The 111,758-nt window shown below is 71.4% G+C and carries 112 protein-coding genes, 3 tRNA genes and 1 other RNA gene (1 of these 116 only partly in view); 63 read left to right on the forward strand and 53 right to left on the reverse strand.

The annotated features are described in order from the left end of the window. Positions 1–283: 283 nt before the first annotated feature. The 4 genes from B0I31_RS17265 to B0I31_RS17280 all read left to right on the forward strand — a co-directional run bounded on the left by B0I31_RS17265 (position 284) and on the right by B0I31_RS17280 (position 3,239). Positions 284–1,549 carry a thioester domain-containing protein gene (locus tag B0I31_RS17265; protein ID WP_106616391.1) on the forward strand — a complete coding sequence of 422 codons (1,266 nt, stop codon included), beginning with the start codon at positions 284–286 and terminating at the stop codon, positions 1,547–1,549. A gap of 149 nt (positions 1,550–1,698) precedes the next feature. Then, positions 1,699–1,872, forward strand: a complete 174-nt coding sequence (locus B0I31_RS17270) for an antitoxin (RefSeq protein ID WP_106616392.1) — start codon at positions 1,699–1,701, stop codon at positions 1,870–1,872. Next, on the forward strand, positions 1,869–2,495 hold the full coding sequence (locus B0I31_RS17275) for a putative glycolipid-binding domain-containing protein (RefSeq protein WP_106616393.1): 627 nt from the start codon (positions 1,869–1,871) through the stop codon (positions 2,493–2,495). Before B0I31_RS17270 ends, B0I31_RS17275 begins: the two co-directional genes overlap by 4 nt. 186 nt (positions 2,496–2,681) lie before the next feature. Continuing rightward, on the forward strand, positions 2,682–3,239 hold the full coding sequence (locus B0I31_RS17280) for a hypothetical protein (RefSeq protein ID WP_106616394.1): 558 nt from the start codon (positions 2,682–2,684) through the stop codon (positions 3,237–3,239). 129 nt (positions 3,240–3,368) lie between these two features. Here the strand turns inward: B0I31_RS17280 and B0I31_RS17285 are convergent, their stop codons facing one another. The 5 genes from B0I31_RS17285 to B0I31_RS17305 all read right to left on the reverse strand — a co-directional run bounded on the left by B0I31_RS17285 (position 3,369) and on the right by B0I31_RS17305 (position 10,548). Then, positions 3,369–4,553: a thiolase family protein gene (locus B0I31_RS17285; protein ID WP_106616395.1), complete on the reverse strand. Its 1,185-nt coding sequence runs from the start codon at positions 4,551–4,553 to the stop codon at positions 3,369–3,371. Between the two features lie 13 nt (positions 4,554–4,566). Further along, positions 4,567–6,372, reverse strand: a complete 1,806-nt coding sequence (locus B0I31_RS17290) for a fibronectin type III domain-containing protein (protein ID WP_106616396.1) — start codon at positions 6,370–6,372, stop codon at positions 4,567–4,569. 66 nt (positions 6,373–6,438) lie between these two features. After that, positions 6,439–8,202: a fibronectin type III domain-containing protein gene (locus B0I31_RS17295; RefSeq protein WP_146173874.1), complete on the reverse strand. Its 1,764-nt coding sequence runs from the start codon at positions 8,200–8,202 to the stop codon at positions 6,439–6,441. A 9-nt stretch (positions 8,203–8,211) separates the two neighbouring features. Beyond that, complete coding sequence (locus tag B0I31_RS17300) at positions 8,212–9,162, reverse strand: prephenate dehydrogenase (RefSeq protein ID WP_106616579.1); 951 nt, start codon at positions 9,160–9,162, stop codon at positions 8,212–8,214. Between the two features lie 150 nt (positions 9,163–9,312). Beyond that, positions 9,313–10,548 (reverse strand): M20 metallopeptidase family protein, encoded by a 1,236-nt coding sequence (locus B0I31_RS17305; protein WP_106616398.1) that lies wholly within the window; start codon positions 10,546–10,548, stop codon positions 9,313–9,315. A gap of 89 nt (positions 10,549–10,637) precedes the next feature. Here B0I31_RS17305 and B0I31_RS17310 point away from each other — a divergent pair, with 89 nt between their 5' ends. The 3 genes from B0I31_RS17310 to B0I31_RS17320 all read left to right on the forward strand — a co-directional run bounded on the left by B0I31_RS17310 (position 10,638) and on the right by B0I31_RS17320 (position 11,768). Beyond that, entirely contained in the window at positions 10,638–11,126 is a 489-nt protein-coding gene (locus B0I31_RS17310; RefSeq protein ID WP_106616399.1) for a tRNA adenosine deaminase-associated protein, read from the forward strand. A gap of 40 nt (positions 11,127–11,166) precedes the next feature. Beyond that, a complete protein-coding gene (locus B0I31_RS17315; protein WP_106616580.1) occupies positions 11,167–11,601 on the forward strand; it encodes a nucleoside deaminase in 435 nt (144 codons plus the stop codon). Between the two features lie 82 nt (positions 11,602–11,683). Further along, a tRNA-Ser gene (locus B0I31_RS17320) sits at positions 11,684–11,768 on the forward strand. Between the two features lie 57 nt (positions 11,769–11,825). Here the strand turns inward: B0I31_RS17320 and B0I31_RS17325 are convergent. Beyond that, the gene (locus B0I31_RS17325; RefSeq protein ID WP_219910734.1) at positions 11,826–14,507 is read right to left on the reverse strand and encodes an NACHT domain-containing protein; all 2,682 of its coding nucleotides are present in this window, start codon (positions 14,505–14,507) and stop codon (positions 11,826–11,828) included. A 501-nt stretch (positions 14,508–15,008) separates the two neighbouring features. Between B0I31_RS17325 and B0I31_RS17330 the strand changes: the two genes are divergently transcribed. Further along, positions 15,009–17,453, forward strand: coding sequence for an endonuclease/exonuclease/phosphatase family protein (locus B0I31_RS17330; protein ID WP_342751488.1), 2,445 nt, complete (start codon positions 15,009–15,011; stop codon positions 17,451–17,453). A 66-nt stretch (positions 17,454–17,519) separates the two neighbouring features. Here the strand turns inward: B0I31_RS17330 and B0I31_RS40670 are convergent, their stop codons facing one another. Together B0I31_RS40670 and B0I31_RS17345 are read right to left on the reverse strand one after the other, a co-directional pair. After that, the gene (locus B0I31_RS40670; protein WP_181320209.1) at positions 17,520–18,137 is read right to left on the reverse strand and encodes a hypothetical protein; all 618 of its coding nucleotides are present in this window, start codon (positions 18,135–18,137) and stop codon (positions 17,520–17,522) included. 128 nt (positions 18,138–18,265) lie between these two features. After that, positions 18,266–18,350 (reverse strand) — tRNA-Ser (locus B0I31_RS17345). Between the two features lie 96 nt (positions 18,351–18,446). On the opposite strand from B0I31_RS17345, the gene B0I31_RS17350 reads away from it, so the two are divergent. Continuing rightward, positions 18,447–19,364 (forward strand): iron-siderophore ABC transporter substrate-binding protein, encoded by a 918-nt coding sequence (locus tag B0I31_RS17350; protein WP_106616404.1) that lies wholly within the window; start codon positions 18,447–18,449, stop codon positions 19,362–19,364. A gap of 10 nt (positions 19,365–19,374) precedes the next feature. Here the strand turns inward: B0I31_RS17350 and B0I31_RS17355 are convergent, their stop codons facing one another. Together B0I31_RS17355 and B0I31_RS17360 are read right to left on the reverse strand one after the other, a co-directional pair. After that, positions 19,375–19,650, reverse strand: a complete 276-nt coding sequence (locus tag B0I31_RS17355) for a hypothetical protein (RefSeq protein ID WP_219910735.1) — start codon at positions 19,648–19,650, stop codon at positions 19,375–19,377. Continuing rightward, positions 19,644–19,940, reverse strand: a complete 297-nt coding sequence (locus tag B0I31_RS17360; RefSeq protein ID WP_073897372.1) for a hypothetical protein — start codon at positions 19,938–19,940, stop codon at positions 19,644–19,646. The genes B0I31_RS17355 and B0I31_RS17360 overlap by 7 nt, the downstream gene beginning before the upstream one ends. A gap of 99 nt (positions 19,941–20,039) precedes the next feature. Here B0I31_RS17360 and ffs point away from each other — a divergent pair. The 5 genes from ffs (at position 20,040) to B0I31_RS17385 (ending at position 23,804) form a co-directional block, all read left to right on the forward strand. Next, positions 20,040–20,134, forward strand: an RNA gene (ffs, locus tag B0I31_RS17365) — signal recognition particle sRNA small type. Positions 20,135–20,165: 31 nt separating this feature from the next. Next, positions 20,166–22,325, forward strand: coding sequence for a DNA polymerase III subunit gamma and tau (locus tag B0I31_RS17370; RefSeq protein ID WP_106616406.1), 2,160 nt, complete (start codon positions 20,166–20,168; stop codon positions 22,323–22,325). A 74-nt stretch (positions 22,326–22,399) separates the two neighbouring features. Continuing rightward, on the forward strand, positions 22,400–22,726 hold the full coding sequence (locus tag B0I31_RS17375) for a YbaB/EbfC family nucleoid-associated protein (RefSeq protein WP_219910736.1): 327 nt from the start codon (positions 22,400–22,402) through the stop codon (positions 22,724–22,726). After that, positions 22,726–23,319, forward strand: a complete 594-nt coding sequence (gene recR / locus B0I31_RS17380) for a recombination mediator RecR (protein ID WP_053715664.1) — start codon at positions 22,726–22,728, stop codon at positions 23,317–23,319. Before B0I31_RS17375 ends, recR begins: the two co-directional genes overlap by 1 nt. Continuing rightward, entirely contained in the window at positions 23,316–23,804 is a 489-nt protein-coding gene (locus B0I31_RS17385) for a uridine kinase family protein (protein WP_106616407.1), read from the forward strand. Before recR ends, B0I31_RS17385 begins: the two co-directional genes overlap by 4 nt. A gap of 10 nt (positions 23,805–23,814) precedes the next feature. Here B0I31_RS17385 and B0I31_RS17390 read toward each other — a convergent pair whose 3' ends face one another. Continuing rightward, positions 23,815–27,084 (reverse strand): AfsR/SARP family transcriptional regulator, encoded by a 3,270-nt coding sequence (locus B0I31_RS17390; RefSeq protein ID WP_106616408.1) that lies wholly within the window; start codon positions 27,082–27,084, stop codon positions 23,815–23,817. Positions 27,085–27,313: 229 nt separating this feature from the next. Between B0I31_RS17390 and B0I31_RS17395 the strand changes: the two genes are divergently transcribed. The 5 genes from B0I31_RS17395 to B0I31_RS17415 are packed head-to-tail and all read left to right on the forward strand — an operon-like array spanning position 27,314 to position 33,124. Beyond that, the gene (locus B0I31_RS17395; protein ID WP_106616409.1) at positions 27,314–28,996 is read left to right on the forward strand and encodes an ABC transporter substrate-binding protein; all 1,683 of its coding nucleotides are present in this window, start codon (positions 27,314–27,316) and stop codon (positions 28,994–28,996) included. Between the two features lie 37 nt (positions 28,997–29,033). Then, a complete protein-coding gene (locus B0I31_RS17400; RefSeq protein WP_106616410.1) occupies positions 29,034–30,038 on the forward strand; it encodes an ABC transporter permease in 1,005 nt (334 codons plus the stop codon). Between the two features lie 6 nt (positions 30,039–30,044). Then, positions 30,045–30,977: an ABC transporter permease gene (locus B0I31_RS17405; RefSeq protein WP_106616411.1), complete on the forward strand. Its 933-nt coding sequence runs from the start codon at positions 30,045–30,047 to the stop codon at positions 30,975–30,977. Positions 30,978–30,980: 3 nt separating this feature from the next. Beyond that, the gene (locus B0I31_RS17410) at positions 30,981–31,976 is read left to right on the forward strand and encodes an ABC transporter ATP-binding protein (RefSeq protein ID WP_106616412.1); all 996 of its coding nucleotides are present in this window, start codon (positions 30,981–30,983) and stop codon (positions 31,974–31,976) included. 56 nt (positions 31,977–32,032) lie between these two features. Continuing rightward, positions 32,033–33,124 carry an ABC transporter ATP-binding protein gene (locus B0I31_RS17415; protein WP_106616581.1) on the forward strand — a complete coding sequence of 364 codons (1,092 nt, stop codon included), beginning with the start codon at positions 32,033–32,035 and terminating at the stop codon, positions 33,122–33,124. A gap of 43 nt (positions 33,125–33,167) precedes the next feature. Here B0I31_RS17415 and B0I31_RS17420 read toward each other — a convergent pair whose 3' ends face one another. Then, a complete protein-coding gene (locus B0I31_RS17420; protein WP_106616413.1) occupies positions 33,168–33,869 on the reverse strand; it encodes an SDR family oxidoreductase in 702 nt (233 codons plus the stop codon). Between the two features lie 81 nt (positions 33,870–33,950). On the opposite strand from B0I31_RS17420, the gene B0I31_RS17425 reads away from it, so the two are divergent. Next, positions 33,951–34,382, forward strand: coding sequence for a winged helix-turn-helix transcriptional regulator (locus tag B0I31_RS17425; protein WP_106616414.1), 432 nt, complete (start codon positions 33,951–33,953; stop codon positions 34,380–34,382). Here B0I31_RS17425 and B0I31_RS17430 read toward each other — a convergent pair. Then, positions 34,379–34,669, reverse strand: a complete 291-nt coding sequence (locus B0I31_RS17430; RefSeq protein WP_106616415.1) for a hypothetical protein — start codon at positions 34,667–34,669, stop codon at positions 34,379–34,381. The genes B0I31_RS17425 and B0I31_RS17430 overlap by 4 nt on opposite strands. A gap of 113 nt (positions 34,670–34,782) precedes the next feature. Further along, positions 34,783–35,346: a TIGR03086 family metal-binding protein gene (locus B0I31_RS17435; protein ID WP_106616416.1), complete on the reverse strand. Its 564-nt coding sequence runs from the start codon at positions 35,344–35,346 to the stop codon at positions 34,783–34,785. Between the two features lie 77 nt (positions 35,347–35,423). Between B0I31_RS17435 and B0I31_RS17440 the strand changes: the two genes are divergently transcribed. Continuing rightward, positions 35,424–36,035 (forward strand): TetR/AcrR family transcriptional regulator, encoded by a 612-nt coding sequence (locus B0I31_RS17440; protein ID WP_219910737.1) that lies wholly within the window; start codon positions 35,424–35,426, stop codon positions 36,033–36,035. On the opposite strand, the gene B0I31_RS17445 is transcribed toward B0I31_RS17440, so the two are convergent. Then, a complete protein-coding gene (locus B0I31_RS17445; protein WP_106616418.1) occupies positions 35,999–36,559 on the reverse strand; it encodes a DedA family protein in 561 nt (186 codons plus the stop codon). The two genes, B0I31_RS17440 and B0I31_RS17445, sit on opposite strands and share 37 nt — an antisense overlap. Before the next feature lie 73 nt (positions 36,560–36,632). After that, positions 36,633–37,034, reverse strand: a complete 402-nt coding sequence (locus tag B0I31_RS40675) for a hypothetical protein (protein ID WP_181320210.1) — start codon at positions 37,032–37,034, stop codon at positions 36,633–36,635. Between B0I31_RS40675 and B0I31_RS17450 the strand changes: the two genes are divergently transcribed. After that, complete coding sequence (locus B0I31_RS17450; RefSeq protein WP_181320211.1) at positions 37,026–37,796, forward strand: helix-turn-helix domain-containing protein; 771 nt, start codon at positions 37,026–37,028, stop codon at positions 37,794–37,796. The genes B0I31_RS40675 and B0I31_RS17450 overlap by 9 nt on opposite strands. A 13-nt stretch (positions 37,797–37,809) precedes the next feature. Continuing rightward, positions 37,810–37,995, forward strand: a complete 186-nt coding sequence (locus B0I31_RS17455) for a DUF397 domain-containing protein (protein WP_106616420.1) — start codon at positions 37,810–37,812, stop codon at positions 37,993–37,995. Here B0I31_RS17455 and B0I31_RS17465 read toward each other — a convergent pair. Beyond that, entirely contained in the window at positions 37,979–38,938 is a 960-nt protein-coding gene (locus B0I31_RS17465; protein ID WP_181320212.1) for a helix-turn-helix transcriptional regulator, read from the reverse strand. The two genes, B0I31_RS17455 and B0I31_RS17465, sit on opposite strands and share 17 nt — an antisense overlap. 51 nt (positions 38,939–38,989) lie before the next feature. Here B0I31_RS17465 and B0I31_RS17470 point away from each other — a divergent pair, with 51 nt between their 5' ends. Beyond that, a complete protein-coding gene (locus tag B0I31_RS17470) occupies positions 38,990–40,135 on the forward strand; it encodes an epoxide hydrolase family protein (RefSeq protein WP_106616422.1) in 1,146 nt (381 codons plus the stop codon). Positions 40,136–40,259: 124 nt separating this feature from the next. Here B0I31_RS17470 and leuA read toward each other — a convergent pair whose 3' ends face one another. Beyond that, entirely contained in the window at positions 40,260–42,050 is a 1,791-nt protein-coding gene (gene leuA / locus B0I31_RS17475) for a 2-isopropylmalate synthase (RefSeq protein WP_106616423.1), read from the reverse strand. A 224-nt stretch (positions 42,051–42,274) separates the two neighbouring features. On the opposite strand from leuA, the gene B0I31_RS17480 reads away from it, so the two are divergent. After that, a complete protein-coding gene (locus B0I31_RS17480; RefSeq protein WP_073897324.1) occupies positions 42,275–42,574 on the forward strand; it encodes a hypothetical protein in 300 nt (99 codons plus the stop codon). A gap of 15 nt (positions 42,575–42,589) precedes the next feature. Here B0I31_RS17480 and B0I31_RS17485 read toward each other — a convergent pair whose 3' ends face one another. Together B0I31_RS17485 and B0I31_RS17490 are read right to left on the reverse strand one after the other, a co-directional pair. Next, entirely contained in the window at positions 42,590–43,141 is a 552-nt protein-coding gene (locus B0I31_RS17485; protein WP_106616582.1) for a nitroreductase family protein, read from the reverse strand. Between the two features lie 51 nt (positions 43,142–43,192). Further along, positions 43,193–44,392 (reverse strand): hypothetical protein, encoded by a 1,200-nt coding sequence (locus tag B0I31_RS17490; protein WP_245949999.1) that lies wholly within the window; start codon positions 44,390–44,392, stop codon positions 43,193–43,195. A 101-nt stretch (positions 44,393–44,493) separates the two neighbouring features. Here B0I31_RS17490 and B0I31_RS17495 point away from each other — a divergent pair, with 101 nt between their 5' ends. From B0I31_RS17495 to B0I31_RS17505, 3 genes are read left to right on the forward strand one after another with little or no spacing between them, the layout of a single operon-like run. Then, entirely contained in the window at positions 44,494–45,759 is a 1,266-nt protein-coding gene (locus tag B0I31_RS17495; protein WP_106616425.1) for an aspartate kinase, read from the forward strand. Further along, positions 45,756–46,847 carry an aspartate-semialdehyde dehydrogenase gene (locus B0I31_RS17500; RefSeq protein ID WP_106616426.1) on the forward strand — a complete coding sequence of 364 codons (1,092 nt, stop codon included), beginning with the start codon at positions 45,756–45,758 and terminating at the stop codon, positions 46,845–46,847. The genes B0I31_RS17495 and B0I31_RS17500 overlap by 4 nt, the downstream gene beginning before the upstream one ends. A gap of 10 nt (positions 46,848–46,857) precedes the next feature. Further along, entirely contained in the window at positions 46,858–48,285 is a 1,428-nt protein-coding gene (locus B0I31_RS17505) for a gluconokinase (protein WP_106616427.1), read from the forward strand. Here the strand turns inward: B0I31_RS17505 and B0I31_RS17510 are convergent. Next, on the reverse strand, positions 48,268–49,443 hold the full coding sequence (locus tag B0I31_RS17510) for an MFS transporter (RefSeq protein ID WP_106616428.1): 1,176 nt from the start codon (positions 49,441–49,443) through the stop codon (positions 48,268–48,270). The two genes, B0I31_RS17505 and B0I31_RS17510, sit on opposite strands and share 18 nt — an antisense overlap. Positions 49,444–49,528: 85 nt before the next feature. Between B0I31_RS17510 and B0I31_RS17515 the strand changes: the two genes are divergently transcribed. Both B0I31_RS17515 and B0I31_RS17520 read left to right on the forward strand, forming a co-directional pair. After that, positions 49,529–49,945, forward strand: coding sequence for a Fur family transcriptional regulator (locus B0I31_RS17515; protein ID WP_106616429.1), 417 nt, complete (start codon positions 49,529–49,531; stop codon positions 49,943–49,945). Between the two features lie 30 nt (positions 49,946–49,975). Further along, entirely contained in the window at positions 49,976–51,424 is a 1,449-nt protein-coding gene (locus B0I31_RS17520; protein ID WP_106616430.1) for a catalase, read from the forward strand. 645 nt (positions 51,425–52,069) lie between these two features. Here the strand turns inward: B0I31_RS17520 and B0I31_RS17525 are convergent. After that, the gene (locus B0I31_RS17525) at positions 52,070–53,137 is read right to left on the reverse strand and encodes an alpha/beta hydrolase (protein WP_106616431.1); all 1,068 of its coding nucleotides are present in this window, start codon (positions 53,135–53,137) and stop codon (positions 52,070–52,072) included. 79 nt (positions 53,138–53,216) lie between these two features. Here B0I31_RS17525 and B0I31_RS17530 point away from each other — a divergent pair, with 79 nt between their 5' ends. From B0I31_RS17530 to B0I31_RS17540, 3 genes are all read left to right on the forward strand, one after another. Further along, on the forward strand, positions 53,217–53,777 hold the full coding sequence (locus B0I31_RS17530) for an NADPH-dependent FMN reductase (protein WP_106616432.1): 561 nt from the start codon (positions 53,217–53,219) through the stop codon (positions 53,775–53,777). Positions 53,778–53,892: 115 nt separating this feature from the next. Then, positions 53,893–54,315, forward strand: coding sequence for an organic hydroperoxide resistance protein (locus B0I31_RS17535; protein WP_106616433.1), 423 nt, complete (start codon positions 53,893–53,895; stop codon positions 54,313–54,315). Positions 54,316–54,338: 23 nt separating this feature from the next. After that, a complete protein-coding gene (locus tag B0I31_RS17540; RefSeq protein ID WP_106616434.1) occupies positions 54,339–54,824 on the forward strand; it encodes a Dps family protein in 486 nt (161 codons plus the stop codon). A gap of 242 nt (positions 54,825–55,066) precedes the next feature. On the opposite strand, the gene B0I31_RS17545 is transcribed toward B0I31_RS17540, so the two are convergent. The 3 genes from B0I31_RS17545 to B0I31_RS17560 all read right to left on the reverse strand — a co-directional run bounded on the left by B0I31_RS17545 (position 55,067) and on the right by B0I31_RS17560 (position 58,087). Then, on the reverse strand, positions 55,067–56,875 hold the full coding sequence (locus B0I31_RS17545) for a S9 family peptidase (RefSeq protein WP_106616435.1): 1,809 nt from the start codon (positions 56,873–56,875) through the stop codon (positions 55,067–55,069). Continuing rightward, the gene (locus tag B0I31_RS17550) at positions 56,872–57,666 is read right to left on the reverse strand and encodes a class I SAM-dependent methyltransferase (RefSeq protein WP_106616436.1); all 795 of its coding nucleotides are present in this window, start codon (positions 57,664–57,666) and stop codon (positions 56,872–56,874) included. Before B0I31_RS17550 ends, B0I31_RS17545 begins: the two co-directional genes overlap by 4 nt. A 205-nt stretch (positions 57,667–57,871) precedes the next feature. Further along, complete coding sequence (locus tag B0I31_RS17560; protein WP_106616438.1) at positions 57,872–58,087, reverse strand: hypothetical protein; 216 nt, start codon at positions 58,085–58,087, stop codon at positions 57,872–57,874. Positions 58,088–58,329: 242 nt separating this feature from the next. Between B0I31_RS17560 and B0I31_RS17565 the strand changes: the two genes are divergently transcribed. The 5 genes from B0I31_RS17565 (at position 58,330) to B0I31_RS43100 (ending at position 64,001) form a co-directional block, all read left to right on the forward strand. Next, the gene (locus B0I31_RS17565) at positions 58,330–58,530 is read left to right on the forward strand and encodes a hypothetical protein (protein WP_073897285.1); all 201 of its coding nucleotides are present in this window, start codon (positions 58,330–58,332) and stop codon (positions 58,528–58,530) included. Between the two features lie 103 nt (positions 58,531–58,633). Beyond that, positions 58,634–59,389 carry a class I SAM-dependent methyltransferase gene (locus B0I31_RS17570; RefSeq protein WP_106616439.1) on the forward strand — a complete coding sequence of 252 codons (756 nt, stop codon included), beginning with the start codon at positions 58,634–58,636 and terminating at the stop codon, positions 59,387–59,389. Between the two features lie 97 nt (positions 59,390–59,486). After that, entirely contained in the window at positions 59,487–59,684 is a 198-nt protein-coding gene (locus tag B0I31_RS17575) for a hypothetical protein (RefSeq protein ID WP_106616440.1), read from the forward strand. 862 nt (positions 59,685–60,546) lie between these two features. After that, a complete protein-coding gene (locus B0I31_RS17585) occupies positions 60,547–62,652 on the forward strand; it encodes a tetratricopeptide repeat protein (RefSeq protein ID WP_245950047.1) in 2,106 nt (701 codons plus the stop codon). 182 nt (positions 62,653–62,834) lie between these two features. Then, positions 62,835–64,001: a LacI family DNA-binding transcriptional regulator gene (locus B0I31_RS43100; RefSeq protein ID WP_219910738.1), complete on the forward strand. Its 1,167-nt coding sequence runs from the start codon at positions 62,835–62,837 to the stop codon at positions 63,999–64,001. A gap of 126 nt (positions 64,002–64,127) precedes the next feature. Here the strand turns inward: B0I31_RS43100 and B0I31_RS17595 are convergent. After that, a tRNA-Pro gene (locus B0I31_RS17595) sits at positions 64,128–64,201 on the reverse strand. A 28-nt stretch (positions 64,202–64,229) separates the two neighbouring features. Continuing rightward, positions 64,230–65,189: a metallophosphoesterase gene (locus tag B0I31_RS17600; RefSeq protein ID WP_106616443.1), complete on the reverse strand. Its 960-nt coding sequence runs from the start codon at positions 65,187–65,189 to the stop codon at positions 64,230–64,232. 64 nt (positions 65,190–65,253) lie between these two features. On the opposite strand from B0I31_RS17600, the gene B0I31_RS17605 reads away from it, so the two are divergent. Further along, positions 65,254–65,721, forward strand: coding sequence for a GatB/YqeY domain-containing protein (locus B0I31_RS17605; RefSeq protein ID WP_106616444.1), 468 nt, complete (start codon positions 65,254–65,256; stop codon positions 65,719–65,721). Positions 65,722–66,583: 862 nt separating this feature from the next. Here the strand turns inward: B0I31_RS17605 and B0I31_RS17610 are convergent. Then, on the reverse strand, positions 66,584–69,055 hold the full coding sequence (locus B0I31_RS17610) for a penicillin-binding protein (protein ID WP_106616445.1): 2,472 nt from the start codon (positions 69,053–69,055) through the stop codon (positions 66,584–66,586). 256 nt (positions 69,056–69,311) lie between these two features. On the opposite strand from B0I31_RS17610, the gene B0I31_RS17615 reads away from it, so the two are divergent. Further along, on the forward strand, positions 69,312–69,602 hold the full coding sequence (locus tag B0I31_RS17615; protein WP_106616446.1) for a WhiB family transcriptional regulator: 291 nt from the start codon (positions 69,312–69,314) through the stop codon (positions 69,600–69,602). 14 nt (positions 69,603–69,616) lie between these two features. Here the strand turns inward: B0I31_RS17615 and bagB are convergent, their stop codons facing one another. The 4 genes from bagB to B0I31_RS17635 are packed head-to-tail and all read right to left on the reverse strand — an operon-like array spanning position 69,617 to position 72,330. Continuing rightward, positions 69,617–70,735 carry an ATPase BagB gene (gene bagB, locus B0I31_RS17620; protein WP_106616447.1) on the reverse strand — a complete coding sequence of 373 codons (1,119 nt, stop codon included), beginning with the start codon at positions 70,733–70,735 and terminating at the stop codon, positions 69,617–69,619. Then, positions 70,732–71,724 carry an ATPase BagA gene (bagA, locus tag B0I31_RS17625; protein ID WP_181320213.1) on the reverse strand — a complete coding sequence of 331 codons (993 nt, stop codon included), beginning with the start codon at positions 71,722–71,724 and terminating at the stop codon, positions 70,732–70,734. The genes bagB and bagA overlap by 4 nt, the downstream gene beginning before the upstream one ends. Positions 71,725–71,779: 55 nt before the next feature. Further along, entirely contained in the window at positions 71,780–72,031 is a 252-nt protein-coding gene (locus tag B0I31_RS17630; RefSeq protein ID WP_073886837.1) for a hypothetical protein, read from the reverse strand. Between the two features lie 32 nt (positions 72,032–72,063). Then, the gene (locus B0I31_RS17635; RefSeq protein ID WP_106616449.1) at positions 72,064–72,330 is read right to left on the reverse strand and encodes a hypothetical protein; all 267 of its coding nucleotides are present in this window, start codon (positions 72,328–72,330) and stop codon (positions 72,064–72,066) included. A 95-nt stretch (positions 72,331–72,425) separates the two neighbouring features. On the opposite strand from B0I31_RS17635, the gene B0I31_RS17640 reads away from it, so the two are divergent. From B0I31_RS17640 to B0I31_RS17665, 6 genes are all read left to right on the forward strand, one after another. After that, complete coding sequence (locus B0I31_RS17640; RefSeq protein WP_106616450.1) at positions 72,426–73,283, forward strand: helix-turn-helix domain-containing protein; 858 nt, start codon at positions 72,426–72,428, stop codon at positions 73,281–73,283. Further along, on the forward strand, positions 73,280–73,462 hold the full coding sequence (locus B0I31_RS17645; RefSeq protein WP_181320214.1) for a DUF397 domain-containing protein: 183 nt from the start codon (positions 73,280–73,282) through the stop codon (positions 73,460–73,462). Before B0I31_RS17640 ends, B0I31_RS17645 begins: the two co-directional genes overlap by 4 nt. A 69-nt stretch (positions 73,463–73,531) precedes the next feature. After that, the gene (gene sp36 / locus B0I31_RS17650; RefSeq protein ID WP_106616451.1) at positions 73,532–73,687 is read left to right on the forward strand and encodes a Sp36 family protein; all 156 of its coding nucleotides are present in this window, start codon (positions 73,532–73,534) and stop codon (positions 73,685–73,687) included. Further along, positions 73,684–74,142 carry a RidA family protein gene (locus B0I31_RS17655; protein ID WP_106616452.1) on the forward strand — a complete coding sequence of 153 codons (459 nt, stop codon included), beginning with the start codon at positions 73,684–73,686 and terminating at the stop codon, positions 74,140–74,142. The genes sp36 and B0I31_RS17655 overlap by 4 nt, the downstream gene beginning before the upstream one ends. A gap of 1 nt (position 74,143) precedes the next feature. Next, entirely contained in the window at positions 74,144–74,746 is a 603-nt protein-coding gene (locus B0I31_RS17660; RefSeq protein ID WP_106616453.1) for a hypothetical protein, read from the forward strand. Between the two features lie 38 nt (positions 74,747–74,784). Then, positions 74,785–76,053 (forward strand): hypothetical protein, encoded by a 1,269-nt coding sequence (locus tag B0I31_RS17665; protein ID WP_146173878.1) that lies wholly within the window; start codon positions 74,785–74,787, stop codon positions 76,051–76,053. Here B0I31_RS17665 and B0I31_RS17670 read toward each other — a convergent pair. From B0I31_RS17670 to B0I31_RS17680, 3 genes are read right to left on the reverse strand one after another with little or no spacing between them, the layout of a single operon-like run. Continuing rightward, positions 76,050–77,093, reverse strand: a complete 1,044-nt coding sequence (locus B0I31_RS17670; RefSeq protein ID WP_106616455.1) for a tetratricopeptide repeat protein — start codon at positions 77,091–77,093, stop codon at positions 76,050–76,052. The two genes, B0I31_RS17665 and B0I31_RS17670, sit on opposite strands and share 4 nt — an antisense overlap. Then, positions 77,090–77,989, reverse strand: coding sequence for a Gfo/Idh/MocA family protein (locus B0I31_RS17675; RefSeq protein WP_106616456.1), 900 nt, complete (start codon positions 77,987–77,989; stop codon positions 77,090–77,092). The genes B0I31_RS17670 and B0I31_RS17675 overlap by 4 nt, the downstream gene beginning before the upstream one ends. Before the next feature lie 8 nt (positions 77,990–77,997). Continuing rightward, complete coding sequence (locus B0I31_RS17680; RefSeq protein WP_106616457.1) at positions 77,998–78,390, reverse strand: hypothetical protein; 393 nt, start codon at positions 78,388–78,390, stop codon at positions 77,998–78,000. A 28-nt stretch (positions 78,391–78,418) separates the two neighbouring features. On the opposite strand from B0I31_RS17680, the gene B0I31_RS17685 reads away from it, so the two are divergent. After that, the gene (locus B0I31_RS17685) at positions 78,419–79,222 is read left to right on the forward strand and encodes an NUDIX hydrolase (protein ID WP_106616458.1); all 804 of its coding nucleotides are present in this window, start codon (positions 78,419–78,421) and stop codon (positions 79,220–79,222) included. Continuing rightward, entirely contained in the window at positions 79,219–79,992 is a 774-nt protein-coding gene (locus B0I31_RS17690) for an MBL fold metallo-hydrolase (RefSeq protein WP_106616459.1), read from the forward strand. Before B0I31_RS17685 ends, B0I31_RS17690 begins: the two co-directional genes overlap by 4 nt. A gap of 25 nt (positions 79,993–80,017) precedes the next feature. On the opposite strand, the gene B0I31_RS17695 is transcribed toward B0I31_RS17690, so the two are convergent. After that, positions 80,018–80,311 (reverse strand): YybH family protein, encoded by a 294-nt coding sequence (locus B0I31_RS17695; RefSeq protein ID WP_106616460.1) that lies wholly within the window; start codon positions 80,309–80,311, stop codon positions 80,018–80,020. A gap of 25 nt (positions 80,312–80,336) precedes the next feature. Here B0I31_RS17695 and B0I31_RS17700 point away from each other — a divergent pair, with 25 nt between their 5' ends. After that, a complete protein-coding gene (locus B0I31_RS17700) occupies positions 80,337–80,744 on the forward strand; it encodes a winged helix-turn-helix transcriptional regulator (RefSeq protein ID WP_245950001.1) in 408 nt (135 codons plus the stop codon). Between the two features lie 335 nt (positions 80,745–81,079). Here the strand turns inward: B0I31_RS17700 and dnaN are convergent, their stop codons facing one another. From dnaN to B0I31_RS17720, 4 genes are all read right to left on the reverse strand, one after another. Next, on the reverse strand, positions 81,080–82,186 hold the full coding sequence (gene dnaN / locus B0I31_RS17705; protein WP_106616461.1) for a DNA polymerase III subunit beta: 1,107 nt from the start codon (positions 82,184–82,186) through the stop codon (positions 81,080–81,082). Between the two features lie 47 nt (positions 82,187–82,233). After that, positions 82,234–83,472, reverse strand: a complete 1,239-nt coding sequence (locus B0I31_RS17710) for an MFS transporter (RefSeq protein ID WP_106616462.1) — start codon at positions 83,470–83,472, stop codon at positions 82,234–82,236. A gap of 426 nt (positions 83,473–83,898) precedes the next feature. Next, the gene (locus B0I31_RS17715) at positions 83,899–84,573 is read right to left on the reverse strand and encodes a Crp/Fnr family transcriptional regulator (RefSeq protein WP_033441932.1); all 675 of its coding nucleotides are present in this window, start codon (positions 84,571–84,573) and stop codon (positions 83,899–83,901) included. A gap of 199 nt (positions 84,574–84,772) precedes the next feature. After that, entirely contained in the window at positions 84,773–85,024 is a 252-nt protein-coding gene (locus tag B0I31_RS17720) for a hypothetical protein (RefSeq protein WP_015097743.1), read from the reverse strand. A gap of 284 nt (positions 85,025–85,308) precedes the next feature. Between B0I31_RS17720 and nth the strand changes: the two genes are divergently transcribed. Genes nth through B0I31_RS17740 form a run of 4 tightly spaced genes read left to right on the forward strand, consistent with a single transcriptional unit; the run spans position 85,309 to position 88,524 of the window. Further along, positions 85,309–86,076, forward strand: coding sequence for an endonuclease III (gene nth / locus B0I31_RS17725; protein ID WP_106616463.1), 768 nt, complete (start codon positions 85,309–85,311; stop codon positions 86,074–86,076). After that, positions 86,073–86,672: a TlpA family protein disulfide reductase gene (locus tag B0I31_RS17730; RefSeq protein WP_106616464.1), complete on the forward strand. Its 600-nt coding sequence runs from the start codon at positions 86,073–86,075 to the stop codon at positions 86,670–86,672. Before nth ends, B0I31_RS17730 begins: the two co-directional genes overlap by 4 nt. After that, positions 86,669–87,340, forward strand: coding sequence for an NUDIX hydrolase (locus B0I31_RS17735; protein WP_106616465.1), 672 nt, complete (start codon positions 86,669–86,671; stop codon positions 87,338–87,340). Before B0I31_RS17730 ends, B0I31_RS17735 begins: the two co-directional genes overlap by 4 nt. Continuing rightward, positions 87,337–88,524, forward strand: coding sequence for a MarP family serine protease (locus B0I31_RS17740; protein WP_106616466.1), 1,188 nt, complete (start codon positions 87,337–87,339; stop codon positions 88,522–88,524). Before B0I31_RS17735 ends, B0I31_RS17740 begins: the two co-directional genes overlap by 4 nt. A gap of 18 nt (positions 88,525–88,542) precedes the next feature. Here B0I31_RS17740 and B0I31_RS17745 read toward each other — a convergent pair whose 3' ends face one another. The 5 genes from B0I31_RS17745 to B0I31_RS17765 form a co-directional block, all read right to left on the reverse strand. Continuing rightward, positions 88,543–89,469 (reverse strand): alpha/beta fold hydrolase, encoded by a 927-nt coding sequence (locus B0I31_RS17745; RefSeq protein ID WP_106616467.1) that lies wholly within the window; start codon positions 89,467–89,469, stop codon positions 88,543–88,545. An 8-nt stretch (positions 89,470–89,477) separates the two neighbouring features. Continuing rightward, positions 89,478–89,948, reverse strand: a complete 471-nt coding sequence (locus B0I31_RS17750; protein ID WP_106616468.1) for a phage holin family protein — start codon at positions 89,946–89,948, stop codon at positions 89,478–89,480. 59 nt (positions 89,949–90,007) lie between these two features. After that, on the reverse strand, positions 90,008–91,204 hold the full coding sequence (gene nhaA, locus B0I31_RS17755; RefSeq protein ID WP_281262302.1) for a Na+/H+ antiporter NhaA: 1,197 nt from the start codon (positions 91,202–91,204) through the stop codon (positions 90,008–90,010). Positions 91,205–91,350: 146 nt separating this feature from the next. Beyond that, on the reverse strand, positions 91,351–93,327 hold the full coding sequence (gene acs, locus B0I31_RS17760; protein WP_106616469.1) for an acetate--CoA ligase: 1,977 nt from the start codon (positions 93,325–93,327) through the stop codon (positions 91,351–91,353). 202 nt (positions 93,328–93,529) lie between these two features. Then, positions 93,530–94,099, reverse strand: a complete 570-nt coding sequence (locus B0I31_RS17765) for a GNAT family N-acetyltransferase (protein ID WP_106616470.1) — start codon at positions 94,097–94,099, stop codon at positions 93,530–93,532. Positions 94,100–94,190: 91 nt separating this feature from the next. Between B0I31_RS17765 and B0I31_RS17770 the strand changes: the two genes are divergently transcribed. Continuing rightward, positions 94,191–94,916 (forward strand): Fic family protein, encoded by a 726-nt coding sequence (locus tag B0I31_RS17770; protein WP_106616586.1) that lies wholly within the window; start codon positions 94,191–94,193, stop codon positions 94,914–94,916. A gap of 19 nt (positions 94,917–94,935) precedes the next feature. Here the strand turns inward: B0I31_RS17770 and kynU are convergent, their stop codons facing one another. Together kynU and B0I31_RS17780 are read right to left on the reverse strand one after the other, a co-directional pair. Further along, positions 94,936–96,057: a kynureninase gene (gene kynU, locus B0I31_RS17775; protein WP_106616471.1), complete on the reverse strand. Its 1,122-nt coding sequence runs from the start codon at positions 96,055–96,057 to the stop codon at positions 94,936–94,938. Beyond that, positions 96,054–96,869: a tryptophan 2,3-dioxygenase gene (locus B0I31_RS17780; protein WP_106616472.1), complete on the reverse strand. Its 816-nt coding sequence runs from the start codon at positions 96,867–96,869 to the stop codon at positions 96,054–96,056. Before B0I31_RS17780 ends, kynU begins: the two co-directional genes overlap by 4 nt. Positions 96,870–96,975: 106 nt before the next feature. Here B0I31_RS17780 and B0I31_RS17785 point away from each other — a divergent pair, with 106 nt between their 5' ends. Then, entirely contained in the window at positions 96,976–97,425 is a 450-nt protein-coding gene (locus tag B0I31_RS17785; RefSeq protein ID WP_245950003.1) for an Lrp/AsnC family transcriptional regulator, read from the forward strand. On the opposite strand, the gene murQ is transcribed toward B0I31_RS17785, so the two are convergent. The 6 genes from murQ to B0I31_RS17815 form a co-directional block, all read right to left on the reverse strand. Then, on the reverse strand, positions 97,394–98,329 hold the full coding sequence (gene murQ / locus B0I31_RS17790; RefSeq protein WP_106616473.1) for an N-acetylmuramic acid 6-phosphate etherase: 936 nt from the start codon (positions 98,327–98,329) through the stop codon (positions 97,394–97,396). The two genes, B0I31_RS17785 and murQ, sit on opposite strands and share 32 nt — an antisense overlap. Beyond that, positions 98,326–99,243, reverse strand: coding sequence for a MurR/RpiR family transcriptional regulator (locus B0I31_RS17795; protein WP_106616474.1), 918 nt, complete (start codon positions 99,241–99,243; stop codon positions 98,326–98,328). The genes murQ and B0I31_RS17795 overlap by 4 nt, the downstream gene beginning before the upstream one ends. A 109-nt stretch (positions 99,244–99,352) precedes the next feature. After that, a complete protein-coding gene (locus tag B0I31_RS17800; protein ID WP_106616475.1) occupies positions 99,353–101,005 on the reverse strand; it encodes a serine hydrolase domain-containing protein in 1,653 nt (550 codons plus the stop codon). 13 nt (positions 101,006–101,018) lie between these two features. Then, positions 101,019–102,266, reverse strand: a complete 1,248-nt coding sequence (locus B0I31_RS17805; protein ID WP_106616588.1) for an exo-beta-N-acetylmuramidase NamZ family protein — start codon at positions 102,264–102,266, stop codon at positions 101,019–101,021. A gap of 5 nt (positions 102,267–102,271) precedes the next feature. Next, positions 102,272–103,939, reverse strand: a complete 1,668-nt coding sequence (locus B0I31_RS17810) for a glycoside hydrolase family 3 protein (protein ID WP_106616589.1) — start codon at positions 103,937–103,939, stop codon at positions 102,272–102,274. A 636-nt stretch (positions 103,940–104,575) separates the two neighbouring features. Next, the gene (locus B0I31_RS17815) at positions 104,576–105,388 is read right to left on the reverse strand and encodes an HAD-IB family hydrolase (protein WP_106616476.1); all 813 of its coding nucleotides are present in this window, start codon (positions 105,386–105,388) and stop codon (positions 104,576–104,578) included. Between the two features lie 482 nt (positions 105,389–105,870). On the opposite strand from B0I31_RS17815, the gene ssd reads away from it, so the two are divergent. The 8 genes from ssd to B0I31_RS17855 all read left to right on the forward strand — a co-directional run. Next, complete coding sequence (ssd, locus tag B0I31_RS17820) at positions 105,871–106,923, forward strand: septum site-determining protein Ssd (RefSeq protein WP_245950005.1); 1,053 nt, start codon at positions 105,871–105,873, stop codon at positions 106,921–106,923. Positions 106,924–107,626: 703 nt separating this feature from the next. Further along, entirely contained in the window at positions 107,627–108,760 is a 1,134-nt protein-coding gene (locus tag B0I31_RS17825; protein ID WP_106616590.1) for a TadA family conjugal transfer-associated ATPase, read from the forward strand. After that, the gene (locus B0I31_RS17830; protein WP_106616478.1) at positions 108,757–109,518 is read left to right on the forward strand and encodes a type II secretion system F family protein; all 762 of its coding nucleotides are present in this window, start codon (positions 108,757–108,759) and stop codon (positions 109,516–109,518) included. The genes B0I31_RS17825 and B0I31_RS17830 overlap by 4 nt, the downstream gene beginning before the upstream one ends. Before the next feature lie 329 nt (positions 109,519–109,847). Next, positions 109,848–110,435 carry a type II secretion system F family protein gene (locus B0I31_RS42600; RefSeq protein ID WP_281262303.1) on the forward strand — a complete coding sequence of 196 codons (588 nt, stop codon included), beginning with the start codon at positions 109,848–109,850 and terminating at the stop codon, positions 110,433–110,435. A gap of 70 nt (positions 110,436–110,505) precedes the next feature. Next, positions 110,506–110,643 (forward strand): DUF4244 domain-containing protein, encoded by a 138-nt coding sequence (locus B0I31_RS17840; protein ID WP_342751489.1) that lies wholly within the window; start codon positions 110,506–110,508, stop codon positions 110,641–110,643. Beyond that, positions 110,640–110,981, forward strand: coding sequence for a TadE family type IV pilus minor pilin (locus tag B0I31_RS17845; RefSeq protein WP_106616481.1), 342 nt, complete (start codon positions 110,640–110,642; stop codon positions 110,979–110,981). Before B0I31_RS17840 ends, B0I31_RS17845 begins: the two co-directional genes overlap by 4 nt. Beyond that, entirely contained in the window at positions 110,978–111,319 is a 342-nt protein-coding gene (locus B0I31_RS17850) for an Rv3654c family TadE-like protein (protein ID WP_106616482.1), read from the forward strand. The genes B0I31_RS17845 and B0I31_RS17850 overlap by 4 nt, the downstream gene beginning before the upstream one ends. 269 nt (positions 111,320–111,588) lie before the next feature. Beyond that, a protein-coding gene (locus B0I31_RS17855) for a bifunctional DNA primase/polymerase (protein WP_106616483.1) crosses the window boundary here: on the forward strand, positions 111,589–111,758 show its start. It continues 433 nt past the right edge of the window; only the first 170 of its 603 coding nucleotides appear in the window; its start codon is at positions 111,589–111,591; its stop codon lies beyond the right edge, outside the window.

Raw genomic sequence — 111,758 nt, forward strand, 5'->3', positions numbered from 1 at the left:
GTCCGTTTCGCGGTCCGTCGAAACAGTACCCCGCGGTCTGTCCTCGACGGGCCGTCGAATATGCTTGATCATCCATTGTGGATGGACGGACTCTGTTGTCGCTGCTCGCAGGCGGTTCTGCCGACAGTGTCGACCATTCTCGATCGGATAAACGCAATCGGCTAATGTTCGGCTGATTCCTGTCGTTTCGGTGTCGGAGCGCTCTGCCAAGTAGCTCCCCGAGCGACACGGACCGCCGCCTTGAACCACCAACGGGCTACCCTCGTGAGCCTCAAGGAGACAAATGGCTTCCCGGTCGACTCTCCAGCGCCTCGGCGCTGCGATCCTCGGTGCCGGCCTCGTCGTGATGACGGCCCTCCCCGCGTCCGCCGCCGACAAGCCGAAGGTCGAGCCCTACAAGGGTGCGAACGAGCCCGGCATGGGCATCTACCTGGAGCGTGACGGCGAGCTCCTGGACGGCAACGCGGACGAAGAGGGCAAGCAGGCGTTCAACGCCAGCCTCATCGGTCTGAAGCTGCACGAAGGCGGCGAGGACCAGACCGCCCAGGCGTACTGCGTCGAGCTGCCGACCCCGCTGGAGGACGGCAAGCCGCTGGAAGAGGTGCCGTGGGGCGAGCACCCCAACCCGGGCACCAAGTTCAAGGAGAACGCCGCCAAGGTCAACTGGGTGCTGCAGAACAGCTACCCGGCGGTGGACGCGGTGGACGCGTTCGAGCTGTACGGCCTGGACCCGAAGAACGAGGAGAAGAAGCGCAGCATCCTGATCGCCGGCACCCAGGCGGCCGTGTGGCACTTCAGTGACGGGATCGACCTGCGCAAGGACGACTCCACCGCCGAGACCGAGGACGTCTACGGCGGCACGGTCGACGAGCTGGTCTACAAGGTCTACGAGTACCTGACCACCAAGGCCGTGGACCTGGCCGAGCCCAAGCCGACCCTGTCCATCGAGCCGGGCGAGCTGGAGGGCAAGGCGGGCGGGAAGATCGGCCCGTTCGTCATCTCCACCACGGCCACCGGCTTCGTCCTGACCGCCGAGCTGCCCGCGGGCGTCACCATCGTGGACGCCGAGGGCAAGCCGCTGCTGGTGGCCGACGAGGACTCCCGCAGCGCCGCCGCGACGTCGAACGTCGCCGAGGTGTGGGTGAAGGTCGACCAGCTCGCCGTGCCCGGCGAGGTCGAGTTCACCGTCTCGGCCAGCGCCGAGCTGCGCAGCGGCCGGCTGTTCGTGTCCAGCGACCGCAACCAGAAGACGCAGTCGCTGATCATCGCCAAGTCGGAGAACTTCCCGGTCAATGCGAAGGCTAAGGCCAAGTGGCTCGCGGCCGCCGTCGAGACCACCACGACCGAGGCCACCACGACCACCGTGCCGACGACCACCACGACCGAGGCGCCGACGACCACCACGACCACGGACGTGGCCGCGGGCGGCGGTGAAGGCGAACTGGCCGACACCGGTGCGTCCATCTTCGTGCCGCTGCTGATCGGCCTCGGCCTGCTCGGTGCGGGTGCGGGCGCGCTGCTGTTCCTGCGTCGCAAGCGCACTGCCTGATCACGCTGACCGACCGCAACGGCCCCTCGGGACTCCTCCCGGGGGGCCGTTGCGGTGTGCGGGCGGTGTGCGGTGCCCGGCGGTACGGTTTGCCGCTGGGGGCGTGAGGTCGATTCGGGTAGCCTGCTTCAGGAGTGCGAAGGAGCACGATGAACTTCGACGAGATCAAGAACAAGGCGTCCGAGGTGCTCGAGCAGCACCACGAGCAGGTCGATGCGGGCATCGACCGGGCCGCCGAGTTCGTCGCAGGCAGGTTCGGCCACGAAGAGCAGGTCAAATCGGTGGCCGAGAAGGCCAAGGACATCCTTCCGGGTGGAGAGTGAACTCGTTCAACACGGCTGAGCGGGGGAACCCGTCGTCCGGGGAGACCCGCTCCGCCGCCGCGCAGATGGTGACCTGGCAGGGCTACGACGTGCCCCGGCTGGAGCAGGTGCGCTTCCTGCTCTCGGAGCGCAAGCTCCGCGCCTCGGGCCGTTTGGTGACCGCCGGTCCGGCCGAGCAGTTCAGCGGGTCGTTCGAGGTGTCGGTCGGCGAGACCGGTGCCGTCACCCGGCTGCTGCTGCGGACCGCCACGGTGTCGGAGGAGCGGCAGATCTCGGTCAGCCGTTCGTCGGAGGGCATCTGGCTGGTCGACTACGGCCAGGGCGCCGAGCGGGCGGACTTCGACGGCGCGGTGGACGTGGACGTGCAGTTCGCGGTCCTGTTCAACGCCATCCCGATCCGCCGGCTCAACCTCCAGCAGGAGGAGGGCGAGCACGAGATCCCGGTCGTCTACGTGACCCTGCCGGACCTGTCGGTCCAACTGGTCCGCCAGCGCTACCGCACGGTCTCGATCAGCGAGGACCGCTCGGTCGTCTCCTTCACGCACGGCGAGTTCGAACAGGACATCACCGTCGACCGGACCGGCCTGGTGGTCGACTACCCCCGCATCGCCTACCGGATCTGACCCCCGAACAACGCGAAACCCGGGCGCCCGTCGTCCGGCGGGATCCTGCCCAGGTCCACTTCCTCGGCCTAGCGGCCTCGGCTGTGGCCAAGCCTATCGGCCGACCATCGGTCCGACCTGGGGATCTCATCATCAGATCGGGCGAGCAATCGTTTGCCTGCCGTGCGAGCGCGCAACGATCGTTCGGTGAGCACACACGTCTTCGTGGACGAGTCGCGTCGGTCGAGCTACCTCTTGGTGGCCGCGTTCGTCGAAACCGGTCGACTGCCCGCGATCCGAACGATGATGCGGCGTCTGCGCGTGGCCGGTGAGCGGCGGCTGCATTTCAAGAGCGAGAGCGACACCGTCCGCAAGGACGTGATCGGGCGCCTGACCGGCGCCGGCTTCCGCAGTCGGATCTACCTGGGCCGAGGGCCGTCCGAAGCCGTTCGACAAGTGTGCCTGGCGAGGCTGGTGACCGATCTGGTCGAGGAGCGCGTCATGCGGGTGGTGCTCGACGGACGGGGTCCGGTCGAAGACCGCATCGACCGGCGCGTCATCACCCGTTCACTGCGGGAGTGCGGCGTGCCGGATGACTCGATCTTCTATGAGCACTTGAACTCGCACGGTGACCCGGCGTTGTGGGTGCCGGATGCGATCGCGTGGTGCTACGGAGCCGGCGGCGAATGGCGCAGGCGCGTGGCACCCTTGGTTGAAGCGGTCATTGACATCGGCGTCGTCACCAGGCGCCAACAGTTGCGCTGAAAAGCGCGAAGCCCTGGCTCCCGCCGTCCGACGGGCCTACCAGGGCTCACTTCCTCGGTCGAGCGACCTCGGCTGTGGCCAAGCTTAGCAAGGCACGCCACGATCGCGCTGTCGCTCGATCAGGCGATCTCACACGCGGACGGCGATGGCCATGCCCTGGCCGACGCCCACGCAGGCCGCCGCCACGCCCAGGCCGCCGCCGCGGGCGCGCAAGTGCCGGCACACGTCCACGATCACGCGCGGGAACGAGGCGCCGAGCGGGTGACCGTAGGCGATCGCGCCGCCGTGCACGTTGACCTTCTCCCGCTCCACCTCGGGCAGGTGGTGCAGCACCGACAGGGCCATCGCCGCGAACGCCTCGTTGATCTCCCACAGGTCCACCTGCGTCGACTCGATCTTCAGCCGCGCCAGCAGCTTCCGGATCGCCGACACCGGGGCCAGCGTGAACCGCTGCGGGTCCTCCGCCGTCACGGCCGAGCCGAGGAACTCACCCAGGGGCGTGATCCCCAGCGAGGACGCCACCTCCTCCGACCCCATCAGCACCGCCGCCGCGCCGTCGTTCAACGGCGACGAGTTGCCCGCCGTCACCGGCCCGCTCTCCGAGAACGCCGACTTCAGCTTCCCCAGCTTGTCCGCCGACGTCTCCGGCCGCACGGACTCGTCCCGCCGCACCGGTGCACCGTCCCGCAACTGCACGGGGAACGCGAACCCGTCGTGCACACCGGCGTCCCAAGCGGCCGACGCGCGCCGGTGCGACCGCAGCGCGAACAGGTCCATCTGCTCCCGCGTGATCCCCAACTCCACCGCGACGTCCTCCGCCGCACGCCCCAGCGGCACGGTCCACTCGGGCTTCATCCGCGGGTTCACCAGCCGCCACCCGAGCGCCGTCGACACCGATTCCAACCGGTCGGCGAACGGCCGGTCCGACCGCGGGACCACGAACGGCGCCCGCGTCATCCCCTCGACACCACCGGCGACCAGCAGCGACGCGTCCCCGAGCGCCAACGCCCGCGCGGCCTGCACGATCGCCTCACCACCGGACGCGCACAGCCGGTTGATCGCCACCCCCGGCACCGACGTCGGCAGCCCGGCCAGCAGCGCGGCCATCCGCCCGATGTTCCGGTTCTCCTCGCCCGCGCCGTTGGTGTTGCCCAGCAGCACGTCGTCGATCGACGCGGGGTCCAGCCCGGGGTGCCGCCGCAGCAGTTCCACGATGGGCAGCGCGGCCAGGTCGTCCACCCGCACGCCGGACAGCCCACCGCGGTAGCGGCCGAACGGGGTGCGGGCGGCGTCGAGGATGAGGGGGCGCGACATGCGCCCCATCCTCTCACCGGCCGACGAAGAACGGGATGTAAGCCGAGGTGGGGCGGGTCTCACCGGACGTGCCGAACAGCCGCACCTCGATCATGTGCGGCCCGAGGGACAGGTCACCGGTGCTCAGCGCGAACCGGTACTTCCCGGCGACACCCGGCCCGCCGGACGCGGTCGGCACCACGGCCACCCGCTCGTCGTCCACCCGCACGCTGAACCCGGCCAACCCGGCCAGCGCCTCACCCGGCTGCCCTTCCAGCACCAGGTCGAACACCATCCGCCCGCGCTGCACCGCCGCACCCTCGGGCACGGTCCGGCCGCTCGCGTCGAGCACCGTGCCGCTCGCCCGCGCCAACTCCCGCTCCCGCCCGGTCAGCGGCTGCGTCTCGCGCCGGGGCGGCGCACCCGAGTACGACCCGGTCAGCTCCAGGTCGACGTGCGTCGCCTGCACCCGCAGCGCGGTCACCAGCGTGACGGCCAGCGCACCCGACGCGCCGACCCGCAACGCCTCCGCCGGCAGGTCCGCGACCACCGGGTACGCCACCCCGGGCCGCCACGGCGCACCGGCCAGCGCGGGTCGCACCGGCACCACGACCCCGGCCACCGACAGGGTGAACGACGGCGCCTCCGCCGCCGTGTCGCTGTGCAGCAAGGCCATCCGGAGCAGGCCACCGGTCACGTCCGGCAGCGGTTCCAGCCCGTGGGCGGAAGGAGCGGACACCGCCGCCGTGACGTCGACCGCCGGCGCCGGGACCCACGCCGGTGGCGAAGCGTCCGCCGCGTCGAACGCGATCAGGCTGATCGCCGCGCGCTGCCCGGTCGGCCCGGCCACGGACACCAGCGCCGTCGCCTCGCGCCACGAGGGCACCACCGGGCTGGTCGCGACCACGTGCCCGTCGAGCAGCACCCGGACGCCGTCGCGCCGCAGCACCAGCTCCCACCGGTGGCTGATCCCGGTCTCCAACGCGGGCACCCCGCGCACCACCGTCGTCGGCGTCCCGGCCGGCACCACCACCTGCACGGACGTCGCACCGGCACCGGTCGCCACCCGCAGCCGCACCGCGTCCGGCGGCAACGCGTCACCGCTGACCAGCGACACCGGCCCCGGCACGAGGTCCAGCACCAGCTCGCCGTCACCGCCGGGCGCGTCGGTGTCCACCACGAACCGGCCCAGGTCGTCGCCGTCCCGCAGCACGAACGGCGTGCGCGACCGCACCGTCGCCGGAGCCGCTGCGCAGTTGCTGCTGAGCACCAGTCGCCGCCCGTCGTCGTCCTGCCCCGGCGTGGCGCGGGCGCAGTTGCCCCGTGACGCCAACCGCCACCGGGTCGGGTCGGGCGCGTCGGGCTGGTCGAACCGGTCTTCGAGGGCGTAGTCGCCGGAGGGGAGTGCGTGCGGCGTGCCGGTGGCCTTCGCGGGCGCCGACCGCTGCCCGAACGCGTCCACGGCGTACACCTCGACCTCGTAGCTGCGCTCGTCCTCGAGGCCGTCGAGCTGGGTGACCGGCTCGGTGATCAACCGGGAGCGGTCGAGCCTGCCGGGGTCGCCCCACCGGACCTCGTAGCCGGGCGCGTCACCGGTCCACCGCAGCTGCAACCGCCGCGGCCCGGACGACACGGTCAGCGCGCGGGGCGCCTCGGGCGGGGGACCGGCTGTCGGCACGAGCACGCCTTCGGCGGCGAACGGCGCCAGCGACGTGGGCGGCGGTGCGGACACGCTGGTCGCGGTGACGGGCTCGCCGAGGCCCGTCGTGCGCAACACCGTGATCACCCCGGCGAACAGCACCACACCCGCGGCGATCAGGGCGATCCGGCGACGTTCCATTGAGTCACGTTAGGTCGCGCGGTGACGCCGGTCACCACGTCGTTGCGCACCCGAGACCAAGAAGGACTACAACGGCCGGATCTCGAACGGCTGCTCGTACGACTGCACGACCAGCCGTTCGTCCACCGGGAGCACCCGCACGTCCAGCCGGTGCCGCCCGCCGGGCAGCCCGGCGAGGTCGATGAGGAACTCGTGCCGCCCGCCGGCCGAGCCGTTCGTGGGCAGCACGACGATCCGCTCACCGTCGAGATCCACTTCGACGCCCTTCACGGCGGCGACATCGCGCGCCCGCGAGTCCGCCAACTCGACCGCCAGCCGCAGCTTGCCCCCGCTCGGGAGCCGGGGCGTCCCCGAGTCGTCCGCGGCCTCGTGCACGACGGAAACCGCTGGTCTGGACACCAGCGGGTCGGGCAGCGCGCGGTTGACGAGCCGGGGCAGCCGGTGGCGCGCGTCCTGGCTGTCCGCGATCACCAGGTGCGCGGAGTAGGCGGTGAGGCCGCCGTCCGAGCGCAGCGCGACCTTGGGATTCGAGTCGGGTGCCGGCAGCGGGAAGTCGGCGTAGACGACGGACGGGCTGGACCGGTCGAGGCCGCGGTCGGGCGGCATGAACACCGCCGGCGCGGACCGCGTGCCCAGCTCGACGGTGATCGGCGCGGTGCGCTCGGCGACCACGGACGCCACGACGCGCACCGAGGACGCGCCCGCCAGCTGCGAGTTGGCCACGTTGCCCAGCGACACCAGGCCGTTGTCGTTGGCGCTCGGGCCGAGCGGCGCCACGGACCCCGGTGCGGGCGTGCCCGGAACACCGCCGATGCCGAACGTGTCCAGGTGGGTGCCGCGGGCGTTGCGGAACACCAGGCGTGCCCGCGCGGACGTCCACGGCAGCTCCACCTCCGCCATGGCCACCTTCACCCCGTCCCGCAGCGCCACCACGGCGCCGGGGATCAGGCGCAGCTCCCAGCGGTGGCGGACGCCCGACGTCGGCGGGGGGTAGGTGCCGCCCAGCTCGGTCGGCGACGTGACGCCACCCAGCACGAACTGCGTGCCGAAGGGCGTGATGCGCAGGACCACGGCACCAGGCGGGAACGGTTCCTCCAGGTGGCCGACGTCGTGCACCGGTTCGGGGAGCAGGGCGATCAGCACCGAGCTGTCCTCGGGCTGCGCGCCGACCGGGCCGTCCGTGGTGAGCGAGACGCGGGCGATCGCGCCGTCCGGTGCGGGCACGCCGAACCGCAGCGGCACGTTGGACTGCAGGTCGACGCGGTCGCAGTCGATCTCCAGCCGCTTGCCGTTGAGCGAGCGCAGGCACAGGCAGTCGGTGTTGCCGCGGTCGAAGACCCGCCACCGGCGCGGGTTGAGCGCCTCCGGGCCGTCGAACACGTCGAGGGGTGACACCAGGCCGTCGAGCCACGTGTCGTCGTAGGCCAGTCGCGGCACGGCCCGGGCGGTGGCGGGGTCGGACCGGTTGCCCATCGCGTCGAGGGCGCGCACCTCGACCTGCACGTCGGCGTTGGCGTCGAGGTCGGTCAGCTCGGTCTCGGTGCCGCGGACCAGGCGCGTCCGGCCGTTCCAGCGCACTTCGAAGCCGCCGTGGCCGATGCCGTCCGTGGCCGTCCAGGACGCGCGCAGGCTGGTGCGGTCCAACCCGGTCAGCCGCAGGTCGGTGGGCGCGGTGAGGCGTTGGGTGTCGGGGACGTACTCGACCTTCTCGTCCAGGAACCGCTCGAAGGCCTGCGGTGGCGGGGGAGCGGATTCGTTGCGCAGGACCACCACCGCCGCGCCCAGGAGCACGAGGCCCCCCAAGGCGGCGATGAGTCTGCGACGCTCCACCGAAGCACTCTATGGGGTGAGTGCGAGCGCGGTTGTGCCGTTCAGCGCAACGACCCGTCCTCCGCGTGACCCCAGGTCGCGCAGCGCCCGCCGGGCGTCCGGGGCGGTGAGGTCGACGGTCAGGTCGGTCAGGGTCGGCTTGTCGACCAGCGCGAGGCGGGCGGCGTGACCCGCGTCGATGGTCTTGGCCAGGCCGCCGGTCGAGGCGAGCGAGCCGCGGGCCGCGCCCAGCCGGCCGAGCGCGTCGTCCACGGCGTCGAGCAGCGCGCCGCGGTTGCCCTCGCACATCGCGCGGACCAGCTCGGGGCGGCTGCCCGCGACGCGCGTGCCGTCGCCGAACGAGCCCGCGGCCAGGGACAGGGCGAGCGGTCCGCCGTCCGCGCCGACGCTGGCCAGCACGGCGGCGAGCAGGTGCGGCAGGTGGGAGATGCGGGCCACCGCGGCGTCGTGCTCCGCGGCGGTGGTGGGCACGACGTGGGCTTTCGCGGCGAGGGCCAGCTCGATGACGTCGGTGAGGACGTCGAGGTCGGCGTCGTCCTCGGCGGTGACGACCCACGCGGCGTCGTGGAACAGGTCGGCGCGGCCCGCGGACCAGCCGGAGGCGGAGGTGCCCGCCATGGGGTGGCCGCCGACGTACCGGGCGTGCGGCGCGACCCGGCGGACCAGGTCGGCGACCGGGCCCTTGACGCTGACGACGTCGGTGAGCCGGACGCCCTCGGGCAGGGCGCGGAGCACTTCTTCCACAGCCGGCAGCGGAACCGCCACGACGACGAGCGCATCGTGTACGCGCGCGCGTTCGAGTGCCTCGGCGAGGTCGACCACGTCGTGGCCGTCCCGCGCGGCGGCCTCCGCGTCGGCTGTCGAAGCGGTCGCGCCCCAGGTCACGCGCCCGGCGGCGGCTGCCGCGCGCAACACCGAACCACCGATCAACCCGAGCCCGACCACGCAGACGCTTCGCACGGCGCCCATCCTGCCGGCGAGGGCCGCGAGCCCCCTACTCGTCCACAGGACAGGAGTTGTCCACAGATCCGCGAACGCCCCCCGCCACCTCCGCCGACCGGCGGCAGGGTCGAGGCATGGACGACACCACAGCCCCGACCCCGCTTCGGCTCACCGCAGGGCGTCCAACGCGAACGCGGTGTAGACGACGACCCCGTGCTCCATGGCTGCTTCGTCGAAGAGCACCCGGTTCGAGTGGTTCGGCTCCGCCCGGTCCAGCTCGACCCCGCGCGGGCAGGCGCCCAGGAAGGAGATCGCGCCCGGTACCCGTTGCAGCACGTACGAGAAGTCCTCGGCGCCCATCAGCGGGTCGTCCATGGGTGCCGCCCAGCGGGAGCCGAGGGCCGCCGCGGTGATGTCGATGACGTGCGGGCCGACCACGTCGTCGTTCACCGTGACCGGGTAGCCGGGGACGATCTCCACCTCGGCCGTGCAGCCGTGCGCGGCGGCCACGTGCGTGACGACCTGCTGGAGTTCGCGGTGCACCAGGGCCCTGGTGTCCTCCGAGAGCGTCCGGATGGTGCCCTCGACCAGGGCGGTCTCCGGGATGATGTTGGTCGTCGTGCCCGCGACGAGGCGGCCGATGGTGATCACGGCCGGCTGGTGCACGCTGACCCGCCTGGCGACCATCGTCTGCAGCGCGCCGACCATGGCGGCGGCGGGCGGCACGGGGTCGATCGCGTCGTGCGGCATGCCGCCGTGCCCGCCGCGGCCCTTGACGGTGATGTGGAAGGTGTCCGCCGAGGCCATCGTCGGCCCGGGGCGGCTGACGACGACTCCCGACTGGAGCGTGGAGGTGATGTGCAGGGCGAAGGCCTTCTCCACCGGTGTGCCCGCCGCGTCGAGCACGCCCTCGTCGAGCATGTGGCGTGCGCCGTGCTGGCCCTCCTCGCCGGGCTGGAACATGAACACGACCTGGCCGGCCAGCGCGTCGCGGCGTGAGGAGAGCAGGCGTGCGGCGGAGGCGAGCATGGCGACGTGCGTGTCGTGGCCGCAGGCGTGCATGGAACCGTCGATCTCGGAGGCGTAGGCCAGGCCTGTTTCCTCCTGGAGCGGCAGCGCGTCCATGTCGCCGCGCAGCAGGACGGTCGGTCCCGGCTTGCCGCCGCGCAGCACCGCGGTGACCGAGCTGCTGGACGTGCCGGTGGTCACCTCGACCGGCAGGCCGGACAGCGCGTGCTGGATCGCGGCCTGGGTCGCGGGCAGGTCCAAGCCCTGCTCCGGGTGCCGGTGCACCTGCCGTCGCAACGCCACTGTCCTGGGCTGAAGGGCTCGGGCGGCCTCGACCAGCCCGGTGAACCGGGGCTCGGGGCCGGCCGTCTGTGCGTTCGGCAGAGTTGTGCTCATCCCTCGATAGTGGCATCGCCGCGCCCCCCGTGCCCGTGGCCGAGCCCCCCGTGCTACCGGGTGCTTGGGCGTGGCCCTACGGTGTGCACATGGCACACCAGGAGCCGGTCAACGGCTTCGCTGTCGCGGTTGTCCGTGAGGACGGCCGGTGGCGGTGCAGCAAGATGGACAGCTCGGCGTTGTCCGAGCTCGACGCGGCGATCACGGAACTGCGCCAACTGCGCTCGACGGGTGCCGTGTTCGGGCTGCTGGCGGTGGACGACGAGTTCTTCATCGTCCTGCGCCCGGTGCCCGGCGGGGTGTCCCTCCTGCTGTCCGACGCCGCGGCGGCGCTGGACTACGACATCGCCGCCGACGTCCTCGACCTGCTCCGGGTCGACCCGCCGGACGAGGAGGACGACGAGCTCTGGCCCGAGGGCGACCTCGCCGTGCTCGCCGACCTCGGCATGCCGCAGCACGAGCTGCAGGTGATCGTGGACGAGGTCGACCTGTACCCGGACGAGCAGTTGCAGATGATCGCGCAGCGCTGCGGTTTCGGCGACGAGTTCACCAAGCTGCTGGACAGCCTCCAGGCGTGACGGGCGTGGTCGCGTGATCAGCCAGGCGTCCGACGAGGCGATGGTCGAAGCGGCCCTGCTGGTCGCCGCCGAGGCTCCCACGACGGGCGACATCCCGATCGGCGCGGTCGTCTACGGCCCGGACGGCGCCGTGCTGGCGCGCGCCTGCAACGCCCGGGAGGCCCTCGGTGACCCGACCGCGCACGCCGAGGTCCTGGCGCTGCGCGCCGCCGCCGCGGTCCACGGCGACGGCTGGCGCCTCACCGGCTGCACGCTGGCGGTGACCGTCGAGCCGTGCACGATGTGCGCGGGCGCCCTGGTCCTGGCCCGCGTCGACCGCGTGGTCTTCGGCTGCTGGGAACCCCGCACCGGCGCAGTCGGCTCCCTCTGGGACGTGGTCCGCGACCGCCGCCTCAACCACCGCCCGGAAGTGGTCGGCGGCGTGCTGGCCGAGCGGTGCGCGGCACTGCTGGAGTCGTTCTTCGCCGACCTGTGAGCCTCGGACGCTCTGACCAGCGCAGATGCCAGCGGCCACCCCCTGTTGGGACATAGCGCGCCGGTCTTGTATTGTTCTCGGCGGTGGCGTGTCCGAGCGGCCGAAGGAGCACGCCTCGAAAGCGTGTGAGGTTAACGCCTCCGTGGGTTCAAATCCCACCGCCACCGCTGCGCAGAGCCCCGCTCACCGACTCAGGTGAGCGGGGCTTCGCCGTTCGCGGGCCGCTATACCGGTCGCTGGACGAAGTCGACCTCGCGGTTCAGCCAGGCCCAGACCAGCTCGCGGCGATCCGGGGCCATGCTGTCGATCGCGTCGGCGAGCCACCCGGGCAGCTCCGCACCCATCTCCCTCCGCTGGGCGAGCATTACCAGAGCCGACCCGTAGGCACGGGATTTGAGGTTATAGCGCTGCAGGTGGAACTGGCTTCCCGCTGCTTCGATGCCGATGAGCATCAACCGAACGAGCGTCCAGCCGGCGTCGCTGGGAAATTCCTCGACCAGTAGCTCGCCTTCGGCGCCGGGCGTCTGGTCGATGACGCTGGTGGCCGAAACCCAGGGAGGTGCGCCCAACTGATCGATGAACCCGCCGAGCCAGTCCAGTTCATCCTCGGTCACCGGGAAGTTCTCCCGCGTGTCCAAGTCGGCCATCAGCAGTTGGATCGGTATGAAGGACCCCCAGTCCACCCAGCCGCCCGGCAGATACTTGTAGAGCTTGTCCTGGAAGAGCGTATCGAGCGGGAACCCAATTGTCGACGGGCCGCTGGTGACGAGTTCCTCGAGCGATATCAAACCCTGCCTCCACGCGGCGAACCATATTGTCGGGTGCTGCTCGCCGAGTATTGCTGCGGAATGTTTCGAGAATAGCAACCTCCGGAGCGCCGCCCACTTGTCCGGATCGTTCGGGTCGATTTCGGAGTGGGGATTTCCGGTCAACATCCTGTGCAAATCAATTATAACTTCGCGGGCGACCTCGCGGTCGGTTGTCCGGTCCGATTGCAGTGCCCTTTCGAGTGCGGTCGAGATCCCGTTCTCGACTGCTTGCTGAAGTTCGGGAAGAGGAGAGAAGTTTTCCAAGATGATGGTTCGGTGCTCAGCCGAGAATCGAACGAGGGACTCGGCGAACGCTTGGCCGATCCGGGTGGCGAGCGGCACCGGGGCGTGGATGAACCCGAGACACCGCAGGGCGAAGCTCGTGACGTTGCGGCGTGAGACCGCGCTCCGGAATCGTTTCGCGTCGAGGAGGGTGGTGAGGATCCTGGCGGCGCCGTCGCGGGAGTGCTTGTTCGAGATCTGCACGGTCAGTTCCGCGACCACCTCCCACTCGGCCGCCGCGACGCGGGGCAGGATGGCCTTGGCGACCGCTTCCGGGCCGTCGTGCCGCCGCGTCAGCTCGTAGGCCGCGAAGTACTCCATGAACGTGCGGTGCATGAACGCGAACAAGGTCTCGCCCTCGGCGGTCGTGCCCACGTCGGTGAGCACCCACCCCCGGCCGCGGCAGAAGTCGATGAACTGCCGAGCCGCTTGCTCCGCCTCGACCCTGGAGTGGAAAGCCGGTTCCAGGAAGGTCACGGCCTCCCGGACGAGTTCGCTTTCCGTCACGCCCGAGGTGGCGGCCTCGTCGGTGAACATCCAGTAGGCCAACTGCTTGATCGCGCCGTCCACGTAGGCGCTGGCTTTCAGCTCCACGTAGATCTGTCGGCTGCTGTCCCACTTCTCGAACAGCAGCTTGGCGCAGTGCTCGTACATCTCCGGCCGGTTGCGCGGGATCCAGTTCTGGCCCCGGTAGATGATGCACATCAGGGCGAGCATGAGCGGGTTCTTCCGCAGCTCGTGGACGGCCGCGCTCTCCTGGACGAACGATTCGGCGAGCGCACGGGCCCGCTGTTCATCGGTCCTGTCGACGTGGACGAACCAGTTGCCCACGTACTTCGCGACGTTGTCGTCGGAGAACTCGGCCAGTTCGTAGACGTCGAACACGTCCGGGTCCATCGCGGCTTCCTCGTAGCCGATCCGCCGGGACGTCACGAGGACCTTGGTCAGCGGGTACCGCGCGCAGAACAACTCGACCCGGTTGGTGATCTCACGCCGCCTCGACGTGTCGAGGAGCTCGTCGAGACCGTCGAAGACGACCAGGGCCCGCCCGGACAACAGCAGCCCTTCGACCACGGCGGGCGGAGCCGGGCACTGGTAGTGCGACGCGAGCCGGAACTCGATGTAGTCGAGGACGGACTGCTCGTTGTCCACGAAGTTGCGCAGCACGACGACGAAGGGCACCAACCCGTCCGCCTCGTTCGCCGACTGCCACGCGAACAAGTTGCTGATCGTCGACTTGCCCCCGCCCGGATCGCCGAGCAGCACCGACCGGTCGATCGCTTGGCGCAGGCTGGTCGCATCGCCCACCGGGCTCTCGTGATCGCGGGCGGCGATCCGAGGTGACACGAACAGGGACCCGATGGGCACCTTCCGCTTCCGCTCGAAGTCCGGCGGCTCGATGTACCCGTGCGCGGTGTTGATCTGGTTCCGGTAATCGGCCTGCCAGTCGAGGGCGGCGGCTGCCTCCGCCAGGGTTTCGGTGCGCTTCAGGTGGGCGTTGTGCCGTCTGATGCTGTCGGCGCCCGTGCTCAGCAGCGCGACGGCGGCGCCCTGACGGATTTCCGCCAGTCCCTTGCCCTGTTCGCCCTCGAGCGTGCCGACCAGGTCCCGCACGACCCGGTCCAGCTCGTCGAAGAGGACCCCGCCGAACTCCATCATCTTGTCGCCGTCTGCTTGCGGGAACTCCAGGCGGGTCGCGAGCTGGACGTTCTCCCGCACGCCTCGGACCGTCTGCTCGGACATCCCCGTGAGCCTGGCCGCGACCAACTCGTGCAGGAGCCCTTGGAAGGTCAACCCGCCCAGGACGGCCTTCACCTGCGCCAGCGAGATCCCGGTCGACAGCTCCGGCAGGACGACGCTCAGGCGCAGTCGGCCGGCGAAGTCGTGACCGGCGAGCCGCTTGATGACCTCGGCGTTCGCGGTGTTGCGGCGCGCTTCCGGTGATAATCGGTTCTTCCACAGGCGTTTGCCCACTTGGGTGGTGGCGCCGGTGAGTGCCTTCTCCAGCGTCTTGACCAGGACCGTCTCTAGACCGGGAACGACCACGGTCTTCCAGTCGTGAACCGCTGTCCGGGCGTTACGACGCGCGCACGGGCGCCGAGCCGGGCCTCGTCAGGTCCGGGTCGGCGCCCCTGTGGTGCGTGTCGTGCCCGGGCCGGCGCTGGGAGGGCCACCGGGAGGGGCACGGCCATGACCCTACCCTACGTTCGAACACACGTTCGAGGACGGTAAAGGTCAACCGTTAGTGACGGCGTCTTCCGCCGTTCACCCGATACGGGGAGGATGCGCGGCACCCGCCAACTACCGGAGGACCCGTTGAGACCTACCCCGCTCCGCGTCGGACTGGCGGTCACCGCCGCCTCGGCCGTGACGTTCGCCCTCGCCACGCCGATCCACGCGGCCCCGAGCCAGGACGCCCTCATCGCCGAGGTCTACGGCGGCGGCGGCAACTCCGGTGCCACGCTGACCCGGGACTTCGTCGAACTCGGCAACGCGGGCACCGCGCCGGTCACCGTCGACGGTTGGAGCGTGCAGTACCTCCCGGCGAGCGCGAGCGCGTCCAGCCAGTGGCAGGTCACCCCGCTGACCGGCTCGATCGCCGCCGGCGCGCGGTTCCTCGTCGCCCAGGCCAAGGGCTCCGGCGGCACGGTGGAGCTGCCCGCGCCGGACGTCACCGGCACGATCGCCATGGGCGGCTCCGGCGGCACGATCGCCCTGGTCACCGAGACCACGCCGTTGACCTGCAAGACCGCCGCCGACTGCGCCGCCGACGCGCGCGTGCGCGACCTGGTCGGCTACGGCACGTCGACGGTGGTCCGGGAGACCACCCCCACCGCCAACACGAGCAACACCACCTCGGCGGCCCGCCCCGCGTTGACCGACACCGACGACAACGCCGCGGACTTCACCATCGGCGCGCCGACCCCGGTCAACTCGAAGGGCCAGGGCCCCGGCACCCCCGACCCGGAGCCCGAGCCCGGCGACAAGCGCATCCGCGACATCCAGGGCACGACCCGCATCTCGCCGCTGCTCGGCCAGAAGGTCGCCGGCGTGCCGGGCGTCGTCACCGCCACCCGCGCTATTGGCGACCGCGGCTTCTGGATCCAGGACACCGCCCCCGACACCGACCCGCGCACCAGCGAGGGCCTGTTCGTCTACACGGCGGACCTGGCGCCGACCGTGGAGCCGGGCGACGAGGTGCTGGTCTCCGGCACCGTCGCCGAGTACCGGCCCGGCGGTGACGCGGCGAGCAACTCCAACCAGACGCTCACCGAGATCACCGGCGCCACGGTCACGGTGAAGTCCAAGGGCAACGCCCTGCCCGCGCCGGAGACCCTGAACCCGCCGGCGGGCTACCTGCCCACCGCGGGCGGTGGCAGCATCGAGTCCCTGCCGCTGGACCCGGCGACCTACGGCCAGGACTACTACGAGTCCCGCGAGGGCATGTACGTCCAGGTGGCCGACGCCCGCGTGGTCGGGCCCACGAACAACTTCGGTGAGACGTGGATCACCACCAACCCGACCCAGAACCCGACCCCCCGCGGCGGCACGATCTACCTCGGCTACGACCAGCCCAACAGCGGCCGGATCAAGGTCAAGCCCGGTGCCGCGACGCCCCAGGTGAGCAACGTCGGCGACGTGTGGCGCGGCACGACGGTCGGCAACGTCGAGTACACCAACTTCGGCGGCTACACCCTGGCCACCAAGACGGTCGGCGAGCACGTCTCCGGCGGCATCACGCCGGAAGTCACCGACGCGCAGCGCGCGCACGAGCTGTCGGTCGCCACGTACAACGTGGAGAACCTGGCCGCCACCAACGACCAGGCGAAGTTCGACCGCCTCGCCGCGGCCGTCGTGACCAACCTGAAGAACCCGGACGTCGTGGTGCTGGAGGAGATCCAGGACAACAACGGCGCCACCGACGACGGCACGGTGGCGGCGGACGCGACGTTCGCCAAGTTCACCGACGCCATCGCGGCCGCGGGCGGTCCCCGCTACCAGTGGCGCCAGATCGACCCGGTCGACAAGGCCGATGGCGGTCAGCCGGGCGGCAACATCCGGGTGGCGTTCCTGTTCAACCCCGCGCGGGTGTCCTTCGTGGACCGCCCGGGCGGTGACGCCACCACGGCGGTGTCGGTCGTGAAGCAGCACGGCCGCGCCGCGCTGTCGGTGTCGCCGGGCCGGGTCGCGCCCGCCGACGAGGCGTGGGAGTCCAGCCGCAAGCCGCTGGCCGGCGAGTTCAAGTTCCGCGGCCGCACGGTGTTCGTGGTCGCGAACCACTTCGCCTCCAAGGGCGGCGACCAGGCCATGCACGGCCGCTACCAGGAGCCGGTGCGCTCCTCCGAGGTGCAGCGCGCCCGGCAGGCCGCACTGCTGCGCGGCTTCGTGGACCAGGTCAAGGCGGTCGACCGTGGCGCCAACGTGGTCCTCGCCGGTGACATCAACGACTACCAGTTCTCCCCGGTGGTCCGGACCCTGACCGGCAACGGCGACGTGGTGGCCCTGATGGACACGCTGCCCGCGAACGAGCGGTACAGCTACGTGTTCGAGGGCAACTCGCAGACCCTGGACCACATCCTGGTCAGCTCCAACATCACCCGGTACCGCTACGACGTGGTGCACGTCAACGCGGAGTTCGCCGACCAGGCCAGCGACCACGACCCGCAGGTCGTGAAGCTGCGCCCGAGCACCGGCAACGCGCACGTCGACCAGTGGGTGTTCCTGCTGGAGGACATCGTGGAGCACCTGCCCAGGGCGTAGCCCGGAGCGGTGCGACGGCCCCTCGGACACCGCGTCCGAGGGGCCGTTCCCGTTCCGCGCCCGGTGTCAGTTCGCGCCGGGTGAGGTGGTGGTGGGTCGTGCCGTGGTGGTGACGGTCGGCTGCGGCGACGTGGTGACGGTCGGCCGCGCGGTGGTGGTGACGGTCGGCCGGGCCGTGGTGGTCACAGTCGGGCGTGGCGACGTGGTGTGGGTGGGCTGGGGTGACGTGGTGGTGGGTCGGGGCGTGGTGGTGGGGACGCCCGTGGTGGTGGGAGCGGGCTTGGTGGTGGTCGGGGGCTGGGGCGCGTCAGCGCACTGCGCGTCCTTCGGCAGGTTGGCGAACTGGTCGCCCTTGAAGTAGATGGCGCTGGACCACTGCGTGCCGCCGTCCTGCCTGCCGATGTTGAGCCACACGTCGTTGGTGTAACCGAAGTCCGTGACCGACTCGCCGTGCACCCAGCAGTAGACCCCGACCGTCCAGCCGGCCAGGACCGGGCTGCCCGGTGCCTGCGTGCACGACGTCGAAGGGCAGTGCCGGACGTTGACGTCGTGCCACGCCGTGGCGGAGTACTGCGGCGGCCCGCTCGCACCGACCTCGGCGGCAGCCGAGGCCGAGGCGGAACCGCCGGCGAGCAGCCCCGTGGCGGCGGCGACGACCGCGACGGCCGTGTTGCGGATCCTCATGGACATGTCCTCCCAGTAATCAGTCGATCACTGATAAGACGCCCCAGGCCGGCCCGGTGTTGCATCGAGCACGATGTCCACGAACGACCAGAGCCCCGGTCACCTGACGGTGCCGGGGCTCTGGTCCGCGGAGGATACGGGATTTGAACCCGTGAGGGGGTTAACCCAACACGATTTCCAGTCGTGCGCACTAGGCCGCTATGCGAATCCTCCGTGGCGGAGTCTAACGGAGGGCCTGCGCGCGCCCCAAAACGGGTGGTCGGTGGGTCGGGAGCATTGGCGACCAATGGGTTCGGTTAGGCTTGCCTAATGAAGAGTGGTCTCGTGGTCGTCCTGTCCGCCCTGCTGCTGGCCGCCTGTGGTGGCGGGGGCGGTGAGGCCGGGCCGTCCTCCTCGGGTGTGACGGTCGACACCCGATTCGGTCCGGTGGCGATCGAGAGGCCGCCGACGCGCGTGGTGGCGCTGGGCTGGTCGGACGCGGAGGCCGCGCTCGCGCTCGGCGTCCAGCCGGTCGGTGCGAGCGACTGGCTGGCGTTCGGCGGCAAGGGTGTCGGGCCGTGGGCGGAAGGGCTCTACCGGCAGGCGCCGACGCTGCTGGGCACCACCGAGATCGACTACGAGGCCGTGGCCGCGCTCCAGCCGGACCTGATCCTCAACACCCGGTCGGACAACGACCCCGAGAAGCACGAGACGCTGTCCAAGATCGCGCCCACGATCGGCGCGCCGAAGGACGTCATCCCGTACGGCACGTCGTGGCGGCAGCAGGTCGAGCTGGTCGCGAAGGCCCTGGGCAAGGTGCCCGAGGGCGAGAAGATCATCGCCGACTTGGACGCGAAGTTCGCCGCGAACCGGAAGTTCGAGGGCAGGACCACCGTGGTCGGCGCGTACTTCGACGGCAAGTTCGGCGCTTACGTCTCCGGCGACTCCCGGGCCGACTTCATGGAGGCGGTCGGCTTCACTCTGCGCGAGGACGTCGAGGCGCTGGCCGCGGGCACGTTCTACGTGGACATCTCCGCCGAGCGGCTGGACCTGCTCGACGCCGACCTGCCCGTGCTGTTCCCGATCGGCGGCGACGCCGCACCGCTCAAGGGCAACCCGCTGGTGCCGGAGAAGGCGCTGATCCTGGAGGACAAGACCCTGGTCAACGCCTTCTCCAGCGGTTCGTCGCTCGGCCTGGCCCACGCGCTCGACCACGCCGTGCCGCTGTTCACGGCCGCGCTGGGCTAGCGGGGTCGGGCTAGCAGAACCAGCCGTCCGCCACCCAGCCGTGCGCGTTGATGTGCCCGTAGGCGAAGCCGTAGAGGTAGTTGCCGGTCTTCGGTCCCTTCACCAGGAACGTCTGGCCCCGGTAGAGGGTGCCCATCCACGGGCCGTCGTTGGGCGCGGTGCGGACGTAGAGGTCGTTGGCGCACACCGTCTCGCGTTCGCCGACGGTGCCGTTGGCCGCCTGGGCCGGGGTCGCGGTGGCGACCAGGGCGACGGCGGCGAGCGCGACCGCTGCTGCTTTCACCACGAGTCGTACCCCCCGATGCACTCGATCCGGAGGTAGCCCCAGTCATTGGGGCCGTAGTCCATGCTCGCCGCCCACCCGTTGTAGACGGGGTGGGCGCCGGGCGTGTGGCCGATCTTGTTGCCGTAGGTCAGGGTGCGCTTGAACTCGACCGGGCCGACCGCGTGGTTGTAGTTGCCGTAGAAGCTCGCGGTCTGGCAGACGACGATGGCGTGCCGGGGCGGTACCGGTTCGGCCGCGGCGGTGGTGGCTCCGAGCAACAGGGCGGTGCACGCGAGGACGAGTGCCCTCATCTGGTTCCTCCTTCACCGGGTAGTGCCACTAACCGGTGAAATTCTCCCGTGCGGGGAGTGGGTGCGGACAGAGCCAGTGGGGCGACGGGTTACACTGGACCCGGACCTCGTGCGGCACACATCTCGCGAACCTCCCCAGGGCCGGAAGGCAGCAAGGATAAGCGGGCTCTGGTGGGTGCACGGGGTCCCCTTTCGTTGTCGGACCCTCCCGGTAAGGTCGCCGACGTGGCGCTCGCCCTCTACCGCAAGTACCGTCCGGCGACCTTCGGCGAGGTCGTCGGTCAGGAGCACGTCACCGAACCGCTGCGCACCGCCCTGGCGGCCGGCCGGATCAACCACGCGTACCTGTTCTCCGGGCCGCGCGGCTGCGGCAAGACGTCCAGCGCCCGCATCATGGCGCGCTCCCTGAACTGCGTGAACGGCCCGACGCCCGACCCGTGCGGCGAGTGCAACTCGTGCGTGGGCCTGGCGCCCAACGGGCCCGGCAGCGTGGACGTGGTCGAGCTCGACGCGGCCAGCCACGGTGGCGTGGACGACGCGCGCGACCTGCGGGACAAGGCGTTCTACGCGCCGGCCGAGTCGCGGTACCGGGTGTTCATCATCGACGAGGCGCACATGGTCACCCCGCAGGGCTTCAACGCCCTGCTGAAGATCGTGGAGGAGCCGCCCGAGCACCTGATCTTCATCTTCGCCACCACCGAGCCGGACAAGGTGCTGCCCACCATCCGCTCGCGCACGCACCACTACCCGTTCCGGCTGATCCCGCCGAGGGACATGCGTGCCCTGCTGGAGCGCAACTGCGCCGCCGAGGGCGTGGCGGTCGAGCCTTCGGTGTTCCCGCTGGTGATCCGCGCGGGCGGTGGGTCGGCGCGGGACACGCAGTCGGTGATGGACCAGCTGCTGTCCGGCGCGGGTTCGGAGGGGGTGCGCTACGAGCGGGCGATCGCGCTGCTCGGCGTGACCGACGTGGCGTTGATCGACGACGTGGTGGACGGGCTCGCGCGCGGCGACGGCTCGGCGGTGTTCGGCACGATCGACCGCCTGGTCGAGGCCGGGCACGACCCGCGCCGGTTCGCGTCCGACCTGCTCGACCGGCTGCGCGACCTGGTGCTGCTGCACGCCGTGCCGGACGCGGCGGAGCGCGGCCTGGTGTCCGCGCCGGACGACGAGCTGGCCAAGATGACCGCGCAGCGGGACGCGACCCGGCCCGCGACCGTCACCCGGTGGGCCGAGATCCTGCACCAGGGCCTGACCGAGATGCGCGGGTCGACCGCTCCCCGACTGCTGCTCGAACTCGTGACGGCGCGGATGCTCCTGCCCTCGGTCGGCGATGTCGAGTCGGGCCTGCTGCAACGCGTCGAACAGCTGGAACGCCACGGCCCACCCGCCGGCGGCGCACCGGCAGGCGGTGGCGCGGCACCGGAGCCCCGGTTCCAGCGCCCCTCGCAACGAGGCCCTGACCCCGCACCCGCGGCACCGCAGGCCCAACCGCCCACCGCGCCGCAGGCCCAGCCGCCCGCCGCGCCGCAAGCTCAGCCTCCCGCCGCTGCGGCCACGCCGCCCGCCGGGCACCAAGGCCCACCCGCGGCCGGGCCGCAAGCGAGCGCCGCGCCGCCCGGACTGCCCGCTCCTCCGGTGCTGAAGTCGGCGGCGATGAGGTCCGCCGGCGCACCGGCCCGCCCCGAGCAGGCGCCCGCCGAGGAGACCCGTGCCGCCGCCCCGCCGTACGCCGGCGAGCCGGTCCCGCCACCCGTCGCACCGCCTCCCGCCGAGGCACCGGCCGCACCGGTGGCCGCGGCGGGCGGTGTCGACGCGGTGGAGGTGCGCCGCCGCTGGTCGGAGCTGCTGAGCGTGGTCCGCGGCACGAGCCGGAGCACCGAGGCGATGCTCACCAACGCCGCGGTCGCCGACGTCGACGGCACCACGGTCACCCTCACCCACACCTCAGCCCCGCTGGCCCGCCGGCTCGCCGAGCCGCGCAACGCCGACGCCATCGCCGCCGCGTTCGCGCAGGTCCTCGGCGGCACGTGGCAGGTGCGGTGCGTGCCCGCCGACGCGGTGAGCGCCGCACCGCCCCGCTCGGCGCCGCAGAAGCCCGCCCGGCCCGCGCCGACCAGGCCGAGCCAGGCGCAGCAGCCGGGCCAGGCGCGCCAGCCGGAGCCGTCGCGGCCCGCGCCGTCCGGCCGTCCGCCCGTCGACGACGTGCCGCCGCCGCCCGAGCCGCCGGAGCCCGATGAGCCCCTCCCGCCGGAACCGGTGGACGAGGAGGAGATGCTGGCCGAGGCGGCCCTTCCCGGCGACGCGGACGACCAGCGGCTCGACCCGGAGGCCGTGGTGCTCAAGCTCCTCGCCGACGAGCTTGGCGCTCGGCCGTTGAAGGGCTGATCGACGCGACTACGCTGGCGAACGGCGGCAGACCCCGAAGAGAGGAACCCGCGGTGCAACCCGGTGGGCCCAACATGCAGCAAATCCTCCAGCAGGCGCAGAAGATGCAGCAGCAGCTCGCCGAAGCCCAGCAGGAGCTGGCCGAGGCCGAGGTGACCGGCACCTCCGGCGGCGGCCTGGTCACCGCCGTCGTGTCCGGTGGCGGCGAGCTCAAGAGCCTGACCATCGACCCGAAGGCGGTCGACCCGGACGACGTCGAGACGCTGTCCGACCTGGTCGTCGCGGCCGTGCGCGACGCCAACCGCGCCGCGCAGGAGCTGGCGGCCCAGAAGATGGGCCCGCTCGCCAGCGGCATGGGCGGGATGGACGACCTGGGCGGTCTCGGGAAGCTGTTCGGCTGATGTACGAGGGGCCCGTCCAGGACTTGATCGACGAGCTCGGCAGGCTGCCGGGCGTCGGTCCGAAGAGCGCGCAGCGCATCGCCTTCCACCTGCTCGCCGCGGACCCGGCCGACATCGGCCGGCTCCAGGACGCGTTGCAGAAGGTCAAGGACGGCGTGGTGTTCTGCGACGTGTGCGGCAACGTCTCGGCCGAGGCGACCTGCCGCATCTGTCGCGACCCGCGCCGCGACCTGACCCTGATCTGCGTGGTGGAGGAGCCGAAGGACGTGCTCGCGGTGGAGCGGACCCGCGAGTTCAAGGGCCGCTACCACGTCCTGGGCGGCGCGCTCGACCCGTTGTCGGGTGTCGGGCCGGACCAGCTGCGGATCAGGCAGCTGCTCACCCGGATCGGCACGGAGGTGTCGGAGATCATCATCGCCACCGACCCGAACACCGAGGGCGAGGCGACGGCGACGTACCTGGTGCGGATGCTGCGGGACTTCCCGGGCCTCACCGTCACCAGGCTCGCGTCGGGCCTGCCGATGGGCGGCGACCTGGAGTTCGCCGACGAACTCACCCTCGGCCGGGCGCTGTCCGGCCGGCGCAGCATGTGAGGCTCGTCGCCGTCGACGGGCCGTCCGGCTCGGGCAAGTCGACGTTCGCGGCACGCCTCGCCGCCGAGCTGGGCGGCGTGCCCGTGGTGCCGACCGACCACTTCGCCACCTGGGACGACCCGGTGTCGTGGTGGCCGCGCCTGGTCGCCGACGTGCTCGACCCGCTGTGGCACGGCCGCGAGGCCCGCTACCGGAGGCTGGACTGGACCGGTGGGACGCCGAAGCCGGGCGAGCAGGTCACCGTGCCGGTGTCGGACGTGCTGGTCGTCGAGGGTGTCTCGGCGGCCCGCCGGTCGATCGCCGCACGCCTGGACGAGGCGATCTGGGTGGAGCTGCCCGACCCGGCTGAACGCCTGCGCCGCGCCGTCGCGCGGGACGGCGAAGCGAGCCGTGAGCACCTGCGGCGCTGGCAGGCGTTCGAACGCGGCTGGTTCGTCGTGGACGGCACGAAGGCCCGCGCCGACCGGGTCGTGCTGGTCGACTGAGTACGCCCGATCAGGGCCCGACCCCGTCGAGCGACGCCCGCACGTCGTCCGCTTCCGGCGCTTCGACGGCGGTGAACCACTCCAGCGCCCTCAGCCAGTGCTCCCGCGCGCCCGCGAGGTCGCCGGTGGCGGCCAGCACGTCCCCGGCCAGGTGCGCGGCCCGCGCGTGCACGCACCGCTGCCCCGTGGTCGCGCTCATCTCCAGGCACCGCAGCGCCAGGTCGAGCGCCTGGGCCGGGTCGCCCTGGTCGAGCCTGATCCGCCCGAGCACGGCCAGCACGTCCACCTCGGCGATCCGCAGCCGGTAGCGGACGGCGCTGTCCAGGGCCTGGGTCGCCGAGTAGCGCGCCTCGTCCAGCCTGCCCGCCGCGCGGTGGGTCAGCGCCAGGCTCCGCCGCGCCGCGCAGATGCCCAGCGGGTAGCCGGTCTCCTCGGCGATCCGCAACGCCTCCGTGGTGCGCTCGACCGCCTCCTCCAGCCTGCCCAGCCCGCACAACGCCTCACCCAGGGCGTTCTTCGCGTCGCACAGCCCCTTCAGGTTGCCCAGCTCCTCCGCGATGCCCACCGCCCGCCCTGCCTCGCGCGCGGCGTCGGCCCAGCGGCCGCGCATCACGTGCGCCAGCGCCAGGCCCTCGTGCGAGAAGTGCGCGACCCGGCGGGCGCCGGCGCGTTCGTACAGCTCACCGCACCTCTCGTAGAGCTCGGCGGCCCGCTGCGGCCGGCCCAGGAACAGGTGTACCTCGGCCAGCGCCCGGTGGCTGTCGGCCTGGGTCATCCAGGCGCCGAGCCGGTTGCCGACGTCCAGCGCGCCCTCGAACGACGACACGGCCCGGTCGAGCTGCCCGAGCTGCATGTAGACGCCGCCGAGGTTGAGCTGGGCGATGCCCTCCTGCTGCAACGCCCCGATGGCCCGCGTGATCACGAGCGCGCGCTCCAGGTGTTCCGCGGCCTGCTCCAGGTCGCCGATGTCGATGCAGACCGCGCCGAGGTTCGCCAGCACGGCGGCCTCCACGGCGGGGGCGGCGCCGGTGCGCTGCTGGATCGGGATCGCCCGCCGGAAGTAGTCGACGGCCACCCGGTGCTGCCCGATCGCCCAGTACAGCGTGCCCAGCGACGACAGCATCGCCACCTCGCCGGCCGCGTCCTGGGAGGCCTGCGCGACCGACAGACCGGCCTTCGCGGTCGCCAGCCACTCCACCGGCAACCCGATCGTGTAGAAGTACCGCCGCAACGCGTCGGCCAGTTGCCACACGTCCCGGTCGGGCTGGCGGTCGGCGGCGTGCACGACGAGCCCGACCAGGTTGCTCCGCTCGGCGTCCAACCAGGCCAGGGCCTCGGCCGAGGTGGAGAACAGGCGCGGCGTCACGCCCGCCACCACGTCGTTGCGCGGCAGCCGCAGCAGGGTGCTCTTGAACGCGTCGGTGGCGTTGTCCACCGACCGGATCGACCAGTCCAGCAGCCGCCGCGACGCCTGCGCGCTCTCCGCCGCGTCGTCCTCGATCTCGCGCCGTTCGGTCGCGTAGTCGCGCAGCAGGTCGTGGAACTGGTAGCGGCCCGGCGCGTGGTTGTCCACCAGGTTCGCCGTGGCCAGCCGGTCCAGCCGCCGCCGCGCGTCCTGCGTGGTCAGCCCGCCCAACGCCGCCGCCACGTCGGGCGTGATGTCGCCCGGGGCCAGCGACAGCAGCCGGAACAGCGACGCCAGCTCCGGCTTGAGCGCCGTGTACGACAGGTCGAACGCCGCGTGCACGGCCGCCCGCTCGTCACCCTCCACGGCCAGCGCCGCCAGCCGGTTGCCCGCGCGCAGCTCCTCCACGTACGAGGCGATGGTGATCTCCGGCCGGGACAGCAGGTTCGCCGCCGCGATCCGCAGCGCCAGCGGCAGGTGCGCGCACAGCTCGGCCAGCTCGTCGGCCGCGTCGGACTGCGACGCCACCACGTCCTCGCCGAGCATCCCGGCCAGCAGCGCCCGCGTCTCGGCCCGGTCGAGCACGTCGAGGCGCACGTTCGACGCGGCGTGGCTGACCGCCAGCCCGCGCAGGGTGTCCCGGCTGGTCACCAGCACCGCGCACCCCGGCGAGCCGGGCAGCAGCGGCCGGATCTGCTCGGCGTTGGCCGCGTTGTCCAGCACCAGCAGCACCTGCTGGTCGGTCAGCCGCGACCGGAACATCGCCTCCTGCTCGTCCTGGTCCAGCGGCACCGACTCGGGCGGCACGCCCTGCGCCCGCAGGAACCGCGGCAGCACGTCCACCGCGCTCAACGGTGGCCCCTGGGCGTAACCGCGCAGGTTCACGTACAGCTGCCCGTCCGGGAAGAAGTGCCGCATCTTGTGCGCCGCGTGCACGGCCAGCGCCGTCTTGCCCACGCCGGGCGGTCCGGCCAGCGTCACCACCGGCACGCCCTGCGCGGTCCGCAGCAACGCCTCGATCAGCTGAACGGCCTGCTCACGGCCCACGAAGTCGCCGATGTCGGCGGGCAGCTGCGAGGGCACCACCCGGTCACGCCGCGCCGCGGTCGCGTGCTGCCCCGGGTCGAGCGACGGCGACCCGCCGAGCACCTGCTGGTGCACGCGCCGCAGCTCGTCGCCCGGGTCGATGCCCAGCTGCTCGGCCAGCAGCCCGCTGACCCGCCGGTAGGCGCCCAGCGCGTCGGCCTGCCGCCCGGACCGGTACAGCGCGATCATCAGCTGCGCCCACAGCCGTTCCCGCAGCGGGTGCTCGCTGGTCAGCCGGGACAGCTCGGGGATCAGCTCGGCGTGCCGGCCCAGCTCCAGGTCCACCTCGACCCGGCGCTCCTCCACGTGCAACCGACGTTCACCCAGGCGGGGCACCTCGTCGCGGTGCAGCACCTCGGACGGTACGTCCACCATCGCCGGGCCGCGCCACAGCGCCAGCGCGGCGGTGAAGATCGCCGACGCCGACTCCAGCCTGCCCGCGGCCCGTTCCCGCTCGCCCTCCTCGACCAGCTGCTCGAACCGCCTCACGTCGATCGTGCGCTCGTCGACGTCGATCAGGTAGCCGTCCGGCACGGTCCGGATCGGCACCGCCGGGCCGAGCACCTGCCGCAGCCGCATCACGTAGGTCTGCAGCGTGCCGCGGGCCCGCGCGGGAGGCTCGGCACCCCAGATGTGCTCCGCCAGCTCGTCCACCGAGACACCGGCTCCGGCGCGCAGGAGCAGCGACACCAGCAGCGACCGCTGCCGTCCCGCCCGCACCACGACCTGCTCGCCGTCGACCAGCACCTGCAACGGGCCGAGGACGCGGAACTCGACCACAGGGCTCACCGGCGACCTCCCTCCGCACGTGTGCAGGTTTCTGTTGTCCGTTGTACAGCGTAGGAGGGCGTTTGCCCGATCGGTCGTGGTCACGTTGGGTCAGCGAAGGTGCGCCGGACGTATGAGAATGCTGATTCACGTGGCCGGATCGTGACCTGTGTTACCTCGGAAGGGATGTGGTGACCGGTTAGGGTCCCTGACCACACCGTGAGATCCCGGATTTCCCTAGGGGTGTTTGATGGCTCATTCCCGAACGGCTCGGCGCCGTTGGACGGCCGCGATCGGCCTGACCGGCGTCGCCGCGCTCGCACTGTCCGCCTGCGCCGAATCCGGCCGCACGGACGACCCGGGGGCCGGCCAGGTCGGTGGCACGCTCACCTTCGGTGCGGCTGGTGCTCCCAAGCTGTTCGACCCGTTCTACGCCACTGACGGCGAGACGTTCCGCGTCTCCCGCCAGATGTACGAGGGTCTGGTCGGCTTCAAGCCCGGAACGGCCGAGGTGGAGCCCGCCCTGGCGACGAAGTGGGACTCGTCGGAAGACGGCAAGACGTGGACGTTCACACTGAAAGAAAATGTGAAATTCCACGACGACTCGGACTTCAACGCCGAAGCGGTGTGCTTCAACTTCGACCGCTGGTACAACCAGAAGGGCGCCGGTCAGTCCGACGCCGTTTCGCAGTACTGGCTGGACAACTTCGGCGGCTTCGCGGACACCCCCGACAAGCCGTCGCTCTACAAGTCCTGCACCGCCAAGGACGCCAAGACCGCCGTCATCGAGCTGAACGAGGCCACCTCGCAGTTCCCGTCGGTGCTGGGCTTCACGTCGTTCTCCATCTCGAGCCCGACGGCGCTCAAGCAGTACGACGCGGACAACGTGGTCGCGGCCGGTGACAGCTTCACCTACCCGGCCTACGCCAACGAGCACCCGACCGGCACCGGGCCGTTCAAGTTCTCGAAGTTCGACAAGGCGAACAACGTCGTCGAGCTCGTGCGCAACGACAACTACCACGGCACCAAGGCGAAGCTCGACAAGATCGTCTTCCGGATCATCCCGGACGAGACCGCCCGCAAGCAGGCGCTCGAGGCCGGCGACATCGACGGGTACGACCTGCCGAACGCGGCCGACTGGCCGGGCCTGAAGGAGAAGGGCTTCAACGTCGCGGTCCGCCCGGCGTTCAACGTCCTCTACCTGGGCATCAACCAGAAGAACAACCCGAAGCTGCAGGACCTCAAGGTCCGCCAGGCCCTGATGTACGCGATCAACCGCGACCAGCTGGTGAAGTCGCAGCTGCCCGAGGGCGCGTCGGTGGCCACGCAGTTCATGCCGAGCACGGTCGACGGCTACAACAAGGACCTGAAGGCGGTCGGCTACGACCCGGAGAAGGCCAAGGCGCTGCTGGCTGAGGCAGGCGCGTCGGACCTGACGCTGAAGTTCTTCTGGCCGACCGAGGTCACCCGGCCGTACATGCCGAGCCCGAAGGACATCCAGGCCGCCATCGCCGGCGACCTGGAGAAGGCGGGCATCAAGCTGGAGGTCTCCTCCAAGCCGTGGAACGGCGGTTACCTGACCGACGTCGACCAGGGCATCCCGGACCTGTTCATGCTGGGCTGGACCGGCGACAACGGCACCGCGCACAACTGGATCGGCACCTTCTTCGGCCGCACCGACAACCGGTTCAACACCGGCGCGTCGCCGTGGGGCGCGGAGCTGGCCGCCGAGCTGGCCGCGGCGAGCTCCGAGCCGGACGAGACCAAGCGCAGCGACATGTACGTCGAGCTGAACAAGAAGATCATGGAGCAGTACTTGCCCGCCATCCCGGTGTCGCACTCGCCGCCGGCGCTGGTGCTCAAGTCGGACGTCAAGGGCGTCGTGCCCAGCCCGCTGACCGACGAGAGGTTCGGCCAGGCCAGCAAGGGCTGAGTCGCACACCTCCGGATAGAGATCACGGGGTAGCTCAATGCTCCGCTACACGATCCGACGGCTCATCCAGCTCGTCGGCGTGGTGCTGGTGCTGTCCCTGCTGCTCTTCGCGTGGTTGCGCGCTCTCCCGGGAGGGCCGGTCTCGGCCCTCCTGGGGGAGCGCTCCACGCCCGAGTCGCGGGAAGCCCTCACCAAACAGCTCGGCTTGGACCAGCCGATCTTCGTCCAGTACGTCAAGTTCCTCGGGCGCGCCCTGTCGGGCGACTTCGGCGTGTCGACGGGCGTGCAGCCCGGTGACTCGGCCCTCGACATCTTCCTCCAGCGCTTCCCCGCGACGATCGAGCTGAGCGCGCTCGCGATCCTCATCGCGGTCGCCGTCGGCATCCCGCTGGGGTACATGGCGGCGAAGCGCCGCGGCGGCTGGTTCGACAACATCAGCGTCGGCGGCTCGTTGCTCGGCGTCGCCGTGCCGGTGTTCTTCCTGGCCTACGTGCTCAAGGACGTGCTGTCGTCCGCCTTGGGCCTGCCCACCGAGGGCCGCCAGGACGCGATCAACGCGACCCGGGTCACCGGGTTCTTCGTCCTCGACGGCGTGCTCACCCAGGAGTGGGACGCGGCGCTGAACGCGCTGGAGCACCTGATCCTGCCCGCGGTCGCGCTGGCCACCATCCCGTTCGCGGTGGTGTTCCGGATCACCCGGGCCGCCGTGCTCGACGTGCTCGACGAGGACTTCGTGCGCACCGCCGAGTCCAAGGGCCTCACCGCGCCGACCATCCGGCGCAGGCACGTGCTGCGCAACGCGATGCTGCCGGTGGTGACCACCATCGGCCTGCAGACCGGCGCGCTGCTGGCGGGCGCGGTGCTGACCGAGAAGGTGTTCTCGTTCGCCGGGGTCGGCCAGGCGCTGGCCATCGGGTTCGAGAGACGCGACTACCCGGTGCTGCTGCTGCTGATCATCATGGCCACGATCGTGTACGTGGTGGTCAACCTGCTGGTGGACCTCTCGTACGCGCTCATCGACCCGCGGATCAGGACGAGGTAGGCCGCGATGGTCACTCCGACGCGCAAGAAGGACCGGATCGACTCGCTCGCCGGGAGCAGCGCCGACGCCGGTGTCAGCCTCGCCGCGAGCGCGTGGCGCACGTTGCGCCGCAGCCCGGTGTTCCTCACCGGTGCCACCATCATCAGCCTGTTCGTGCTGGTGTCGCTGCTGTCGCCGTGGCTGGCGCCGCACGACCCGTCCGACCCGATGCTGATCGACCAGGTCGTCAAGGCCCGCAACCAGATCCCGCCGGTCCAGGACGGCCACCCGCTCGGCGGCGACCTGCAGGGCCGCGACTTCTTCTCCCGCCTGCTCATCGGCTCGCAGCAGACGCTGATCGTGGGCGTGCTGGCCACCCTGATCGGGTTGGCGGGCGGGCTGACGCTCGGCACGCTGGCGGGTGCGTTCGGCGGCTGGGTCGACTCGGTCGTCATGCGCCTGGTCGACGTCATGCTGTCGCTGCCCAGCCTGCTGCTGGCGTTCAGCATCAGCGCGATGTTCGCCCGGCCCAACCAGTACACCGTGATCGTCGCGGTGGCGGTGGTGCAGATCCCGGTGTTCGCGCGGCTGCTGCGCGGCTCGATGCTCGCCCAGCGGCACAGCGACCACGTGCTGGCCGCGACCGCGCTGGGCGTGAAACCGGGCGCCATCGTGTTCCGGCACATGCTGCCCAACTCGCTCGGACCGGTGATCGTGCAGTCCACGCTGGTGCTGGCCACGGCCATCATCGACGCGGCGGCGCTGTCGTTCCTCGGCCTGGGCAACCCCGACGACCGGATCCCGGAGTGGGGGCAGATGCTCGGCGACGTGCAGAACGTGTTCGACACGCACCCGCAGCTGGCGTTCTGGCCGGCGGGCTGCATCATCGTCGTCGCGCTCGGCTTCACCCTGATGGGTGAGACGCTGCGCGAAGCCCTCGACCCCAAGAGCAGGCGGTGAGTCGTGCCACTCCTCGAAGTACGTGACCTCACCGTGGTTTTCGAGCGCAAGGGGGAGAAGCCCTTCACCGCCGTCGACCACGTGAGCTTCGACGTGGAGCCGGGCCAGACCGTCGGCCTGGTCGGCGAGTCGGGGTGCGGCAAGTCCGTGACGTCGTTGGCGATCATGGGGTTGCTGCCCAGGCGCGGCGCGCGCGTGTCCGGTTCCGTGCAGTACGAAGGCGTGAACCTGCTGTCGCTGTCCGACCGCGAGATGCGCGACAAGCGCGGCCGTGACCTGGGCATGGTGTTCCAGGACCCGCTGTCCTCGCTGAACCCGGTGATCCCGATCGGGGTGCAGGTGACCGAGGTGCTGGAACGGCACCGGGACATGCCGCGCAAGAAGGCGATGCTGGAGGCGGCCGAGCTGCTGGACAAGGTCGGCATCCCCGACCCGACCCGGCGGCTGTCGGAGTACCCGCACCAGCTGTCCGGCGGCATGCGGCAACGCGCGCTGATCGCGATCGCGCTGGCGTGCCGTCCCCGGCTGCTCATCGCCGACGAGCCGACCACGGCGCTGGACGTGACGATCCAGGCGCAGATCCTGGCGCTGCTCAAGGAGCTGGTGCACGACCTGGGCACCGCACTGGTCATGATCACGCACGACCTGGGCGTGGTCGCGGGCCTGTGCGACGAGGTGAACGTGCTCTACGCCGGTCGCGTGGTGGAGAAGGCGCACCGGCACGAGCTGTTCGCCGCGCCGCGCCACCCGTACACGCACGGCCTGCTGTCGTCGATCCCGCGGCTGGACGCGCCGCGCGGCGAGAAGCTGAATCCGATCCGCGGCTCGGTGTCGGACAACATCCCCTGGTCGGAGGGCTGCGCGTTCGCGCCCCGCTGCCCCAACAAGCTGGACGTGTGCGTGCGGGTGACGCCCGAGCAGGAGGACATCGGCGGCGGCCGGCTGCTGCGCTGCCACAACCCGGTGAAGCCGCCGGTGGCCGAGGAGGTGTCGGCGTGAGCACTGCGGTGACTCCCGGACCAGGGACCCCTCAGTCGGATCATCCGGGTGACACCCTGGTGTCCGTGGAGGGCATCAAGGTCCACTTCCCGATCAAGCGCGGCGTGATCCTCGACCGCACGGTCGGCCACGTGTACGCGGTGGACGGCGTCGACCTGTCGGTGCGGCGCGGCGAGACGTACGGCCTGGTCGGCGAGTCGGGGTGCGGCAAGTCCACCCTCGGGCGGGCGGTGCTGCGGCTGACCGAGCCGACGGCCGGGCGGGTCGTGTTCGACGGCACGGACCTGTCGACGTTGAAGGGCGAGGAACTGCGCCGGATGCGCCGCCGGATGCAGATGGTGTTCCAGGACCCCATGTCGTCGCTGGACCCCCGGCAGTCGGTGGAGTCGATCCTGGTCGAGGGCCTGCGGGCGCACGACCTGGACAAGGGCCGTGAGGCGACCGGCAAGCGGCTGCGCGAGCTGCTGTCGGCGGTCGGGCTGCCGTCGACGTCGCTGCGCAAGTACCCGCACGAGTTCTCCGGCGGCCAGCGGCAGCGCATCGGCATCGCGCGGGCGCTGGCGGTCGAGCCCGACCTGATCATCGCCGACGAGCCGGTGTCCGCGCTGGACGTGTCGGTGCAGGCGCAGGTCGTCAACCTGCTGGAGGAGCTGCAGGACGAGTTCGGGCTCACCTACCTGGTGATCGCGCACGACCTCGCCGTGGTGCGGCACATCTCCGACCGGGTCGGCGTGATGTACCTGGGCGGCCTGGTGGAGGAGGCGACCTCGGACGACCTCTACGCCGAGCCGCTGCACCCGTACACCAGGGCGTTGCTGTCGGCGATCCCCGTGCCGGACCCGGTGGTGGAGGACCGGCGCGAGCGGATCCTGCTCACCGGCGACCTGCCGTCACCGGCGAACCCGCCCAAGGGCTGCCGCTTCCACACCCGCTGCCCGTGGAAGCAGGCCACCCGCTGCGACACCGAGCGGCCCGAGCTGCGCGAGGTGCTGCCGGGGCACCGGGTGGCGTGCCACTGGGCGGAGGACATCCGGGCGGGCAAGCTCCGGCCGCACGAGGTCGAGGCCGTGCTGGTGGAGGAGGACGGCATCTCGCCGGACATCCCCCTGGTCGGACCCGCCTCGGTGACGGAGGCGCTGAACCCGTGAGCCCGTGTCCGGGGGCGCCCGCCCGCGCCCCCGGACACGTCGGTCAGACCACCCCCGGGTAGAGGGTGCGCGGGTCGGCGGACAGCGCGGCCTTCAGCTCCACGACCCCCTGGTCGGCCAGCACCTCGACGAGGTCGGCCTCGATGCCGTCCAACGCGGCGCGCACGACGTCGGCGGGGTCGTTCTTCGGCACGTCGAGGCTCGCCGTCATGTCGGTGTCGGTCGGGCCCAGGTGCAGGCCGGTGACCAGCGTGCCCTGGCCCGCGAGCTCCACCCGGACGCCGTTGGTGAGGCTCCACTGCGCCGCCTTGGCCGCGCTGTACGCGGTGGCGTACTCGTAGGACACCCACGACATCGAGGACAGCACGTTCAGGATCGCGCCGCCGCCGTTGGCGGCGAGGACCGGCGCGAAGGCGCGCACCATCTCCAGCGTGCCGTAGAAGTTCGTGTCCAGCTCCTGCCTGATCGCGGCCGGGTCGCCGGTGACCAGGTTCTGCCCGGTGATGATGCCCGCGTTGTTGACCAGCAGGTTCACGTCGCCCGCGGCGGCGGCAGCGGCGGCCACGGCGGCCGGGTCGGTGATGTCCAGCGGCAGGACCTCGACGTCGGGCAGGTCGACCGCGTCGGCGTTGCGCGCGGTCGCGTAGACCTTCGCGGCGCCCCGTTCCAGCAGCTGCCGGGCGAAGTGCCTGCCGAGGCCGCGGTTGGCGCCGGTGACCAGGGCGACCGAGTTGGCGATCTTCATGGCTGTCTCCCCGTGGGTTGGGTTGGCTTTTCCAACCTAGCCTGGCTGGATTGGGATGCACAACCGAGCCATACTGGGGCGGTGGCGGAACCCGACGACCCCGGCTGTTCCACGGTCAAGGCCGTGGAGGTCGTCGGCGAGCGCTGGACGTTGTTCGTGCTGCGCGAGGCGTTGGTGGGCGCGAGCCGCTTCTCGGAGTTCCGGGCCCGGCTCGGGATCGCGTCCGACGTGCTCGCCGCCAGGCTGTCGAAGCTGGTCGACACCGGGCTGATGGCCCGGCAGAGCTACCGGGAGCCGGGGCAGCGCCCGCGCGACTGCTACCGCCTCACCGAGTCGGGCAGGCAGCTCGGTGTGGTGCTGTGCGCGTTGCAGGAGTGGGGCGACGAGCACCTGCCGGGCGCGCCGTCGCGGGTCGCGTTCCGCACGGCGGACGGGCGTCCGGTGACGGTGCGCTTCGTGGACGACGAGGGTGTCGTGGTCCCGGTGGACCAGGTGCGCGCGGAGCGGACCTAGCGTCTCCCGGGTCTGTAGAGCGCCCGCAGGACCAGCAGGCAGCCGGCCTGGATGCCCAACGCGATCAGGGCGTGCACGAGCCAGGCGCCGGCGAGCGTGGGTCCGCCCCACGCCTCGCCGAGGTCGGGGTCGGCGGTGAACGGGTGGCCGATCGCGCCGACCGTGTCCGGCCAGAACGGGTACAGCCAGCCGCGGGCGACCAGGTAGAGGGCGAGCAGCGCGGGCACCGCGGCGACGAGCGCGCGACCGACCCCGGGCCGCGGGTGGAGGCCGAGAAGTGCTTTCACCGCACGAACGTTAGGCGCGCCGGGGACGCCCGTCGTCAGCCCACGGGCTGTCATACCCCGGTAGGGCCTGGGCGGGGGCGCCTCCCCCTGTGGTGGTGCCCCCGCCCAGGGGGTCACGCGGGCCAGTTCGGCGAACGTCCGAGCAGGCCCACCAGGCGGTCGGTGATCGGCGCGTCCACCGGCACGTCGACCGGCATCGCGAACGCCCCTCCCGGACCTCGGACGTCCGGCGTGGTCGGGAAGTGCCGCGCCATCCGGTAGGCGGCGGTGGCGAGCTCGGCGTCCAGGGTGCTGTCGACCCCGATCGCCCGGCACAGGTCCCAGGCGTGCACCAGGTTGTCCACGAAGTGCCCGGCCACCAGCTCGCGGCCGCGGCGCAGGCCGTAACCGGGGAACTCGGCCTCGGCCTCCAGCACGCCTTCGGCGCGGAACGCCTCGGTGACCGCGTCGGTCGCCACCCGGTAGGCGGCGACCAGGTCGTCGCTGGCCGGCTCGTCGACGGCCGTGTGGCGGACGGCCGCGACGAACGACAGCGTCGACTCCACCTGGTGGCGCAGCAGTTCGTAGACGGTCCAGCCGGCGCACGGCGTGGCCATGTCCAGGTGGGCCTCTTCCAGGTCCGCCATGAGCTTCAGGTTGAGGTCGAGCGCCGACCGGTTCAGGTCCAGGAGATCCATGTGTCGTCCACCCCTCTAGTTGTACGAACGATCGTACAATTAGTTTGGGGCGGGTCAAGGGGGCTAGCGTGGACGGCGTGAAGGTCGACGGACGGGTGGAGCGCGGCGAGCAGACGCGGCGGCAGATCCTGCGGCGCGCGGCGGAGATCGCCTCGGTGGAAGGGCTGGAGGGCCTGTCGATCGGGCGGCTGGCCGGCGAGCTGGAGGTCAGCAAGAGCGGGGTGTTCGCGCACTTCGGGTCGAAGGAGGAGCTGCAGCTCTCGACCGTGCGCGCGGCGGCGGCGATCTTCGTGCGGCAGGTGGTGGAACCGGCGCTGACCGAGCCGCCGGGCCTCGCCCGCCTGGAGCGGCTGCTGGACGGCTGGCTGGCGTACTCGGAGAACCGCACGTTCCCCGGCGGGTGCTTCTTCTACGCCGTGCAGGCCGAGTTCGACGCCCGCCCGGGCCGGGTGCGCGACGCGATCGCCGGGTACGGGCGCGAGTGGAACTCCTACGTCCGCGAGACCGTCGCCGCCATCCCGGGGATCACCGACCCCGACCAGCTGGCGTTCGAGCTGATCGCGTTCCTGGAGATGGCCAACGCCCAGTCCGTCCTGCACGACGACCCGCAGGCCTACTCACGCGCCCGCGTCGCCGTGCGGGCGCGGTTGGCTCAGGCGGGCACGGCGGCGTCCACGGCCCGGCGCTGAGCGGCTTTCACGGCCATCCCGATCGGCACGCTGATCAGCGTGGCCACCCCGAACGAGATCAGCGTCGCCACCACGGGGTCGGTGAACAGCTGACCGCCGAAGTAGCCGAGCGTGGCCGTGTAGGCGCTCCACAGCAAGGCGCCGACCAGCGCGATCGGCGTGAACCGCCGGATCGGCCACCGCAGCGCCCCGGCCAGCACCGCCCCGACCAGCCCACCACCGGGCACGAACCGCACCGCGACCAGGATCGACTCACCGCGCGTGGCCAACTTCGCCGCCGTCCACGCGATCACGGCCCGCGGTCCGGGCCGTTGACCGACCCGGCTCAGCGCCCGCATACCCACACTCCGCCCGATGGTGAAGTTCACCAGGTCCGACAGCGCGCACCCGGCCGCCGCCACGGCGATCACCGCCGTCAACGACAGCTCACCGGAGGCGGCGAGCACGCCGTACCCGATCAACACGGCCTCGGTCGGCGCCAGCGGCACGACGGCGACGACGAACAGCACCACGAACGCGGTCATGACCGGGGAACGTCGCGGAGTTCCGGATCATCACCAAGCTGTCGGTGTCTTCAGCATCCCGTCACCTTCGGCGTCACATATCCGCAGGTAGCGCGTCGATCGTGTTACGCGCGACACACGTCTCGCTGAGGTCTTCGGTGAAGAACGCGGCGGCGAGGTGGGCGTGGAGGACGACGTCCGGCCCCTCCGGCTTCAGGAACAACGTGAACGGCCGCGCCCCTCCCGCGACCGTGTGCACGCCGGTAGCCGTGGCGTGCAGCAGGTCGAGCGCCCGGGTCGCCTCGGCGCCCCAAGCACACCGCAGTTCCGGCAGGTGGGCCCGCTGCGACGCCTCGAACAGCCGCTGGTACTGGTCGCCGAGCGCGGGCGCGCAGGCCACAATGTCGGGCAACCGGACCGGCGCGCACCCGGCCTCGACCCGCTCGATGCCCGCACCGACCCCCGCGACCGGGCCGCGCGGAAGACGTTGGAGCACAGCGCCGCGCACCTGGGTGTTTCGGAGAGCAAGATCAGCAACATGGAGTCCGGCCGCTACGGGCAGCCGCCCGGGGAGGTCGCGAAGCTGCTCGCCTTCTACGACGCCGATCCCGACCGCATCGCGCGGATCGTCGCGTTGGGGCAGGAGGACGACACCGGTAGCTGGTGGGCACCTTGGGCCGGTGTGATCCCCGACTGGCTCCGACTCTTCGCCGGCCTGGAGGGCATGTCCCAATCGGTCTTCTTCTACGAACCGCTTGCTGTTCACGGGCTGTTGCAGACCGAGGGGTACGCCACGGCCGTGGCGGCAGGCGCGCGCCGCGTGCGACCTGCCGACGCGGACCTGGTGGTGGGATTCCGCATGGAGCGGGCGAGGCGGCTGGTCGACCACGAGAACCCCTTGGTGCTGCAGGCTGTCCTCGAAGAGACGGCGCTGCATCGCCCGGTCGGCGACCGCGAGGTCATGCGGGGCCAACTGGCCCATCTGCTGGCCCTCAACCGGCTGCCCAACATCGACATCCGGGTGATCCGCACCTCCGCCGGAGTGCATCCGGCCTTGGCGGGCCAGTTCACGCTGTTGCAGTTCAAGGACTTCAGCGATGTGGCGTACGTCGAGCTTCAGGAAGACGCGATATATCTTCATGATCCGACCAAGGTCCGGGCCTATAACATGTCGGCTGAGAGCCTGCGCGCAGCCGCCCTGGGGCCGCGCGAGACGAATTCCTTGATCGCCTCGCTGATCGAGGGGTCGCAGCCCTGACCTGGAGGTCGTGATGACACTCCGCTTGCCTGCCGATGCGCGGTGGAAAAAGGCGACCGGGAGCTACGAGAACGGCAGTTGTGTCGAGGTGGCGGTCGGCGAAGCCGTGATCGGGGTTCGGGACTCGAAGAACGCCGAAGGGCCGGTGTTGACCTTCCCGGCCGGCCGGTGGGCGGCGTTCCTCACCAAGACCGCCTGACCGCTCGCGCGCACCGCTCGGCGTGCGCACGCAGGGCGTCGACCAGGGCGGGTGGCCCGTTGGTCAGGCTGAAGTCCACGTCGACCGACGTGATCATCCACGCCAGGTCGCGGGCGGTGTCGGCGCCGAGGTGCAGCAGGCAGGTCCGGGAGTCCACCGGTTCGACCACGCCCATGCCCGGCCAGACGCGGTCGGCCGCGGTGGCGGCCGGTTCGTGCAGCGTCACGGTCGCCCGCACCGGCCACGCGCGGGACGACAGGCGGTGGGCCAGGTATGTCGCCGCGTCGCCGTCCGGTGGTTCGCGGGGCGTGAAGCGGGGGCCGTTCGGGGTCCGCAGCACCAGCCGGTCGACGCGGAAGCTGCGCCAGTCGTCGCGGTCGGTGTCCCAGGCGACCAGGTACCAGTGCCGCACGAAGTTGACCAGGCGGTGCGGTTGCGCGCAACGGGTCGTCGCGCCGCCCCGCGGGCTGGTGTAGTCGAACCGCAGCGACTCGTGCCGCCGGCAGGCGTCGGCGATGGCCACGAGCACGTCCGGGTCGACGCGCGGCCCGCTGGTCTCGACCCGGGCGGTCGCCGCGTGCAGCGTGCCGACGCGGTGCCGCAGCCGCGCGGGCAGCACCTGCTCCAGCTTGGCCAACGCCCGCAGCGACGCCTCCTCGATCCCGGCGACCGAACCACCCGCCGCCGTCCGCAGCCCCACGGCCACGGCCACCGCCTCGTCGTCCTCCAGCAGCAACGGCGGCAGTGCGGCACCCGCGTCGAGCCGGTAACCGGCCGTGCCGCGGCTGGCGCGCACCGGGTAGCCCAGGTCGCGCAGCCGTTCGACGTCACGGCGGACGGTGCGCGTGGTGACGTCCAACCGCTCGGCCAGCTCGGCGCCCGACCAGTCGCGCGGGGCCTGCAACAGCGACAGCAGCCGGAGGAGCCGAGCGGTGGTGTCCACCGGCCCACCTTAGGACCGGAACTGTCCCAACCGTTCCTTAGCGTCGGCCCCATGACCGCACCGCACGACATCCGCCCGTTCCGCATCGACATCCCGCAGGACCGGCTCGACGACCTGAACGCGCGGCTGGCCAACACCCGCTGGCCCGACGAACTGCCCGGCGTCGGCTGGAGCCGGGGCGTGCCGGTGGCCTACCTGAAGGACCTCGCCGAGCACTGGCGCACCACCTACGACTGGCGGGCGCACGAGGCGGCGATCAACGAGCACCCGCAGTACCTGGCCACGGTGGACGGCCAGCGCGTGCACTTCCTGCACGTGCGCTCACCCGAGCCGGACGCCCTGCCGCTCGTGCTGCTGCACGGCTGGCCGGGCGGTGTGGTCGACTTCCTGGACGTCATCGGCCCGTTGTCGGACCCCCGCGCGCACGGCGGCGACCCGGCCGAAGCGTTCCACCTGGTCCTACCGTCACTGCCGGGCTTCGGCTTCTCCACCCCGCTGGCCGGTCCCGGCATGAACGCGGCACGGATGGCCGGCGTGCTGGTGGAGCTGATGCACGCGCTCGGCTACGAGCGGTACGGCGTGCAGGGCTACGACACCGGTGCGTGGGTCGGCCCGGAGATGGCCAGGCAGGCACCGGACCGGGTGGTCGGGCTGCACGTCAACGCCCTGCTCACGTTCCCGGTCGGCGCGGACGGCGAGTTCGACGACCTCAGCGAGGTCGAGCGGCAGCGGTGGGCGGACGTGCAGGACTTCAACGACGGCTACCTGCAGTGCAACGCCAAGCGCCCGCAGACCGTCGCCTACGGCCTGCACGACTCGCCGGTGGGCCAGCTCGCCTGGATCGTGGAGAAGTTCAAGGAGCTCACCGACCCGGAGGACGGCCTGCCCGAGGACAGCGTCGACCGCGACCGCGTCCTCACCGACGTCTCGCTGTACTGGCTGACCGGCACGGCCGCGTCGGCGGCGCAGGTCTACTACGAGGAGATCAGCGCGAAGGGGTGGGCCGACGCCGAGCGGACCACCGTGCCGACCGGCGTGCTGGTCTCGGCCCACGACAAGACGATCCGCCCGTGGGCCGAGCGCGACCACCACGTGGTGCGGTGGACCGAACTCGACCGGGGCGGCCACTTCCTCGCCATGGAACAGCCGAACCTGCTGGTCACCGACGTGCGCGAGTTCTTCACCGGCCTGCGCTGAGCACAACCCGCGAGGTCGCGGCGAGCGGTCGACTTCCAGGCGACCTCGCCCGCGACGCCGGAGGCGGCGCAGTTCAACACGGTCGCCTCGCCGTCACCACGACGGCGAGGCGACCCCGTCGAGCTCAGCGGTTGGCGCGGTTGATCGCGGACACCAAGGCGCGCAGCGACGCCGCCACCGTGGAGCTGTCGATGCCCACGCCCCACAGCACGCGGTCGGACACGGCGCACTCCAGGTATGCCGCCGCACGGGCGTCGTCACCCGACGACATGGCGTGCTCGAAGTAGTCCAGCACCCGCACGTCGTAGCCGACGGTGGCCAGCGCGTCCACGAACGCGGCGATCGGGCCGTTGCCGGTGCCGGTGATCTCCTGCGTCTCGCCGTCCACCACGACCACGGCCTTGATCGTCTCGTGGCCGCTGCCGTCGCCGGACACCTTCTGCCGCAGCAGCCTCAACGGCGCCGTGGCGTCGAGGTACTCGTCGGAGAACGCGTCCCACATGTCCTTGGGGCCGATCTCGCCGCCCTGGGTGTCGGTGACCTCCTGGATGACCCGGGAGAACTCCACCTGCAGCCGGCGCGGCAGGTCCAGGTGGTGCTCGGTCTTCATCAGGTAGGCCACGCCGCCCTTGCCGGACTGCGAGTTGACCCGGATCACGGCCTCGTAGTTGCGGCCGACGTCCTTCGGGTCGATCGGCAGGTAGGGGACGTCCCACGGGAACTCGTCCACGTGCTGCCCGGCGGCCTTGGCGGCGTCCTCCAGGGCCTCGAAGCCCTTCTTGATCGCGTCCTGGTGCGAGCCGGAGAACGCGGTGAACACCAGGTCGCCGCCGTAGGGGTGCCGCTCGGGGACGGGCAGCTGGTTGCAGTACTCGACCGTGCGCCGGATCTCGTCGATGTCGGAGAAGTCGATCTGCGGGTCGATCCCCTGGCTGAACAGGTTCATGCCCAGCGTCACCAGGCACACGTTGCCGGTGCGCTCGCCGTTGCCGAACAGGCAGCCCTCGATCCGGTCGGCGCCCGCCAGGTAGCCCAGCTCGGCGGCGGCCACGCCGGTGCCCCGGTCGTTGTGCGGGTGCAGCGACAGGATGATCGACTCGCGCCGGGCCAGGTTGCGCGACATCCACTCGATCGAGTCGGCGTACACGTTCGGCGTGGCCATCTCGACCGTCGCCGGCAGGTTGATGATCAGCGGCTTCTCGGGCGTCGGCGCGATGATCTCCGACACGGCGTCGCAGACCTCCAGCGCGTACGACAGCTCGGTGCCGGTGTAGGACTCGGGCGAGTACTCGTAGCGGAACTCGGTCTCCGGGTATAGCTTCTCCTGCTCCAGCGCGAACGCGGCGGCGTCCGTGGCGATCTTCTTGATGCCCTCGCGGTCGGACTTGAACACGACCCGGCGCTGCAGGATGGACGTCGAGTTGTAGAAGTGCACGATCGCCTTGGCCGCGCCGCGCAGCGACTCGAACGTGCGGGTGATCAGCTCGGGGCGGCACTGGGTCAGCACCTGGATGGTGACGTCGGGCGGGATCGCGCCGTCCTCGATGATCTCGCGGACGAAGTCGAAGTCGGTCTGCGACGCGGCCGGGAAGCCGACCTCGATCTCCTTGTAGCCCATCCGCACGAGCAGGTCGAACATCTTGCGCTTGCGGGCGGGCGACATGGGGTCGATCAGGGCCTGGTTGCCGTCACGCAGGTCGACGGCGCACCACAGCGGCGCCTTGGTGATCCGCTTGGCCGGCCAGGTGCGGTCCGGTACGTCGACGGTTTCCACCTGTTCGTGGAACGGCCGGTAGCGGTGCACCGGCATCGACGTGCCGCGCTGCGGGTTCCAGGCGGGCTGGTCGGGCGCGGGGCGGGCGGGCGGCCGGATGCGGCTCGTGCCGGAGGTGTAGGCGTCGGGGCTCGTGCTCATGGTCGGGGTGCTCCTGCTGCCGGTGGGATGACGACCGGCGGCAACGCTCGTTCCCGCGACGGGGGGCCGGTCTGATCAGACCCCGTCACGGCGGCGAAGCAGGAGGGCACGTGCCATGTCGGACAGGTTAACCGGATTTCGCGCCGGCGTGGAACCGGGCGCCCAGATGGTGGAACTTCACCCGGTCGAGTTTCACTCGATCGTGGGGTGGGCACCTTCTTGACATGTCCAGATGGCGAACCTCAACGCGCAGCGGCAACTACACCGCTGCCCGAGTGATCCGCGGTGTCGGTGCCGTGTTCGCGGGCATCGAGGTGCTGTACATCCTCATGCTGCTCATCGGGGTGAACACGGCCAACGCGTTCTTCCGCTTCATCCAGCAGCTCGCCGAGCCGCTGGCGCTGTTCTTCCCGGGGCTGTTCCAGACGGGCAACGTCAACCTCGACGTGATCCTGAACTACGGCCTCGCGGCGGTGTTCTGGCTCGTCGTGGCGGGTCTGCTGGCCCGCGTCGTCGCCCGTTAGCCCCCCGGAGCGGCACTACTCGTCCGGAAATGCCGGCTCGCCCCAACGACCTGCGAAAACGGTCTCGCTCAGCGGCTTGCGAACCCTCGGCCGCCGCTCCCGTTCTCGCAGGTCGTCGGGCAGTTCGGCGGGGTCGCCGAGCAGGCCGACCGCGATGACGACGACCGGCCGCACGTCGTCCGGCACCCCGAACGCCTCGCGCACCGCGGCCGGCGAGAACCCGCCGACCTGGTGCGTGACCAGCCCCAGCTCCACGGCCCGCAGCACCAGGTTCTGCACCGCCAGCCCCAGCGCGAACTCGGTGTTCGGCAGCGGCCCGCGGTCGTCGGACCCGGCCACCGCGCCCACCAGCAGCACGGACGCCCGCCCCGCCCACGTCCGGTTGCCCGGCCGCAACGCCGCGAAGATTCGTTCGAACGTGTCATCGCCGCGGTAGCCGACGAGGAACCGGGCGGGTTGCGTGTTGCCGTGCGAGGCCGCCCACCGGGCCGCTTCGAGCAGCACGCGCACGGTGTCCGGCGGCACCTCGGCGGTGCCGTCGAACGCCCGCGGGCTCCAGCGCCGCATGATCACGTCGTCGCCGTCCACCGGCCACCCCCGTCCGTCGAGCACCGGATGTCAGATCGCATACGGCCACGCCGTGATGGCGTACGCGCCGAACCACGCGCTGAACACCGCGACGCCCACCAGCACCGCCACCACCGTGCTGGTCCGCCGCCGGACCAGCGCCAGCGCGATCGGCACCAGCAGCGTGAACGCGGGCAGCAGCAGCCGCGCCTTCGAGTTCATCAGCCCGTTCGACCCGAGGTCCATGGCGAGCACGCCGACGCCGTAGACGATCAGCGGCCACTCCAGCCCGCGCCGGAAGCTCAGCACCACCAGGGCCAGCGCCACCACCAGCAGCCACACCGTGGCCAGCTCCAGCACCGACCGCGGCTCACCGAGGATGAGCAGCGCGAACTTCCAGGTGGCCGCACCGCCGTCGAACCGCGAGTCCCAGCCGATCTGCTGCACGGCGAACCAGCCGTCCCACCGCCCGGTGCGCACCGCGACGTACCCGAGGTAGCCGAGCAGCCCGAGCGGCGCGACCAGCGCCCCGACCCACGGCCGCCAGCCGTCCCGCCGCTGCCAGATCGCCACGGCCGCCGCCGCGCACACCGCGAGGATCAGCGCCGCCGCAGTCGGCCGCACCAGCCCCGCCGCCGCGCAGCACACCCCGGCGAGCACCCAGCGCCGCTCCACCACGCCGACCAGCGACCACACCGCGAACGCGCAGAACGTCGCCTCCGAGTACGTCATCGACAGCACCACGGCCATCGGCGACGCCGCGAACAGCACCACCAGCACCAGCCCGGCCACCGGCGACCCGCCGAACACCCGCGACCCGAGCCTGGCCAGCCCGTAGGCGCAGACCACGCCGCTGACCAGGCTCACCGCGAACGCCGCGCCGACCGTGGGCACGCCGGGCAGCCCGTCCACCCACCGCACCAGCGTCGGGTAGCCGGGGAAGAACGCCAGCGGCGTCTCCGCCGTCCGCCGCCCGAACGCGTCCACGAGCCACCGCGGCACGTTCGCGTAGCCGCCCTCGGCGATGCCCAGGAACCACTGCCCGTCCCACGACGTGAGCACCCGCGTGACGTCCTTGTCCCACCGCGCCGCCATCAGCTGCAACACCAGCAGGCCCAGCTCGCGGACGGACAGGTAGAGCACGGCGGGGGCGAGCACGACCGTGACCCGGTGTCTGGCCACGCGCGCCAGCCGCACACGCGCGTCGGGCGCGTCCTCGGGGTCCACGCGAACGGCCTCCAGGGTCGACACGGGGTCGAGAGTAGTGGGCGTCACGGCGACCGCTGTCCACTCCTTGGGCCAGGTAGTCTCCCCGGTGAGCTGGGCTTGAAGCACCTGGGAGGAGTGGGTCTGTGGCGCTCGTCGTCCAGAAGTACGGCGGTTCCTCGGTCGGGAGCGCCGAGCGGATCAAACGGGTGGCCGAGCGCATCGTCGCGACCCGCAAAGCGGGCAACGACGTCGTGGTCGCCGTCTCGGCCATGGGCGACACGACCGACGAGCTGCTCGACCTCGCCCGCCAGGTGTCCCCGGTGCCGCCCGCCCGCGAGATGGACATGCTGCTCACGTCCGGTGAGCGCATCTCCATGTCGTTGCTGGCGATGGCGATCAGCTCGCTGGGCGCCGAGGCGCGCTCCTACACCGGCTCGCAGGCCGGGGTGATCACCACGTCCGTGCACGGCAAGGCGCGCATCATCGACGTGACGCCCAGCCGCATCCAGGACGCGCTGGCGGAGGGCGCCATCGCGATCGTCGCGGGCTTCCAGGGCGTCAGCCAGGACAGCAAGGAGATCACCACGCTCGGCCGCGGCGGCACCGACACCACCGCGGTGGCGTTGGCGGCGGCGCTGAAGGCCGACGTCTGCGAGATCTACACCGATGTCGACGGCGTGTTCACCGCCGACCCGCGCATCGTGCCGAACGCCAAGCGGCTGGAGACCATCACCTACGAGGAGATGCTCGAGATGGCGGCGAGCGGGGCCAAGGTGCTCATGCTGCGCTGCGTCGAGTACGCCCGCCGCTACGGCGTCCCGGTGCACGTCCGATCTTCGTTCAGCAACAAGCCCGGGACCATCGTGTCCGGGTCAGTGGAGGACCTTCCCGTGGAACAGGCGATGATCACCGGCGTCGCGCACGACCGGTCCGAGGCCAAGGTGACCGTGACCGCGGTGCCCGACCTGCCCGGCATGGCGGCGCGCATCTTCCGCGTCGTGGCCGAGGCGGAGCTCGACATCGACATGGTCGTGCAGAACGTCTCGCAGGCCGTGTCCGGCCGCACCGACGTGACGTTCACCCTGCCGAAGGACGACGGTCCGCGCGCGGTCGCCGCGTTGGAGAAGGCGCGCGAGGAGATCGGCTTCGACCAGGTGCTCTACGACGACCACGTGGGCAAGGTGTCGCTGGTCGGCGCGGGCATGCGCTCGCACCCCGGCGTGACCGCGCAGTTCTGCGAGGCGCTGGCCGCCGCGGGCGTCAACATCGAGATCATCTCCACCTCGGAGATCCGGATCTCGGTCATCTGCCGCGACACGCAGCTCGACGACGCCGTGCGCGCGCTGCACGACGCGTTCGAGCTCGGCGGCGACGAAGAAGCTGTGGTGTACGCGGGGAGTGGACGATGAGCGAGACCTCGGGTGTGATCGTCCCGCAGGGGCCGGTGCTGGCCCTGGTGGGCGCTACCGGTGCCGTCGGCACCGTCATGATCGACATCATCAACGGCCGGGAGTCCGTGCCGTGGGGTGAGATCCGGCTGATCGCGTCACCGCGCTCGGCGGGCAAGAAGATCACCGTGCGCGGCGAAGAGCTGACCGTGATCGCCCTGTCGCCGGAGGCGTTCGACGGCGTCGACATCGCCATGTTCGACGTGCCGGACGAGGTCTCGGCCGAGTGGGCGCCGATCGCCGCGGCCAAGGGCGCGGTCGCGGTGGACAACTCGGGTGCGTTCCGGATGGACCCCGAGGTGCCGCTGGTGGTGCCCGAGGTGAACGCCGACCAGATCGGCGCGCGCCCCAAGGGGATCATCGCGAACCCGAACTGCACGACGTTGTCGATGATGGCCGCGCTGGGCGCCCTGCACCGGGAGTTCGAGCTGCGCGAGCTGGTCGTCGCGTCCTACCAGGCGGCGTCCGGCGGCGGGCAGGCGGCGATCGACCGGCTCTACGCCGAGATCGCGGCGCTGGCGGGCAAGGAGGTCGGCGTCCGCGCGGGTGACGTGCGCGAGACGTTGGAGGCCGCGGGCCTGCCGGTGTCGGACTCGCCGTTCCCCGCGCCGCTGGCGTTGAACGTGGTGCCGTGGGCCGGGTCGTTGAAGGACGAGGGGTGGACCAGCGAGGAGCTGAAGGTCCGCAACGAGTCCCGCAAGATCCTGGGCATCCCGGAGCTGAAGGTGTCCGCGACCTGCGTGCGCGTGCCCGTCGTGACGACGCACTCGCTGGCCGTGCACGCCACGTTCGCCCGCGAGGTGACCGTGGAGCAGGCGCACAAGATCTTCGCGGCGCAGCCGTCGATCGTGCTGGTGGACGACCCGGCGGCCAAGCAGTTCCCGACGCCCGCGGACGTGGTGGGCGGCGACCCGACCTACGTCGGCCGGGTGCGGCAGGCGCTGGACTTCCCGAACACGCTGGACTTCTTCGTGTGCGGTGACAACCTGCGCAAGGGTGCGGCACTGAACACCTACGAGATCGCCGAGGAGCTGGCGGCCCGCCTGTAGGTTCACTCCCATGGCGGACGTAGTGCTCGCGATCGACCTGGGAACGACGTCGACCAAGGTCATCGCGGTGGACCGGGACGCGGGCGTGGTGGCATCGGCGGAGCACGGCTACCCGATGCGCACCACGCCCTCCGGTGAGGCGACGCACGACCCGGTCGAGGTGTGGGGCGCGGCGCTGCGGGCGTTGCGCGAGGTCGCGGCGCAGGGGCACGCGGTGCGGGCGCTGTCGTTGACCGGCGCGATGCACACCCTGGTCGGGTTGGACGCCGCGGGCACGCCCGTCACGCCGTCGTTGTCGTGGGCGGACAACCGCGCGTTGGAGCAGACGGCACGGTTGCGCGGCACGGCCGACGGCATCGCGCTGCACCGCGCCACTGGCACCCCGATCCACACCATGTCGCCGTTGGTGAAGCTGGCGTGGTTCAAGGAGCAGGCGTTCACGGCCGCGCGCTGGTGCGGCCTGAAGGACTTCGTGGCGCTCCAGCTGACCGGCGTGCTGGCCACCGAGCACTCGTCGGCGTCCGCGACCGGCTTGATGGACCTGGAGTCGCTGGCCTGGCACCCCGACGCGTTGGACTTCGCCGGTGTCCGCGCCGACCAGCTGCCGGAGCTGCGCGCGCCGGTCGACTCGTTCCCGTTGACGCTGGACGTCCCCGGCCTGCCCGCCGGCACCCCGGTCGTGCTGGGCGGCGGTGACGGACCGATGGCCAACCTCGGCGTCGGCGCCGTCCTGCCCGGTGTGGCGGCCGTATCGCTCGGCACCAGCGGCGCGCTGCGCGTGGTCCGCGACCGGCCCGCAGTGGACGAGCGGGGCCGGGTGTTCTGCTACGCCATCGCCGAGGGGCTGTGGGTGCTCGGCGGGGCCGTCAGCAACGGTGGCGTGGTCGCGCAGTGGGCGGCCGAGGCGTTCGGCGCCGACCTCCCGGCCCTGCTGGAGGAAGCCGCCGAGGTGCCCGTGGGCGCGGCCGGCGTCACCGCGTTGCCGTACCTGCTGGGCGAGCGCGCGCCGTGGTGGGACGCGGACGCGACGTCGGCGGTGATCGGCCTGCGGCGCGAGCACGGTCGCGCGGTGATCACCCGTGCCCTGGTGGAGGGCGTGTCGCAGCAGTTGGCGCTGGTGCTGGACGCGGTGCGCTCGGTGGCGGACGTGCACGCGGTCCGCGTGACCGGCGGCGCGTTCCGCAGCGACCTGTGGGCGACCGTGCTCGCCTCCGCGCTGGGCCTCCCGCTGGAACTGGCCGACGACAGCGAGGGATCGGGCGTCGGCGCGGCCCTGGTCGCCTGGCGGGCACTGGGCGAGATCCCGTCGCTGACCGTCGCCGCCGACCTGGTCAAACCCGTCAAGACGATCGCGCCCGACCCGGACGCGGTCCGCCACTACGCCAGCGCCCGCCCCGGCATCGACCGGCTCTACCAGGCGCTACGCGACCTGGTGTGAAGCGCGGACGCGGCCGTCGAGCACCACCGTGCCCGCCGCGACCACGACCGCGCCGACGCCCGCCACCGCGAAGCCCCACCCCGGCGACGAGTGGTCGATCACGAAACCGGTGACCGGCGCGCCCACCGCGACGCCCAGCGTGAACGCCGAGCTCTGCAAGCCCATCGCCACACCGCGCGCGGACACCGGCGCGTACTTCGTGATCAGCTCGCCGGTCGCGGTGATCGTGGGCGCGCACAGGAAGTTAGTCGGCACCAGCGCCAGCGCGAGCCACCACGGCGACCAGCCGAACAAGCCGATCGGCACGGCCAGCAACCCCATGCCGCCCATCAGCGCCCACAGCGGCGGCACGCGCGTCAGCCCGCCGTAGAGGAAACCGCCGGCCAGCGACGCCACGCACATCACCACGATCATCGCGCCGGTCCACCCGGTCAGCCCGAGCCCGCGCATCGACGCCACCACCGACACCTCGACGCCCGACAGCACGAACGTCGCGCCGCCCGCGCTGATCAGCACGCCCAACAACCTGCCGTCCAGCCACTCCCGCCTGGCCACCCGCGCGCCGCCGGTCTCGCCCTCGTGCCGCACCGGCGGGTTCACCGCGTACAGGACCGCGCCGATCAGGACCATGGACGCGCCGATCGCCCACATCGCCGTCCGGCTCGACGCCTGCGTGGTGAGCGCCACGCCCAGCGCGGGCCCGGCCATGAACGAGACCTCCACGGCCATCGAGTCCATCGCCAGCGCCGTGCGCCTGCGGTCCTCCGGCACGAGCGCGGTCAGGATCTGGCGGCCGAGCGACATGACGGGCATCACGGTGATGCCGGTGGCGAAGCACGTGACGAGCAGCACCTCGTAGGACAGCAGCGGGGCGACGAACCAGAAGACGCCCTCGGTGACCACCGACAGGGCCAGCATGGCGCGCAGACCGCGCCGGTCGACCAGGTGGCCCATCAGCGGCGAGCCCACCGCGATGCCGACCGTGCTCACCGCCCCGACCAGGCCCGCGGCACCGTAACCCCGGTCCAGGGCGAGCAGGACGTGCATGGTGATCGTCATGCCCGCGGCCGTCGGGGGCACGCGCGCGAGCAGCATCAACAGCATGAAGCCGGGCACGCGCGGCGTTCGGAGGACGGCCAGGTAGGGGGAGACGTTCACCCACTCATCTTCACTGGCCGGGGCAACAGGTTTAACCGTTCGTTTTCTTGACCAGTTCCAGAAAGCGTGATGGGGTGGTGGAGCCATGACCTCAGGACCACGTGAGCTGCTCAAGGACGCCGGGCTGCGCATCACCGCGCCCCGGATCGCGGTGCTCGAATGGCTCGCCGAACACCCCCACGCCACGGCCGACGCGGTCGCCGAGGGCGTGCGGGCCAGGCTGGGGTCCGTGTCGACGCAAGCCGTCTACGACGTGCTGAACGCGTGCGCGCGGACCGGGTTGCTGCGCCGGATCGAACCCGCCGGTCACCCGGCCCGCTACGAGACGCGGACCGGCGACAACCACCACCACCTCGTGTGCCGGGACTGCGGACGCACCGTGGACGTCGACTGCGTCCACGGCGCCGCGCCCTGCCTCGAACCGTCCGACACGGCCGGCTTCACCGTGGACGAGGCGGAGGTCCTGTTCTGGGGTCTCTGCCCGGACTGTCGTGGGCACTGACTGCCGCACCCCACAGAAGGAGCGACCAGCGTGACCGAACCGCGTCACACCACCAACAACGCAGGCATCCCGGTCGCGAGCGACGACCACTCGCTGACCCTCGGCGCCAACGGCCCGATCCTGCTCCAGGACCACTACCTGATCGAGAAGAACGCCCAGTTCAACCGGGAGCGGGTGCCCGAGCGGGTCGTGCACGCCAAGGGTGGCGGTGCGTTCGGCTACTTCGAGACCACCGAGGACGTCAGCCGCTTCACCAAGGCGGCCCTGTTCCAGCCCGGCGTGAAGACCGAGACGCTGCTGCGCTTCTCCACCGTCGCCGGCGAGCTCGGGTCACCCGACACGTGGCGCGACCCGCGCGGTTTCGCGCTGAAGTTCTACACCAGCCAGGGCAACTACGACCTCGTCGGCAACAACACCCCGGTGTTCTTCCTGCGCGACCCGATCAAGTTCCCCGACTTCATCCGCTCGCAGAAGCGCCGCGCCGACACCGGCCGCCGCGACCACGACATGCAGTGGGACTTCTGGACGCTGCAGCCGCAGACCGCGCACCAGGTCACGTGGCTGATGGGCGACCGGGGCATCCCGAAGACGTGGCGGCACCAGAACGGCTACGGCTCGCACACCTACCTGTGGGAGAACGCCGCCGGCGAGCGCTCCTGGGTCAAGTACCACTTCAAGACCGACCAGGGCATCGAGTGCCTGACCTCCGAGCAGGCCGCCCGCATCGCCGGTGAGGACGCCGACGCGCACCGCGCCGACCTGTGGCACGCCATCGAACGCGGCGAGTACCCGTCGTGGACGCTGCACGTCCAAGTCATGCCGTACGAGGACGCCGCGACCTACCGCTTCAACCCGTTCGACCTGACCAAGGTGTGGCCGCACGCCGACTACCCGCTGATCAAGGTGGGCAAGCTCGTCCTCGACCGCAACCCGTCGGACTACTTCGCCGAGATCGAGCAGGCCGCGTTCGAGCCGACGAACCTCGTGCCCGGCATCGGCACGTCACCGGACAAGATGCTGATCGGCCGCATCTTCTCCTACCCCGACGCCCACCGGTACCGCATCGGCGCGAACTACAACGAGCTGCCGGTGAACCGGCCGAAGTCGCCGGTGAACTCGTACTCCAAGGACGGCGCGATGCGCTACACCAACGCCGTCGACCCCGTGTACGCCCCGAACTCCTACGGCGGCCCGCACGCGTCGACCCAGGCGGCGGGCGAGGTGGCGTCGGCGTACGGCGTCGAGGACGCGGTGACCCGCTCGGCCTACAAGCTCCATGCGGAGGACGACGACTTCGGCCAGCCCGGCACGCTGATCCGCGAGGTCATGGACGAGGCTCAGCGCGAGCGCCTGGTGCAGACCGTGATCGCGCACGCGTCCAACGGCGTGTCCGAGCCCGTGCTGGAGCGCGTGTTCGAGTACTGGCGCAACATCGACAAGGAGACCGGCGACAAGATCGCCGCCGCCTTCGGCAAGTGATCACGTACCTCGTGGCCGTGCACCCCTGAAAGTGCACACCCGACAGGGCCGTCCGAATCCGTTCGGGCGGCCCTGTCCCTGCTCGCCGCCCAATCCCTCGCTGCCTAGTCCTCGCCGCCCCCGTCCACACGGCCCCGTCCGTGCTCGCTGCCCGGTCCCGCTCGCCGCCCAGTCCGTGCTCGCCGCCCAGTCCGTGCTTGTCGCCTGGACCGCGCTCGTCGCTGCTCCCGCTCACCGTCCCTGCTCGCCGCCCAGGCCTGCTCGTCACCCAACCCCGCACCTGCACCCCGCGGGTCGGTCGACCGCGCCCCCCGGACTCCCCGCCGGTCTCCGATCGCCGGATTCCCGTCGAATCCCGATCCCCGCTGCCGCCGCCCGCCGTCCAGGTGGGGGTGGAGCGTGTGGTGGGCGGTCGGGGGTGGTTTCGGCGGCTCCGCTGGTTTTCAACCGAGGTGCGAGAACAGTGTTTCCGTACATTTTCCGGCGATGATCACCCCATCGTGTGGTCGTGAGGGACGTGTGGTCTCGGTGGCATAGGTCGTTGTCGACGCTAGTGCCGCGTGATCGCGGTCGCCGTCACGATGTGCCGGGGTGTGGATAACGTGCCGGGGTGTGGACAACCCAGTGCCGGAGGGCGCCCGGTGTTCACGCCGTCTCGGGGATGTCCTGCCTGGTGTTGGCCAACGCCAACCCGGTGCGCAGCGACCCGACCGCCTCCGCCACCGCCTCCCGGAACACGCCACCCACGCCGAGGATGTTCGCGTACCCGTGGAACAGCCCCTCGTACCGCCGCAACACCACCGGCACGCCCTGCCGCGCCAGCTTCTCCGCGAACGCCTCACCCTCGTCCCGCAACGGGTCGAACCCGGCCGTCGCCAGGTACGTCGGCGGCAGCCCGCTCAGGTCCTCCGCCAGCAGCACCGACAGCCGCGGATCGGTGTGCGCGTCGCGTGACGGCGCGTAGTGGTCCAGGAACCAGTCCATCTTCTCGTCGGTGAGGAAGAACCCCCTGCCGAACAGCTCGCGCGACCGCCGCCGCACCGACGCGTCCACCGCCGGGTAGAACAGCAGCAGGAACACCGGCTTCACCTCACCCGCGTGCAACGCCGTCACCGCCGCCAGGTTCCCGCCCGCGCTGTCACCGCCCAACGCGATGCGCCGCGGGTCGATCCGCAGCTCCTCGGCGTGCGCCACCGCGTACTCGAACGCGGCCTGCGCGTCGTCCGCCGCGGCCGGGAACGGGTGTTCCGGCGCGAGCCGGTAGTCCGCTGACAGCACCCGCACCCCGCCCTCGACGGCGAGGAACCGGCACAGGTTGTCGTGGCTGTCCAGGTCACCGCTGACCCACCCGCCACCGTGGTAGAAGACCAGCAGCGGCGACCCGGCGGCCAACCCGGTCGGCTCGTAGAACCGCGCCCCGACACCGTCCAGCGACAGCGAGCGCACCGCCACGCCGCCGATCACGGGACCGCACACCAGAGCGGTGCTGCGGCTCAGGGCCAGGCGGTTGGCCGCGGGCGTGGTCGTCTGCCAGTCCTCGCCGCTGAGCTGTTGCAGCCTCAGCAGGAGCTGGGCTTCCGGGTGGAGCCGCTGGCCGTCCAGGGTGACGGGGCGACCGGCGATCAGCCTGCGCAGCGGCGCGGGCAGGCCGAACACGAAGCGCAGGGCACCGGCCAGGACGCCGGGAGGGATCGACTCGGCGAGCTTCGACATGAGACGCACGTTACTCGTCGGTAGGGGTTCGGGCGAGCGACTGGACCTCCAGTTAGGTGCAGGTGGCAGGATCGGGACCATGACGGTCACCGTGGTGGGCATCGGCGGATCCCTCCGCCCCAACTCGCAGTCCGAGCGCGCGATGAGGATCGCCCTGGAAGGCGCCGTGGACGCGGGCGCGAAGGTGGTCGAGGTCTCCGGGCCCGACCTGGTGCTCCCGTTCTACGACCCGTCCGTCCCCGATCGCACCGAGAGCGCCCACCGGCTGGTCGAGGCGCTGCGCGTCGCGGACGGCGTGGTGCTCGTCTCGCCCGGCTACCACGGCACGGTGTCCGGCCTGGTCAAGAACGCCCTCGACTACATCGAGGACCTGCGCGGCGACGAGCGCCCCTACCTGGACGGCCGCGCGGTCGGCTGCGTGGCCACCGCCCAGGGCTGGCAGGCGTCGGTGACCACGCTGACCGCGTTGCGCTCGATCGTGCACGCGCTGCGCGGCTGGCCGACGCCGTTGGGCGCGGCGGTGAACTCGGGCGAGGTCGAGTTCGACCTCGAAGGCGGCTGCACGGTGCCGTCCGTGGCCGACCAACTCCGCACGATCGGGCGACAGGTGGCCGAGTTCGCCGTGTCGAGGTCGGGCTGAGCGGGTACGAGTGAGGGGGGCGTGAGCTGCCACACGACCGGGTGTGGTTCGGCTTCGGCCGGGTGTTGAGCCGAGTGACGGGGCTCGACCACCAGCTCAAAGGAGAGCGTTCACCATGCAGGTGCTCTACACCGCGCAAGCCATCGCAGTCGGGGACGGTCGCAACGGCGAGGTCCGCTCCTCCGACGGTGTGATCGACGAGCAGCTCTCCACGCCCAAGGAGCTGGGCGGTCCCGGCGGCGACAAGACCAACCCCGAGCAGCTGTTCGCGGCCGGGTACGCGGCGTGCTTCCACAGCGCGCTCAAGGTCGCCGCGCGGCAGGCCAAGGTGCACGTCGGCGAGACGTCGGTGACCGCGAAGGTCGACCTGGGTCCGAACAGCGCCGGCGGCTTCCAGCTCGCGGTGGAGCTGGCGACCCACATCCCGGGCGTCGAGCAGGCCGTGGCCGAGCAGCTGGTCGCCGCCGCGCACCGGATCTGCCCCTACTCCAACGCCACGCGAGGCAACATCGAGGTGGCCCTCACGACCACCGTCTAACCTTCCGAGGAGGCGTCAGACCCATGAGCAAGTCTCCGAAGTCCCCGATCACCAGCCCGCTGACCGAGTCGGACAAGGCGTCGGTCGGCGCGGTGCTCCAGGCCACCCTGGTCGACCTGGTCGACCTGTCCCTGGTGGCCAAGCAGGCGCACTGGAACGTGGTCGGCAAGAACTTCCGCAGCGTCCACCTCCAGCTCGACGAGCTGGTCACGACGGCCCGCACGTACACCGACGAGGTCGCTGAACGCGCCGCCGCGCTCGGCATCTCGCCGGACGGCAAGGCGAAGACCGTGGCCGAGGGGTCCGGCGTGCCCGAGTTCCCCGGCGGTTGGCTGAAGGAGGACGAGGTCGTCGCGGCCGTCGTCACCGCGCTGGGTGAGCTGATCGGGCGGCTGCGCAAGCGGATCGACGAGACCGACAAGTCCGACCTCGTCACCCAGGACCTGCTGATCGAGATCACGAAGAACTTCGAGCAGGCGCACTGGATGTGGCAGGCGCAGCAGGCCTGACCCGGGCCTGGAGCCCGGGCCCGACCCGCCGTGCCGGGGGCCACCGACCACCGGTGGCCCCCGAAAATGTCGGACCCCGCCGGTAAACTTGAAAACAGGGATCCCCTGAGCGGGGACCCCTGCTTGGCGTTTGAAGGGCTCCTGCCGGCAAGGCCGCGCTTGGCGGGTGAAGGGCTCCTGCCGACAGGACCGCGCAGGCGGTGAAGGGCCCTCGAGCGCGAGGGCCCCTGCCCGGCGAGCCGCTACAGCACGCGCTGCACGAAGGCGACCTCGGCGGCGGTCTGGCGGATCGTCTCGGCGACCACCAACGATCCGTGCCCGGCGTCGTACCGGTACACCTCGTACGTCGCCCCACGCGCCGCCAGCCGGTCGAGGTAGTTGTCGATCTGCCGGATCGGGCACCGCGGGTCGTTCTCGCCCGCCAGCACGAGCACGGGCGCGCGCACCGCGTCCACGTAGGTCAACGGCGAGCACTCGCGGTACCGGTCGGGGAGTTCCTCCGGCGAACCGCCGAACAGCGCCCGGTCGAACGCGCGCAGCGGCTCCATCTCGTCCTCGTACGCGGCCAGGTAGTCGGCCACCGGCACGCCCGCGACACCGGCCGCCCACCGCTCCGGCTGCGTGCCCAGCGCCAGCAGCGACAGGTACCCACCCCACGACGCGCCGTTGACCACGCACTTCGCCGGGTCGGCGAACCCGGACGACACGGCCCAGTCGTGCACCGCGGCCACGTCCTCCAGCTCGGTCAGCCCCGGCCTGCCCTCGATCGCGTCACGCCACTTCGACCCGTACCCGGTGGAACCGCGGTAGTTCACGTGCACCACGGCGAACCCGGCGTCCAGCCACACCGCGCGGTAGGCGGAGAACCGGTCCTCGTCGGCCGAGTGCGGTCCGCCGTGCAGGTGGAACACGGTCGGCAGCGGGCCGTCCGGCGCACCCTCCGGACGTGCCACCAGGGCGTGCACGTCGCCCACGAAGACGTCGGTCAGGTCGACGGACGGCGGCGCCTTGTGGCCCGGCGGCTCCAGCAGCACGCGCTCGTCGCCGTCCACGTCCAGCACCCGCACCACGCCCGGCTGGGCGGCTGACGACCACGAGTACTCCACCGCGCCGTCCGGCCGCACGTTCGCGCTGCCCACCGACCCGTGCGGGGTGTCCAACGCGTGCAGCGCGCCGGTCTCCAGGTCGTAGCGGTGCAGGGTGTTGCGCGCCTGGAACGTGTGCACGACCAGCAGCGACTTGGCGTCCGGGTACCAGTCGGCGCCGATCTCGCCGGGCAGGTCGATGACGATCTCGGTCTCGGTGTCCGCCGCGACGTCCCAGATCAGCAGCTCTTCCTTGCCGCGCCGCTCGTGCCCGACCAGCAGCCGGTTGTCACCGCGCACCGGGCTGAACGCGATCGCGTCCAGGCCCTTGCCCGGCCCGTCCCACTTCTCCGCCACCTTTTCACCCGAGGGGGTGACCACGCGCAGGGCGGCGTGCCGGTTGTCGCCGTGCTCGGAGTGCGACAGCACGACCAGCGTCTCGTCCTTGGACAAGCCCGACACGCCACCGTCGTTCTCGTGCGCGTAGACGACCTCGGCCGGCCCGCCGTCGCGCGACACGTACACCGTGGTGCCGTCGTCGGTGGACGTGCCGACCGCGACGACACCGTGCCCGATCTCCAGCCCCGCCGGGTACGCGGCCGGCACGCCGTCCACCGCGGGCTTGGCGTCGCCACCCGGCTGGAACGGCTCGCTGACCCACGTCCCGAACTCGTCACCATCCGTGTCGTTGAACCACCAGATCGTGTTGCCGTCCGGGCTGAGCGCGGCGTGGGACGTGCCGTTCGGGCGGTCGGTGACCCTGCGGTGGGAGTCGCTCGCCCGGTCCCAGGCGTAGACCTCCCACACGCCGCTGGAGTTCGACAGGTACAGGCTGCGGTCAGGTGCGTCGTCGGCCCACCCGGGCAGGCTCACGCGCGGGGCCGTGAAGCGGGCCCGCCAGCGGGCTTCGGCCTCGGCGTCGGCGAACAGCGGGTCGGGCACTTCGGCGGTCGGGTGCGTCGTCACACACCCGATCCTGCCGGCTTCCGCGCGGTGACCAGGTAGTAGTCGACGAGACCGCGTTCGACGGCGCGCAGCCAGTTGCGGTCCCAGCGGTCGGGACGCGGGCCCAGTTCGAGCCACCGGTCCAGCCCGCGCCACACGTGCTCGCCGATGCTGAGCGCCGTGACGTCGGCGAACCCCGCTGCGCGCAGGTCGCGCACCACGTCGTCGACCAGGTGGGCGCGGTCGAGGCCGGTGGCGAAGGTCCGCAGCACCTCGGCCAGCGCGTCGCCCGCGTCCCGCGTCCTGGTGAAGAACGTGGTCACGGCGAACCGCCCGCCCGGCACGAGCACCCGGGCGCTCTCGCGCGCGAACCCCGCGACGTCCTCGAAGTGCTGCGCCGCCTCCACGGACAGCAGGGCGTCGAACGAGGCGTCGGGGAACGGCAGGTCGTCGCACGCGCCCTGGACGAACGCCACCCGCGGGTCGTCGTTGACTTCGCGCGCCCGCGCCACCTGCTCCGGCACCAGGTCCACGCCGCGCACCAGGGCGGGGTCACGGCGCAGGACGCGTCGCGCGCCCAGGCCGCGTCCCGACCCGACTTCCAGCACCCGGTGACCCGGCCCGATCCCGAGCGCGTCCACGACCAGGTCGTACAGGGCCTCCTGCGACGCGACCCGCTGCTCGACGGTCAGGTCGCCGTCCAGCGGGATGCCCGCCCAGTAGCCGAAGTTGATGAAACCGCCCGCGAACACCGGCAACGCCGCCAGGTCGCCCGTCCCGTACACCCGCCGCACCTCGGTGAGATCTCCCATGCGTCGATGTTCCCGGCCGGCGTGCCGGTGTGAGCGGCGACGGGTTCGACTTGGCGCAGTGGGCATCGGCCGGTTGCCCGCGTCGCGGCTGGTGCACCCGCGTGGGCACGGCGCCGTTCGTGTTCACGTTGCGTGAGACGTTCCCGGCCCTCGACGTGACGGAGCGTGACCTCGTCGTGCGTGATCCGACCGGGTGCGGGGTGGCCTAGCGGTCGAGTTCCTCGGCCATGATCCGGTCCAGCTTGCGTGAAGCGCGGTGCAGGGCGCGGGTCGCGAGGGCGATCAGCGCCACCGCCGTGCCGACGACGACGGCCGCGACCGGCGAGGCGAAAACCGCGGCCAGACCGGCTAACCCGAGCGTGACCTGGATCCAGGCGACGACCGGGACCCAGCTGGCGGCGGTGGCGGTGGTGGTGGTCATCGGGCATCTCCCTACCGGCGGCGGAACGCGTTGACTCGTCGTCGCACGAGCCCTGCCGGTTGTTACGCACTGTCACCTTGATCGGCAACCTTCACTCGATCGGGCTAACTGAACGTGACGATCGTTCAGGGAAGGTGCTGGTCGGCGAATTAAGAAACAGCGAGGAGTAGTTCGTAACGTCCTCGTTCGTCCGAACGAATCACGTGTTACACGGTGCTGCCAGCGCAGGGGAGGTCTGACCGATGATCGAGAACACGGTTCGGCAGGGCGGTCGCGTCGGGTGCGTCGACGCCCTGGGTCGTCGGCGGACCCTCGAGGTGTCGCTCACCGAAGAGGGCAACGTCTGCATCCACACCCCACCCGGCGAGTCCGCGAAGCTCGACTGGAACGAGGTCGGCGAACTCCTCCGGCGCCTCGCGGAACTGCGACCGCACGTGAAGTGACGTCCGGTCGACGCGCGGTCGGGAGGACCCAGCGGACCTCCCGACCGCCCCGGCCCGGCGAAAAGCGCTCGCCGGCCGACGCGCGAGCCACTCCAATGGGCGGATGATCGACCACACGGAGCTCAACCGCCGCCACTGGGAGGACAACGCCGCCGCCGCGCACGGACCACTGGCCCGTGAGCACTGGGCGCGGCCCGAACCGTGCTGGGGGCTGTGGGCCACCCCCGAGTCCGAGGTCTCCGTCCTGCCACCGGACCTGGCCGGCATGGACGTGATCGAACTCGGCTGCGGCACGGCCTACGTCTCGGCGTGGCTCGCCCGGCTCGGCGCCCGCCCCGTCGCCATCGACATCTCCGCCCGCCAACTCGACACCGCCCGCGAGATGCAGGCCGAGTTCGACCTCCACTTCCCGCTGCTGCTCGGCGACGCCCAGCGGGTTCCCCGCGACGACGCCACGTTCGACCTCGCCATCAGCGAATACGGCGCGTCCCTCTGGTGCGACCCGCACCGCTGGATCCCGGAAGCCGCCCGCCTGCTCAAACCGGGCGGCCACCTCGTGTTCCTGCACCGGTCGCCGCTGTTCGCCCTGTGCGCCCGTGACGGCACGACCGCGTCCACGTCCCTCGTGCGCCCGCAGTTCGGCCTCAACCGCGTCGACCACGGCTCGTCCACCGAGTTCACCCTGCCGCACGGCGAGATGCTGCGGCTGCTGCGGTCGTCCGGCTTCACCGTGGACGACCTGATCGAGATCCAGGCACCCACCCCCGCGAACCGCGAGTACCACGAGGTGTCGTCCACGTGGGCGCAGCAGTGGCCGAGCGAGGAGATCTGGAAGGCCCGCCTGACGTCCCCGCGATAGCACCCCTCGGCCTGGTCGAGCGGCCGACGAGCACTCCCACCCGCACACTGGGAGCCCCGGAACCCGATGGGGCGATCAGCACCGGCCGGAGGTCACCATGGCGCCGTACTCCCGAACCATCCCCTGCCACGACACCCTCGGCCGTCCCCGAACGACCAACGTCGCCCTCGACCAGGACCGCCGCCGCGTCACCGTGATGACCCCACAACCCGCCGCGTCCTACGACTGGCACGAACTGGACAAGCTGATCGCCACCCTCAACGATGCCCGCACCGCCATCACCGGCCGCCGCTGACCGCGGCTGCTTCCGAAACGGAAGAGGCCCTTCCCTCCGTGAGGAGGAAAGGGCCTCTGACCTGGTCGGGGTGACAGGATTTGAACCTGCGACCTCTTCGTCCCGAACTAGGTACGGCACCTGCGCCGACCTGCCCGTGTACCTAAATATGCTGGTAGAGCCGTTGGAAGTCATCGGTCTGCGTGAGTAACCAAGGCGTTGGATCGTGACTGCTTCTCCCAGATTTCTCCCATGGCCCTGAGTGCGTACGAGCCACCAACGCGGGCGGGTCAACGACCGAGCGCTCCCGCTCACCACACCGAGGGCCAGCCAGATCCAGGCGGAGTCTGCTGACGACTGATGCTCACTCCGCTCCGCTTACGGCAGCCGCTCACGCTTTCGAGGTCTGCGAACCACAGACCAGCACCGATCGCGACACCCATTCGCGCAGCCTAACGAGGTACAGAGGTCCCCCACGAACGTGCCCGACCACCGGCGAACGCCACCACGAATGCAACCACAGCGCACCGCGCCCGAGCTGAAGGCAGAAGTCATGGCGTCGGTAGTGGATGTCTAGCCGCAGTTGTGCGGTGTGCATCGGTGTACGGGCCGTGATGGTGTGCCCAGGTGGCCCGTCGGTCCGGCGGACCGGGATGGGGTGTGCGTGACGGCGGTTGGGGACACCGGAGATGACCGTGCCGTGCCGGAGGTGCGGCAGGACGCGAACGCGTCGGAGCACGGGATAGCGGTGCAGGCGGGTCGGGACGCAGCGGTCACAATCCACCAGGCGGCCGCGGAGCCGGTGCGTGTGGTGTGGCCGGTGCGGGTGGGTGCGGTGCCGTTGACGGCGGACTGCTACCAGGACCGGGCCGCGGGGCGGCGCATGGTGGAGGCCTTGACGTCGGAGGGTGCCGCAGCGCGTGTGCCGGCGGCGACGGCGGTCTTGCACGGGTTGGGCGGGGTGGGCAAGACGCAGATCGCCGCCCGGCACGCCCGGCGGGTGTGGCTCGACCCGTCTGTGGACGTGGCAGTGTGGATCACCGCCACCTCGCGGGACGCGGTGGTGACCGGCTACGCCGACACCGCGAGACGTCTTCTATTGGTGGGAAACGACGCCGAACCCGAACGTGCGGCCGGGGCACTGCTGGAATGGTTGGCGGCGACCGATCGTCGCTGGCTCATCGTGTTGGATGATTTCACCAGACCGGCGGATCTGCGGGACCTGTGGCCTTCGCACGACCGCACCGGCCAACTGCTGGTCACCACACGTCACCAGGACGCGGCTGTGGCCAGGCGCGACTGGGAGATGATCGAGGTCGGCGTGTTCGATCCCGCCGAGTCCTCGGCCTACCTACGAGAACGTCTGCCCGACGTGGTGGCCGACGAGGAGATCGAACAACTGTCGAGGCTGGCCGAGGACCTCGGACACCTGCCGGTGGCACTGGCCCAGGCCGCGGCGTTCATCGCGGATAAGCCCTTGTTGAGCCCGACCGCCTATCGGGCACGTCTGGCGGACCGTCGCCGCCTGTTGGCCGAGGTGATGCCGGATGAGCAAAGCCTGCCAGTTGGCCATCGTGCGACCGTGGCCGCGACGTGGTCGCTGTCGATCGACCTGGCCGACGAACTGCGCCCGGCCGGCCTGGCACGCCCGCTGCTGGAGATCGCCGCCCTGCTCGACCCCGCTGGCATCCCCACCGACGTGCTCACCGGCCAGGCGGTATGCGGGTACCTGGCGGACCGGGTCGGCCGTCCGGTCGACGACGAAGCGGCCGGTGACGCCCTGGGCTGTCTCAAACAGTTGAGCCTGATCACCCTGGACCTCACCCAACCGGCACGCGCCGTCCGGATCCATGCCCTGGTCCAGTGGGCCACCCGCGACGCGGTGCCCGCCGACCGCATGCCCGAGTTGGCGTGGACGGCCGGTGACGCACTGATGCAAGTCTGGCCCGAGACCGAACGTGATCAGACGACGGCTGCGGGTCTGCGATCCAACGCCACCACGCTGTGGAGCAACTCGGAGGGATACCTGCTCGACCCCAACCCGGAAACCGGCGCCCATGCGGTGTTGTTCGGCATCGGTCGCAGTCTGGGACGGACGGGACTGACCGCCCAGGCGGTTGATCACTTCCACCGACTCCACACCATCCTGCACCGACACCTGGGGCCCGACCATCCCGACACTCGGGCCACCCGCGGCAACCTCGCCCGCTGGCGGGGTGAGGCCGGTGATCCGGCCGGGGCGGCCCAGGCACTCGTCGAGCTGCTCACCGACCGACTGCGTGTTCTGGGCCCCGACCACCCCGTCACTCTGACCACCCGCGGCAACCTCGCCCGCTGGCGGGGTGAGGCCGGTGATCCGGCCGGGGCGGCCCAGGCACTCGTCGAGCTGCTCACCGACCACCTGCGTGTTCTGGGACCCGACCACCCCGCCACTCTGACCACCCGCCACAACCTCGCCTACTGGCGGGGTGAGGCCGGTGATCCGGCCGGGGCGGCCCAGGCACTCGTCGAGCTGCTCACCGACCGACTGCGTGTTTTGGGACCCGACCACCCCGACACCCTGACCACTCGCAGTAACCTCGCCCGCTGGCGGGGTCGAGCCGGTGATCCGGCCGGGGCGGCCCAGGCACTCGTCGAGCTGCTCACCGACCACCTGCGTGTTCTGGGCCCCGACCACCCCGACACCCTGACCACCCGCAACAACCTCGCCTACTGGCAGAGTGAGGCCGGTGATCCGGCCGGGGCGGCCCAGGCGTTCGCCGAGTTGCTCACCGACCGACTGCGTGTTTTGGGACCCGACCACCCCGACACCCTGACCACTCGCAGTAACCTCGCCCGCTGGCGGGGTCGAGCCGGTGATCCGGCCGGGGCGGCCCAGGCGTTCGCCGAGTTGCTCACCGACCGACTGCGTGTTCTGGGCCCCGACCACCCCGCCACTCTGACCACCCGCCACAACCTCGCCCGCTGGCGTAAGAACGCTGCTGACTGATCCTTCGGTGCGGCGTTCGGCAACGTCGACCAGGGCACTGGCAGGCCGTTCCGCGCTCTGTCGGCCCTGTACTACTACTGCTCTTCTCCTTCTCAGGATCAGAAAACAAACCCGCAAACCCGCAAGTGGCCGACACGAGGGCCTCTGACCTGCGCTGATGTGCTGCGGGTTTGGGTGCGGGTTTGACGGAGAAGCGCGAACGGGAGTTGGGATACGCCGAGTCGAGCATCAAGACCTGGCGCGGCACGCTCCACCTGATCCTTGCCGATGCGGTAGAGGAAGGACGTATCGACGCAAACCCGGCCGCACGTCGCCGAGGGCGCGGCAAGCGGTCTGGCCGGTCGAAGAACCGTGGTCCCGAGAAGGCGGTGACCACCGCACTGGGGGTCCTGCTCGTCGCCGAACGCGCGGCCCTGTTGTCCGGCCGCGATGACGAGTTCGTTGCGATCGTGACCAAGGGGTTCACCGGCATGCGCTGGGGAGAGCTGGTCGGCCTGGAGTGCGACTACGTCCGAGAGGCCAGCATCCGCGTGGAGTGGCAGCTCTACGAACTGGACACCGGAGAGCTTCACCGCTGCCCACCGAAGGATGACTCGCACCGCACGATCGACATTCCGCAGTGGCACGCCGAGCTGCTGACGGCGCACCTGGCGCACAAGGCCCCACCGCCGTGTTCCTGTCACGGAAGAAGCTACGTGTTCAGCGGGCACCGGGCCGCCAACGGCGCCGCACGCGCGGTCGGTGCGAAGCTGGTGGACGTCGCTCGCCTCGCGGGCGTTTCAACCGGCACGGTATCCGCGGTTCTCAACCGCCCGGAAGCGGTGAGGCCAGCTACACGGCGGGACGTCGAAGCGGCAATCGCCGAGCTGGGGTACGTGCGCGGTGGAGCAGTTGGCGCGCTGGCGTCCCACTGGCGTCGGAACGGGTTTGCGACCTGGCTGTTCAAACCGGCGGTCAGCGGCTGGTATCCGCGTAAAGCGCCGTCACCGGCACGACCGGTCCCGATCGTCGGCAATCCGTGGCCAGGGATACCGGTCCGAGGTCGCAACGCCGCAGGACGTGCTGACGCGTGTTGGCTGCCGATTGCCGAAGGCCTGACACCCCATGGCCTGCGGCACACGCACAGGACGCTCCTGGTGGAGCTGGGTGTGCCCGCGAAGCTGATCGACGAACGCATCGGGCACGAGGACGGCTCTGTGCAGGGTCGGTACACCCACGTAACGCCACTCATGCGGGAACGGCTCGTGGAGGACCTGACGGGGCTGTGGGAGGCAGCGTTGACTGCCAGGCGGGAGATGTACCCGACATCGCCCGTTCGAGCCCTGGACTGGCTGCTCCGATCGACCTAGGCGGGAAGTGAGCTGGGAGCGGCCGAGCATGATCTTCTCCCAGATTTCTCCCGAGACGGCCCCGCAACACGAGTCAGGCCCGGTTCACCTTTGCGGTGAACCGGGCCTGACCTGCACTTATCTCTGTCGGGGTGACAGGATTTGAACCTGCGACCTCTTCGTCCCGAACGAAGCGCGCTACCAAACTGCGCCACACCCCGGCTTGCCTGGGATCGAACGAGGAGAACTCTACCTGACGTTCCCACCCACTCCGAACCGGGTATCCCTTTTCGCGTCGGACACGTCCTGACCTGCGTCGACGGGGCGTGGCACGAGGGTGAGCAGGCTCGCCTCCGGTGGGCAGGCGAAGCGGACCGGCGCGTAGGGCGACGTGCCCAGGCCGGCGGAGACGTTCAGCCACATGTGCGCGCCCCAGCGCGAGACGCCACGAGCACGCGAGCGGTCCAGTTCGCAGTTCGTCACGATCGCGCCGTAGCCCGGGATGCGCAGCTGGCCGCCGTGCGTGTGCCCGGCCAGCACCAGGTCGTAACCCTCGGCGGCGAACGGGTCCAGCACGCGCGGCTCCGGGGAGTGCGTCACGCCCAGGCGCAGCGGCACGTCCGGCACCGGTCCGCTGATCTCGTCGAACCGGTCCCGCTTGAGGTGCGGGTCGTCCAGGCCCGCGGCGAAGACCTCCAGGCCGTTCACCTCGAACCGGCGGCGCGCGTGCGTCAGGTCGAGCCAGCCGTGCTCGATCATCGCCGCGCGCAGGTCCCGCCACGGCAACGGGATGCCGTGGATGCGCTTCGTCTTCGCCGACGGCATCAGGTAGCGGGCCGGGTTCTTCGGGCGCGGCGCGTAGTAGTCGTTGCTGCCGAACACGAACACGCCGGGACGGTTCAGCAGCGGACCCAGCGCCCGCACCACCGCGGGCACGGCCTGCTTGTGCGCCAGGTTGTCACCGGTGTTCACCACCAGGTCCGGCTCCAGCTCGTCCAACGCGGCCACCCACCGCTGCTTGGACTTCTGGCCCGGCATCATGTGCAGGTCCGACAGGTGCAGCACCCGCAGCGGCGACGAGCCGGGCGCGAGCACCGGCACCGTCGCCTCGCGCAACGTCCACCGCCTCCGCTCGATACCCGCCGCGTAGGCGAGCGTGGCGGTGCCCAGGGCGGTCGTGGCAAGCAGCGTTCGGCCGAGCGTGTTCACGTGGTCGAGGGTAGGGGGTTAACCGATTCGGGGTGAGACGGGCTTCCCGGTACCGTTCCGGCCCATGGCGGAGTTGAAGGCGCGGTTGCAGGCGGACCTGACGGCGGCGATCAAGAACCGGGAGACGGTCCGGGCGGGCGCGCTGCGGATGACGCTGGCCGCGCTGACCACCGAAGAGGTCTCCGGCAAGAGCGCGCGTGAGCTCACCGACGACGAGGTGCTGAAGGTCATCACCCGTGAGGTGAAGAAGCGCAAGGAGGCGGCGGAGGCCTTCGCCGGCGCCGGGCGGACCGAGCAGGCCGAGTTGGAGCAGGCCGAGTCCAAGGTCCTGGAGGCCTACCTGCCCGCCCAGTTGGACGACGCGGAACTGGCGACCCTGGTCGACGCCGCGATCACCCAGGTTTCCGAGCAGCTGGGGGAGAAGCCGGGCCAACGGCAGATGGGCCAGGTCATGAAGATCGTCAACGCCCAGGTCGCGGGCCGCGCGGACGGCGGCCGAGTCGCCACCGCGGTCAAGGCCAAGCTGGCCTGAGGCGCGGTCGACGCGGGAGCCGGACCACCGGCCCCGCGCCCTGCCAGTGCGGATCCTGGCCATTTCCGGGATCATGGCGATCAACTCGAGGTCGGGACGGTCAAGCCCTACACGATCGGGTGATCATCGCCCGAAAATGTACGGAAACACTGTTCCCGTACCTCGGTTGAAAACCAGCGGAGCCGCCGAAACCACCCCCGACCGCCCACGACCCCGCAGCCCCCGCCGCCCCCCGCTGACACCGCCCCACCGCCCACTGCCGACCCCAGCGCGACGCTGACGACACCGGGCCGACGAGCCAACGAGCACCGGCGGCCCGAGACGCCTCGCACTCGCGCTGCCCGCACCGCCGCGCCGGAGTGGTGTAGCAGGGCTGGCCGGGGATGCGGCGGCGCTGGACCGCCTGGGACGGCGGGGTGGGTGTAGTCGGACCGGCCAGGGGGTGCGGCGGCGTTGGACTGCCCGGGGCGGCGGGGTTGGTGCGGTTGAAGTCCCCGCGGGGTGCGCTGGGTGGATTGGTCGCCGGGGCCCTGGAGTCGCTGCGCTGGGGTCGGTGCGCGGGGCCGTGGGGTGCGGTGGGCGGGCTGGTGCGCCGGCGCCGTGGGGTTGGTGCGGTGGATGGCAGGAGGGTGCGAAGGGCGCGCTGGGCCGGGGGCGGTGGCCGAGCGGTGAGGGCCCGGGACTGGACGCGGCGGCGGGGGTGGTGTGGTGCCGCCCGAGCGCCCGAGCGCCCGAGCGCCCGAGCGCCCGAGCGCCCGAGCGCCCGAGCGCCCGAGCGCCCGAGCGCCCGAGCGCCCGAGCGCCCGAGCGCCCGAGCGCCCGAGCGCCCGAGCGCCCGAGCAGCCGGTGGGCGCGGGGTCGGTTAGCGGCGGGGTGGGTCGGTGGGGAGGGTGATTTGTGGGGGGCCTGTGGGGCGGCCCGGGTTGGTGGGGCGGCCCGGTTCGCCTTGGCCCGGGTTCGGGGATTCGGTGGTCGGGGGTGGGTCGGACGGTTGCGGTGGGGGGACGTAGCCCGTGGAGACCAGGAGGGTGACGATGGTGCCCTTGAGGGCGCTGCCGCGGGGGGTTTGGCTGACGACTTGGCCCTTCGGCTGCTCCGAGTTGCGGTTCTGGGCGGAGACCTTGTAGCCCGCTTGTTCGAGGATCCTGGTGGCGTCGTTGACGTTCCGGCCGACGACGTCGGGAATCCGGATCTCGCTGCCGCCCTTGAGGTAGCGCTCCTCGACCGGTGGCATGCCGCGCACCGGCAGTCCATCGTGGATCTTCGTCATCGTCTCGAACCACGTGCGCGCGGGCACGGTGCCGCCGTAGATGTCACCCTTGCCGCACAAGCGGGGTGGGCCGGCGTTCACGCAGATCCCGCGCGGTTCGACGCCGTCGTTGAAGGTTTGCACGGCGCCGGCGAAGTCGGGGGTCGCGCCGATGAACGCGGCCGACTTGTAGTCCTCCGTCGTCCCCGTCTTGCCGAGCATCGGCCGCGTCCACTTGAACTGCTGCGCCGCCCGCGCCGCGGTACCGGCACCCTGGTCGTCCTTGGACATGCCGACCGCCAGGCCGTTCGCCAGCGGCTCGGCCACGACCTGCTCGCACGGCGCCTCGTTCACCGGCACGGGGTTGCCGTTGCGGTCGAGGATCTGGCCGATCGGGGACGGCGGGCACCACACGCCGCCGCTCATGATCGTCGCCGCCACGTTCGCCAGTTCGAGGGTGCTCACCGGCGCGGGGCTGAGGGTGAACGACGCGTTGCCGCCGTTGGACTTGTAGAACTCGGTCTGCGAGATCCGCAGCTCCTTGTTCTTCGCCTTCGGGTCCGGCCGCACGCCCGCGATGTTCGTCGCCATCGTCTCGCGCATCCCCAACCGGGACGCCATGTCCACCACCGGGTCCATGCCCAGCTGCTCTTCCAGGATCACGAACCCCGTGTTCGGCGAGGTCTGCAACGCCGTCTGCAACGACATCTGCGACGGGTAGCTCGACGACGCGTTCCCCAGGCAGTACCACCGCGTGTTCGGCTCACCGGTCGGCGGGCACTTGTCCCCACCGCCCTTGAACACCCTTGACACGTACGAGTTCGGCGTGGCCATCGTGTTCTCGATGCCCATGCCCTTTTCCAACGCCGCCGCGGCCGTGAACACCTTGTAGACCGACCCCGCCCCGAACTTGTTCTCCACCCCGGACGGCAGGTCGAACTGGGTCTGGAACTGGTCGGCCTTCAGCCCGTAGTCGCGGTTCGCCACCAGCGCCACGACCTCGTGCCGCTCCTTGCCCGGCCGCACGACCGCCATCGTGTTCGCGATCCCGTCGGTCGACTTCGCGACCTGCGCCTCCGCCGCGCGCTTCGCGTGATCGGTGATGGTGCGGTCCAAAGTGGTCCGGATCGTGTAGCCGCCGGTCTTCAGCTGCTCCAGGCTGAAACCGTTGCGCGCCAAGTAGTTCAGCGCGTACGAGCAGAAGAACCCGTGCTCCGGCCCCGCCCCGATGCACCCGTTCGCGGGCGTCCGCACCGGCGACGCGAGCCCGAGCGGTTCGGCCTTCGCGGCCTCGGCGGCGTCCCGCGACAGCTTGTCGTTCTCGACCATCTTGTCGATCACCTGGTTGCGCCGCTCCAACGCCTTCTCCGGGAACACCTCCGGGTTCAGCGCGGACGGGCTGTTGACCATGCCCGCGAGCATCGCCGCCTGCGGCACGGTCAACTTGTCCGCCGTGGTGTTGAAGTACGCCTGGGCCGCCGCCGCGATGCCGTAGATCGTCGACCCGAACGGCACCACGTTCAGGTAGCGGGCCAGGATTTCCTCCTTGCCCAGCTGGCTTTCCAGTTGCAGCGAGATCCGCCATTCACGCGCCTTGCGCGCGACCGTCTGCTCCTGCGCCTTCTGCTGCTCGACCTGGTTGTTGCGCGCCACGACGTGCACGAGGTAGTTCTTCACGTATTGCTGCGTGAGCGTGGAAGCACCCTGCGTGACCGATCCGCTGAACTGGTTCGTCAGTCCGGCCCGGATGGTGCCCCGCCAGTCGACGCCCTGGTGCTCGTAGAACCGGCGATCTTCGATCGAGACGAGCGCGGCCTTCATCGTCGGCGAGATCATCTCCGGCGGGACGAGCACGCGGTACTGGTCGTACAGGTACGCGATCGGCGCGCCGTCCTTGTCGGTGATCGTGGAGATCAACGGCGGGTCGGTGGTGACCAGGTCGGCCGAGATGCTGTCGACCGTGTCGCTGGCTCTGTTCGACACCATGCCCAGCGAGCCCACGACAGGGAACAACATGCCTGCCAGCAGCACTCCGGCCAGCAGACACAGTCCGAGCAGTTTCAGCACGCCGTTCCTGGCTCGCATGCAGGTCAGCGTACGCGGCACCTGAAGAGGTGATCGAGATCGCGCACAGTTGATTACCCAGGATGAGTACTCGTACTCAAGACAGGTAACAGGTGGGCAACCCAGGGTTGGAGGTGGAACCAGAAGGCTCTACAGTCCGTCACTGTCCAAGACAGCAGCCGAGGGCACGACCACTCGATGGTGAGCCTACGGCATCCGCGGCAGGGGTGTGGCGGATTTAGAAGGTCTGGGCACTGTGTGAACCGAGGTGGGGGATATGCAGCAGGGGGATTGGCGGATCAAGGCCTCGTGCCGTGATGAGGAGCCGGACCAGCTCTTCGTCCGCGGTGCGGAGCAGCGCAAGGCCAAGGTGGTGTGCCTGGGTTGCCCGGTGCGCACCGAATGCCTGGCCGAGGCCCTGGACAACCGGATCGAGTTCGGTGTGTGGGGCGGCATGACCGAGCGTGAACGGCGGGCGTTGCTGCGGCGACGCCCGGATGTCACGTCATGGCACGAGCTCCTCGACACCGCACGTCAGGAGCACCACGAGGAGTCCAAGGTCGGTTGACCGGCCGGGCTCCACTACTCGCCCGCCAACCGCCGTCCGATCTCGTGCAGGCCGTCCAGGTCGTGCACGTCGGTGGGTAGCGCGGGTACTCCGATCAGCGGAACACCAGGGTGCGCACGGGTGAATCGCGCGAGCAGTCGCTTCTCTCGATCGGCGACCGCCACGCGATCCGCGTGCACCCGCAACACCGCGGCAGCCAGCGGAGCGTCCCCAGTGCGCTCGAGCCGGTCCGCCGCCGCCAACGCACCTGGTGCCGGCAAGGGGGCCAGCACCGGGTGCGTCCGGTTCGCCACCAGACCGGTCAACGGCATCCGTTCCGCGCTCAACCGCTCCACGAAGTAGCTGGCCTCGCGCAACGCGTCCGGTTCGGCCGCCGCGACCACCAGGAACCCGGTTCCGGGTGATCGCAGCAGCTCATAGGTGGCCTGGGCGCGTTGCCGGAAGCCACCGAACATGCTGTCGAACGCCTGCACGAACGTCGAAGCGTCCTGCAGGAGTTGGCCGCCGACGATCGTGGACACGGCTTTGGTGAACAGGCCGAAGCCCGCGCCCACGATCTTGCGGATGCCGCGCCCGCCCGCACGGGCGGGCGCCGACAGCATCCGGATCAGCTTGCCGTCCAGCACGGTCGACAGCCGCTGCGGCGCGTCCAGGAAGTCCAGCGCCGACCGGCTCGGCGGGGTGTCCACGACGATCAGGTCCCACTCGTCGCGTTCGACCAGTTGGCCCAGCTTCTCCATCGCCATGTACTCCTGCGTGCCGGAGAACGACGTGGAAATCGTCTGGTAGAACGGGTTCGCCAGGATCTGCTCGGCCCGCTCCCGACCGGCGTGCTGCCACACCATGTCGTCGAACGTGCGACGCATGTCCAGCATCATCGCGTGCAGCTCACCCTGGTCGAGCCCCAGCGCGTCGACCCGGCGGGGCTGGTTGTCCAGCTCCCCGAGGCCCAGCGACTGGGCCAGCCTGCGCGCCGGGTCGATCGTCAGCACGACCGCCCGCCTGCCCCGTTCGGCGGCACGCACGGCCAGCGCCGCCGCCGTGGTCGTCTTGCCGACGCCACCCGACCCGCAGCACACCAGCACCCGGGTCTCCGGGTTGTCCAGCAACGCGTCCACGTCCAGCCGGTTCACCGCACACCTCGCCCGACCAGCACCTCGGCCAGCTCGTACAGCGCGGCCACGTCCACGCCGTCCGTCAGCTCCGGCAGTTCCAGCGTCGGCAGGTCCGCCTCGGCCAGCTTCTCCTTCGCCCGCTCCTCCATCCGGACCCGCAACGCGTGCTCCACGGTCTGCTCGACCAGCCCGTCCAGCACGTCGGCGTCCACCTCGACGCCCGCCGCCTCCAGCCCGGTCCGCACCCGGCCGACGTCGACCCGCCCCTCGGACGCCGCCGCGACCGACCGCGCGGGCAGCCGCGGCGCGCTGACCCGGTTCACGAACACCGCGCCCGGCCGCAGGTCTGCGGCGTCCAGCTCGGCCACCGCGTCCAACGTCTCGCGCACCGGCATCTCCTCCAGCAACGCCACCAGGTGCACCGCCGTGTCACCGGAGTGCAGCAGCTTGACCACGCCGTCGCTCTGGCCCTTGATCGGCCCGACCTTGGCGAGGTCGGCCATGGCCCTGGTGACGTCCAGGAACCGGACCACCCGACCGGTCGGCGGCGCGTCGAGCACGACGGCGTCGTACTCGTGCCGCCCGGTCTTGCCCGCGCGGCGCACGCACTCCTTGACCTTGCCGGTGAGCAGCACGTCCCGCAGACCCGGCGCGAGGGTGGTGGCGAACTCGATCGCTCCCATCTTCTTCAACGTCCGGCCGGCGAAGCCGAGGTTGTAGAACATGTCGAGGTACTCGAGCAGCGCCGCCTCGGGGTCCACGGCGAGCGCACGCACTTCGCCCCCACCGGGCGCGGACGCGATCCGCTCCTCGGAGTACGGCAGCGGCGGGCGGTCGAACAGCTGCGCGATGCCCTGCCGGTTCTCCACCTCCACCAGCAGCACGCGCCGTCCGCCGGTGGCCAGCGCCAGCGCGAGGGCCGCGGCGACCGTGGTCTTGCCGGTCCCGCCCTTGCCCGTCACCACGTGCAGCCGCGCACGGGTGAGTTCGTCGGTCCAGCCGTTCACCAGATCAGCCTATGCGCGACGCCCTGAGAACCGCTGGCCACGCCGCCTGCCAAGGTCAGTCCCACATGGTGACGAACACCACCGCGATGGCCGTCGCCGCGACGACGCCCCACGCCAGGACCGAAGGCAGCACGTACGCGATCAGCACCGCCACGACCGCGACGATCACGGCCCCGACCAGCAACGCCCGCATCACGTCGGACCGCCTGGCACCCTTGCGATCGCGTGCCTGGGCCATCCCGACGAGGATCATCACCAGCCCGCCCAGCAGGAACGCGCTGGTGGCGACGATCCGCCACGTTTCCACGTGATCAACGCTAGCGCCGAGTGATCGCCCCGTCACGTCACGCTTTGGCCCTCGGGCACCACCTCCCCCTCCACCCACACCAGCCGCGCCCGCGCCGACTTGTCGATCGCGAAGTACCACAGCGCCCGCTCCGCGCTCGTGGTGGAGATCCGGAGCCCCGACCCGCCCTCGGGGCCCGTCACCTCCGCCGAGCCGCTCCCGAACTCCAGGCCCCACGCCGCGACCCACCCGCCCTCGGCGTTCTCCTGGACGATCGCGAACAGCCTCGGCGCCTCCGCGATCAACTCTGCATTGTTCATGGGTGAATGGTAGCGTTCGAGTAGTTCAAACCGCTGAAATCGAACGAGTGAAGTTCGTGGGATGGGTCGTCACACAGAGTGGTTAAGGTGATCGAATGGCAATCGGCTCGACGCGCGGCAAGCGCCGCCTCGGACGTCACATCCGCCCGATCCTGGAGAGGTCCGGCCTCAAGGTCGACGAGGTGGTCAAGCAGTCGCGGGTGTCCCGCCCGACGATCACCCGCATGCTGTCCGGCGAGGCCCTGGCGCGCTGGCCCGCGCTGTCGATGGTCCTCGACGTCATCGGCGCGACACCCGAGGAGAAGACCCGGGCGCTGCAGCTCTGGGAAGTCGCCGACGTCGACCCGTCCGCGATCCAGCACGCCCGTGACCTGCCCGCGAACTACAAGCGGCTGCGGATGGACGAGCTGGAGGCGGTGCGGGAGCGCACCCTCGACTCGGCCCTGGTCCCCGGCCTGCTCCAGACCGCCGGGTACGCCGAGGCGCTCGCACGGGCCGCCCGTCGCCGGATCGTCGGCGAGAGCTGGGACTCCCGCGCGGCGGCCGAGCGCGCTGACCGGCAAGCGGCGCTGACCAGGGAAGACCCGGTCGAGTACCACGCCCTGATCGACGAGACCGCACTCCGTCGTCTGGTCGGCGGCCCCGAGGTGATGCGCGAGCAACTGGCCCACCTCGTCGCGATGGCGAAGCGGCCGAACGTGACCATCCAGGTCCTGCCGTACTCGGTCGGCGCCTACGGGGCGCAGGTCGGAGCGATGTTCCTGCTGGACTTCATCGAGTCGGACGAACCGCGGGCCGCCTATGTGGAGGCCCTGACGGGCATGGTTCCCGTAGAAGATGAAGAGGCCGAGGTGCTGTCGGCGGTCTGGGACGACGCCGCGCGCCTGGCGCTCACGGAGGACGACTCCGTGGGTCTCATCGGGTCGGTGCGGGACGCGCTAGGAGACAGATGATCAACCAGGCGTGGCGGAAGAGCAGCAGGAGCGGTTCGGACGCGCAGTGCGTCGAGTTGGCGGTGGGCGAGCGTGTCGCCGGTGTGCGGGACACGAAGAACCGGGACGGCGGCACGTTGGTGTTCGGGGCGCGGGCGTTCGCCGCGTTCCTGGCTGATGTGAAGAGGTCTCAAGTCTGAGCACGGTGTGACACGAATGGGGGTACTCGGACGGGTGCCCCTGTTCGGCACCCCGCTAGGCTGCGCGCCATGCAGAAGTGGGAGTACGCGACCGTCCCGCTGTTGATCCACGCCACCAAGGCGATCCTGGACCAGTGGGGTGACGACGGCTGGGAACTGGTCACGGTGCTGCCGAACCCGAGCGGCGAGCAGCACGTCGCCTACCTGAAGCGGCCCAAGGCATGAGCTGGACGGCACGTCTAGCCGAGCTGGGAGTCGAACTGCCCGAGGTCGCGGCACCGGTCGCGGCCTACGTGCCCGCCGTGCGCACCGGGCAGCTGGTCTACACGTCCGGGCAGCTGCCGTTCGTCAAGGGCTCGCTCGCGGCCACCGGCAAGGTCGGCGGCGACATCAGCCCCGAAGAGGCCAAGGCCCACGCCCGCACGTGCGCGCTGAACGCGTTGGCCGCCGTGGACGCGCTGGTCGGCCTCGACCAGGTGACCCGCGTGGTCAAGCTGGTCGGGTTCGTCGCCTCCGCCGAGGGCTTCACCGGCCAGCCCGCCGTGATCAACGGCGCCTCCGACCTGCTCGGCGAGGTGTTCGGCGAGGCCGGGCGGCACGCGCGGGCCGCGGTCGGCGTGGCCGAGCTGCCGCTGGGCGCGCCGGTCGAGGTGGAACTGATCGTCGAGATCGGGGAGTGAGATGTCGGACACGTGCCACGAGCTGCTGCTGAGGCTGGCCGGTCGGCTGCCGGACGAGCTCCTCTGGAGATTCCGCGACTGGGCCGCCACGGACGCCGTCGCGGTGCTCGCCCGCGCCCTGCCGCGCACGTTGCTGCACGACCGGATCGGTCTGACGGACTACGAGCAGCGGCTGCTGGCGGACGCGCTCGTGCCCCACGGAGCCGACCGGTCCATCATCAGTTCTGTCAAAGGGCTGGACGAACTGCCCGAATCCGGCTACACCTTCTCCCCGGAATCACCCGATCGGGTGTCGATGGGTGATTCCGCGACCGTGGTGCTCGGAGCGACCTTGCGAGGACGCCTCGGGGTCGGCGAAGTCCGGTCCTCGTGGCGGCTGGGCGGGGGCGAACCCAGGAGGCTGATCCTGGTCACCGCCACGACCGGCGAAGCCCGGTTGACCGGTGAGCTCCAGCGGGTGCTGCGGGCGCTCGGCGAGCACGACCCGTGTGTGGAGGTCCTGCCCGCCGGACTGGACCTGCCGCCCTACCACAGGGCGGCGTTGGCGGCATCGGAGCTGGTGTGCGCCGGCGCTGACGCCGACGGGCACTTGGTGCCCGTATAGAGCTCGGCGCTCCCGCGCGGGCCGGAAGGAGAACAGGCGTGACGAACGACGGAGTGGGACTCCCCGTCCGTTTACACGACCTCCTGTTGGCGTTGGCCGGAAGAGTCGACGACGACGCGTTGACCCAGGCCCGGGAGCTGCTGGCGGTCGCGGAGCTGGACAGAGCCGTGGAACTCGTCGTCGGCTGCCTGCTGGCCGGGCGCATCCCGGTGTCGCCGGAGGAACGCCACGAGATCGGCTGGCTGCTCGGCGAGGTCCGCTCGGACCGCTCGCTGGCCGACCGGCTGTTCGCGGTCGAGCGGGTGCCGGCGGTCAAGCACCGGTTCAGCGTGGAGTCCGACCCGGCCGAGGGCCTCGGTGACGTGCTGGGCAAGACCGTGTCGGTGCTGCCGGACGTGCGCGGAGTGCGTGCCACGTGGCGGTCCAGCCCGGCCGGTGCGACGCCCGGACCGCTGCCGCAGCGGGTCGTCCTGGTCGACATCGGCCCGGCGGGTTTCGCGCCCGCCACCGCCTACCGGGTGGACACCGTGCTGCGCAAGGCGGGCATCCGGGCGGCGGTCGAGGTGCTGACCGTGGGCACGCAGCTGGGCGAGTACCACGCGGCGGCCGTCACGACGGCGCGCGAGGTGTTCTTCCCGTCCGGGTCGACGACCCCGCAGCCACCACCGGACTCGGGCGCGTGGTTCGACGGTGAACCGCGGGACCAGGCACCGGTGATCGAGCCGGAACCGGTGCCTGCCGAACCCCAGAACGGCTCCAAGTCACGTCGGGCGCGCGTCGAGTCGTACGAGGGCGCGCAGCCGTTCCCGCCGAAGCCGGTGAAGCGGTTGCCGGTGCGCGAGCCGGAGCACGTCGAGGACGTGCGCGTTGACGACGTTCGCGTCGAGGACGTGCAGGTTGAGGACGTTCGGGTCGACGATGTTCGGGTCGAGGTGTCGCGGTCGGAGGACGCGGAGGCCCATCCGGTGCAGGAGGCGCCCGTCGAGCCGCCGCCCGTGGCCGAGGAGCGACCGCCCGCGCCGATGTTCGCGTTCCCGGACGACCACCCGTTGTCGCGGGCCGAGGTCACCACGGAACTCGGGCCGGACGACCTGGCCGCGTTGCAGGCCGCGTTGGCGGACGGGCAGGCGCCCGCCGCCGTGCAGCTGCCGCCGACCGTGGACGCCAAGCTCAGCGACCGGGAACGGGCGTTGTTGCAGCAACTGCACGAGGAGTTGGCGCAGCGGGAGCAGCAGTCGTGGCCGGGAGCCGGTCCCGAGTTCGTCAACGGGGTGCCGAAGCCGTCGAACGGCAAGTACCCCGGCTAGAGGCTCCTCAGTCCGATCAACAGCTCGGCCCTGTCGTCCCTGGTGAGGGGGCGATAGGGCCGAGCTGCTCCGCGGTCGGTGGCAGCTTCGACGCGGCGGCGGACCGGGTCGTCGGCGGGCAGGTCCTGGACTTCGAGGCCCGCTTCGGCCCACGCGGCTGCGTGCGCGTCGGCCCGGTGGTGGCGCAGGGCCCTGAGCTGGTCGAACAGTCGTGCCTGGGGCGTGTCGCCGGTGTGTGCGGCGCACATCGGGTGGTCCACCGGCGGGACCGCGATCTCCGGCGGGGTCGGCCACAGGTCGGCGGCGGCTTTGGTGTGGGCTTCGTTGACCACGGCCAGGAACGCGCGGGCGCGCGGGGTGGCGGTGACCTGGTCGTCCTCGATCACCAACCAGTCCGGGTCGGCGAGCGCGGCGTCCAGGTGCGGGTTGTAGCGGTGCAGGTCTCTGACTGCTCGGAGCGACATCGGGCCGTGGACGAGGACGCTCGCCAGGTCGCCCAGGATCGGCACGTGCGGTGGACGTTCGCCGTGGAGGTAGCGCGCGCTCCGGCGGTGCACGGGCGGGATGAGGCGGTGCAGCTCCACGGCGACCTCGGCGGCCGTGGCGCAAGCGTTTGCCGCGTCCAGGGCCAGCTCGCTGGACGCCCGCAGTTCCGGGTCTTCGCGCAGGTCGAGGGCCGTGCGGAAGTGGCGTTCGGCGGCACGCCACTCGCCCTGGTCGTAGCGCGACTTGCCGGCGTGCTGGTGGGCGAAGTGCCCGAGCCGGTCGTGGGTGAGCAGCTCCGTGAACACCTCGTCGGCCTCCGCGAACCGGCCCTGCCACTGGTGGACGTGCGCCAGCCGGAGCCGGGTCGCGGGCGTGTCGTCGGCCTGCCGGAACGCGTGTTCGGCCTGGTCCAGGCGGTGGAGCAGGCGTGCGGCCAGGCCCACCTCGGTCCACTCGGCGTGCGTGGTCGGGCGTTGGCGGTCCAACCAGGCGGCTAAGCCCTCGGGGTCTTCGGGGACCTCGCGCAGGGTCTCCGGGTCGATCCGGTACTTCACGCCTCGGCCTTGCGACGCGCCAGGTCGATGATCCGCTGGAGGTGCAGACCGCGGCGCACGTCGAGGGGGTGTTCGGTGGTGCCGCTGTCGATCATGGCCACGAAGTCGTCCAGCAGGTTGGTGAACGCCTGCTGCGCGGTCGTGCCGCGATCGGCCAGCACGCGGTGGCCGTGCTCGCCGTAGACGATCACCTCGGCGATGCTCGGGTTCAGCGGCAACGTCATCGTCATCGTGGCCACGCTCGTCGCGCCGCCCTCGTGCCGGAACACGATCTGCCACAGGCCGTGCTCCGACCGGTCGGCCGCGATGACGTCGGTGATCGTGCCCAGGGTGGCGTCGAGCAGGTCGAACGCGTGCGGGCCGATGTCGTCCAGCGGACCGCGCTCGTGCCGCCAAGGCGAGTTCGAGAACGGGCCGCCGAGCAGCGCACCGGTCAGCCAGCGCGCACTGCCGCCCACCCAGCCGCCCGCCTGGTTCAGCTGTTCGAGTTGTTCACGGGTCTCCGGGGTGTAGCGCTTGGTGAGGACGACCAGCGAGGCGACGTCGTTGGCCTTGACGGCGTCGGCGAGGCGTTCGGCGTCCTCGAGCGTGGCCGCGATCGGCTTCTCCAGGATCAGGTGCCTGCCCCGCTCGGCGGCCCTGATCGCGATCTCCGCCTGCACCTCGGGCGGCACGGCGAACGCGACCGCGTCCACCTGGTCCAAGAGCTCGTCCGGGGTCTTGGCGACGGCCGCGTCGTGGGACCGGGCCAACTCGGCGGCGGCCTCCTCCCGGCGGGCCCAGATCGTGGTCAGGCGGGTGCCCGGGTGGTCGGCGATACCCGGTGCGTGCACCATGGTCGCCCACGGGCCGGCACCGACGAGTCCTACGCGCAGCTGTTCGTCCACCCGGCCCATCCTGCCTTTCATCGGCCGCCGACGTAACTCGACTCGGGGACGAAGATCCGCCCGCCGTGGTCGAACTTCAGCTCCACGCCGTCCGGCCGGCGGTCGACCTCGGGCTTGTCTCCCCAGCCGCTCGGGATCTCGACCACGTGGCCGTGGTCGGGGGACCGGCCGAGCCAGACCTCGTGGTCCGTGCCGCCGAGCAGGCTCGACCGCTGCTTGGTGTAGACGTTCGGCGTGCCCTCGTTCGTGCTGGTCAGGGTGACGCTGGGGAGGAAGAGGAGGACGGCGGCCGTCGCGGTGAGGCCGGTGCCGACGATCGCGCCGACCACGAACAGGACGACGTTCAGCAGGCAGCCTCTGTGCTTGTTCCTGGGAGTGGCTTCCGGTGGGGTTCCTGGCGTGGTGTCCACAGGCGGATGATCCTCGTAGGCTCGGGGCGTGCGCGAACTCCCCGATGATCTCGTGTTGCCCGGCCACTTCGTGCCGGAGGACTTCACCGGACCGCCGGTGCGGCCCCGTGACGCGGCGACCGTGGTGCTGGTGCGTGACGGGGCGGCCGGGCTGGAGGCGTTCCTGCTGCGTCGGGTGGCCGGAATGGCGTTCGCGGGCGGGATGACGGTGTTCCCCGGCGGTGGGGTCGACCAGCGTGACGCGGACACGTCGGTGGCCTGGAGCGGGCCGCCACCGACGTGGTGGGCTTCGCGGTTCGGGTGCTCGGTGGAGCTGGCGACGGCGTTGGTGTGCGCGGCGGTGCGGGAGACGTTCGAGGAGTCCGGGGTGCTGCTGGCCGGGCCCTCGGCGACGTCGGTGGTGGCCGATACGGCGGCGTTCGCGTCAGCGCGGGCGGCGTTGGTGGCGCGGGAGTTGTCGTTGGCGCAGTTCCTGGCGTCGGAGGGGTTGGTGCTGCGGGCGGACCTGCTGCGGCCTTGGGCGAACTGGTTGACGCCGGAGGAGGAGCCGCGGCGGTATGACACGTACTTCTTCGTGGCGGTGTTGCCCTCGGGGCAGCGGGCGGATGGGGCGACGACGGAGGCTTCCGACGCGGTGTGGCAGCGGCCTGGTGATGCGTTGGCGGATTGGAAGGCCGGGCGGCGGGCGTTGATGCCGCCCACTTGGGTGACGTTGGCGGAGTTGGACGAGTTGGGGTCGGTGGCGGCGGTGTCGGCCGCGTCGCGGACGGTGTCGAAGGTGATTCCCAAACTGGTGCGGGAGGGTGACGTGCTGCGGGTGGTCGTGCCGTGAGCGAGTTGGCTTATGGGGTGTTGCGGCAGGTCACGCCCACGGCGGCGGTGCTGTTGGCGGAGAACCCCGGGGTGATGACGTTGGACGGGACGAACACCTGGGTGCTGCGGGCGCCGGGGGCGGAGTCCTGTGTGGTGGTCGATCCGGGGCCGATGGACCCGGCGCACTTGGGGCGGATCGCTGCGCAGGCGCCGGTGGAGGTCGTGCTGCTGACGCATGGTCATCTTGATCACTCGGAAGGAGCACGTTCGTTCGGGCGACAGGTGGATGCGCCGGTGCGGTCGGTGGACCCGGCGTTCCGGTTGGGTGGGGAGGGGTTGGCCGAGGGGGACGTGATCTCGGCGGCCGGGTTGTCGATCCGGGTGTTGCCGACGCCCGGGCACACGGCTGATTCGGTGTGCTTCCTGTTGGACGACGCGGTGTTGACCGGGGACACGGTGCTCGGTCGGGGGACGACCGTGGTGGCTCATCCGGATGGGCGGCTCGGTGACTATTTGGAGTCGTTGCGGCTGCTGACCACACTTCCGGTGGGCACGATCGGGTTGCCGGGGCATGGGCCAGAGCTGCCGGACGTGGTGGCAGCCGCCGGGGGGTACCTGGTGCACCGGGAGCAGCGGTTGGCGCAGGTGAAGGCAGCGGTGACGACGTTGGGCGGTGCGCCTACGGCACGTGCGGTGGTCGAGCTGGTGTACGCCGACGTGGACCGTTCGCTGTGGCCCGCGGCGGAGTGGTCCGTGCGGGCTCAGCTGGAGTACCTGCGCGAGGCTTGAAGGGCTTACGCGACGCCTGACCGGCTTACGCGACGCCTGACGGGTTGTCGATCGCGTACCGCCACCCGCCATCGGGCCCGCGACGGGCGACGTCGGTCGCCGTGCCGGTGAGGTCGCCGATGCGCCAGTCGACGATCAACAGGGCCAGATCACCCCTCGTGATCACCTTTCGGGCGTTGACCGTCATCGTTTGGGTGAGAGCGAGGTGCTCCGCGAGCTCCGCGGGCTGCGCGCCGGGCTCGTAGACACCACTGGGGTCGCCGGCGTTGAAGCCCGCGGCGAACAACGGGGGCAACTCTTCGGGGGTACGCGCGATCATGCGGGTGACGCTAGGAGGACGTTGCGTGACCAACCAAACGGTGAGTACCGAGCCGCCCGCCGCCGCGATGACCCGCACCCCGCCCGCCACCAGCGCGTGGCACGGCGACCCGCACGGCGAAGTCGACCGCCCGGTGCCCGACTGCCCGGTGGAGCTGACGTTGCGAGCGCTGCGCGGGCGGTGGACGACGTTGGTGGTGCGCGAGCTGTTCGAGGGCGAGCGGACCTTCGGCGACCTGGCCACCGCCCTGCCGACGTTGTCCGACAAGGTGCTGGCCGATCGGCTCGCGCAGTTGGTCGCGACCGGCGTCGTGGTCCGGGTGCGCGAGCCGGGGTGGCCCAGCCGGGTGCGGTACTCGCTCACGGGCCGGGGGCACGCGCTGCGCGGGGTGCTGGACGCCATGTGGGCCTGGGGTGCCGCCACTGCGACGTAGCCCGGCTGTCCGTCCGGCCAGGTGTGTCCCGCCCGCCGTGGTGTGTCCGCTCGACGGTGGCGCAGTTCCGGCTCGCTCCTGGTGGGACCGACCGCTCCTGGTGCGGGGCCGGTGGCGATCCCGGCCGTCGATGGTCGGCGGGCAGGGCCAGCGGATCGTGGGTCGGTGGCGGTGAAGGTCGAGAGGCTGCGGTGGCGGTGCGTGGGTGGTTTGGGTGGGGGCGGCTCCGGGGGTTGGAGGGTCGGGGGTGGTTGAGGCGCTCCGCTGGTTTCTAACCGAGGTGTGGTAACGGTGTTTCCGTACATTTTCGGGCGGAGTTCACCCGATTGTGTTGGTCAGGGGGTCTGGCGGAGGGGGACGACCAGGTAGGTCAGTTCGACGCCGTCGTCGCCGGCTTGGGAGGTCAGGACGGTGGAGCGGAGGCCGTCTTGGATCTTCAGTTCTACCCGGCGGCCGCTGAAGGCGCGCAGGGCGTCGGCCAGGTAGCGGGCTTGGAAGGTTTTGGTGACGCGGTTGCCGTCGATCGTGGCCTTGATCGACTCCTCGGACTCGCCGCTCTGCGGATCGCTGCCCCGCACGCGCAGCTCGCCGTCGTCCACCTGGATGGTGACCGAACCGTGTGGCCCGGCGTACGGGACGGCACGGCGGACCGCGCCGGCCAGCACATCGGCCTCCACCAACACCGTGCTGTCGATGACCGCCTCCAGCAGCTTCCGCACTCGATCGTCGGGGAACGGGGCCGCCAGCAGCGCCGTGCTCACGCTCCCGCCCGCCCACGACAGGGCGATGCGGTCCGCGTCGGCGTGCACCGTGACCTCCGCCGCACGGTCCGGCTGCCTGGACGCCTCGGCCAGCACCACCGCCGGGGCCAGGACGTCCAGCTCGCCTGCCGGCACCCAGGGCAGCGAAGCGAACGCCATCCGATAACGGTCCGTGGCGATCAGCTCCAGCCGGCCGCCGGGGGCGCTGTGCATCCGGACGCCGGTGAACATCGGCAGCGCGTCGTCCTTGGACGCGGCGGAGGAGACCGGGGTCAGGGCGGCGGTCAGGGCGCGGGCGGGGATGGTGCCCAGGGCCGGTGGCAGCGGTGGGATGCCGGGGTGGGTGCTCAGGTCGAGCAGGGGCAGGGCGAAGCGGGCCGTGGACGTGCGCACGGCCAGGCGTGAACCCTCCACCACCAGTCTGACCTGGGGGTCTTCGAGGCTGCGGAGGGTATCGGCCAGCGGCCGGGCCGGGACCACCACCGCGCCGTCCGCGTGCACGGTCGCGGCACGGGTCAGGCGGACGGCGTGCTCGCGGTCGCTGCCCGCCAGCTCGATCCCGGCACCGTCGGCACGCAGGACCAACCCGGCCAGCACCGGGTCGTACACCCTCGTCGGCAGGAGGCGGGCGACATCGGCGGCGGCGGTGGCCAGCTCGGCTGTGGTGGCGGTCAGGTCCATGCCGACAAGCTAGACCCGACCACCGACAATTCCCGGATGAGTGCTGGTCAGCGGGACACCAGAGCCAGTTCGTCCTGGCGCAGCGGCGGCACGCCGGCGGCCACCGTGCGGCGGAAGATCCACACCAGGACGGCGATCACCAGGCCGGAGGCCGCCGCCGCGACGAACGCCACACCGGTGCCGTAGGACTCGACCAGCTGACCGCTGGCCGACTGGCCGATCGCCAACCCGACCGTCACCGCGGTCACCACCCAGCCGAACGCCTCGGTGGCCGTCCCGGCGGGCGCGACCTGCTCGATCGCGGCCGAGTGGGTGGTCGCCTGCGGTGTGATCAACGTGCCGACCACGAGCAGCGCCGCGCCCAGGCCGATGAGCGTCGACGGCACGGCGAGCAGCAGCGACAGCACCGCGAACCCGCCGAGCAGCACGGGCAGCCGCAGGTGCATCGCCCGCGGGAACGGCTTCATCGAGTACAGGACGCCGAACAGCACCGAGCTCACCGACCACAGGCTCAGCAGCAACCCGCCCATGCCCACGTGACCTGCCCGCTCCGCCGCGGCGGGCACGGCCACCTCGATGAACCCGATCGTCACGCCGAAGCCCAACGCCGCCAACGCGACCGTGCGCATGCCGGGTGACGCCAGCGCACCGAGCAGGTTGCGGCTCATCGCCGCCGGCCGGACGCCGCGCACGGTCGGGTTCAGCGCGAACCACACCGCGCCGACCGCCATCGACACCGCGCCGATCACCACGCCGGTCCCCGCCCACGGCGCCGCGACCAGCAGCCCGGCCAGGCCGGGGCCGAGGATGAAGAACACCTCCATGCTGATCGCCTCGTAGGCGTACCCGGCCAGCCGCGCGGACCCGGCGGGCAGCACGTGCGACCACAGGGCCCGGGACGCGGAACCCACCATCGGCTCGGTGAGACCGACCAGGAACGCGACCGGCACCAGCACGCCCAGCGTCGCACCGGCCTCGACCGCGCTGATCGCCAGCGTCACGAACACCGCGAACAACGACACCGCACCGAGCAGCGGCCGGGTCGGCCCGAGCCGGTCCATCAGCCTGCCCTGCACGATCGACCCGACCGCGACACCCACCAGCGACGACGCCGACACCAGGCCGGCCGCGGCGAACGAGCCGGTCTCGCGCTGCACGTACAGCAGCAGCGACAGGCCGACCATCGCGATCGGCAGGCGGGCGAGCAGGGACGCGACCACGGGGCCGCGCATGCCGGGGGTCGTCAGGGCGGTGCGGTAGTCGGAGAGGCGGGCAGACTGGGACATGCGTACCAGTATGCCCGCACTGGTACGCGCGTACCAGTCAATTGCGCGGTGTGATCCATCACCGGTCACCGCGAGGCCGCCGGATGGTCTTGAACCGTCCATCGGCTGGGAGTGGGTTGCAGTTCGATTACAACACTGGGATGACCGGGTGAAACCACCCGGAGAAACCGCTGAACAGAGGGCCCTTGAGGGTGAACGGGCTTGAGTTGCGGGGTAGGGGGCGTGCGATCGTGGGAGCAAGCCAACTGCCAGCCCGTTTCGCGCTCCGTCGCGACGGGTAACCAAGCCTCCTTCCGGCGCCACGAGGGTCGGGGCCTGCGGGTGCCGGAGGTGTGGAAGGCGCGGTCTGTCGGGGGATGGGCCGTGCGCAACAAGACCGGTGCGCCGCGTCGGGGGCGGCGCCCGGTCTTGTTGTTCTCGGTACCGCTAGCGGGCCCGGCGGGCGAGCCGCTCCGGGTCCAGGATCAGCACGCTCTTGCCCTCCAGCCGCAGCCAGCCGCGGTGGGCGAAGTCGGCCAGGGCCTTGTTCACCGTCTCGCGCGAGGCGCCCACGAACTGGGCGATCTCCTCCTGCGTCAGGTCGTGCGTGACCCGCAGCAGTCCGGCCTCCTGGCTGCCGAAGCGCTGCGCGAGCTGCAGCAGCGCCTTGGCCACGCGGCCGGGCACGTCGGTGAAGATCAGGTCGGCCAGCATCGAGTTCGTCCGGCGCAGCCTGCGGGCCAGGGCCCTCAGCAGCTGCTCGGCGATCTCCGGCCGGTTGGTGATCCACTGCCGCAGCGCGGGGCGGTCCATGCTGACCGCGCGCACTTCGGTCACCGTGGTCGCGGTGGACGTGCGCGGACCGGGGTCGAAGATCGACAGCTCGCCGAACATGTCGGACGGGCCGAAGATCCCCAGCAGGTTCTCCCGGCCGTCCGGCGACTTGCGGCCGATCTTCACCTTGCCGGACTGGATGATGTAGAGCCGGTCGCCCGGCTCGCCTTCCGCGAAGATCACGTGGCCACGCGGGAATTCAACAGACTCCAGCGTCTGCGCCAGCGCCTCCGCTGCGGCCTGTTCAACCCCCTGGAAAATGCCCGCGCGGGCCAGGGTCTCGTCCACCTCGTCCCTCCTGTCGAGACGCGGCGGCATGGTTGAGCGCGTTCCGCCTTCTGGCGGATCAGCGCCTGCCGCCGATCACTGAGTGCAGTCTAAGGGCTGTGGTCGGGATCGCCTTTCGGCGCGCCGCTCACCACAGCCCGGACAGCCCGATAAGGCCCGCGGGGGGTTGACCCCGTGGGCCTCGCCGGTCCTACCCCGCTTAGCGGCGGGTGCGCCGCTGTCGCAGGTTCCTGGCACGACCGCCCAGCCTGCGCAGCCGGAACAGTTCCAGCGCGCGGCCGATGCCGTGCCCGTAGAGCGCCCTGACCTCGTCGGGGCGGGCCGACTCCAGGAACTCCTCGACCTCGTCCTCCTGCACGGCGACGTGCCGCAGACGAGCTTCCACGCGCTCCATGAAGAGCGCGAAGAACATGATCACGATCGGAACGGCGATGACGAACCAGGCAGTCATGATGGCTCCGATCCTTGCGCATCCGGTTCGGCGCGCGGTCAAGGGGGGTCACTCCGGCATGTCGGTTCGAGGTCGTTCGGTGGTTCATCCCGTCGTGCACAGGACGTGCGCGGTCGGCCGGTGGTTGCTTGCCCCCGATCGTCGCCCGCCAAACCGGAGGCCGCCCGCCGTGGGGCATCCCCCGCGAGGGTGGGACTTCCGCACGATCGGGCGGCGACCCCGGACGAGGACCCGGCGACGACCGAGCCGCCGTGCACCCGGCAGCGGCCAGTAATCTCGTCGGCATGGCGAAGAGCGCGGTGAAGCAGCCGGAGACGCGGCTGGGGCTGGTCCGCCGGGCGCGTCGCATGGTGCGGGTCCTCGGTGAGGGCTACCCGGACGCGCACTGCGAGCTGGACTTCGTCGACCCGTTGCAGCTGCTGGTGGCGGTCGTGCTCTCGGCGCAGACGACCGACGTCCGGGTGAACCAGGTCACGCCCGCGTTGTTCAAGCGGTACGCCACGGCCGCCGACTACGCCGCCGCCGACCGCACCGAGCTGGAAGAGCTGATCAAGCCGACCGGCTTCTACCGCAACAAAGCCACGTCGCTGATCGGCCTGGGCTCGGCCCTGGTGGAACGGTTCGGCGGCGAGGTGCCCGGCCGTCTCGAAGACCTGGTGACGCTGCCCGGTGTCGGCCGCAAGACCGCGAACGTGGTGCTGGGTGACGCTTTCGGTGTGCCCGGGATTACCGTCGACACGCACTTCGGCCGGCTCGTCCGCCGGTGGGGTTGGACACAGGAAGAAGATCCGGTCAAGGTCGAGCACGCGATCGGCGCCCTGGTCGAGCGCAAGGAGTGGACCTTGCTGTCGCACCGCACGATCTTCCACGGCCGCCGCGTCTGCCACGCCCGCACACCGGCCTGCGGCGCGTGCCTGCTGGCGCCCCAGTGCCCGTCCTACGGCATCGGCCAGGTCGACCCGGTCAAGGCGCAGAAGCTGGTCAAGGGCGAGGAAGCGCCGCACCTGATCGACCTCGCCGAACGCGTGCGGGCGGGGGAGAAGCTGGCGTGAGCGCACCGGCGCGGTGGGCCGTCGTCGTCCTGGTGCTGGCGGTGGCGGGTGTGGTCGCGCTGTGGCCGCGCTCGTCGGACCCGGTCGACCACGCCATCCCGACCCGCACCCAGCGCACCGTGGACCTCGACGCCGTGCGCGGTCAGGCCGCGCTGAGGCCGTGCCCGCAAGGTCCGTCCGACGCGCGGGGACCGGAGCCGTTGCGCGGCTTGATCGTCGACTGCCTGGCGGACGGGAAGCCGGTCGACGTGGCGTCCACCGTGACCGGGCGCGCTGTGGTGAACTTCTGGGCCACCTGGTGCGTTCCCTGTCAGGAGGAGCTGAGGGTCCTCGACACCTACGCACAGGAACCCGGCGCGGTCCCGGTGATCGCGGTCCTGGTCGAGAGCAAGGAGGCGGACGGTCTGGAGCTGTTGGCGAAACTCGGCGTGCGCCTGCCTTCGGTCGTCGACCCGGCTGACGGTGTGCGCAAGGCCGCCCGCGCACCCCGGACGTTGCCGTTGAGCTACGTCGTCGGCGCGGACGGTTCGCTGACCCAGGTGACCGATCCCGTGGCCTTCACGTCCGTCGAGCAGGTGCGCGAGGTGGTCGGATGACGGCCCTGGTCGACCCGGACGACGTCCCGGGGTGGATGAGCGGGCTGGTCAAGGCGACCGCCGAGACCGACGCCCGCGCGTTCACCCGGATCAAGCCGCCACCCGACGGCACCGGACGTCCCGCCGCCGTGCTCATGCTGTTCGGCGACGGGCCGGACGGCCCGGACGTGCTGCTGCTGCGGCGATCCGACACGCTCGGCTCGCACCCCGGCCAGGTCGCGTTCCCGGGCGGTGCGGCCGACCCGACCGACGACGACCCGGTGGACACGGCGCTGCGCGAGGCGTTCGAGGAGACCGGTGTGCTGCGCGAGGGCGTGCGGCCGGTGGCGACGTTGCCGCAGCTGTACGTGCCGGTGTCAGGGTTCGTCGTCACGCCGGTGCTGGCGCACTGGGACGCGCCGTCGCCGGTCGCGCCGGTCGACCCGGCCGAGACCGCCGCGGTGGCACGGGTGCCGATCTCGCACTTGGCCGACCCGGCGAACCGGTTCCGGGTGAGCCACCCGTCCGGGTACATCGGTCCGGCGTTCGCCGCGCCCGGCATGCTGGTGTGGGGCTTCACCGCCGGCCTGCTCGACGGCCTGCTCGCGCTGGGCGGGTGGGAACGGCCGTGGGACACCGCGGACGTCCGTGATCTCGACCTCGCGCTGCGCGCGGTGGAGGTGTCGTGAACTGGGTCGACCTGCTCGTGCTGGCGCTGGCCGCCTTCGCCGCGGTGTCCGGCGCGCGGCAGGGCATGGTCGTGGCGCTGCCCGCGTTCGTGGGTGTGCTCGTCGGCCTGGTGCTGGGCACGCAGCTCGCGCCGCTGGTCGTCTCCCAGTTCGACAACGTGGTGACCAAGGTCGTGTTCGCGGTCGGCATCGTGGTGCTGCTGGTCGCGCTGGGCGAGACGCTGGGCGTCTACATCGGCCGCGGCATCAAGCCCAAGGTGAACTCCAGCCCGTTGCGCGGTGCGGACAACGCGCTGGGCGCGATCGTGCAGGGCGCGGTGGTGTTCGTGGTGGCGTGGATGATCGCGCTGCCGCTGACCATGGTCGCGGGCCTGCCGTCGCTGGCGAAGGCGCTCAACCAGTCGGTGATCCTGTCCACCGTCGACGACGCCATGCCGCCCGCCGCCCGGACGCTGGCCGACGACCTGCAGAACCTGTTCGACGTGTCCGGTTTCCCGGCCGCGATGGACCCGTTCGACCGGACCCCGATGCGGGAGGTCGGCCCGCCGGACCCGGCGCTGAGCGCGAACCCGATCGTGCGGAAGCTGGAGCCCAGCGTGCTGAAGGTGCGCGGACGGGCGCCGTCGTGCTCGCGGGCGTTGGAGGGCACGGGTTTCGTCATCTCGCCGGAGCGGGTGATGACCAACGCGCACGTGGTCGCGGGCACCACCGACGTGACGGTCGAGGTCGGCATCGGCGAGTTCGACGCCACCGTCGTGCACTACGACGCGCAGACCGACATCGCGATCCTGGCCGTGCCGGACCTGGAGGCGACGCCGCTGCAGTTCCGCACCGACGAGATCGCGCCGGGCGAGGACGGGATCGTGCTCGGCTACCCGCTGGACGGGCCGTACACGGCGTCCGAGGCGCGGGTGCGCGAGCGGATCAGGATGCTGCGCGGACCGGACATCTACGACGCGCAGACCGTGACGCGGGACGTGTACACGGTGCGGGCGAAGGTGCGCAGCGGCAACTCCGGTGGGCCGTTGGTCGACCCGCAGGGCCGGGTGATGGGCGTGGTGTTCGGCGCGGCCGTGGACGACCAGGAGACCGGGTTCGTGCTGACCGCGGACGAGGTCGCGGAGGAAGTGGCGAAGGCGCCGACGATGGTCAGGCGCGCGTCGACGCAGACCTGCGCGTCCTGATCCGTCCCGCCACGAGGCTCAGACCTTCGCCAGGAAGTCGGTGACCAGCCGGCTCGTCGTGTTCGGCGCCTCCTGGTGCGGGAAGTGGCCCACCTCCGGCAGCACGCGGTACGACGAGCGGGCACCCGTCCACAGCGCCGAGTCGGCCGCCGTCGACTCCAGCACCACCGGGTCCAGGGCGCCGTGCAGCTGCAGGACCGGGACGTCCAACCTGCGGTCCACCGCCTCGGCGAAGCGGCGGCCGTCGCCGCGCAGCTGGGACCGCACGGCCCAGCGGTGGTACTCCATCGAGCTGTGCGCGACGCCGGGCACCAGGAACGCCTCGCGGTTGCGCCGCACCACCTCGTCGAACTCCGGCGACACCCTCCACTTCGGACCGCCCCACGCGCCGAGCATCCCGGCCACCGCCGCGCCCCGGTCCTTGGTCAGCCACCGCTCGGGGTACACCGGAAGCTGGGAGCGGAACAGGTGGGCGCTGGCCCGGCCCTGGCGGCGGGGGTGGCGGCGGATCGCGCGGCGCAGCGCCAGCGGGTGCGGCGCGGACACGGCCGTCACCGAGTAGACCAGCCGCGAGTGCATGGCGGCGACCGTCCACGCGAGCATGCCGCCCCACCCGTGGCCGACGAGGTGCGCCCGCGGTTCGCCGAGCGCTTTCACCAGGCCCGCGACGTCACCCGCGAGCGTGAAACCGTCGTACCCGCGCGGTGGTTTGTCCGAGTCGCCGTAGCCGCGCAGGTCCACGGCCACCGCGCGGTAGCCCGCCTCGGCGATCGAGACGAGCTGGTGCCGCCACGTCCACCAGAACTCCGGGAAACCGTGCAGCAGCAGCACGAGCGGGCCCTCGCCCAGCTCGGCGACGTGCAGGCGGATGCCGTTCGCGGACACGTCGCGGTGTGTCCACGGGCCGGGCACCCGCGCCGTCGACGGGTCCGGTGGCAGCCGCACGGCGCGGCTCAGTGGCCTTCGCCGCGGTGCCGGAGTGCCGCGACGGTGTCCCTGGCCGAGTCGATGGTCCGCTGCGGCGCGCGCAGCTTCTTCAGCTTGCGCACGCCCAGGAAGGCGAACAGCCCCGCCGTGAGCAGCATCAGCCCGAACACGATGAGGAACGCCGACCAGCGGGGCAGCCACACGTCCAGCAGCTCCGCGCCGAAGAAGAAAAAGAAGAACGAGCTGAACAGCAGCACCGCCAGCGCGACGATGAAGTAGACGCTGCCCTTGACGCCCTTCTTGATCTCGCCCGCGACCTCGGACTTGGCGAGCTCGACCTCCGCCCTGACCAACGTGGACAGGTGGGCCGTGGCGTCGCGCACCAGGCCGCCGATGGACGTTTCCTCCGCGATCTTCACCGCTGTCTCCGCCGTCAACGGGATCGACGGAACAGATGGCAGTCCGCTGCCGTTGGTGTTCTCCCGAGCGCTGGTCACCGACTCATCGTGCCATGCAGCGCCGCCCGGGGCCGCCCGACCGGCACAACTGCGCACGTTCAGTCATCATCGTCGGCGCGCTGGTGGACGCGACTGCGCCGGACCAGCAGAACCGCCGCCAGCAACGACGCCGTCAACGACGCCAGCAGCACCGCCGCCTTGGCCTGTTCGGCGTCCGCGCCGTCCAGCGCCAGGTCCGCGATCAGCAGGCTCACGGTGAACCCGACACCGCCGAGCATGGCCACCGCGACGATGTCGCGCGGTCCGGCGCCGCTCGGCCACACGGCCGCCTTGAACAGCACCGCCAACGCGGACGCGCCCACGATCCCGATCACCTTGCCCACCACCAGGCCGAGCATCACGCCCAACGCCAGCCGGTCGGTGAACAGCGAGCCCAACGCCTCGCCGTTCACCGGCACGCCGGCTGCGAACAACGCGAACAGCGGCACCGCCAGGCCCGCCGACCACGGCTGCAACCGGTGCTCCAGCCGCACGGCGGGCGCCTCGTGCTCGTAGTGGTCCTTGCGCACCCGGGTCAGCAGGGCCAGCGCGACGCCCGCGATGGTGGCGTGGATGCCCGCCTCGTGCACCGCGACCCACGTGCCCACCGCGACCGGCACGTACAGCCACGGTGACGTCACCCGCTTGTGCTGGAGGAACGCGTACAGCGCCAGCAACGCCACCGCGACCAGAGCGGCGACCGGGTTCAGCGTGGCGGTGAACAGCACGGCGATGAGGACGATCGCGCCCAGGTCGTCCACCACGGCCAGGCTGAGCAGGAAGACCCGCAGGCTGCTCGGCAACCCGGACGCGGTGATCGCGAGCACGCCGAGGGCGAAGGCGATGTCGGTCGCCACCGGGATCGCCCAGGCCCGTTCGACGCCCGGCTCACCCCAGCCGACCGCCAGCGCCACCGCGGCGGGCACGATCATCCCGCCGATGGCCGCGACCACCGGCAGGATCGCCGCCTTGAGGTCGTTCAGCTCGCCGACCACCAGCTCGCGCTTGAGCTCCAGCCCGGCCACGAAGAAGAAGATCGCGAGCAGGCCGTCCTTGGCCCAGTCGCCGACGCTCAGGCTCAGGTGCAGCGACTCCGGACCGAGGTGGAAGTCGCGCAACGCCGTGTAGGTGCCCGAGATCGGCGAGTTCACCCAGATCAGCGCGATGGCGGTGGCGGCGAGGAGGATCATCCCGCCCACGGTCTCGGTGCGCAGGTAGCGCGCGAACTCGGCGGCGGTGGGGCGCTTCTCGATCAAGATCGACTCCGGTGGTTCGGCAACGACTCATCCTCGTGCCGACCAGGCTTCCCGGCTCACCGGGAACGACCCTAACCCAGAAGAGGGCCCGCCGACCAACGGCGAGCCCCTCCTGTGTTCGATCCCAGCGCTCAGTCCCGCTCTGCTCAGTCCTCCTGGGCGCCCGACTTCAGGCCGCTGGAGATGAGGTCCATCACCGACGAGTCCGCGAGCGTGGTCACGTCGCCGACCTGCCGGTTCTCCGCCACGTCGCGCAGCAGGCGGCGCATGATCTTGCCCGAGCGGGTCTTCGGCAGCTCCGGCACCACCATGATCTGCCGGGGCTTCGCGATCGGGCCGATCTCCTTGGCCACGTGGTCGCGCAGCGCCTTGATCGCCTCCGCGCCGTCCGAGCCCTCGGCCACGCCGCCGCGCAGGATCACGAACGCCACGATGCCCTGGCCCGTGGTCGGGTCGGACGCGCCGACCACCGCCGCCTCGGCCACCGTCGGGTGCGAGACCAGCGCGGACTCGACCTCGGTGGTGGAGATGCGGTGCCCGGACACGTTCATCACGTCGTCCACCCGGCCCAGCAGCCAGATGTCGCCGTCCGCGTCGTACTTCGCGCCGTCACCGGCGAAGTAGTAGCCCTGCTCGGCGAACCGCGACCAGTACGTGTCGCGGTAGCGCTCGTCGTCGCCCCAGATGCCGCGCAGCATGCCCGGCCACGGCTGGTCGAGCACCAGGTAGCCGCCGCCACCGTGCGGCACCTCGTTGCCCTGGTCGTCCACGACCTTCGCGCCGATGCCGGGCAGCGGGCGCTGCGCCGAACCGGGCTTGGCGGACGTCGCGCCGGGCAGCGGCGAGATCATGATCCCGCCGGTCTCGGTCTGCCACCAGGTGTCCACGACGGGCGTCCGGCCCGCGCCGATGGTCTCCCGGTACCAGATCCACGCCTCGGGGTTGATCGGCTCGCCGACGCTGCCCAGCACGCGCAGGCTCGAGAGGTCGTACTCGGCGGGGATGTCCGCGCCCCACTTCATGAACGTGCGGATCAACGTCGGCGCGGTGTAGTAGATCGACACACCGTACTTCTGCACGATCTCCCAGTGGCGGCCCTCGTGCGGGGTGTTGGGCGTGCCCTCGTAGACGACCTGCGTGACGCGGTTGGACAGCGGGCCGTACACGATGTAGCTGTGCCCGGTGACCCAGCCGATGTCGGCGGTGCACCAGTAGACGTCGGTGTCCGGCTTGAGGTCGAACACGTTGTGGTGCGTGTACGACGCCTGGGTCAGGTAGCCGCCGGAGGTGTGCAGGATGCCCTTCGGCTTACCCGTGGTGCCCGACGTGTAGAGGATGAACAGCGGGTGCTCGGAGTCGAACGCCTCCGGCGTGTGCTGGTCGGACTGGCGCTCCACCACGTCGTGCCACCAGACGTCGCGGCCCTCGGTCCACTCGACGTCGGAGTTCGTGCGCTTGACCACCAGCACGTGCTCGACGGTCTTGGCGTTGGCCACGGCCTCGTCCACGGCGGGCTTGAGCGCCGCCGGGTTGCCGCGCCGGTACTGGCCGTCGGTGGTGATCACCAGCTTGGCCCGCGAGTCCTCGATGCGGGTGCGCAGCGCCTCGGCGGAGAAGCCGCCGAACACCACGCTGTGCATCGCGCCGAGGCGGGCGCAGGCGAGCATGGCGAAGATCGCCTCGGGGACCATCGGCATGTAGATGGCGACCCGGTCCTCCGCGCCGACACCCAGCTCGACCAGCGCGTTCGCGGCCTTGGAGACCTCGCGCTGAAGCTCGGCGTAGGTGATGGCGCGGCTGTCGCCGGGCTCGCCCTCCCAGTGGATGGCGACCTGGTCGCCGTGGCCGGACTCGACGTGCCGGTCGACGCAGTTGTAGGCGACGTTGAGCTTGCCGCCGACGAACCACTTCGCGAAGGGCGCGGCGGACCAGTCGAGCACCCGGTCCCACTTGGTGTCCCAGGACAGCCGCTCGGCCTGCTTCGCCCAGAACGCCTCGCGGTCGGCGTCCGCCTCCTCGTACAGGTCGGCGGTGGCGTTCGCCTGCGCGGCGAACTCCTCGCTGGGCGGGAACGTCCTGGTCTCCGTCGACAGGTTGTCCAGGGCGGCTTGCGGCTCTGTCATGGCGGGCGGACCTCCTGAATCCGTGGGGATGCGCACTGACCGTAGTGCGATTCAGCTCACTGCGCACCCAAAAGGTTCAGACCAATTTCGGCCGAGTTCGAAACGCGTGGGTAACTGTGTAACCCGGTCCGGGGCCCGTGACCACCGCGATTCCGCCGAACGACACCTAGGTTGCGACCAGCGGCACGTGGCGTGACTCGCGTCACGCCGTGAGCCTGGCCTTGAGGTCCGGCCACTCGTCCGCGGTCATCGAGTACACGACCGTGTCGCGCAGGGTGCCGTCCGGTCTGATGCGGTGCACCCGCAGGACGCCCTCGCGGGTCGCGCCGAGTCGTTCGATGGCCTTCTGCGACCGCTCGTTGCGCAGGTCGGTGTGCCAGCCGACGCGCAGGGCGCCGAGGTCCTCGAAGGCGCGTCGGAGGAGCAGGAACTTGGCGTTGGTGTTGAGGGCGGTGCGCTGCCAGCGGGTGCCGATCCACGTGTGGCCGATGTAGAGACCGCGGTTCCTGGGGTCGATCTCGTAGTACGACGTCGTGCCGGCGACCTCGTTCGTCCGCGGGTCGATCTGCGCCCAGGCCAGCCGGGTCGGGTCGGCGAGGCCGCGTTCGATGTAGGCGCGGGTTTCCTCGACCGTGGCGGGCTGGGTGGAGCTGAGCCACGTCCAGACCTCCGGGTCCTTGCCCGCCTCGTGCAGGCCCTCGGCGTGGTCGGGGATGAGGGGTTCGAGGCGGACGTGGTCGCCGATGAGCACCGGGCGGTCGTACCAGTTCATGCATCGACGGTAGATGCACTAGTGGCTACTTGAAATATCCATTTCCGGCTTGTTGTAGATGGCCACTTACCGGCGGGTAGTGTGCTCCGGCGTGACCGATCCGCTTGCCCCGCTGCTGGACCTGCCCGGTGTGGCCGACGCCGTCGCCGCGGCGCGTGACGCCGTGTTCCAGGTGCACCGGCACCGGGTGAACCTGCGCGGCTGGGCGACCACCGCGGCCGAGGCGTCCGTGCGCGCCGCCCGTGCGTCGGCGGCGCTGGACGGCGGTCCGACCGCGATCCCGGAGGACGGCACCGTGTCGGACCCCGTGCTGGCGGGCGCGCTGCGGGTGGCCGAGTCGTTGGGCGTGGTGTTCCCGACGTGGCAGCGGGCGCCGTTGCAGGCGTTGGCGCGGCTGCACGTGCTGGCGGGTGCGGACCTGGGCGGCGAATTGGGCCGTCCCCGCCCGGCACCGGGCGTCTCCTCCCGCCTGGACCTGCTCGCGCAGCTCGTCACCGGCGGCACGTCCGTCCCCGGCCCGCTGCTCGTGGCGGTGGTGCACGGCGAGCTGATGTCGCTGGCGCCGTTCGACACGGCCAACGGCGTGGTGGCGCGTGCGGCGTCCCGCCTGGCCTCCATCGCGACCGGCGTCGACCCGAAGTCCCTGGCCGTCCCCGAGGTCTTCTGCCTGCGCCGCCAGAACGACTACGCCTCCGCCCTGCACGGCTTCTCCACCGGCGACCCGGACGGCATCACCCGCTGGATCCTCTTCCACTGCGAGGCCCTCGAAGCCGGCGCCCGCGAAGCCCGCGGCATCGCCGACGCCGCCACCACCTGAGTGTTCGACTCGCGGTGGGTCAGAGGAGTTGTTTCAGGGTGGTGGCGGCGCGGTCGGCGTCGTCGAAGGTGTTGTAGAGCGGGGCGAAGCCGAAGCGCAGGACGTCCGGTGGGCGGTGGTCGCCGATGACCTGGCGGTCGATCAGCTCGGCCATCAGGCGCTCGGCGTCCGGGTGGCGCAGGGAGACCTGGTGGCCGCGCCACTCGTCGGACGGGGTGAGCACCTCGATGCCCGGCAGGTCCTCGACCAGCGAGCGGAAGTGGGCGGTCAGGGCCAGGCCCTTGGCGCGCACGTCGGCGAGGTCCACGTGGTCCCAGACGTCGAGGGCCGCGTCCAGCGCGAGCATCGAGAGGATGTCCGGCGTGCCCACGCGCGCACGGGAGACGCCCGGGTCCGGCGTGTACTCCGACGACATCGCGAACGGCACCTCGTGGCCCGTCCACCCCGTCAGCGGTTGGTCGAACGTCGGCTGGGCGTGCTTCGGCACGTAGATGAACGCGGGCGAACCCGGCCCGCCGTTGAGGAACTTGTACGTGCACCCGACCGCCAGGTCGACGTCCAGCGCGTCCAGCTCGATCGGCAGCACGCCGGCGCTGTGGCACAGGTCCCACACGACCTTCGCGCCCACCGCGTGCGCCTGCGCCGTCAGCTCCGCCATGTCCAGCAACCGGCCCGTGCGGTAGTCGACGTGGTTGAGCAGCACGACCGCCGTCGTGTCCCGCAGGTCCAGCTCCTCCGGCGGCGCCGGCCGCAGCGCCAGGCCCGTCAGCTCCGCCACCGACCGGGCGATGTACCCGTCTGTCGGGAACGTCCCCGCGTCGACCACGATCTCCATGCGGTCGGTGTTGCGCACCGCCGCCATCAGCGCCTTGAACAGGTTCACGCTGGTCGAGTCGGCCACGACGACCTGGCCGGGCTTGGCGCCGATGAGCCGGCCGATGCGGTTGCCGACCCGTTCCGGAGCCTCCCACCAGCCCTCGGACCAACTGCGGATCAGGCGCCGACCCCACTGGTGGCGCACGACGTCCTGCACGCGGTCGGCGACGGCCTTCGGTGGCGCGCCCAGCGAGTTGCCGTCCAGGTACACCACGTCGTCGTCGAGGTCGAACAGGTCGCGGATATGCGCCAACGGGTCGTTCACACGTAGCTCCTGGCCGTCCACAGTTCGGGGAACACGGAGCGTTGCGTGCGCTTCTCCAACCACGCAACCCCCGCGGAGCCACCGGTTCCGGCCTTCGCGCCCATCGAACGCCGGGTCGCCAGCAAGTGGTCGTAGCGCCAGCGGGCGAACTCCTCGGCGATGTCGGTCAGCGCCTCGCCCAGTTCGAGCAGGTCACGCGAGCCACCGCGGTAGATGTCCGCCCACACGGCCTCCACCTCGGCGTTCGGCTCGTACGGCTGGCTGACGTCACGCTTGAGCACGTCCTGCGGGATCGGCAGGCCCTGCCGGTACAGGGCGGCGAGCACCTCGTCGTACAGGCTCGGCTCGTTCAACAACTTCTCGAGCGCCTCGTGCTGGCGCGGCACGGCGCGGTGCGGCACGAGCATCGACCGCGACTTCTCACCGAGCAGGAACTCCACCTCGCGGTACCGGCCCGACTGGAAGCCGGAGCCCTCGCCGAGGGCGTCGCGGAACGAGTTGAACTCCGCGGGCGTCATCCGGGCGATCGGCCGCCACGCCGCGTTCAACGCCTGCATGTGCAGGTCGCTGCGGCGCAGGGTGCGGACCGCCGCCCGCAGGTCGTCCGCGCGCAGTTCCTTCTTGGCCTGCCGCCACTCGAAGCACAGCAGGCCGAAGTACAGCTCCATGACCTGCGTGATCACCAGGAACGACATCTCACGCGGGTCCTCGGACCACTGCTGCTGCAGCGAGTGCAGCACGGAGGCGTGCACGTAGTCCTCGTAGGGCGTCGTGCCGCCGAAGTCGAGTTTGGGTGAAACCGGGCAAGTCATGCCTTCATCATGACCGGGTGTTCCGGTGAGTTGAATGGGTGATGACGACTGTTTGGCGGCAAAGTTCTTACAGATGAAAGGCGATTCATCGAGTAGCTTTGTGGTCGTGAGCATCGAACTGGACGGCGTGGACTGGGCCCTGTTGGAGGCCCTGCAGGAGGACGCGCGACTGTCGTACAACGAGCTGGCACGGCGTGTGCACGTGTCGCCGCCGACCGTCGCGCAACGCGTGCGCAGGCTGGAGAACGCGGGCGTCATCACGGGCTATCGCGCCACCGTGGACCCGACGGCGGTGGGGCGGTCGGTGGTCGCCCTGGTGCGGATGAAGTGCTACGGGCCGCGGTGCATCACGGTGCACCCGGAGCTGCTCGACGACTGCCCCGAGGTGGTGGAGGTGCTGCGGCTGACCGGCGACATCTGCTCGGTGGTGAAGGTCGTGACCACGTCGATCAGCGAGCTGGAGCGGTTGCTGGTGCGGCTGGGCGGCTACGGCGAGACGTCCAGCGCGATGGTGTTGTCGACGCCTATCCCGTGGCGCCCGGTGCCAGCTGGCTGAGCGCCAGCCGGACGTGCCCCTGGGTGCGTTCCAACGCCTCCGCGGCACGTGCCGCGGGCACACCGGCCAACAGGTGCACCAAGGCCACCTTCAGGTCGCCGCCCGCGTCGGTCAGCGCCGTCGTGCACTCCTGCTCGCCCAGGCCCGTCGCCTCGCGCAGGATGCGGACCGTGCGGCCGCGCAGCTTGGCGTTGGTCGCGCGCATCGACACCATCAGGTTCGAGTACGTGCGGCCGAGCCGGACCATCACCGCGGTGGAGAACGACGTCAGCACCAGCTTCTGCGACGTGCCCGCCTTCATCCGGGTGGACCCGGCGATCGCCTCCGGGCCGGTGTCGAGCGCGATCAGCACGTCCACCTCGACCGGTGCCGGCGCGGTCGGGTTGTTGGACACCAGCACGGTGTGGGCGCCCAGCGTGCGCGCCTCCTCCAGCGCCGCCACCACGAACGGCGTGCGGCCGGACGCCGTGACGCCGACGACCAGGTCGCCCGGTGCCGCGTGCTTGCGGATCTCGGCGGCACCGGCGGACGCCTGGTCCTCCACGTTCTCCACGGCGTTGACCAGTGCGTCCCGGCCGCCCGCGTGGTGCGCGACGAACCAGTCCGGCGGCGAGTTGAACGTCGGCACCAGCTCGGCGGCGTCGAGCGTGGCCAGCCGGCCGGACGTGCCCGCGCCGACGTAGTGCACGCGGCCACCGGCGCGCAGCGCGCCCACGGCGAGGTCCGCGGCACGGGCCAGCTCGGGCAGCACGGCCGCCACGGCGTCGGGGACCAGGTGGTCCTCGGTGTTGATCAGGCGGAGCACGTCCAGCGTGGAGAGCCGGTCGATGTCCTCCGTCCGCGGGTTCCTGGCCTCGGTGGGTGAGTCCACGCGGACCGCGACACCGTCCCGGGGCGGCGTCATTTACCGGACTCCCGGCGCCGCCTGCCGTCCGGCCGCGCGCCGAGGCGGTGCCCCGACACCGCGTCGTACGTCGCTTCGAGGGCGGTCTTGGCGCTGTCCACGTGCCGCTGCGCCACCCCGATGAACAGGCAGTCGATCACGGTGAGCTGGGCGATCCGGCTGGCCATCGCGCCCGAGCGGAACGTGGTCTCGCGGGCCGCCGTGGTCAGCACGTGGTCGGCGACCTCGCTGATCGGCGAGCGCGGGAAGTTCGTCAGCGCCACCGTGGTCGCGCCGTGCTCCTTGGCCACCCGCAACGCCTCGACGGTCTCGGAGGTGGAGCCGGTGTGCGATATCCCGACCGCCACGTCCGCGGCGGTGAGCACGGCGGCCGACGTGAGCGCTATGTGCGTGTCGTTCCACGCGAAGCAGGTTCGCCCGATCCGGTGGAGCTTCTGCTGGAGGTCGAACGCCACGAACGCGCTCGCGCCGAACCCGTAGACGTCCACCCGGCCCGCACCCGCGACCGCCTCGACGACCGCTTCGAGCGTGTCCACGTTCAGCTGCTCGGCGGTCTCCTCGACCGCCCGCGCGTCCGCGAACGCGACCTTGCCGACGACCTGGCGCAGGTCGTCGCCGGGACCGATGTCGCCGCCCAGGTCGCGGTCGGTGCGCATGGACGTGCGGGCCGTGTCGGCGGCCAGGGCTATGCGCAGTTCCGGGTACCCGCCGACGCCGATGGCCTTGCAGAACCGGGTCACCGTGGTCTCGCTGGTGCCCGCGGCCTCGGCGACCTCGGTGATGCTGCGGTGGGCGACGGTCGCCGGGTTGTCCAGCACGACCTTGGCGACCCGCTGCTCGGCCCGGGCCAGGCCCGGCAGGAGTGAACGGATCTTGACCAGGGGACTGGAGTCGGCGGTACTTTCGGTGGACACGTGGGAAACTTACTAACCGCCCCACCCACGGTCAACGCAGGGTTGGGGTAACTCACCCCAACCGTGACCCAAACTCACCGCTTGGCGGGTCCCTACCGCGCCGATGTCACTAACGGTCCGCGGCCCGCCACCCTTCGGGGTGCAAACCCGCTGGTTCGCGCTCCGCGTCGAGTGCCACGCCCCGCTCGTCGATGACCCGGACGGCGTCCACGTACACGCCGCGGCCGCCGTAGCCCGTGCCCCGGACGTACCGCCAGCGGAACTTGCCCGCCGACTCCGTCTCCAGCTCGACCTTCTGCCAACGCCGCTGCCCGTAACCGGCCAGCACCCGGACCTCGCGCCACGCGGACCCGTCGTCGGTCGCCTCCAGGACGACCTTGTCGCCCGGGTCGAGGTCCACGAACGCCCAGAACGACAGCTGCTGCTCCGCCGAGCGCCGCGGCAGCTCCCGCGTGGTCAACGTGGCGCCGTTCGACTCCGGCGTCCACGCCGTGCCGTGCCGGGGACGCACCGCCAGCGCCTTCGCCAGGCCGTCTGCCGCCACCCGCCGGGCCGGGTTGATCGAGCCCCAGTTCCGGCTCGGGTGCACCCGGTTGGTCAGCAGGATCGCGATCGACCGCGACAACGGGTCCAGCACCAGCGTGGTGCCCGTGTAGCCGGTGTGCCCGGCGGCCCGCGGCGAGGTCAGCGCGCCCATGTACCAGCGCTGGTCCAGCTCGAAGCCCAGGCCGTGCGAGTTGCCCGGGAAGCCCTGGTTGAAGTCGGTGAGCATCAGCTCGACGGTGTCCTCGCGCAGGATCCGGCCGCCCGCGTGCGCGCCGCCGTTGAGGATCGCCTGGCCGAGCACGGCCAGCTCCCGCGCGGTGGAGAACATGCCCGCGTGGCCCGCGACGCCGCCCAGCGACCAGGCGTTCTCGTCGTGCACGCTGCCGCGGATGATGCCCCGGCCCGCCTGGTACTCGGTGGCGGCGATCCGGTCCAGCTTGGCCGCCGGCGGGTTGTAGCCGGTGTCCACCAGGCCGAGCGGCGCGGTGATGTCGTCGCGGACCAGCTCGTCCAGCTTCTTGCCCGACCACTTCTCGGCCAGCAGGCCGAGCGTGATCAGGTTGAGGTCCGAGTACAGGTAGGTGGTGCCGGGGGCGCTGCGCGGCTTGGTGTCCATCACGGCCTTGAGCCGCGACGGGATGTCGGGGTACTGCGACCACAGCGGCAGCCACGCGACCAGGCCCGAGGTGTGGGTCAGCAGCTGCCGGACGGTGATCGACTCCTTGCCGTTGACGCCGAACTCCGGCAGGTGGCGTGCCACCGGGTCGTCCAGCCCGAAGCGGCCCAGCTCGTGCTGCCGCATCACCACGATCGAGGTGAACAGCTTGGAGATCGACGCCAGGTCGAAGATCGTGTCCTGGGCCATCGGCACCCGTTGCGCCTCGGGCAGCTCGGTGCCGGCGGCGTCGGCGTAGCGGACCGCCCAACCGGTCGGCTCGTGCGTGACCACGACGCCGTCGTGCGCGAACAGCGTGACGGCGCCCGCGAACAGCGGGTGGCCGGTCGCGTCCGGGACGGTGTACCGCTCGATCTGCGCCAGGGCGGCGTCGAGCGGCGCCGGGTCGAGTCCCACGCGCTGCGGGGTACCCGTTCGCAGCACGTTGCTCGACCAGCCCTCGTGCGGCTGGTCGAAGCGTGCCTCGCGGCCCTCGGCGTGCGCCGGCAGGGTGACGGACAGGGCCATGGTGGTCGCGATCAGCAGGGCGGGGACGCGCATCGCTGTTCTCCCTCTACCGGTAGCGCAGGTAAGGCCGGCGGGTGCGGTCGAACGCGGCCAGCTCGTCGGCCCAGGCGCCGACCACCTCGTCGGTGTTCGCGCCCGCGTCGACCATGCGGCGCAGCCGGTCCGAGCCGCTGAGCTTGTCGATGTAGAGGTCCGGGCGCCACGCGAAGACCTGGGGGTAGCGGGCCCTCGCCGTGACGATCATGGCGACGGCCGTGCGTGGCGCGTCGAAGCTGTGGGCGTCGGTGAGGTGCAGGGCGACGCCGCCGCACAGCTTGTTGGCGAACTTGTTGAACGTGGGCGTGAAGTAGGTCTCCCGGAACCGGACGCCGGGCAGGCCCAGCGCGTTGAGGTCCTCGGCCCACCGCCAGTCCAGGCCCGGTGCGCCGATCGTCTCGAACGGGCGGGTGGTGCCGCGACCCTCGGAGAACACCAGCCCCTCGAACAGGCACGTGCCGGGGTAGACCAGGGCCGTGTCGTGCGTGGGGACGTTCGGGCTCGGCGGTACCCACGGCAGGCCGGAGTGCAGGTCGTCCCGCTTCCAGCCCCGCACGTCGACCACTTCGAGGCTCGCCACCCGGCCACCGTCGGTGGGCAGGAACTCACCGTCGAACAGCCGGGCCAGCTCGCCGATGGTCATGCCGTGCTGCTGCGCGATCGGCTTGCGGCCGACGAACGTCGCGTAGGCCGGGTCGAGCTGCGGGCCGCGGGCCGTGCCTCCGACCGGGTTGGGCCGGTCGAGCACGACGAACCGCGCGCCGGTCGCCGCGGCGGCCTGCATGACCGCGTACATCGTCCAGATGTAGGTGTAGAAGCGCGCGCCGATGTCCGCGATGTCGAACACGAGCGTGTCCACGCCCGACTTGGTGATCATCCCGGCGATCTTGGTGACGCTCGCGCCGTAGGTGTCGTAAACCGGGATGCCGGTGCGCGGGTCGAGGTAGTCGCCCTCCGAGCCGCCGGCCTGCGCCGTGCCGCGGAAGCCGTGCTCGGGGCCGAACGCGGCCAGCGGCCGCACCCCGGCGGCCACCATCGAGTCGACGATGTGGGTGTGGTCGCGCAGCACGCCGGTCGGGTTGGTGACCACGCCGATCCTGCCGCCCGCGAACCGCTGCCAGCCGTCCTCGGCGAGCTGCTCGGCACCGGTCTTGATCAGGCGCGGTCGGTCCGGGTGGTCGGGAGCGCTGTCGAACGCGCCGAGCGCGGGGACGGCGAGGGCGCCGGCGCCCGCCGCGAGGAAGTGCCTGCGGTCCATGGCGGTCACCACTCCAGTCCGTGGCCGAAGGGGTAGGGCGTCGGTCCGGGCACCTCGACCGGCAGCTTGCCGACCGGGGCCACCTCGCCGGTGAGCACCCTGGTCAGCGCCTCCATCGACACCGCGCCGTAGGAGTAGGTCGCCAGCCAGGTGGGCGCGGCCGTGTGCGCCACGTCGTACGGGTTCTGCACGGCGACCGCGACGACCGGCTTGCCGGTGGCCAGGAGCCTGGTCAGCAGGGTCTGCTGCGCCGGTTGCCGCGACAGCGCGTTGGTGAGCACGACGACCACGTCGGCGTTGGCGGCGGCGGCGACGGCGGCCGTGATCTGGGCCTGGGTCGGCGCGGTGCCGGTGGGCAGGGCCGTGCCGCCGAGGAAGCCCGCCAGGGTGCGGGTCGTGGTCTCGCCCCAGCCGGTGACGAGGGCGGCGGTGGGCTTGGTGCGCAGTGGCAGGACGCCCGCCTCGTTGCGCACGGCGGTGATCGTGCGGTCGGTGATCCGCTCGGCGGCGTCGAGGTGCTCGGGCGGGCCGACCGCGGTGTCGACCTTGTCCACGTCCACCGCGGGGCCGGTGAGCATCCCGCGCAGGAACTTCATCCGCAGGATCCGCAGCACGCTCTGGTCGATGCGCCGCTCGGTCAGCTCGCCGCTGCGCACCGCCGCCAGCACGCTGTTGACGGCCAGCTCCAGGTTCACCGGCATGAGCAGCTGGTCGACGCCCGCCTTGAGGGCCAGCACGGGGATCTCGGCGTCGCTGTGCAGCTGCCGCACGCCCGCCATGGCCAGCGAGTCGGTGATGACCACGCCGTCGTAGCCGAGGTTCTCGCGCAGCAGGTCGAGCGCGGGCTTGGACAGCGTCGCCGGTTCACCCGAAGGGTCGATCTTCGGCATCTGGATGTGCGCGGTCATGATCGAGTCGATGCCCGCGGCGATGGCCGCCCGGAACGGCGGTGCGTCCACCTCGCTCCACTCCGCCTCGGTGCGGTCGACCTTCGGCAGCGTGGTGTGGCTGTCCTGGTCGGTGTCGCCGTGGCCGGGGAAGTGCTTGGCGGTCGCGCTGACGGTGTGCTTGGCCAGGAAGCGGCCCTGGTAGCCGCGCACCTGGGCGGCGGTCAGCTCGGCCGCCAGCGCCGGGTCGCTGGAGTAGGAGCGCACGCCGATGACCGGGTTCGCCGGGTTGGAGTTGACGTCCGCGTCCGGCGCGAAGTTCTGGGTGATGCCCATGGCGCGCAGCTCACGGGCGGTGATGCGGGCGGCGTGCTCGGCGTTCTCGGCGCTGCGGCCCGCGCCGAGGGCCATGTTGCCGGGGAACTGGGTGGCGGGCGCGCCGATGCGGGTGACGATGCCCATCTCCTGGTCCGTGGCGATGGCCAGCGGGATCTCGCTCGCCGCCTGCAGGCCGTTGGAGAGGGTGGCGATCTGGCGCGGTGCGTCGATGTTGTCGTAGCTGGAGTTGTTGAAGTAGACGACACCGCCCGGCTGGAACTTGGCCACCACCTCGGCCGGGGTGGCGACGCCGAAGTCGCGCAGGTTGCCGGGGTGCGCCTCGTCCGGGGCCTGGCCGTGCAGGTAGGTGACGAACAGCTGGCCGACCTTCTGCTCCAGCGACATGCCGCGGACCACGGCGGTGACGTGCTGCGCCTGGTCCGGGGCGGCGTGCGCGGGTGTCGGCATTGCGGAAGCCGCGGCCACGGCGACGGCGACGAGCGGACGGAGCACTGCGGCCTCCCCACTGGGAATCTTCCACCACAACGTGGTGCGTTTGGCAAGTTACCCACGTCACAGAGGCGGGTCAACGGGTTGCGTTGTGTGGCCATTGTGCGGAGGGGCACCGACAGAACCAGGGGTTTGGCGAGTCACTCGTTCGGGCATTAGTTCGGCGAGTCGCGCTTTCGGGGCAGGAAGCAGTGGCGCAAAAAGACGGTGGGGCCCCTCGACCGAGGGGCCCCACCGTCGTCAGCGCGGGCTTCTGAGTTACCAAGCGTGCAACTCGTGTCGTACCGACCTGGCCTCGGCGTCCGGCGTCCCGGTACGCAGGCCCTAGACGACAAGCCTCCCGCGGCGTGCTGCGCGTGGGTGTCTCGAAGTCCGCGCACGGAGCTCCGCCGGGGTGGACGCTGCTTCTCTTCCGCTTCGTCCCTGGCCGACCCGAGGTCCGCACTTCCATTTGTAGTGCGTGTCCGGCGTCACAGCAAGGGCTCGATGGGGTGCACCGGTCAAGCGACCGTGAGTAGCGGAAAGTCTTTTGTGACAGTGATTCCGTGCCACCGGGGACCCCCGGTACCGCTGACCGGGGCACGCCGGGGTGAATCAGCTCCGGCGGCGCCTGCGCAGGCCGTACCAGGCCACGCCCGCGGCCGTCGCGGCGCCCAACCCGATCGCGGTGACGGCCACCGCGGTGCCGGACGGGCGGGGGATGCGGGCGCGCAGCGACACGGGGTCGGAGAACGTGAGCACCGGCCAGCCGCGCTGGGTGGCGGTCCGGCGCAGCGCGCGGTCCGGGTTGACCGCGGTCGGGTGGCCGACTGCCTCCAGCAGCGGCAGGTCGGTGATCGAGTCGGAGTAGGCGTAGCAGCGGCTCAGGTCGTAGTCGTGCTGCTCGGCGAGCTGCTTGACGGCGATCGCCTTGTTCTCGCCGGCGCAGTAGAAGTCGACCTCGCCGGAGTAGCGGCCGTCCGCGACCACCATTCGGGTGCCCACGCTGTGCGTGGCGCCGATCATGGTGGAGATGGGCGCGACCAGCTCGTCGCCGGAAGCGGACACGACGACCACGTCGTGGCCCTCGCCCTTGTGGTCGGTGATGAGCTGCGTGGCCTCCTTGTAGACGAGGGGATCGACGATGTCGTGCAGCGTCTCCTCGACGATCGAGCGCACCTGCTCGACGTCCCAGCCCTCGCAGAGCGCGGTGATGTGCGAGCGCATCCGGTCCATCTGGTCGGCGTCGGCGCCGGCCAGCATGAAGACGAACTGCGCGTAGGCGCTCTTGAGCACCGCACGCCGGTTGATCAGGCCCTCTTGGAAGAAGGGCCGGCTGAACGCCAGCGTGCTCGACTTGGCGATGACGGTCTTGTCCAGGTCGAAGAACGCGGCGACTCGACTGCCTTCGGTGGCGTGCTCGGTCACCGGTCAAGCTTAAGCGGGGAGGGGTCGGCCGGCCGCCGCAGTGGTTCGTGAGTTTACGAATCAGGTGTGCGGTCGGTCGAATTTTGGTCTCCCTCTAACGAGAAGACACGCATGACCCTGTCCCGTGGGGATACAGTAGACGGGTCCGGCTCGACCGGACGGGTTCAGTCCGACCCCCCGGGACTGAACCAATGACGACCCCCGTCCCTCCCCCCTGGCGGGGGTCGTCCCATGTCCGGGGTCGGTTTTCCGGGGTCGTCGCGCTGGACCTCCGCGCACTCGCGCTCCTTGTTCCATCATCCTCCGATTCTTTCGCCGCCGCGGCCGTGACCGCCGTCTTGCGGACTGCCGGCGGGGTTGTCGGCCGTCGAGTTGTCCACAGGCCATCCGGTTGTCCACATGTTGATCATGTGGCGTTGTGTCCTTCCTCACCGCTCGACACCGTGGAACCCGTAGATCCGCAACGGGAACGGGGGAGTGGCGTGAAGCGACCGGTGGCTTTGGTGACCGACGCGGTACTGGTGGACGAGGTGCTGCACGCGGCGGCGGTCGTGGGCTGCGAGTTGGAGCGCGTGGTCGACGTGACGGCGTTGCGCGGGCGTTGGCACGGTGCGGCGGCGCTGGTGCTGGACTTCGAGGCCGTGGTCGCGTGCGCCGGGTTCCCGCGCAGATCGGGTGTCCACGTGGTCGGTGCCGGTCCGCCGGGTGCGGAGGTGTGGCGGCGTGCCCTGGCGCTGGGCGCGGAGCAGGTGCTGGAGCTGCCCGCCGACCAGGAGCGGTTGCGGGCGGTGCTGGCCGATGCGGCGGAGGACGTGCCGGTCGGTGAGGGCAGGGTGCTGGCGGTCCTGGGCGCGCGTGGCGGTGCCGGTGCGTCGGTGCTGGCGGTGGCGGTGGGGCAGGCCGTGCTGGCGGCCGGTGGTCACGGCCTGCTCGTCGACTGCGACCCGTTGGGCGGCGGTCTCGACCTGACGTTGGGCGCGGAGCGGCAGGAAGGGCTGCGGTGGCCCACGTTGCGGCTGAAGGGTGGCCGTGTGCCCGCCGCGGCGTTGCGCTCGGCGTTGCCGGGCCGTTCGGGCAGGCGGGGCAGCTTGACCGTGCTGTCCTGCGGCCGGACAGGTCCGGGCCCGGAGCCGGATGCCGTGGTGGCGGTGATCGAGGCGGGCAGGCGCGCTGGAGGGACCGTCGTGTGCGACGTGCCGCGCCAGCTGACCGCCGCGGCGTGTGCCGCCCTCGACCGGGCCGACCTGGCGGTGTTGGTGGTGCCCGCGGACGTGAAGGCGTGCATGGCGGCCAGGACCGTGGTCGACCAGGCCGCCGAACGGGGCGTGCGGCTGAAGGCGGTGGTCCGAGGCCCGGCTCCCGGCGGCCTGACCACGGCGCAGGTGGTGGAGGCGATCAACGTGCCGCTGCTGACCACCATGCGCCCGGAACCGAGGCTGGCCAGAGCCCTGGACAGCGGCCACTTCCCCGAAACCACCCGCGGCCCGTTGGCGAAGGCCGCCCGAAAAGTCCTGGCGGCCCTCAATGCCCACTGACCGGAACACCCCGCTGCCCCACCCCACCCGCCCACGAACGGAACCCGCCCCACCACCCTCGGTCGACACCGGTTCCCCACCAGCACGACCCGACCGACCACCACCTCCAGCCGACAGCGGTTGCCCGCAAGTCGAACCCGGTGCCGAGCAACACCAGGCCGTGGTCGACGAAGGCTGCTCGCGAACCGAACCCGGCGCACTCGGACCCGGCGCAGCGCTCACCGAATCACCCGAGGCCCTCCCGGCGTCACCCGGAGCCCGCCGAGCACCACCCGGCTTCCCGCGTTCCCCATCACCCGTCGCGACATCACTTCCTCGGGCGCCCGGACCGCGCGGTCCGATGCCCGGCAGTTGCCCGCGATCCAGTCGTCCGCCCTCGGCGAGGGCGGCTCAAGACCTCTTGGCGGTGCTTCATGGCTACTGATCGAACCCATCCATCGCATGGGCCGGGTGGCTCGGCGTGCGGAAGTCGGGTCCGGCGTCGGGGTCGGGCGGTGGGTGGTGAGTCGTGATCTCGGGCCCACGGTGAGGCGGCATCCCGGGTTTCGGGCGCCGGTGCGGTTTCGGCGTTGTCGGCCGGAGCTGCTTTCGACGCTGGTGTTCGCCGAGTTGTCGGCGCAGTTGCGAGCCGAGGCGGGCGGTGGGCGGCAGGGGTTGGTCGATGCCGCTCGGGAGGTGCTGGGTGGACGTCGTCGGGAGGGTGATCGTGAACGACCTTGTTGAGCGGGTTCGGTTGCGGTTGGCCAGTGGGCGCGGGGACCTCACGTCCGCGGCGGTCGCGGCGGCGGTGCGGGGTGAGGCCGGTGGGGTGCTCGGTGACGAGGACGTCCAGCGGGCGCTCGCGGTGCTGCGGCAGGAGTTCGTCGGTGCCGGGCCGCTGGAGCCGCTGTTGCGGGATCCGGGCACGACCGACGTGTTGGTGACCCGGCCGGACCAGGTGTGGGTCGACGGTGTGGACGGGTTGCGCCGCACGGACGTCGCCTTTCCCGACGAGGCCGCGGTTCGACGGCTCGCGCAGCGGCTCGCGGTGGCGGCCGGGCGGCGGTTGGACGACGCCTCGCCCTACGTCGACGGGTGGTTGCCCGGCTCGGTGCGGTTGCACGCGGTGTTGCCGCCGATCGCGCCGTTCACCTGCCTGTCGTTGCGGGTCCTGCGTCCGGCGGCGCACGACCTGGCGACGTTGCGGGCCTGCGGCACGTTCGGCCGGGTGGCGGCCGATCTGCTGCGGGCGATCGTGGTGGCGCGGCAGGCGTTCCTGGTCGTCGGTGGCACGGGGTCGGGGAAGACGACGCTCCTCGCCGCGCTGCTGGGCTGTGTGCCGCACGACGAGCGCATTGTCTGCGTCGAAGACGCCGGGGAACTCCAGCCCGACCACCCGCAGGTGGTCCGGCTGCTGGCTCGCGGTCCGAACGTCGAGGGCGCGGGTGAGGTGACGATGCGGGACCTGGTGCGGCAGGCGTTGCGGATGCGACCCGACCGGATCGTGGTCGGGGAGGTGCGGGGCGCCGAGGTGTGCGAGCTCCTTTCGTCGCTCAACACCGGGCACGACGGTGGTGCGGGGACGTTGCACGCCAACTCGCCCGCCGAGGTGCCCGCCCGGCTGGAGGCGTTGGCCGCGCTCGGTGGGCTCGACCGGCACGCCTTGCACAGCCAGCTGGCCGCCGCGGTGAAGGTCGTGCTGCACATGCGCCGCGCGGGTGACGGCACCCGGCACCTGGCGGAGATCGGTGTGCTGGAACGGCGGTCCGGTGACCTGGTCGTCCGGCCCGCTTGGCGGCGTGACGGAGGTTGGCAGGAAGCCGGTCCGGCGCTCAAGGGCCTGGTCGGTGCGCCATGACTTTGCTGTTGCTGGCCGCGGCGTTGCTCGTGGTGCCCTCGGCCGAGGCGCGGCGGCGGCTCGCCGGACCTCGCCGCCGAGTGCGGTGGAAACCCCTGCGGCCCAAGCGAGTGCACGCGGTGCTGGTGGGGATCGCGTTGGGCCTGCCGGTGGGCGTGGGCGGGGTGTTCGCGGGTGCGTTGCTGGCGGCGACCGTGTGGCACGCGTACCGCGAGACGACTCGGCAACGCGACCGGCTGGCGGCCTCCGCCGCGCTCGCGGACGGGCTGAAGGCGTTCGTCGCCGAGCTGCGGTCGGGCGCGCACCCGGCGAAGGCGGCGATGGGTGCGGCGCAGGACGCGGAGCCGCCCGCGACCGACGTGCTGCGGGCCGTCGCGGCGACGTCGGCACGGGGTGGTGACGTGGAAGCGGCGCTGGTCGACTTCCCCGATGCCCGCCAGTTGGCGCGGGCGTGGCGGTTGTCGGCGGTGCACGGGGTGCCGTTGGCGGACGTGCTGGACGCGGTCCGCCGGGATTTCGACCGGCGCACCGCCTTCGCCGAGCAGGTCCACGCCCGCATGGCCGGTCCGCGGGCGAGCGCGGCGGTGCTGGCCGGGTTGCCGCTGTTCGGCGTGGTGCTCGGTGAGCTGAGCGGGGCGGGACCGCTGGCCGTGCTGTCCGGCACCGCGCCGGGCCAGGTGCTGCTGGTCGCCGGGGTGGTCCTGATCTGCGCCGGGCTGCAGTGGAGCGGTCGACTGACCAGGCAGGTGATCGCATGACCCTGTCACCGCCGCTGGTGCTGTCACTGGTGCTGCTGGCCTTGGCGGTCATCACGCTCCCGGCACCGGGCAGGGCCGCGGCACGGCTCAGGCACACGGCCAGAGGCCAACCGGGAGCCGGGCCGGACGCTGGGCGACCACCCTGGCTGACGGTCGGCCGGCGACCTCGGTCCAAGGCCGGGCGACAACCGGTGCTGGAGGCCGGGGGACAGCTTGGGCCGGAGATCGAGCGATCGTTTTGGCTGGAGCCGGGACCGCGGCCTGACTCGGCGATCGGGCGAACGCCCTCGCCGGAGGTTCGGGGACGGGTTGGGCCGAAGACCGGGCGAGTGCCCTGGCTGGGCCTCGGGCGACGAGCCGGGGCGAGGGCTGAGCTGGCGGCGCGGGTGGTGGCCGGGAGGCGGACACCGCTGAGGAGTTGGCGGCGGCTCGGGGCGGAGGTCAGGCGAAAACGCGGGCCCGAGGCGCGGTTCGGGGACCCGTTCGCCGCAGCGGCGGCGTGGGACCTGCTGGCGGCCGCGCTGAGGGCCGGGTTGCCGGTGGCGGAGGCGGTGCGGGCGGTGCTGCCGGGTGTTCCGGCCGGGGCGGCGGGGCGGCTGCGGGAAGTGGTCGACCTGTTGACGTTGGGCGCTGATCCGGTGGACGCGTGGGGCGAGGCGTTGGCGCACCCGGACACGGCGCCGCTGGCCAGAGCGGCACGGCGAACCGCGCGGTCGGGTGCGGCGTTGGCCGGGGCGGCGGCGGACCTGGCCGCGGAGGCGCGGGCGCGTGTGTCGGACCAGGCGGAGGCTCGGGCTCACCGTGCCGCGGTGCTCGTGGCGGGCCCGTTGGCGCTGTGCTTCCTGCCCGCGTTCCTGTGCCTGGGCGTGGTGCCGGTGGTGATCGGTGTCGTCAGCCGGGTGAGCGAGGGTTTCTGAGTGTCCACTTTAGACAACGAGAGGCTGGGAGATGGTGGCTGGTAAGCGAATTGTGTTGGGTGACGGGGGCATGTCGACGGTGGAGTACGCGATCGGAACGCTCGCCGCCGCCGCGCTCGCGCTGCTGCTGTTCGCGCTGATGAGCGGTGACTGGGTGCAGGAGCTGCTCCGGGCCTTGGTGCTGCGGGCCTTCACGGTGGACACGTGAAGCCCGGGCTCGGCGACGACCGGGGCGGGGTGACGGTCGAAGCGGCCGTGGCGGTGTGCGGGTTGGTCGCCTTGCTCCTCCTGGGCATCGGCGCGGTGATGGCGGTCGTGGACTACCTCCGGTGCACGGACGCGGCGCGGGAGGCGGCACGGCTGGTGGCCCGGGGTGACGACGCCCGGGTGCGAGGCGTGGTCGAGGGGATCGCGCCCGAGGGCGCCCGGTGGGCGGTGCGAAGAGCGGAGGACACGGCGTCGGTGGAGGTCACGGTCTCGTGGCTCGGTGTCGAGCTGCGGGGAGGTGCCTACGCGGTGGTCGAACCGGGGGTGGTCGGTGGATGACCGGTGCGGATGACCGCGGGTCGGCGTCCGTCGTGGCGGTGGCGGTGGGCGCGGTGTGGTTCGGGCTCGTGGCGGTCGGCGTGCACGTCGGCGAGGCCGTCGTGGCCCGGCACCGGGTGGCGGCGGCGGCCGATCTCGGGGCGTTGGCGGCGGCCGGGCAGCTCGCCGGCGGGGTCGCGCACGCGTGCGCGCGGGCCGAGTGGGTCGTCGAACGGATGGGCGGGCGGCTGACCGCGTGCCAGGTGGACGGGTGGGAGGTGAGCGTCCGGGTGTCCGGCGAGGGCACGGTGTTCGGCGCGCCCAGCGCGCGTGCCCGGGCAGGTCCGGCCGAACCGTGACCCCGGCCCGACGCGACGAACGGTCGTCCGCCGGCGGTGAGCGGACTCACACGACCGCAGATTCGCGGCTTCACGGTGGGTGAGCGGCCCGCACGCCGTTCTGCCGGCCGCCCCCGCCGGCCGCGCTCGCCGTGCCACAACGACCAGTGGCCGACAAGCGCTTACCAAAACCGCCGGTCATGGCGTTAGTTCAAGTGGTGGCACCGACACGGTGTCGAACAACGCGCGACACGGTGTCGTGGACGCAGAACGCAGGAGGCGAACGAAAGATGGAGTGGTCGGATAGCTGGCGCGGGGCCTTCCGCATCGAGCTGCGCGCAGAGGCGGTCAACCTCGCGTGGCACGGGTGGCCTGTGCTGCCGGGCACCTATCCGGCGGGTGAGCGGTGGGCCGGGCGCGACGGCGTCGAGGACAGCGGGCCGGTCCCGGTGCACCACGA

This window comes from Saccharothrix carnea, from assembly GCF_003014735.1.
Lineage (GTDB): Bacteria > Actinomycetota > Actinomycetes > Mycobacteriales > Pseudonocardiaceae > Actinosynnema > Actinosynnema carneum.

What these genes read in the sequence shown, in the direction of transcription:
- B0I31_RS17350 (WP_106616404.1), top strand. Translation starts at nt 18,447, where the DNA reads ATGAAGAGTGGTCTCGTGGTCGTCCTGTCCGCCCTGCTGCTGGCCGCC.
- B0I31_RS17585 (WP_245950047.1), top strand. Translation starts at nt 60,547, where the DNA reads ATGGTGGAGGCCTTGACGTCGGAGGGTGCCGCAGCGCGTGTGCCGGCG.
- leuA (WP_106616423.1), bottom strand. Translation starts at nt 42,050, where the DNA reads ATGAGCACGAGCCCCGACGCCTACACCTCCGGCACGAGCCGCATCCGG.
- B0I31_RS17290 (WP_106616396.1), bottom strand. Translation starts at nt 6,372, where the DNA reads ATGGAACGTCGCCGGATCGCCCTGATCGCCGCGGGTGTGGTGCTGTTC.
- murQ (WP_106616473.1), bottom strand. Translation starts at nt 98,329, where the DNA reads ATGACGCCGCCCCGGGACGGTGTCGCGGTCCGCGTGGACTCACCCACC.
- B0I31_RS17780 (WP_106616472.1), bottom strand. Translation starts at nt 96,869, where the DNA reads ATGACTTGCCCGGTTTCACCCAAACTCGACTTCGGCGGCACGACGCCC.
- B0I31_RS17310 (WP_106616399.1), top strand. Translation starts at nt 10,638, where the DNA reads ATGGCACACCAGGAGCCGGTCAACGGCTTCGCTGTCGCGGTTGTCCGT.
- B0I31_RS17840 (WP_342751489.1), top strand. Translation starts at nt 110,506, where the DNA reads ATGTCGACGGTGGAGTACGCGATCGGAACGCTCGCCGCCGCCGCGCTC.
- B0I31_RS17635 (WP_106616449.1), bottom strand. Translation starts at nt 72,330, where the DNA reads ATGAACAATGCAGAGTTGATCGCGGAGGCGCCGAGGCTGTTCGCGATC.
- B0I31_RS17830 (WP_106616478.1), top strand. Translation starts at nt 108,757, where the DNA reads ATGACTTTGCTGTTGCTGGCCGCGGCGTTGCTCGTGGTGCCCTCGGCC.
- B0I31_RS17800 (WP_106616475.1), bottom strand. Translation starts at nt 101,005, where the DNA reads ATGCGCGTCCCCGCCCTGCTGATCGCGACCACCATGGCCCTGTCCGTC.
- B0I31_RS17485 (WP_106616582.1), bottom strand. Translation starts at nt 43,141, where the DNA reads ATGCGGCGCTGGAGCCCGCGGGCGTTCGACGGCACCGCCGAGGTGCCG.
- B0I31_RS17445 (WP_106616418.1), bottom strand. Translation starts at nt 36,559, where the DNA reads ATGACCGCGTTCGTGGTGCTGTTCGTCGTCGCCGTCGTGCCGCTGGCG.
- sp36 (WP_106616451.1), top strand. Translation starts at nt 73,532, where the DNA reads ATGCAGAAGTGGGAGTACGCGACCGTCCCGCTGTTGATCCACGCCACC.
- B0I31_RS17535 (WP_106616433.1), top strand. Translation starts at nt 53,893, where the DNA reads ATGCAGGTGCTCTACACCGCGCAAGCCATCGCAGTCGGGGACGGTCGC.
- B0I31_RS17610 (WP_106616445.1), bottom strand. Translation starts at nt 69,055, where the DNA reads ATGCGAGCCAGGAACGGCGTGCTGAAACTGCTCGGACTGTGTCTGCTG.
- B0I31_RS17560 (WP_106616438.1), bottom strand. Translation starts at nt 58,087, where the DNA reads ATGACCACCACCACCGCCACCGCCGCCAGCTGGGTCCCGGTCGTCGCC.
- B0I31_RS17710 (WP_106616462.1), bottom strand. Translation starts at nt 83,472, where the DNA reads ATGTCCCAGTCTGCCCGCCTCTCCGACTACCGCACCGCCCTGACGACC.
- B0I31_RS17805 (WP_106616588.1), bottom strand. Translation starts at nt 102,266, where the DNA reads ATGGACCGCAGGCACTTCCTCGCGGCGGGCGCCGGCGCCCTCGCCGTC.
- B0I31_RS17505 (WP_106616427.1), top strand. Translation starts at nt 46,858, where the DNA reads ATGGCGGACGTAGTGCTCGCGATCGACCTGGGAACGACGTCGACCAAG.
- B0I31_RS17270 (WP_106616392.1), top strand. Translation starts at nt 1,699, where the DNA reads ATGAACTTCGACGAGATCAAGAACAAGGCGTCCGAGGTGCTCGAGCAG.
- B0I31_RS17360 (WP_073897372.1), bottom strand. Translation starts at nt 19,940, where the DNA reads ATGAGGGCACTCGTCCTCGCGTGCACCGCCCTGTTGCTCGGAGCCACC.
- acs (WP_106616469.1), bottom strand. Translation starts at nt 93,327, where the DNA reads ATGACAGAGCCGCAAGCCGCCCTGGACAACCTGTCGACGGAGACCAGG.
- B0I31_RS17570 (WP_106616439.1), top strand. Translation starts at nt 58,634, where the DNA reads ATGATCGACCACACGGAGCTCAACCGCCGCCACTGGGAGGACAACGCC.
- B0I31_RS40670 (WP_181320209.1), bottom strand. Translation starts at nt 18,137, where the DNA reads ATGAGGATCCGCAACACGGCCGTCGCGGTCGTCGCCGCCGCCACGGGG.
- B0I31_RS17660 (WP_106616453.1), top strand. Translation starts at nt 74,144, where the DNA reads ATGTCGGACACGTGCCACGAGCTGCTGCTGAGGCTGGCCGGTCGGCTG.
- nth (WP_106616463.1), top strand. Translation starts at nt 85,309, where the DNA reads ATGGCGAAGAGCGCGGTGAAGCAGCCGGAGACGCGGCTGGGGCTGGTC.
- B0I31_RS17305 (WP_106616398.1), bottom strand. Translation starts at nt 10,548, where the DNA reads ATGAGCACAACTCTGCCGAACGCACAGACGGCCGGCCCCGAGCCCCGG.
- recR (WP_053715664.1), top strand. Translation starts at nt 22,726, where the DNA reads ATGTACGAGGGGCCCGTCCAGGACTTGATCGACGAGCTCGGCAGGCTG.
- B0I31_RS17810 (WP_106616589.1), bottom strand. Translation starts at nt 103,939, where the DNA reads ATGCCGACACCCGCGCACGCCGCCCCGGACCAGGCGCAGCACGTCACC.
- B0I31_RS17765 (WP_106616470.1), bottom strand. Translation starts at nt 94,099, where the DNA reads ATGAACTGGTACGACCGCCCGGTGCTCATCGGCGACCACGTCCGCCTC.
- B0I31_RS17640 (WP_106616450.1), top strand. Translation starts at nt 72,426, where the DNA reads ATGGCAATCGGCTCGACGCGCGGCAAGCGCCGCCTCGGACGTCACATC.
- B0I31_RS17400 (WP_106616410.1), top strand. Translation starts at nt 29,034, where the DNA reads ATGCTCCGCTACACGATCCGACGGCTCATCCAGCTCGTCGGCGTGGTG.
- B0I31_RS17470 (WP_106616422.1), top strand. Translation starts at nt 38,990, where the DNA reads ATGACCGCACCGCACGACATCCGCCCGTTCCGCATCGACATCCCGCAG.
- B0I31_RS17265 (WP_106616391.1), top strand. Translation starts at nt 284, where the DNA reads ATGGCTTCCCGGTCGACTCTCCAGCGCCTCGGCGCTGCGATCCTCGGT.
- B0I31_RS17455 (WP_106616420.1), top strand. Translation starts at nt 37,810, where the DNA reads ATGACACTCCGCTTGCCTGCCGATGCGCGGTGGAAAAAGGCGACCGGG.
- B0I31_RS17605 (WP_106616444.1), top strand. Translation starts at nt 65,254, where the DNA reads ATGGCGGAGTTGAAGGCGCGGTTGCAGGCGGACCTGACGGCGGCGATC.
- B0I31_RS17575 (WP_106616440.1), top strand. Translation starts at nt 59,487, where the DNA reads ATGGCGCCGTACTCCCGAACCATCCCCTGCCACGACACCCTCGGCCGT.
- B0I31_RS17525 (WP_106616431.1), bottom strand. Translation starts at nt 53,137, where the DNA reads ATGTCGAAGCTCGCCGAGTCGATCCCTCCCGGCGTCCTGGCCGGTGCC.
- B0I31_RS17395 (WP_106616409.1), top strand. Translation starts at nt 27,314, where the DNA reads ATGGCTCATTCCCGAACGGCTCGGCGCCGTTGGACGGCCGCGATCGGC.
- B0I31_RS17720 (WP_015097743.1), bottom strand. Translation starts at nt 85,024, where the DNA reads ATGACTGCCTGGTTCGTCATCGCCGTTCCGATCGTGATCATGTTCTTC.
- B0I31_RS17375 (WP_219910736.1), top strand. Translation starts at nt 22,400, where the DNA reads ATGCAGCAAATCCTCCAGCAGGCGCAGAAGATGCAGCAGCAGCTCGCC.
- B0I31_RS17675 (WP_106616456.1), bottom strand. Translation starts at nt 77,989, where the DNA reads ATGGGCCGGGTGGACGAACAGCTGCGCGTAGGACTCGTCGGTGCCGGC.
- dnaN (WP_106616461.1), bottom strand. Translation starts at nt 82,186, where the DNA reads ATGGACCTGACCGCCACCACAGCCGAGCTGGCCACCGCCGCCGCCGAT.
- B0I31_RS17515 (WP_106616429.1), top strand. Translation starts at nt 49,529, where the DNA reads ATGACCTCAGGACCACGTGAGCTGCTCAAGGACGCCGGGCTGCGCATC.
- B0I31_RS17850 (WP_106616482.1), top strand. Translation starts at nt 110,978, where the DNA reads ATGACCGGTGCGGATGACCGCGGGTCGGCGTCCGTCGTGGCGGTGGCG.
- B0I31_RS17615 (WP_106616446.1), top strand. Translation starts at nt 69,312, where the DNA reads ATGCAGCAGGGGGATTGGCGGATCAAGGCCTCGTGCCGTGATGAGGAG.
- B0I31_RS17285 (WP_106616395.1), bottom strand. Translation starts at nt 4,553, where the DNA reads ATGTCGCGCCCCCTCATCCTCGACGCCGCCCGCACCCCGTTCGGCCGC.
- B0I31_RS17405 (WP_106616411.1), top strand. Translation starts at nt 30,045, where the DNA reads ATGGTCACTCCGACGCGCAAGAAGGACCGGATCGACTCGCTCGCCGGG.
- B0I31_RS17315 (WP_106616580.1), top strand. Translation starts at nt 11,167, where the DNA reads ATGGTCGAAGCGGCCCTGCTGGTCGCCGCCGAGGCTCCCACGACGGGC.
- B0I31_RS17540 (WP_106616434.1), top strand. Translation starts at nt 54,339, where the DNA reads ATGAGCAAGTCTCCGAAGTCCCCGATCACCAGCCCGCTGACCGAGTCG.
- B0I31_RS17645 (WP_181320214.1), top strand. Translation starts at nt 73,280, where the DNA reads ATGATCAACCAGGCGTGGCGGAAGAGCAGCAGGAGCGGTTCGGACGCG.
- B0I31_RS17420 (WP_106616413.1), bottom strand. Translation starts at nt 33,869, where the DNA reads ATGAAGATCGCCAACTCGGTCGCCCTGGTCACCGGCGCCAACCGCGGC.
- B0I31_RS17655 (WP_106616452.1), top strand. Translation starts at nt 73,684, where the DNA reads ATGAGCTGGACGGCACGTCTAGCCGAGCTGGGAGTCGAACTGCCCGAG.
- B0I31_RS17480 (WP_073897324.1), top strand. Translation starts at nt 42,275, where the DNA reads ATGTCCAGATGGCGAACCTCAACGCGCAGCGGCAACTACACCGCTGCC.
- B0I31_RS17530 (WP_106616432.1), top strand. Translation starts at nt 53,217, where the DNA reads ATGACGGTCACCGTGGTGGGCATCGGCGGATCCCTCCGCCCCAACTCG.
- B0I31_RS17500 (WP_106616426.1), top strand. Translation starts at nt 45,756, where the DNA reads ATGAGCGAGACCTCGGGTGTGATCGTCCCGCAGGGGCCGGTGCTGGCC.
- B0I31_RS17550 (WP_106616436.1), bottom strand. Translation starts at nt 57,666, where the DNA reads ATGGGAGATCTCACCGAGGTGCGGCGGGTGTACGGGACGGGCGACCTG.
- B0I31_RS17695 (WP_106616460.1), bottom strand. Translation starts at nt 80,311, where the DNA reads ATGATCGCGCGTACCCCCGAAGAGTTGCCCCCGTTGTTCGCCGCGGGC.
- B0I31_RS17435 (WP_106616416.1), bottom strand. Translation starts at nt 35,346, where the DNA reads ATGGATCTCCTGGACCTGAACCGGTCGGCGCTCGACCTCAACCTGAAG.
- B0I31_RS17565 (WP_073897285.1), top strand. Translation starts at nt 58,330, where the DNA reads ATGATCGAGAACACGGTTCGGCAGGGCGGTCGCGTCGGGTGCGTCGAC.
- B0I31_RS17735 (WP_106616465.1), top strand. Translation starts at nt 86,669, where the DNA reads ATGACGGCCCTGGTCGACCCGGACGACGTCCCGGGGTGGATGAGCGGG.